General features: G+C 27.5%; 110 protein-coding genes, 1 pseudogene and 1 other annotated feature (1 of these 112 running past the window's edge). Of the genes and pseudogenes, 7 read left to right on the top strand and 104 right to left on the bottom strand.

What is annotated here, in order from left to right:
- Window positions 1–25: the final stretch of an IS30 family transposase gene (locus ACTNAO_RS00555; protein ID WP_441027497.1), read on the top strand. 1,280 nt of this gene lie to the left of the window's left edge; only the last 25 of its 1,305 coding nucleotides appear in the window; its start codon lies off the left edge, out of view; its stop codon occupies window positions 23–25.
- A 291-nt stretch (window positions 26–316) separates the two neighbouring features.
- Here ACTNAO_RS00555 and ylqF read toward each other — a convergent pair whose 3' ends face one another.
- The 18 genes from ylqF to pta all read right to left on the bottom strand — a co-directional run bounded on the left by ylqF (window position 317) and on the right by pta (window position 16,230).
- Window positions 317–1,159 (bottom strand): ribosome biogenesis GTPase YlqF, encoded by an 843-nt coding sequence (gene ylqF, locus ACTNAO_RS00550; RefSeq protein WP_441027498.1) that lies wholly within the window; start codon window positions 1,157–1,159, stop codon window positions 317–319.
- Window positions 1,160–1,254: 95 nt separating this feature from the next.
- On the bottom strand, window positions 1,255–1,602 hold the full coding sequence (rplS, locus tag ACTNAO_RS00545; RefSeq protein WP_441027499.1) for a 50S ribosomal protein L19: 348 nt from the start codon (window positions 1,600–1,602) through the stop codon (window positions 1,255–1,257).
- A gap of 118 nt (window positions 1,603–1,720) precedes the next feature.
- Entirely contained in the window at window positions 1,721–2,437 is a 717-nt protein-coding gene (gene trmD, locus ACTNAO_RS00540) for a tRNA (guanosine(37)-N1)-methyltransferase TrmD (RefSeq protein ID WP_441027500.1), read from the bottom strand.
- Window positions 2,427–2,927, bottom strand: coding sequence for a ribosome maturation factor RimM (rimM, locus tag ACTNAO_RS00535; protein WP_441027501.1), 501 nt, complete (start codon window positions 2,925–2,927; stop codon window positions 2,427–2,429). The genes trmD and rimM overlap by 11 nt, the downstream gene beginning before the upstream one ends.
- Window positions 2,928–2,991: 64 nt before the next feature.
- Complete coding sequence (locus ACTNAO_RS00530; RefSeq protein ID WP_441027502.1) at window positions 2,992–3,219, bottom strand: KH domain-containing protein; 228 nt, start codon at window positions 3,217–3,219, stop codon at window positions 2,992–2,994.
- A gap of 24 nt (window positions 3,220–3,243) precedes the next feature.
- Entirely contained in the window at window positions 3,244–3,489 is a 246-nt protein-coding gene (gene rpsP, locus ACTNAO_RS00525; protein ID WP_441027503.1) for a 30S ribosomal protein S16, read from the bottom strand.
- Window positions 3,490–3,527: 38 nt separating this feature from the next.
- Complete coding sequence (ffh, locus tag ACTNAO_RS00520; protein ID WP_441027504.1) at window positions 3,528–4,877, bottom strand: signal recognition particle protein; 1,350 nt, start codon at window positions 4,875–4,877, stop codon at window positions 3,528–3,530.
- An 11-nt stretch (window positions 4,878–4,888) separates the two neighbouring features.
- The gene (locus tag ACTNAO_RS00515) at window positions 4,889–5,221 is read right to left on the bottom strand and encodes a putative DNA-binding protein (protein WP_441027526.1); all 333 of its coding nucleotides are present in this window, start codon (window positions 5,219–5,221) and stop codon (window positions 4,889–4,891) included.
- A gap of 90 nt (window positions 5,222–5,311) precedes the next feature.
- Window positions 5,312–6,223, bottom strand: coding sequence for a signal recognition particle-docking protein FtsY (ftsY, locus tag ACTNAO_RS00510; RefSeq protein WP_441027505.1), 912 nt, complete (start codon window positions 6,221–6,223; stop codon window positions 5,312–5,314).
- Between the two features lie 11 nt (window positions 6,224–6,234).
- Entirely contained in the window at window positions 6,235–9,798 is a 3,564-nt protein-coding gene (gene smc, locus ACTNAO_RS00505; protein WP_441027506.1) for a chromosome segregation protein SMC, read from the bottom strand.
- 81 nt (window positions 9,799–9,879) lie between these two features.
- Window positions 9,880–10,911, bottom strand: coding sequence for an elongator complex protein 3 (locus ACTNAO_RS00500; RefSeq protein WP_441027507.1), 1,032 nt, complete (start codon window positions 10,909–10,911; stop codon window positions 9,880–9,882).
- Window positions 10,904–11,602, bottom strand: coding sequence for a ribonuclease III (rnc, locus tag ACTNAO_RS00495; RefSeq protein ID WP_441027508.1), 699 nt, complete (start codon window positions 11,600–11,602; stop codon window positions 10,904–10,906). Before rnc ends, ACTNAO_RS00500 begins: the two co-directional genes overlap by 8 nt.
- Window positions 11,603–11,705: 103 nt before the next feature.
- Window positions 11,706–11,933 (bottom strand): acyl carrier protein, encoded by a 228-nt coding sequence (acpP, locus tag ACTNAO_RS00490; protein WP_441027509.1) that lies wholly within the window; start codon window positions 11,931–11,933, stop codon window positions 11,706–11,708.
- Between the two features lie 107 nt (window positions 11,934–12,040).
- Window positions 12,041–13,039, bottom strand: coding sequence for a phosphate acyltransferase PlsX (gene plsX / locus ACTNAO_RS00485; RefSeq protein WP_441027510.1), 999 nt, complete (start codon window positions 13,037–13,039; stop codon window positions 12,041–12,043).
- A 160-nt stretch (window positions 13,040–13,199) separates the two neighbouring features.
- Window positions 13,200–13,382: a 50S ribosomal protein L32 gene (gene rpmF, locus ACTNAO_RS00480; protein ID WP_441027527.1), complete on the bottom strand. Its 183-nt coding sequence runs from the start codon at window positions 13,380–13,382 to the stop codon at window positions 13,200–13,202.
- 2 nt (window positions 13,383–13,384) lie between these two features.
- Entirely contained in the window at window positions 13,385–13,891 is a 507-nt protein-coding gene (locus ACTNAO_RS00475) for a YceD family protein (protein ID WP_441027511.1), read from the bottom strand.
- Between the two features lie 123 nt (window positions 13,892–14,014).
- On the bottom strand, window positions 14,015–15,211 hold the full coding sequence (locus tag ACTNAO_RS00470) for an acetate/propionate family kinase (RefSeq protein ID WP_441027512.1): 1,197 nt from the start codon (window positions 15,209–15,211) through the stop codon (window positions 14,015–14,017).
- Between the two features lie 17 nt (window positions 15,212–15,228).
- Window positions 15,229–16,230, bottom strand: coding sequence for a phosphate acetyltransferase (pta, locus tag ACTNAO_RS00465; protein ID WP_441027513.1), 1,002 nt, complete (start codon window positions 16,228–16,230; stop codon window positions 15,229–15,231).
- A 280-nt stretch (window positions 16,231–16,510) separates the two neighbouring features.
- Here pta and ACTNAO_RS00460 point away from each other — a divergent pair, with 280 nt between their 5' ends.
- On the top strand, window positions 16,511–17,695 hold the full coding sequence (locus tag ACTNAO_RS00460; protein ID WP_441027514.1) for a nucleotidyltransferase: 1,185 nt from the start codon (window positions 16,511–16,513) through the stop codon (window positions 17,693–17,695).
- A 24-nt stretch (window positions 17,696–17,719) separates the two neighbouring features.
- Window positions 17,720–18,922 carry a sporulation integral membrane protein YlbJ gene (ylbJ, locus tag ACTNAO_RS00455; protein ID WP_441027515.1) on the top strand — a complete coding sequence of 401 codons (1,203 nt, stop codon included), beginning with the start codon at window positions 17,720–17,722 and terminating at the stop codon, window positions 18,920–18,922.
- Here the strand turns inward: ylbJ and ACTNAO_RS00450 are convergent.
- From ACTNAO_RS00450 to ACTNAO_RS00300, 31 genes are all read right to left on the bottom strand, one after another.
- Window positions 18,905–19,447, bottom strand: a complete 543-nt coding sequence (locus tag ACTNAO_RS00450; RefSeq protein WP_441027516.1) for an ATPase — start codon at window positions 19,445–19,447, stop codon at window positions 18,905–18,907. The genes ylbJ and ACTNAO_RS00450 overlap by 18 nt on opposite strands.
- Before the next feature lie 13 nt (window positions 19,448–19,460).
- Window positions 19,461–19,937 (bottom strand): pantetheine-phosphate adenylyltransferase, encoded by a 477-nt coding sequence (coaD, locus tag ACTNAO_RS00445; RefSeq protein WP_441027517.1) that lies wholly within the window; start codon window positions 19,935–19,937, stop codon window positions 19,461–19,463.
- Window position 19,938: 1 nt separating this feature from the next.
- Complete coding sequence (rsmD, locus tag ACTNAO_RS00440; protein WP_441027518.1) at window positions 19,939–20,499, bottom strand: 16S rRNA (guanine(966)-N(2))-methyltransferase RsmD; 561 nt, start codon at window positions 20,497–20,499, stop codon at window positions 19,939–19,941.
- A gap of 72 nt (window positions 20,500–20,571) precedes the next feature.
- Complete coding sequence (recG, locus tag ACTNAO_RS00435; protein ID WP_441027519.1) at window positions 20,572–22,605, bottom strand: ATP-dependent DNA helicase RecG; 2,034 nt, start codon at window positions 22,603–22,605, stop codon at window positions 20,572–20,574.
- Between the two features lie 138 nt (window positions 22,606–22,743).
- The gene (locus ACTNAO_RS00430) at window positions 22,744–24,396 is read right to left on the bottom strand and encodes a DAK2 domain-containing protein (RefSeq protein ID WP_441027520.1); all 1,653 of its coding nucleotides are present in this window, start codon (window positions 24,394–24,396) and stop codon (window positions 22,744–22,746) included.
- A gap of 11 nt (window positions 24,397–24,407) precedes the next feature.
- On the bottom strand, window positions 24,408–24,758 hold the full coding sequence (locus tag ACTNAO_RS00425) for an Asp23/Gls24 family envelope stress response protein (protein WP_441027521.1): 351 nt from the start codon (window positions 24,756–24,758) through the stop codon (window positions 24,408–24,410).
- 425 nt (window positions 24,759–25,183) lie between these two features.
- Window positions 25,184–25,819 carry a thiamine diphosphokinase gene (locus ACTNAO_RS00420; RefSeq protein WP_441027253.1) on the bottom strand — a complete coding sequence of 212 codons (636 nt, stop codon included), beginning with the start codon at window positions 25,817–25,819 and terminating at the stop codon, window positions 25,184–25,186.
- Window positions 25,819–26,466, bottom strand: coding sequence for a ribulose-phosphate 3-epimerase (gene rpe, locus ACTNAO_RS00415; protein WP_441027252.1), 648 nt, complete (start codon window positions 26,464–26,466; stop codon window positions 25,819–25,821). The genes ACTNAO_RS00420 and rpe overlap by 1 nt, the downstream gene beginning before the upstream one ends.
- 15 nt (window positions 26,467–26,481) lie before the next feature.
- The gene (rsgA, locus tag ACTNAO_RS00410; RefSeq protein ID WP_441027250.1) at window positions 26,482–27,345 is read right to left on the bottom strand and encodes a ribosome small subunit-dependent GTPase A; all 864 of its coding nucleotides are present in this window, start codon (window positions 27,343–27,345) and stop codon (window positions 26,482–26,484) included.
- A gap of 195 nt (window positions 27,346–27,540) precedes the next feature.
- The gene (gene pknB / locus ACTNAO_RS00405; RefSeq protein WP_441027248.1) at window positions 27,541–29,607 is read right to left on the bottom strand and encodes a Stk1 family PASTA domain-containing Ser/Thr kinase; all 2,067 of its coding nucleotides are present in this window, start codon (window positions 29,605–29,607) and stop codon (window positions 27,541–27,543) included.
- 1 nt (window position 29,608) lies between these two features.
- Window positions 29,609–30,328, bottom strand: coding sequence for a Stp1/IreP family PP2C-type Ser/Thr phosphatase (locus ACTNAO_RS00400; RefSeq protein ID WP_441027246.1), 720 nt, complete (start codon window positions 30,326–30,328; stop codon window positions 29,609–29,611).
- 30 nt (window positions 30,329–30,358) lie between these two features.
- Complete coding sequence (rlmN, locus tag ACTNAO_RS00395) at window positions 30,359–31,393, bottom strand: 23S rRNA (adenine(2503)-C(2))-methyltransferase RlmN (protein ID WP_441027244.1); 1,035 nt, start codon at window positions 31,391–31,393, stop codon at window positions 30,359–30,361.
- A 9-nt stretch (window positions 31,394–31,402) separates the two neighbouring features.
- Window positions 31,403–32,722 carry a 16S rRNA (cytosine(967)-C(5))-methyltransferase RsmB gene (gene rsmB / locus ACTNAO_RS00390; protein ID WP_441027242.1) on the bottom strand — a complete coding sequence of 440 codons (1,320 nt, stop codon included), beginning with the start codon at window positions 32,720–32,722 and terminating at the stop codon, window positions 31,403–31,405.
- Between the two features lie 11 nt (window positions 32,723–32,733).
- Entirely contained in the window at window positions 32,734–33,414 is a 681-nt protein-coding gene (locus ACTNAO_RS00385) for a zinc metallopeptidase (protein WP_441027240.1), read from the bottom strand.
- Window positions 33,415–33,425: 11 nt separating this feature from the next.
- Window positions 33,426–34,352: a methionyl-tRNA formyltransferase gene (fmt, locus tag ACTNAO_RS00380; RefSeq protein ID WP_441027239.1), complete on the bottom strand. Its 927-nt coding sequence runs from the start codon at window positions 34,350–34,352 to the stop codon at window positions 33,426–33,428.
- 11 nt (window positions 34,353–34,363) lie between these two features.
- Window positions 34,364–34,807: a peptide deformylase gene (gene def, locus ACTNAO_RS00375; protein WP_441027237.1), complete on the bottom strand. Its 444-nt coding sequence runs from the start codon at window positions 34,805–34,807 to the stop codon at window positions 34,364–34,366.
- 13 nt (window positions 34,808–34,820) lie between these two features.
- Window positions 34,821–37,019, bottom strand: coding sequence for a primosomal protein N' (gene priA / locus ACTNAO_RS00370; protein ID WP_441027235.1), 2,199 nt, complete (start codon window positions 37,017–37,019; stop codon window positions 34,821–34,823).
- 33 nt (window positions 37,020–37,052) lie between these two features.
- Window positions 37,053–38,243, bottom strand: coding sequence for a bifunctional phosphopantothenoylcysteine decarboxylase/phosphopantothenate--cysteine ligase CoaBC (gene coaBC, locus ACTNAO_RS00365; RefSeq protein WP_441027233.1), 1,191 nt, complete (start codon window positions 38,241–38,243; stop codon window positions 37,053–37,055).
- Window position 38,244: 1 nt separating this feature from the next.
- The gene (gene rpoZ / locus ACTNAO_RS00360) at window positions 38,245–38,463 is read right to left on the bottom strand and encodes a DNA-directed RNA polymerase subunit omega (protein ID WP_441027231.1); all 219 of its coding nucleotides are present in this window, start codon (window positions 38,461–38,463) and stop codon (window positions 38,245–38,247) included.
- Window positions 38,456–39,076 (bottom strand): guanylate kinase, encoded by a 621-nt coding sequence (gene gmk, locus ACTNAO_RS00355; protein ID WP_441027229.1) that lies wholly within the window; start codon window positions 39,074–39,076, stop codon window positions 38,456–38,458. The genes rpoZ and gmk overlap by 8 nt, the downstream gene beginning before the upstream one ends.
- 1 nt (window position 39,077) lies before the next feature.
- Window positions 39,078–39,347: an extracellular matrix/biofilm regulator RemA gene (gene remA / locus ACTNAO_RS00350; protein ID WP_441027227.1), complete on the bottom strand. Its 270-nt coding sequence runs from the start codon at window positions 39,345–39,347 to the stop codon at window positions 39,078–39,080.
- A 66-nt stretch (window positions 39,348–39,413) separates the two neighbouring features.
- Window positions 39,414–40,295, bottom strand: coding sequence for a YicC/YloC family endoribonuclease (locus ACTNAO_RS00345; protein ID WP_441027225.1), 882 nt, complete (start codon window positions 40,293–40,295; stop codon window positions 39,414–39,416).
- Between the two features lie 141 nt (window positions 40,296–40,436).
- Window positions 40,437–41,600 carry an enoyl-ACP reductase FabV gene (fabV, locus tag ACTNAO_RS00340; protein WP_441027223.1) on the bottom strand — a complete coding sequence of 388 codons (1,164 nt, stop codon included), beginning with the start codon at window positions 41,598–41,600 and terminating at the stop codon, window positions 40,437–40,439.
- 59 nt (window positions 41,601–41,659) lie between these two features.
- Entirely contained in the window at window positions 41,660–43,531 is a 1,872-nt protein-coding gene (locus tag ACTNAO_RS00335; protein ID WP_441027221.1) for a WG repeat-containing protein, read from the bottom strand.
- Between the two features lie 95 nt (window positions 43,532–43,626).
- The gene (locus tag ACTNAO_RS00330; RefSeq protein WP_441027219.1) at window positions 43,627–45,552 is read right to left on the bottom strand and encodes an EAL domain-containing protein; all 1,926 of its coding nucleotides are present in this window, start codon (window positions 45,550–45,552) and stop codon (window positions 43,627–43,629) included.
- Window positions 45,553–45,707: 155 nt separating this feature from the next.
- Entirely contained in the window at window positions 45,708–46,559 is an 852-nt protein-coding gene (gene speB / locus ACTNAO_RS00325) for an agmatinase (protein WP_441027217.1), read from the bottom strand.
- Window positions 46,549–47,406 carry a polyamine aminopropyltransferase gene (gene speE / locus ACTNAO_RS00320; protein ID WP_441027215.1) on the bottom strand — a complete coding sequence of 286 codons (858 nt, stop codon included), beginning with the start codon at window positions 47,404–47,406 and terminating at the stop codon, window positions 46,549–46,551. The genes speB and speE overlap by 11 nt, the downstream gene beginning before the upstream one ends.
- Window positions 47,407–47,411: 5 nt before the next feature.
- Window positions 47,412–48,863 (bottom strand): aminotransferase class I/II-fold pyridoxal phosphate-dependent enzyme, encoded by a 1,452-nt coding sequence (locus ACTNAO_RS00315; protein WP_441027213.1) that lies wholly within the window; start codon window positions 48,861–48,863, stop codon window positions 47,412–47,414.
- Window positions 48,864–48,927: 64 nt separating this feature from the next.
- A complete protein-coding gene (gene speD, locus ACTNAO_RS00310) occupies window positions 48,928–49,770 on the bottom strand; it encodes an adenosylmethionine decarboxylase (protein WP_441027211.1) in 843 nt (280 codons plus the stop codon).
- A 105-nt stretch (window positions 49,771–49,875) separates the two neighbouring features.
- Window positions 49,876–51,006, bottom strand: a complete 1,131-nt coding sequence (gene nspC / locus ACTNAO_RS00305; RefSeq protein ID WP_441027210.1) for a carboxynorspermidine decarboxylase — start codon at window positions 51,004–51,006, stop codon at window positions 49,876–49,878.
- 15 nt (window positions 51,007–51,021) lie between these two features.
- Complete coding sequence (locus ACTNAO_RS00300) at window positions 51,022–52,221, bottom strand: saccharopine dehydrogenase family protein (RefSeq protein WP_441027207.1); 1,200 nt, start codon at window positions 52,219–52,221, stop codon at window positions 51,022–51,024.
- Between the two features lie 243 nt (window positions 52,222–52,464).
- On the opposite strand from ACTNAO_RS00300, the gene ACTNAO_RS00295 reads away from it, so the two are divergent.
- The gene (locus ACTNAO_RS00295; RefSeq protein ID WP_441027205.1) at window positions 52,465–52,725 is read left to right on the top strand and encodes a response regulator; all 261 of its coding nucleotides are present in this window, start codon (window positions 52,465–52,467) and stop codon (window positions 52,723–52,725) included.
- Window positions 52,726–53,176: 451 nt separating this feature from the next.
- On the opposite strand, the gene ACTNAO_RS00290 is transcribed toward ACTNAO_RS00295, so the two are convergent.
- The 6 genes from ACTNAO_RS00290 to ACTNAO_RS00265 form a co-directional block, all read right to left on the bottom strand.
- Entirely contained in the window at window positions 53,177–53,653 is a 477-nt protein-coding gene (locus ACTNAO_RS00290; RefSeq protein ID WP_441027255.1) for a leucine-rich repeat domain-containing protein, read from the bottom strand.
- A gap of 148 nt (window positions 53,654–53,801) precedes the next feature.
- Window positions 53,802–54,149 carry a hypothetical protein gene (locus ACTNAO_RS00285; RefSeq protein ID WP_441027203.1) on the bottom strand — a complete coding sequence of 116 codons (348 nt, stop codon included), beginning with the start codon at window positions 54,147–54,149 and terminating at the stop codon, window positions 53,802–53,804.
- Between the two features lie 395 nt (window positions 54,150–54,544).
- Entirely contained in the window at window positions 54,545–55,867 is a 1,323-nt protein-coding gene (locus ACTNAO_RS00280) for an AMP-binding protein (protein WP_441027201.1), read from the bottom strand.
- A 3-nt stretch (window positions 55,868–55,870) separates the two neighbouring features.
- Entirely contained in the window at window positions 55,871–57,004 is a 1,134-nt protein-coding gene (locus ACTNAO_RS00275; protein WP_441027199.1) for a thiolase family protein, read from the bottom strand.
- Between the two features lie 20 nt (window positions 57,005–57,024).
- Window positions 57,025–57,579 (bottom strand): biotin transporter BioY, encoded by a 555-nt coding sequence (locus tag ACTNAO_RS00270; RefSeq protein ID WP_441027197.1) that lies wholly within the window; start codon window positions 57,577–57,579, stop codon window positions 57,025–57,027.
- A 2-nt stretch (window positions 57,580–57,581) separates the two neighbouring features.
- Window positions 57,582–58,145, bottom strand: a complete 564-nt coding sequence (locus tag ACTNAO_RS00265) for a hypothetical protein (RefSeq protein WP_441027195.1) — start codon at window positions 58,143–58,145, stop codon at window positions 57,582–57,584.
- A 169-nt stretch (window positions 58,146–58,314) separates the two neighbouring features.
- Between ACTNAO_RS00265 and ACTNAO_RS00260 the strand changes: the two genes are divergently transcribed.
- Both ACTNAO_RS00260 and ACTNAO_RS00255 read left to right on the top strand, forming a co-directional pair.
- Complete coding sequence (locus ACTNAO_RS00260) at window positions 58,315–58,629, top strand: formate/nitrite transporter family protein (RefSeq protein WP_441027193.1); 315 nt, start codon at window positions 58,315–58,317, stop codon at window positions 58,627–58,629.
- On the top strand, window positions 58,547–58,873 hold the full coding sequence (locus tag ACTNAO_RS00255; protein WP_441027191.1) for a formate/nitrite transporter family protein: 327 nt from the start codon (window positions 58,547–58,549) through the stop codon (window positions 58,871–58,873). The genes ACTNAO_RS00260 and ACTNAO_RS00255 overlap by 83 nt, the downstream gene beginning before the upstream one ends.
- A gap of 9 nt (window positions 58,874–58,882) precedes the next feature.
- Here ACTNAO_RS00255 and ACTNAO_RS00250 read toward each other — a convergent pair whose 3' ends face one another.
- The 46 genes from ACTNAO_RS00250 to ACTNAO_RS00025 form a co-directional block, all read right to left on the bottom strand.
- Window positions 58,883–59,164, bottom strand: coding sequence for a hypothetical protein (locus tag ACTNAO_RS00250; protein WP_441027189.1), 282 nt, complete (start codon window positions 59,162–59,164; stop codon window positions 58,883–58,885).
- Window positions 59,165–59,276: 112 nt separating this feature from the next.
- Window positions 59,277–60,755, bottom strand: a complete 1,479-nt coding sequence (gene spoIVA, locus ACTNAO_RS00245; protein WP_441027188.1) for a stage IV sporulation protein A — start codon at window positions 60,753–60,755, stop codon at window positions 59,277–59,279.
- Between the two features lie 100 nt (window positions 60,756–60,855).
- Window positions 60,856–61,845, bottom strand: coding sequence for an NAD(P)H-dependent glycerol-3-phosphate dehydrogenase (locus ACTNAO_RS00240; RefSeq protein WP_441027186.1), 990 nt, complete (start codon window positions 61,843–61,845; stop codon window positions 60,856–60,858).
- Window positions 61,845–63,164, bottom strand: a complete 1,320-nt coding sequence (gene der, locus ACTNAO_RS00235) for a ribosome biogenesis GTPase Der (RefSeq protein WP_441027184.1) — start codon at window positions 63,162–63,164, stop codon at window positions 61,845–61,847. Before der ends, ACTNAO_RS00240 begins: the two co-directional genes overlap by 1 nt.
- Before the next feature lie 183 nt (window positions 63,165–63,347).
- The gene (pgeF, locus tag ACTNAO_RS00230) at window positions 63,348–64,094 is read right to left on the bottom strand and encodes a peptidoglycan editing factor PgeF (protein ID WP_441027182.1); all 747 of its coding nucleotides are present in this window, start codon (window positions 64,092–64,094) and stop codon (window positions 63,348–63,350) included.
- Window positions 64,095–64,115: 21 nt separating this feature from the next.
- Window positions 64,116–64,568 carry a transcriptional regulator NrdR gene (gene nrdR, locus ACTNAO_RS00225; protein WP_441027180.1) on the bottom strand — a complete coding sequence of 151 codons (453 nt, stop codon included), beginning with the start codon at window positions 64,566–64,568 and terminating at the stop codon, window positions 64,116–64,118.
- A gap of 74 nt (window positions 64,569–64,642) precedes the next feature.
- Window positions 64,643–64,921, bottom strand: a complete 279-nt coding sequence (locus ACTNAO_RS00220; protein WP_441027178.1) for a YlmC/YmxH family sporulation protein — start codon at window positions 64,919–64,921, stop codon at window positions 64,643–64,645.
- 115 nt (window positions 64,922–65,036) lie between these two features.
- Window positions 65,037–65,810, bottom strand: a complete 774-nt coding sequence (gene sigG, locus ACTNAO_RS00215; RefSeq protein WP_441027176.1) for an RNA polymerase sporulation sigma factor SigG — start codon at window positions 65,808–65,810, stop codon at window positions 65,037–65,039.
- An 83-nt stretch (window positions 65,811–65,893) separates the two neighbouring features.
- Entirely contained in the window at window positions 65,894–66,601 is a 708-nt protein-coding gene (sigE, locus tag ACTNAO_RS00210) for an RNA polymerase sporulation sigma factor SigE (RefSeq protein ID WP_441027174.1), read from the bottom strand.
- 9 nt (window positions 66,602–66,610) lie between these two features.
- Window positions 66,611–67,417 (bottom strand): sigma-E processing peptidase SpoIIGA, encoded by an 807-nt coding sequence (locus ACTNAO_RS00205; RefSeq protein ID WP_441027172.1) that lies wholly within the window; start codon window positions 67,415–67,417, stop codon window positions 66,611–66,613.
- A 173-nt stretch (window positions 67,418–67,590) separates the two neighbouring features.
- On the bottom strand, window positions 67,591–70,776 hold the full coding sequence (locus ACTNAO_RS00200) for an ATP-binding protein (RefSeq protein WP_441027170.1): 3,186 nt from the start codon (window positions 70,774–70,776) through the stop codon (window positions 67,591–67,593).
- Window positions 70,769–71,158 carry a response regulator gene (locus ACTNAO_RS00195; RefSeq protein WP_441027168.1) on the bottom strand — a complete coding sequence of 130 codons (390 nt, stop codon included), beginning with the start codon at window positions 71,156–71,158 and terminating at the stop codon, window positions 70,769–70,771. Before ACTNAO_RS00195 ends, ACTNAO_RS00200 begins: the two co-directional genes overlap by 8 nt.
- A 170-nt stretch (window positions 71,159–71,328) precedes the next feature.
- Window positions 71,329–72,459: a cell division protein FtsZ gene (ftsZ, locus tag ACTNAO_RS00190; protein ID WP_441027166.1), complete on the bottom strand. Its 1,131-nt coding sequence runs from the start codon at window positions 72,457–72,459 to the stop codon at window positions 71,329–71,331.
- Window positions 72,460–72,472: 13 nt separating this feature from the next.
- The gene (locus ACTNAO_RS00185; RefSeq protein WP_441027164.1) at window positions 72,473–73,801 is read right to left on the bottom strand and encodes a cell division FtsA domain-containing protein; all 1,329 of its coding nucleotides are present in this window, start codon (window positions 73,799–73,801) and stop codon (window positions 72,473–72,475) included.
- A 168-nt stretch (window positions 73,802–73,969) separates the two neighbouring features.
- Window positions 73,970–75,028, bottom strand: a complete 1,059-nt coding sequence (locus ACTNAO_RS00180) for a type IV pilus twitching motility protein PilT (protein ID WP_441027162.1) — start codon at window positions 75,026–75,028, stop codon at window positions 73,970–73,972.
- Window positions 75,029–75,165: 137 nt separating this feature from the next.
- Window positions 75,166–75,864: an RNA polymerase sporulation sigma factor SigK gene (gene sigK / locus ACTNAO_RS00175; protein ID WP_441027160.1), complete on the bottom strand. Its 699-nt coding sequence runs from the start codon at window positions 75,862–75,864 to the stop codon at window positions 75,166–75,168.
- Window positions 75,865–75,935: 71 nt separating this feature from the next.
- Window positions 75,936–77,129 carry an HD-GYP domain-containing protein gene (locus ACTNAO_RS00170; protein WP_441027158.1) on the bottom strand — a complete coding sequence of 398 codons (1,194 nt, stop codon included), beginning with the start codon at window positions 77,127–77,129 and terminating at the stop codon, window positions 75,936–75,938.
- 101 nt (window positions 77,130–77,230) lie between these two features.
- Window positions 77,231–78,823: a penicillin-binding transpeptidase domain-containing protein gene (locus tag ACTNAO_RS00165; RefSeq protein WP_441027156.1), complete on the bottom strand. Its 1,593-nt coding sequence runs from the start codon at window positions 78,821–78,823 to the stop codon at window positions 77,231–77,233.
- A 50-nt stretch (window positions 78,824–78,873) separates the two neighbouring features.
- Complete coding sequence (locus tag ACTNAO_RS00160) at window positions 78,874–80,091, bottom strand: peptidase U32 family protein (protein ID WP_441027154.1); 1,218 nt, start codon at window positions 80,089–80,091, stop codon at window positions 78,874–78,876.
- Window positions 80,091–80,744 (bottom strand): O-methyltransferase, encoded by a 654-nt coding sequence (locus tag ACTNAO_RS00155; protein ID WP_441027152.1) that lies wholly within the window; start codon window positions 80,742–80,744, stop codon window positions 80,091–80,093. The genes ACTNAO_RS00160 and ACTNAO_RS00155 overlap by 1 nt, the downstream gene beginning before the upstream one ends.
- A 92-nt stretch (window positions 80,745–80,836) precedes the next feature.
- The gene (typA, locus tag ACTNAO_RS00150; RefSeq protein ID WP_441027150.1) at window positions 80,837–82,663 is read right to left on the bottom strand and encodes a translational GTPase TypA; all 1,827 of its coding nucleotides are present in this window, start codon (window positions 82,661–82,663) and stop codon (window positions 80,837–80,839) included.
- Window positions 82,664–82,907: 244 nt separating this feature from the next.
- Window positions 82,908–84,575 (bottom strand): ribonuclease J, encoded by a 1,668-nt coding sequence (locus ACTNAO_RS00145; RefSeq protein WP_441027148.1) that lies wholly within the window; start codon window positions 84,573–84,575, stop codon window positions 82,908–82,910.
- 66 nt (window positions 84,576–84,641) lie between these two features.
- Window positions 84,642–85,118, bottom strand: a complete 477-nt coding sequence (locus tag ACTNAO_RS00140) for a Fur family transcriptional regulator (RefSeq protein WP_441027146.1) — start codon at window positions 85,116–85,118, stop codon at window positions 84,642–84,644.
- Between the two features lie 24 nt (window positions 85,119–85,142).
- The gene (locus ACTNAO_RS00135) at window positions 85,143–85,406 is read right to left on the bottom strand and encodes a DUF1292 domain-containing protein (protein WP_441027144.1); all 264 of its coding nucleotides are present in this window, start codon (window positions 85,404–85,406) and stop codon (window positions 85,143–85,145) included.
- 80 nt (window positions 85,407–85,486) lie between these two features.
- Window positions 85,487–85,933, bottom strand: a complete 447-nt coding sequence (gene ruvX, locus ACTNAO_RS00130) for a Holliday junction resolvase RuvX (protein WP_441027142.1) — start codon at window positions 85,931–85,933, stop codon at window positions 85,487–85,489.
- A 40-nt stretch (window positions 85,934–85,973) separates the two neighbouring features.
- Window positions 85,974–86,231, bottom strand: a complete 258-nt coding sequence (locus ACTNAO_RS00125) for an IreB family regulatory phosphoprotein (RefSeq protein WP_441027140.1) — start codon at window positions 86,229–86,231, stop codon at window positions 85,974–85,976.
- Window positions 86,232–86,361: 130 nt separating this feature from the next.
- Complete coding sequence (alaS, locus tag ACTNAO_RS00120) at window positions 86,362–89,007, bottom strand: alanine--tRNA ligase (RefSeq protein ID WP_441027138.1); 2,646 nt, start codon at window positions 89,005–89,007, stop codon at window positions 86,362–86,364.
- 59 nt (window positions 89,008–89,066) lie between these two features.
- Window positions 89,067–89,250, bottom strand: a binding site (T-box leader).
- A 96-nt stretch (window positions 89,251–89,346) separates the two neighbouring features.
- Window positions 89,347–90,366 carry an AI-2E family transporter gene (locus ACTNAO_RS00115; RefSeq protein WP_441027136.1) on the bottom strand — a complete coding sequence of 340 codons (1,020 nt, stop codon included), beginning with the start codon at window positions 90,364–90,366 and terminating at the stop codon, window positions 89,347–89,349.
- 16 nt (window positions 90,367–90,382) lie between these two features.
- Window positions 90,383–90,865 (bottom strand): PRC-barrel domain-containing protein, encoded by a 483-nt coding sequence (locus ACTNAO_RS00110; RefSeq protein ID WP_441027134.1) that lies wholly within the window; start codon window positions 90,863–90,865, stop codon window positions 90,383–90,385.
- 121 nt (window positions 90,866–90,986) lie between these two features.
- A complete protein-coding gene (gene mnmA / locus ACTNAO_RS00105; protein WP_441027132.1) occupies window positions 90,987–92,063 on the bottom strand; it encodes a tRNA 2-thiouridine(34) synthase MnmA in 1,077 nt (358 codons plus the stop codon).
- A gap of 21 nt (window positions 92,064–92,084) precedes the next feature.
- Window positions 92,085–92,516 (bottom strand): Fe-S cluster assembly scaffold protein NifU, encoded by a 432-nt coding sequence (nifU, locus tag ACTNAO_RS00100; RefSeq protein ID WP_441027130.1) that lies wholly within the window; start codon window positions 92,514–92,516, stop codon window positions 92,085–92,087.
- A gap of 2 nt (window positions 92,517–92,518) precedes the next feature.
- The gene (gene nifS / locus ACTNAO_RS00095) at window positions 92,519–93,700 is read right to left on the bottom strand and encodes a cysteine desulfurase NifS (RefSeq protein WP_441027128.1); all 1,182 of its coding nucleotides are present in this window, start codon (window positions 93,698–93,700) and stop codon (window positions 92,519–92,521) included.
- A 13-nt stretch (window positions 93,701–93,713) separates the two neighbouring features.
- The gene (locus tag ACTNAO_RS00090) at window positions 93,714–94,157 is read right to left on the bottom strand and encodes an RrF2 family transcriptional regulator (protein ID WP_441027126.1); all 444 of its coding nucleotides are present in this window, start codon (window positions 94,155–94,157) and stop codon (window positions 93,714–93,716) included.
- Between the two features lie 144 nt (window positions 94,158–94,301).
- The gene (locus tag ACTNAO_RS00085; RefSeq protein ID WP_441027124.1) at window positions 94,302–96,554 is read right to left on the bottom strand and encodes a bifunctional diguanylate cyclase/phosphodiesterase; all 2,253 of its coding nucleotides are present in this window, start codon (window positions 96,552–96,554) and stop codon (window positions 94,302–94,304) included.
- Between the two features lie 215 nt (window positions 96,555–96,769).
- On the bottom strand, window positions 96,770–98,083 hold the full coding sequence (locus ACTNAO_RS00080) for a Na+/H+ antiporter family protein (protein WP_441027123.1): 1,314 nt from the start codon (window positions 98,081–98,083) through the stop codon (window positions 96,770–96,772).
- Window positions 98,084–98,186: 103 nt separating this feature from the next.
- Complete coding sequence (locus ACTNAO_RS00075) at window positions 98,187–98,846, bottom strand: HD domain-containing protein (RefSeq protein ID WP_441027122.1); 660 nt, start codon at window positions 98,844–98,846, stop codon at window positions 98,187–98,189.
- Window positions 98,847–98,876: 30 nt separating this feature from the next.
- Window positions 98,877–99,764 carry an OB-fold nucleic acid binding domain-containing protein gene (locus tag ACTNAO_RS00070; protein WP_441027121.1) on the bottom strand — a complete coding sequence of 296 codons (888 nt, stop codon included), beginning with the start codon at window positions 99,762–99,764 and terminating at the stop codon, window positions 98,877–98,879.
- 165 nt (window positions 99,765–99,929) lie between these two features.
- Window positions 99,930–101,195, bottom strand: coding sequence for a 1-acyl-sn-glycerol-3-phosphate acyltransferase (locus tag ACTNAO_RS00065; RefSeq protein ID WP_441027119.1), 1,266 nt, complete (start codon window positions 101,193–101,195; stop codon window positions 99,930–99,932).
- Window positions 101,196–101,215: 20 nt separating this feature from the next.
- The gene (locus ACTNAO_RS00060) at window positions 101,216–102,643 is read right to left on the bottom strand and encodes a cytosine permease (RefSeq protein WP_441027117.1); all 1,428 of its coding nucleotides are present in this window, start codon (window positions 102,641–102,643) and stop codon (window positions 101,216–101,218) included.
- A 24-nt stretch (window positions 102,644–102,667) separates the two neighbouring features.
- Window positions 102,668–102,847, bottom strand: coding sequence for a hypothetical protein (locus ACTNAO_RS00055; RefSeq protein WP_441027115.1), 180 nt, complete (start codon window positions 102,845–102,847; stop codon window positions 102,668–102,670).
- A 79-nt stretch (window positions 102,848–102,926) separates the two neighbouring features.
- Window positions 102,927–103,634 carry a restriction endonuclease gene (locus tag ACTNAO_RS00050; RefSeq protein ID WP_441027113.1) on the bottom strand — a complete coding sequence of 236 codons (708 nt, stop codon included), beginning with the start codon at window positions 103,632–103,634 and terminating at the stop codon, window positions 102,927–102,929.
- Window positions 103,635–104,330: 696 nt separating this feature from the next.
- A complete protein-coding gene (locus ACTNAO_RS00045; protein ID WP_441027111.1) occupies window positions 104,331–105,608 on the bottom strand; it encodes a TIGR02679 domain-containing protein in 1,278 nt (425 codons plus the stop codon).
- 3 nt (window positions 105,609–105,611) lie between these two features.
- Window positions 105,612–109,664, bottom strand: a complete 4,053-nt coding sequence (locus tag ACTNAO_RS00040) for a TIGR02680 family protein (RefSeq protein WP_441027110.1) — start codon at window positions 109,662–109,664, stop codon at window positions 105,612–105,614.
- Between the two features lies 1 nt (window position 109,665).
- Window positions 109,666–110,790: a TIGR02678 family protein gene (locus ACTNAO_RS00035; protein WP_441027109.1), complete on the bottom strand. Its 1,125-nt coding sequence runs from the start codon at window positions 110,788–110,790 to the stop codon at window positions 109,666–109,668.
- A gap of 11 nt (window positions 110,791–110,801) precedes the next feature.
- Window positions 110,802–112,277, bottom strand: a complete 1,476-nt coding sequence (locus ACTNAO_RS00030) for a TIGR02677 family protein (protein WP_441027107.1) — start codon at window positions 112,275–112,277, stop codon at window positions 110,802–110,804.
- Window positions 112,278–112,283: 6 nt separating this feature from the next.
- Window positions 112,284–113,534, bottom strand: coding sequence for a replication-associated recombination protein A (locus ACTNAO_RS00025; RefSeq protein WP_441027105.1), 1,251 nt, complete (start codon window positions 113,532–113,534; stop codon window positions 112,284–112,286).
- A 170-nt stretch (window positions 113,535–113,704) separates the two neighbouring features.
- On the opposite strand from ACTNAO_RS00025, the gene ACTNAO_RS00020 reads away from it, so the two are divergent.
- Entirely contained in the window at window positions 113,705–114,523 is an 819-nt protein-coding gene (locus ACTNAO_RS00020; RefSeq protein ID WP_441027103.1) for a mechanosensitive ion channel family protein, read from the top strand.
- Here the strand turns inward: ACTNAO_RS00020 and ACTNAO_RS00015 are convergent.
- From ACTNAO_RS00015 to ACTNAO_RS00005, 3 genes and pseudogenes are all read right to left on the bottom strand, one after another.
- Window positions 114,520–114,729 (bottom strand): hypothetical protein, encoded by a 210-nt coding sequence (locus ACTNAO_RS00015; RefSeq protein WP_441027101.1) that lies wholly within the window; start codon window positions 114,727–114,729, stop codon window positions 114,520–114,522. The genes ACTNAO_RS00020 and ACTNAO_RS00015 overlap by 4 nt on opposite strands.
- A gap of 21 nt (window positions 114,730–114,750) precedes the next feature.
- Window positions 114,751–114,825 (bottom strand): annotated as a pseudogene (locus ACTNAO_RS00010) (hypothetical protein); the annotation flags it as partial.
- A gap of 164 nt (window positions 114,826–114,989) precedes the next feature.
- On the bottom strand, window positions 114,990–115,343 hold a 354-nt coding region (locus ACTNAO_RS00005; protein ID WP_441029709.1), incomplete at its 5' end, for an RNA-guided endonuclease InsQ/TnpB family protein.

Here is a 115,343-nt window from a genome sequence, read left to right as displayed (position 1 = left end):
AAAACCTGCACTTTTAAAAAAATAAGATATCAAAATTCTAGGACAAATATCAGCGGAACTTAATCTTGCAAAAATTTAGCAAACGGAACTTAGTTTTTCAAAAGATTTCCGTAGGCTTATTAAGCATGCAAAAAATACCCCAGAAACTTAATATCTTATAAAAATTATAACTTATTTCAAATATTTTATCTATAAAAACAAACTAAAAAACTGACTTTACCCTTGCAAACACAATAGTCTAGCTAAAACGGAAGTTAGTTTTGCATTCAACGTTTTTTTTATTTAAATATTAAGAGCTGCTTTTAAAAAGCAGCTCTTATGGTCTTTCTAATGTAATATTTCCAATAGTTCCAGATCTAAATTCATCTAATAAAATTACTGAAATTCTATTATAATCAATTTCTCTTCCTTTCATAATAGCACCTCTTTTTAGTGCAATAGCATTCATTGTTTCTAATGGATCATCAAAAACCTTATCAATTTTATATCTTTGTATAAGTTTCTCTGGATAAAATTTTTGAAGCCTTTCTACAAGCCTATAAGCTAAATCTTCTATATCCATTATTTCATCTTTAATAGCACCTGTAAAAGCTAAATTTAAAGCTGTTTCATCATCCTTAAATTTAGGCCATAATACTCCTGGAGTATCTAATAAATCAACACCTATTGCTGTTTTTATCCATTGCTTATTTTTTGTAACTCCTGGTCTATTTCCTGTTTTTGCAATAGTATTTCTAGCCATTTTATTTATAAAAGTTGACTTACCACAATTAGGAATTCCCACAACCATTACTCTTGTTGTAATTTTTACAATTCCCTTTGCCCTTAATCTTTCATGCTTTTCTTTTAATAGTTCAAGTAAAGCTGGTGCAATATTTTTTACGCCAATTCCCTTAAGGCAATTAACCTCTAATGCTCTGACATTTTTAGAATTTAAATGTTTTATCCATTCTTTTGTAGCCTTTTGCTCTGATAAATCACATTTATTAAGAAGAATTATTCTTGGTTTATCCCCTACTATCCTATCTATATCAGGATTTGCTGAAGATCTAGGTATTCTTGCATCTCTTATTTCAATAACAGCATCAACAAGCCTTAAATTTTCTCTTATTTCTCTTTGTGTTTTTTTCATATGACCAGGGAACCAATTTATTGCCATAAAAATATCCTCCTTACAATATTACTTAATAAATTTATATAATAGAAAAGGGACTTAAAAAATAAGTCCCATTCCTTCTAATTCAAAAAATTATATTATCTTAATAATTCTTTAACCTTAGTAGCCTTACCAACTCTGTCTCTTAAGTAGTATAGTTTAGCTCTTCTTACTTTACCTCTTCTAGTAACTTCAATTTTTTCTATTATTGGAGCATTTAATGGGAATGTTCTTTCAACTCCTGTACCATAAGCAAGTCTTCTTACAGTAAAAGTTTCTCTTAAACCACCATTTTGCTTCTTAATAACAGTTCCTTCAAATGCTTGAATTCTTTCTTTGTTACCTTCTTTGATTTTAACGTGAACTCTTACGTTATCACCAACATTAAAGCTTGGTAAATCAGTTCTAATTTGTTCTTGTTCTATAGCTTTTAAAATTTCGTTCATTGTGCATTCCCTCCTTAAGATAATTTGACGTTCATGCTAAAGCTTAATTAACAGAGGAGCGCCCGTACTAGCACAAATTGTATTTTATCATAAAATAGCTTTCATTTCAACAAAAATTTTATAATGTATTATCTTTTAAAATTTTATTATCTTCTTTTGTAAGTTTAACCTTTGTATAAAGATCTGGTCTACGCTCTTTTGTTATAAGAAGTGACTGTTTTCTTCTCCATTTCCTTATATTTTCATGATGCCCAGAAAGTAATATTTTAGGAACTAATGCACCATTAAAATTTTCAGGCCTTGTATATTGTGGATATTCAAGAAGTCCATCAGAATATGATTCTTCCATGAAACTTTCTTCTTTTCCAAGAACACCAGGAATTAATCTAAGTATTGAATCTATTATTGGAACAGCAGCCATTTCTCCTCCTGTTAATATAAAATCTCCAAGGGAAATTTCTGCATCTATATATTCATAAGCTCTTTCATCAATACCTTCATAATGACCACATAAAAATATAAGATTTTCTTCTTTAGAAAACTTTTGAGCCATTTTTTGATTAAAAGTTTTTCCTCTTGGGCCTAAAAATATAACTTTACCATTATTTGATTCTTTAGCTTTTTTTATTGTATCTACAACAGGCTGTGCTGCCATTACCATACCAGCGCCACCACCATATGGATAATCATCAACCTTTTTATGCTTATCTAAAGTATAGTCTCTTATATTGAAAAATTCTAAATCTATAATATTTTTTTCCCTTGCTCTACCTATAATTGAATGATTAAAAATATCAAACATTTCTGGGAAGAGTGTTAATATGCTAATCTTCATCCATCCATTCTCCTACTGGGCGAATTATTACCTTTTTTTCATCCATATTAACTTCTTCAACAATATTTTCAAGTACTGGTATTAATAATTCTTTAGGTTTTTTTATCCAATATACATCATTATTTTTAGTACTTAACACATCATATATCTTTCCAAGCTTATTTCCATTTGTGTCATATACAGTGCATTCTTTTAAATCACAAACGTAATATTCTCCTTCTTCAAGTTCTGGTTCATCATCTCTAAGAACACTTAATTTTTTTGTTTTATATTTTTCAGCTTCATCTATTGAATCTATACCTTCAAGTTTTAAAATAACTCTATCTTTTTGAAATTTAACCCCTTGGATTTCTTTCCAATCCTTACCCTCAACTAAAACTTTACCATATCTTTTAAAGTTATTTACATCATCTGTTAAAGGTTTAACTTTAACTTCACCTTTTAATCCATGAGTATTTACAATTTCACCAACTCTAAAATATTTATCCATTAAAAAATCACACCTTATTATATATTTAAAAAGGGCTAGTCTCAAATGAGACAGCCCTAAATAATTAAATAATCTCTACTGCTACTTTTTTGTTTTCCTTAATTGCTGCAGCCTTAACAACGGTTCTAATAGCTCGAGCTATTTTCCCCTGTTTTCCAATAACTTTTCCCATGTCACCTTCTCCAACAGATAACTGTAAAACAGTAGTATCTTCTTTTACTACTTCATTAACCTTTACCTCACTTGGATTGTCAACAAGAGACTTAGCTATAATTTCAACTAATTCTTTCATAAGTGCTTATACACCTCCAAAAAATTACTTGTTTAAGCCTGCTTTGTCAAATAGTCTCTTAACTACGTCAGTAGGTTGAGCACCTTTTTTTAACCATTCAGTAGCTTTTTCTTCGTTGAATTTAACTTCAACTGGTTTTACAGTTGGATTATAGTATCCTATTTCTTCTATGAATCTACCATTTCTTGGAGCTCTAGAATCAGCAACTACTACTCTATAAAAAGGAGCCTTTTTAGCACCCATTCTTCTTAATCTTATTTTTACTGCCATTTTTATGTTTCACCTCCTTTAAAAGTTTGTAAATTTATTTAAAATGGTAATTTACCAAATAAACCTTTTTTTGATTTTTTAGTTAATGACTTCATTTGCTTCATATTTTTCTTCATCATGTCATAACCTTTAATAAGTTTATTAATTTCCTGTATTGTTGTACCAGCACCAAGGGCAATTCTCTTTTTTCTTGAAGCTGAACCAATTACAAGAGAAGGATTTCTCCTTTCTTTAATTGTCATGGAATAAATAATAGCTTTAACTTTTTCAAGTTCCTTTTCGCCTTTTTCCATATCTATTTTTTTAAGCATATCACTATTTACACCAGGAATCATTTCCATAAGCTTATTTATAGGTCCAAGCTTTTTCATTTGTTCCATAGCTGTTAAATAATCTTCAAAATTAATATCATTGCCCATCATTTTAGTAGCTAAATTTTTAGCTTCCTTTTCATCTATTGCTTCTTGGGCTTTTTCTATAAGAGACAAAACATCTCCCATACCAAGTATTCTTGAAGCCATTCTATCAGGATGAAAAACTTCAAAATCACTCATTTTTTCACCTACACCAATAAACTTAATTGGCTTTGAAGTAATACTTTTAATTGAAAGTGCAGCACCACCTCTTGTGTCACCATCAAGTTTTGTAAGTATAACACCTGTAACATCTAAATCATCATTAAATGTTTGAGCAACATTTACAGCATCCTGTCCAGTCATAGAATCTACAACTAAAAGAATTTCATTTGGATTAATTTCTTCCTTAAGATCTTTAAGTTCCTGCATTAAATCTTCATCAATTTGAAGTCTACCAGCAGTATCTACTATAACAACATTATTGCCATTATCTCTAGCATGTTTTATACCACTTTTGGCAATTTCTACAGCAGGTAATTTATCTCCCATTGAAAAAACTGGTATATCTATTTGCTTACCAACTACTTCAAGTTGTTTAATTGCTGCAGGTCTATATATATCACAAGCAACTAAAAGTGGTTTTTTATTTTTCTTTCTAAGTTGAAGGGCAAGTTTACCACACATGGTAGTTTTACCAGCACCTTGAAGTCCTACAAGCATAATAACTGTAGGTCCCATACTTGAATAATTAATTTTTCCTTCGCTCTCACCCATTAATTTAGTAAGCTCATCATTAACAATTTTAACAACCTGCTGACCAGGAGTTAAACTTTCAAGCACTTCACTTCCAACACACTTTTCGCTTACACTTGATATAAACTTTTTTACTACTTTGAAATTAACATCTGCTTCAAGTAATGCAAGTTTAACTTCTCTCATAGCTTCTTTTATATCTTTTTCATTTAATTTTCCTTTACCTTTTAATTTTTTAAAGGTATTTTGAAGCTTATCTGCTAATCCTTCAAAAGCCATATTAAACCTCCTTATTGCAAATCTTCTAGCTTTAAAATAATTTTTTCATATTCTTCATCTTTTATAGCATATTTACGTTTTAATTCATCTGCAAAATTTTTTATACTTTTCTTTCGATTTATACTCTTTTGAAGTAAGTTAAGTTTTTCCTCGTATGATAGAAGTAATTTATAACATCTTTTTATTAAATCATATGTTGCCTGACGACTTGTATTATTTAATTCAGCAATTTCTGAAAGAGACAAATCATCATTATAATAGAATTCCATAACATCTTTTTGCTTTTCTGTTAATAATGGACCATAAAAATCCATTAAAAGTGATATTTTAATTCTATCTTCCATACTTTCCATGTAATCACCCTACCCACAATGAGTATAATATCATGTGCATATATACTTGTCAAGTATTTTTACTTAACAGCTATATAAAAATTAAATAATTGCTTCTGCAAAGCTTTCTGCATCAAATTCTTGAAGATCTTCAATACCTTCTCCAACACCTATATATTTTACTGGAATATTAAGAGTCTGTTTTATTGAAATAACAACTCCACCCTTAGCAGTTCCATCAAGTTTTGTAAGAATTATGCCATCAATAGGGCATGCCTCCATAAATTGTTTGGCTTGAGATACGGCATTTTGTCCTGTTGTACCATCTAAAACAAGCAATGTTTCTTTTTTTGCTTCACTATATTCTCTATCAATAATTCTATTTATTTTTGAAAGCTCATTCATTAAGTTCTTTTTATTATGAAGTCTTCCTGCAGTATCACATATAAGCACATCTACATTTCTAGCTTTAGCTGCAGATATTGCATCAAAAACTACAGCAGCAGGATCTGAACCTTCTTCTTGTTTTACAATATCTACACTAGCTCTTTGACTCCATACTTCAAGCTGATCTATAGCAGCTGCTCTAAAGGTATCTGCTGCTGCAAGCAAAACTTTTTTACCATCATTTTTATACTTAGCTGCCATTTTTCCAATAGATGTAGTTTTTCCAGCTCCATTTACGCCAATTACCAATATAACTTTTTTAGTATTTGTGTCCTCATCTTCATCATAACCTTCAAGCATCATTTCTTTTATTACTTTTTTAAGAGTTGGAATTACTTCTTCTGTATCATTTATTTTTTCTTTTCTAATTTTTTCTTTTAGTCTGTCAATTATTTCACATGTTGTATCCATGCCAATATCGGATGTTATTAGTATTTCCTCTAACTCATCATATAAATCGTCATCTATAGTAACTGCTAGTTTAAGTACTTCATTTATTTTATCTGTTAATCCATCTCTTGTTTTAGATAATCCAGTTTTTAATTTATCAAAAAATTTATTAAACATTATTTTCCTCCTTATATGGCTTCCTTAGTCAAATCTACTGATACAACCTTAGACACACCTTTTTCCTGCATTGTCACACCATACATCATATCACTGGCTTCCATTGTACCCTTTCTATGAGTAATAACAATAAATTGAGTGTTTTTTGAAAACTCTTTTAAAAATTCAGCATACCTATATACATTTGCATCATCAAGGGCAGCTTCAATTTCATCTAATATACAAAATGGTGTTGGTTTCATTTTAAGTATTGCAAACATAAGTGCAATGGCTGATAAAACTTTTTCGCCACCAGACATTAAATTTATATTTTGAAGTTTTTTACCTGGCGGTTCAACATTTATATCAATATTTGCAGTAAGTTCATCACCTTCTGCAAGAATAAGTTCTGCACTACCACCCTTAAACAATTCTTTAAAAGTTTCATTGAAATTTTCATTTAATATTTTAAAATTTTCAGAGAAAAGTTCTTTCATTTTATCTGTCATTTCTAAAATAACATTTTGAAGTTCTTCTTTTGCCTTAATTAAATCTTGTTCTTGAGTATACATAAATTCAAATTTTTCTTTAACTTCTAAGTATTCTTCTATAGCTGCAAGATTAACTGTACCAAGGGCTGTAATTTTTCTCTTTAATGATGAAATATCTTCTTTGCATTTTGAAATATCACCTATTTCTTTTGCTATTTCCAAAGCTTCTGCAAAAGTTAGCTCTAATTCTTCATTAAGCTTTGTATAGTAGCCATCCCTTTCCATTTCGCTTTTAGCTTTTTGAATTTCACTTTTATTTAAATTACCTTCTTCTTTATTTATAACATCTGAAAGTTCAGATATTTTACTATCTTCTATTTTAATTTCATCCTTCAATTTACTCTTTTCAAGTTCATCTTCTTTAAAGGAGTCTTCTAAGGTTTTAATAAGAGAAGTAAAGTCTTGTATTTTTTTATTAGATATTATAATTATATTTTTATATTCAGTTATTTTCTGATTATTTTGTTCAATTTCTTCTAAAACATTATTTATTCTTAAGTTATTTTCTGAAATTTCCTCTTCTTTTCTTTTAACTTCATTTTCTTTTACTTTATAGCTTTCATCTAAAGAAACCTTTTTTATTTTAGCTTCTGTTAAATCTTTAGATAATTTATCTAAAGATTCTTTGTATTCATTAAGCTTATTTTCAAGGTCTGTTACTTTTTCCTTATTAGAATAATTTTTCCCTTCAATATTTGAAAGTTCATAATTTTTATTATTTAATGATTTATTAAGTTTTTCAATATCAGAAGCATTTCTTAAAATTTCACCTTTAGCAACTTCTAAGCTGTGCTTAAATTTTTCAATTTCATTTCTAAGGGATTGTATTTCACTTTCATCTTTAGTTATTTCTATATTTTTAAAGTGAATATTATCTTTATCATTTAATATTTGTTCATCAATATCTTTTAAATTTAATTTTAATGAGTCTAATTCATTAGTAGCCTTAGTTAAATTATTTTTACCTTCTTCTAAGGATTTAGAAAGTTCTTCTATCTCCCTTTTTCTTCCTAAAATGTTTGTGTTTTTAGCTTTAATACTACCACCTGTCATGGCACCACCTGGTGCTATTATTTCTCCTGATAATGTTACTATTCTATAGCTATTATTACTTTTTTTAGATATAACAAGGGCAGAATCCATATCTGTACATACAACTGTCCTTCCTAATATATTATTAATAGCTTTTTCAAACTTTATATCATAAGAAATAACATCAGAGGCAATTCCTATAAATCCATCAATAGCTTGAATGTTCTTATCTACATTTAATTTGTTACCTCTAATATTATTAAGAGGTAGAAATGTTGCTCTTCCAAGATTATTTACCTTTAAGTATTGAATAAGTTTTTTTGCTATAGTATCATTTTCTGTTATTACATTTGAAATAGCACCTCCAAGAGCTATTTCAACAGCAACTTCATATTTTTTTTCTACGGAAAAAATTTCACCTACTACTTTTGTACCTAATGCAAAATTAATTTCATTTTTGTTTATTCTATCCATAAGGATTTTAACAGTTCTATTATAACCTTCATAATGTTTTTCTAAATTAATAAGCATATTTTTATTAGCTTCAAGACCATTTATATTTTTTGTTAATTCTCTAACTTCATTTTCTTTTCTAGTAATTGCTCCATGAATAGTAGCAATTTTTTTCTTTTTATCCAAAATACCTACTTCTAAAGTCTTAACTTTAGATTTATTAATGTCAGTTTTTTCTTTAAGACCTTCTAATGTGGCTATATTAATTTTCATGTTTCCTTCATAGGTATTTTGTGATTCTTCTAATTCTTTAGATTTTTCTTCTTTTGCTTTTATGTCTTTTTCTATTAGTGTAATTGCATTTTTTATTTCTGAATGACCTCTTAAAAGTTCAAATTCATCTTCTTTTAAATTTTTAATTTCATCTTCTGTTTTATGTATTTCAAAGCTTTTATTTTTATGTTCTTCTTCTAAAGATATTATTTCTTGTTCCTTTTCTTTTGCATACTTATTACTTTTATTTAATTCTTCTTTTAATACATCTCTCTCATTTTTTAATAAGGAAATTTTATTTTTTAGTTCATTTAAAAGAAGATTATTTTTATTTATTGATTCAGTAGCATTTTTAATTCTTTCTTCTTGAAGGGCTACCTCATTTCCTATTCTAACAATTTCTTCTTTTTTACTATAATATTCCTTTTTATTGTCTTCATTTTTTTTCTCTAAATCTTCTACAAGTTTTTCTAAATTTAAAAGCTTATTTTTCATATTTGATAAATTTAATTTTTTATCTTCTAAAGCTTTCCTTTTAGATGAAACATCTTCATTAAATTTTTCTAATTCTTTCTCTATATCATTAATATAATGTATTAAAATAGAAACTTCTTTTTCTTTTAAATCATCTGCAAGAGATTTATACTTTAAAGCCTTTTCCCTTTCTATTCTAAGAGGTTCAAGTCTTTCTTCATATGTTGAAATTATATCTCTAATTCTAACAAGATTATTGTCTGTATTTTCAAGTTTCTTTTCGGCTTCATCTTTTCTAGATTTATATTTTACTATTCCAGCAGCTTCCTCTATTAAATTTCTTCTTTCTTCAGGTTTACCACTTAATACAGCTTCAATTTTACCTTGCCCAATAAGAGAATATCCTTCTTTTCCTATACCAGTATCCATAAAAAGCTGTGTAATATCTTTAAGTCTACACTTGCTTCCATTTATTAAATATTCAGTTTCTCCTGATCTATAAATTCTTCTTGATACTGTTACTTCATTGTATTCTGTAGAAAGTCCACCATCTTCATTATCTAAAGTTAATGATACTTGTGCAAGACTTACAGGTTTTCTAAACTGAGTTCCAGCAAAAATGACATCTTCCATTTTGCCACCTCTAAGAGTTTTTACACTTTGTTCACCTAAAACCCATCTTACAGAATCTGATATATTACTTTTACCACTTCCATTAGGACCAACAACTGCTGTAACACCTTTTTTAAATTTTAATTCTGTTTTATCTGCAAAGGATTTAAATCCTCTTATTTCAAGCGATTTTAAAAACATAACTCCTCCTATCTTATAAGTACAGGAAGTAAACTTACTAAGAATATTATAGCCATAAAAATAGCCATAATATATTTCATTCTATCTCTTGTTTTCTTTTTCATTTATTTCACCACTTTTTATAATAAATTCTCCTCTTTTTACTTTGTCACACATTAAAACATTAATTTTATATCCTTCATTAAGTAATTTATTAAAAAACATTTTTTTGTTAGCATAAAGCTTACTAATATCCCTATTATTAATTATTATTGTCCCTTCCTTATTTTCTTTTAGTTTTTCTTTTAAATCCTTTGAAATTTTATATCCATCTACTAATTCCCTAAAGGCTGGATGAAAGGGACCTGCCACAACATCCTTACCTTCTGCTATATTATCAGTAGGTTGAAGCCCCATTCTTATTACTTTAATATTATGAGCTTCATAAAGCCTATCTAATTTTTCACATATTTCTACTGCTTCCATTAATGTATAAGGCTTATATGTACCTGCCATATACATATCTTCCATAGGAGTATCCTTAATAACTAAAGAAGGATACAGTCTAACAATATCAGGTTTCATTTCAATAGATTTTTTTACTGTTTCTATATCTTTTTCAAAAGTATCCTTTGGAAGCCCTGGCATAATTTGATGTCCTAAGGTTATACCATAACTTTTTATAAGCTTTGATGCCTCTAATACTTGAGAACTAGAATGACCTCTTCCTGATGCCTTAAGCACCTCATTATCTAAAGACTGAACTCCAAGTTCTATTATATCAACTAAATACTCTTTAAGATATGATAATATATAATCATTTATATAATCAGGTCTTGTAGACATTCTTATTTTGTCAATAAGCCCTTTTTCTTTATATTCCTTTGCAACCTTTAATAACTCCCTCTGCTTTTCTTCTTTTATAGCTGTAAATGTACCTCCAAAAAAAGAAATTTCTATAGTTGCATTTTTCTTATTTATTGTTTTTAAATATTCATCTGCTATAGAATAGACAGTTTCTGCTGTAACTTCATCAGATTTTCCTGTTATTCTATTTTGATTACAAAATACACAATTGTGTGGACATCCTTCATGAGGAACAAAAATAGGAATTATATAATAATTCTTACTCATTAATTACCTCCAATGCTTTTAATGCTTCTTTAGCTGCTTTTTGTTCTGCATCTTTTTTACTATAGCCAGAACCAGTTCCCATAAGTTTATCTTCCACATAAACATTTAAATAAAATTTTCTTCTATGTGGTGGTCCTTCAAATTTAACTAATTCATATGTTATATTTACTTCTCCATCCTTTTGAAGATACTCTTGAAGTTCTGTTTTAAAGTCCAATATTATTTTATTATTAATTGCCTTATCAATAATCTCAGCAAATTGAGTCAAAATAAATTTATTGGCAGCCTCCTCACCATTATCTAAATAAATAGCTGCAATTATAGCTTCAATTGCATCAGCCTGAATAGAAACCCTTTCCATACCTCCAGTTAAATATTCACCTTTACTCATTCTTATATATTTAGCTATTTTAAGTTTTTGTGCCACTTCATAAAGAGAATTTTCACAAACTATAAGGCTTCGTATTTTTGTAAGGTCACCTTCATTTTTCTTTTCGTAATTTACAAATAAATATTGAGTAATGCATAATTGAAGAACAGAATCTCCTAAAAATTCCAATCTTTCATTATATTTAGCTCCCTTAAATTGCTTCGCATAAGAACTATGAGTTAGAGCAGTTTTTATAAGCAATTCATTTGAGAATTTTACACCTAAACACTTTTCTACCTCTTCTAGCTTAAAGTTATTCATTAATATCTCTCCTTGCAAAGTCTATTCTTCAATTTTTAGCATGTAATAAATTCAAGAATAAACTAATATTTAATAGAACAAAATCCCGCAAAGCGGGATTTTATTATTCTTTATGGCTTTGAACGTAGTTTACAACGTCTCCTACAGTCTTAAAGTTTTCAACATCTTCATCTGGAATTTCCATATCAAGTTCATCTTCAAGAGCCATAATTAATTCAACAATATCTAATGAATCCGCATTTAAATCTTCGATAAATGAAGATTCTAATGTAATTTCGTTTTCATCTACACTTAATTTATCTGCTACGATTTCTTTAATTTTATCAAACACAATTATTCACCTCCCATTTCCTATCACTTAAGATAATAGTATATCTATAATTATTCGTCAATATAACTTTTTAATATTTTGAAATATTATTAAAAATATTAATTTTTTTATTTTTCTAAAGTTAACTCACTTTTTATCTTTTCAAGGATTTGCTTTTCATGAAATAATTTTGCTTGTCTTATTGCATTTTTAAAAGCTCTTCCATCAGAACTTCCATGAGCTTTAATACAAGCACCATTTATTCCAAGAAAAGGTGCTCCTCCAACTTCCTTATAATCAAATTTAAGCATTAATTTCTTAAATACAGGTTTTAAAAGAGCTGCCCCTAACTTAGGCACTAAACTAGATGAGTAAATTTCATCTTTTATCATGCCCAAAAGATTCGATGCAGAACCTTCATACATTTTTAAAATAGTATTTCCTACAAATCCATCAGTAACTAAAACATTTACTTTACCTTGTGGAACATCTCTAGGCTCAACATTACCAACAAAATTAATTTTTTCATTTTTTAAAATTTGAAAAACTTCTTTTGTAAGTTCATTTCCCTTTTCTTCTTCTGCTCCTATATTTACAAGACCTATTGTAGTATCTTTAGTATCAAACATTAATTCATAATATACTTTACCCATGTGAGCAAACTGACGCAAATATTCTGGTTTACAATCTACGTTTGCTCCAGCATCCACAACCATAAACTTTCCATATCTTCCTGGCATTATAGGAGCTAATGCTGGTCTGTCTATACCTTTTATCCTTCCTACAATTAATGTACAGCCTGCTAAAAATGCCCCAGTACTTCCTGCAGATATAATTCCGTCACATGTACCGTCTTTTACTAAATTAAGAGCTTTTACTATACTTGAATCCTTTTTCTTTCTAAGGGCCATTACAGGTTGTTCATTAGTTGTAATAACTTCCTTTGCATCAACTATATTAACTTTACTTTTGTCATATTCATATTTATCAAATTCTTTTTTTATAACATCCTCAGGACCAGTTATAAAAAATTCTATATCGTTATTTTCTTTAAGACTTGCCACTACACCTTCTATAACAGCTTTTGGAGCATTATCTCCTCCCATACCATCAATAGCTATCTTCATAAATTTATCCTCCACAAAAAACTTATATTCTTATATTTTTATATTTATAAAAATTTATATTCATAAATTAATATAAAGAAATATTTGCTCCTAAAATATTTTTTTATATTATTTCATAATAATTTCTTAATATAAAGAAAAGAAAGTCATATGACTTTCTTTATTCTTCAGTAGCTACTACTTCTTTACCTTTGTAGTAACCACACTTCTTACAAACTCTATGAGCTAATTTCATTTCGTGGCATTGTGGGCATTCTACGATACCTGGAATGCTTGCTTTGAAAGTTTGAGCTCTTCTTGAATCTCTTTTAGCTTTAAATGTCTTTCTTGCTGGATTTCCCATCATTACACCTCCTTATTGTCTAACAATGCTTTCAAGGCTTCAAACCTTATATCAACATCTACATTGTTACATGTGCAAGTTGCCTTATTTAAGTTAGTGCCACAAACTTGGCATAACCCTTTGCAATCTTCCTTGCAAAGCCTTTTTATAGGCAGTGATGAAATTATTGCATTTTGAGCAACTTCGGTGATATCAATAGTATCACCATCTACAAAAACAATATCATCATTATTAATATGACTGTTATTTGTAAACCTCTCCTCTATATTAATATCTACTGGATATATAAAGGCATCTAAACATCTTGAACAAAGAAGTTCAAGATCAGTTTTGATATTGATATTCATTGTAACAATATCATTTTCATATGTTAATGTACCTTCTATCTTAGTTTCAGAAACAACATTGATTTTGTCTCCCTCAAAGTAAAAAGGATCCATCTTGAAGTGATACAATATATTTTTCTTTCTTTCCTTATTTGATTTAACGTCAATAAACTGTATCTTCATAAAAACCCTCCAATTAACATAATATAGTATAACTCTACATTTTTAGTTAATTAAATCTTTAAACTAACATTAATCACACAAACACAATTTATTATATAAAGCTATGAGACAAAAGTCAAGTAATTAATTTAACAAATCTACTGTTTCTTTTGCTATCATTAATTCTTCATTTGTTGGCACTACGTATACTTTAACCTTTGAAGAATCCTTTGAAATTTCATGAAGAACACCATTTATTTTGTTTCTTTCTTCATCTAATTCAACGCCCATAAATTCAAGTCCTTCTAAAATTCCCTTTCTGTTTTGATCAGAATTTTCTCCAACACCTGCAGTAAACACTATAACATCAAGACCACCCATAGCAACTGTATAAGCTCCTATTGTAGTTCTAATTTTATAATGGAACATATTAAGAGCTAAAAGTGCTTTTTTATCTCCATCAACATAACCTGCTTTTTTAATGTCTCTAAAATCTGAACTTATTCCTGTAAGTCCATAAACTCCTGATTTTTTATTAAGAATTTCATTAACTTCATCTGCTGAATAATTAAATTCATTTATTAAATAAGTTACAATGGCTGGATCTATATCACCTGATCTTGTTCCCATTGGTATACCAGCAAGTGGAGTAAATCCCATTGTTGTATCTATTGATTTTCCACCCTTTATAGCAGCTAAGCTTACGCCATTTCCAATATGACATGTAATTATTTTTAAATCTTTAATATCTTTTCCTAGTGCCTTTGCAACTTCTTGTGATACAAATTTATGACTTGTACCATGGAATCCATATTTTCTAATTCCATTTTTTTCATATAGTTCATATGGAAGAGCATACATATATGCTTCTTCTGGCATAGTACCATGAAAAGCAGTATCAAATACTACTGCCATTGGTGTATCTTTCATTAAGGCTCTGCAAGCTTCTATTCCTATTAAATTAGGTCCATTATGAAGTGGTGCAAGTTTAACACAATCTTTTATATTTTCAAGCACTTCATCATTAATAAGAACAGATGATGAATATTTTTCACCACCATGTACTACTCTGTGTCCTACAGCAGATATTTCACTCATGTCCTTAATTACACCGTGATCTTTATCTACTAATGAGTCAAGCACTAATTTTATTGCAACCTTATGATTTTTCATTGGTGTTTCTATTACATATTTTTCTCTGCCTTCTACTTTTTGAGTTAAAATAGAACCATTTATTCCAATTCTTTCTACTAAACCTTTTGCAAGAACACTTTCATCTTCCATATTAATTAATTGATATTTTACTGATGAACTCCCGCAATTTACTACTAATACTTTCATATGTACCCCCCGTACCTTTATATTATTTTTTGAGCCTGAACAGCAGTAATAGCAACTACTTTAACTATATCCTCATAGCTGCATCCTCTTGATAAGTCATTAATAGGTTTTGCAAATCCCTGACATATTGGTCCTATTGCATTTGCTTTTGCAAATCTTTGAACCAATTTATATCCTATATTTCCAGATTGTAAATCTGGGAATATTAAAACGTTAGCATTACCTGCTACTTTACTTTCTGGTGCTTTTTGGTCTGCAACTTCTCTTACTATTGCAGAATCTAACTGAAGCTCTCCATCTATTAACAAATCTGGTCTTTCTTCCTTTGCTTTTGTAGTTGCATTTCTAACTTTTGTTACTAAATCGTTATCTGCACTTCCCATAGTTGAAAATGATAGCATTGCAACTCTAGGTTCCATTTTGCAAAGATTTTTAGCTGTTTCTGCAGTAGCTATAGCTATAGCCGCAAGCTGATCTTCTGATGGGCATGGATTAACAGCACAATCAGAAAATAAAAGCATACCATCTTCACCATATTCTGAATTTGGAACTTCCATTATAAAAAAGCTTGACACAACAGACACTCCTGGTGCTGTCTTGATTATTTGAAGTCCTGGCCTTAAAAGATCACCTGTTGTATGAATTGCTCCTGATACCATACCATCAGCATCATCAAGCTTTACCATCATTGTTCCGAAATAAAGCGGATCTCTAACTATCTTTTCAGCTTTTCCAATTGTCATTCCTTTATTTTTTCTAAGTTCGTAAAATGCTTCTATATATGCATTTAAACGTTCTGATTTTTCAGGGTCAACTATTTCAATTCCTGACAAATCTATATCAAAAGAAGAAGCCTTATTTAAAATCTCTTCTTTATTCCCAATCAAAATAGGAAATGCTAATTTCTCTCTTTGAATGTAAAAAGCTGCTTTTATAGTTCTTTCTTCACTACCTTCTGGAAGAACTATCTTTTTTCTATCAGCTTTAGCAGCTTCTAATAGTCTTTTCATAAGTTCCATGTGAAATTGCTCCTTTCAACTTAGATGTATTACCATTCTTATTATACTATACTCCTATTTTACCCTTCTTTTCAACTAAAATAATCTAATTTTATTAATTAAAAAATATTCTCTTAAGCTTTTTTATTTCTTGAAATCCTTGTAGCTATGCTATAATATACTAGGTTTATTTTATTAAGTGTTTTATTAACAGAAAATCACTTAAAAATATTACATTATCACATGGTTTTACACCGAAAATCATCATAGTATACTTAACAAAATTAAGGAGTGTAATTAAATGAATATTACTGGTATAATCGCCGAATATAATCCATTTCATTATGGGCATAAATATCATATAGAAAAAGCAAAAGAAAAAACAAAAGCAGATGGAATTATAGTTATTATGAGTGGCAATTTCATGCAAAGAGGAATTCCTGCCATTGTAAATAAATTCAGTCGTGCTCAAATGGCTATATATGGAGGTGCAGATTTAGTTATTGAACTTCCTCTTATTCATTCTGTAGCCTCTGCTGAATATTTTGCACAAGGCGCAGTTACAATACTTGATAAATTGAAAATTTGTAACAATTTATTTTTTGGAGCAGAAAATGATAATATTAATAATTTAACAGCTGCTTCCTTAATGCTTTCAGAAGAGAACAGTTCTTTTAAAGATAATTTAAATAAAAATTTAAAGCTTGGTCTTCCATATCATAAAGCAAGATCTAATTCTTTAATGGCTATATCAACAGATATTAATTTTAACGATATATTAAAAAGCTCTAATAACATTTTAGCTATAGAATATATAAAAGCTATTAACAAATTAAAAAGCAACATAAAGCCTTATGCTCTTAAAAGGCAAGGTTCATCTTATAATGATAATAAAATAGCCGGAACCTTTTCTTCTGCCACTGCCATAAGAAAAAATATATACGAAAACAAAAACATTAAAGATATTATACCAAAAGAAACTTATAATAAGTTATTACTAAATAAGCCTTCATTTCCAGAAGATATGTTTCCCTATATAAAATATAAGCTTTTAACCTGCAGTGAAAATTTAAGTAAAATTCCAGATACTAATGAAGGTCTTGATAAAAAAATAATAAAGGAAATTGCAAATTCTAATAGCTTTGACAATTTAATTTTAAATACAAAAAGTAAAAGATACACTTATACAAGAATTTCAAGAATACTTACTAATTTTTTTATTGGGCTTGAAAATTATAATATCAATAGTTTAAGAAGTGATTCCTATGAATATATACGTCCCCTTGCATTTAATAATACAGGGCGTAAAATTTTAAAAATTATAAAAGAAAATTCAGAAACAAATATTATTACTAAAATTCCAAAGAGCACAAATAATTCTTCTATATTATATGACATTCAAGGAACAAAAGCTTATTCAACTATAAATGCTTCAACAAATCCTTATGACGACTATTTTATAAGTCCATCTTTTATAGATTTATAGTAATATACTGAAAAATCATAGAATATGTTAAAACATAACAATCTACAGGTGATATATGTGATAACAACTATTATTCTATGTTTTTTTATATTTATACTATGCACTATCTTACTAAAAAAATACAAAAACTTAATAATACCTATTATATTAACAAGTTTTATTATATTATTTGTTTGCCATTTACAAAGTTCTATAAATGCTGTTATTTCTGGATTAAAACTTTTTGCTTTTTCAGTTTTTCCTACAGTTTTTCCTTTTTTGATTCTTTGTAACATGCTAATAGCTTATGATGGAATATCTCTATATTCAAAGGCTTTAGGTCCTATTTTTTGTGCTCCATTAAATCTATCAAAATCCTCATCTTTTCCTATTGCTGCAAGTATACTTTGCGGCTATCCTATAGGTGCTAAATATTCAAGTGACATTTATGAAGAAGGATATATTACCCTTAGTGAATACAAAAGACTTCTTAATATTGCAACTAATTGTGGCCCTATATTCATTCTTGGTACTGTAGGTGTATCTATGCTTGGTAATATCAAATATGGGTATATATTACTAATAGGCAACTATATTTCTATATATATTATGGGAATATTATTAAAAGATAAAAAACAAAAAAATATTTACATGAATAAAGACACTTCAAAAAAAACAAGAAAACTAGGTGAAAATTTAAAATTATCATTAGAAGGAGCAATATCTACTGCCTTATCAATCGGTGGATTTATTGTACTTTTTTCTGTAATTATTTCTGTAATAAAAAATAATGCCTACATAAGCATTATTTTCAAAAGCATAGAGTCTTTTTTTAATTTACCATCAAACTCACTATATTCTGTTTTTTTAGGCTCCATTGAAATTACAAATGGCTGTAATATAATTTCGTCCCTAAATATTAATATAAATATAAAATTATCATTAATAAGTTTCTTATGTTCATTTTCAGGTTTATCTATAATATGCCAAGTTTCATCAGTAATAAAATCGAATAAAATATCACTTTTAAAATATAGCCTTTTAAAAATAATACAAGGTGTTATAAGCTTTACAATAACATTTCTTGCTTCAAAAATATTCTTACATTCTGCAGAATTAAAGGTAAGTAATTTTAACAATATGATATTTTTTAATAATACAATAGAGTATTTTGTTATTATAACATCAATAATGATAATTATTTATATAATAGGAAAGTACAAGAAAAATTTATTTCATATCTCTTAATTCTTTAATATTTTCCTTTATAGTGGAGCTTACATCTTTGAAATTTTTATCTAAATCATTTGCTGCTGTTTCAAAGCTAGATTGAAGGTATTTAATAAGCTCCCCTTTTCTTCTGTCTAATTCCTTATCAAGTTCTGACAACACATTATCAGAATAATCCCTTGAACCTATTCTCATAGCTTTTGCATCTCTCTTTGCAGAAGCTATAATTTCTTGAGCTCTTATTTTAGCTTCTTTCACAATATCATGATTTTCAATATTTTGTCTCATCATTTCAGCAGTTTCTTTTTTTACTGTTTCATATTCGCTTCTAGCTTCAGTGAGAATTCTATCTCTCTCATTTAAAATCCATTGAGACTTTTTAAATTGATCTGGAAGATAATTTATAATTTGATCTATTACATCTAAAATTTCTTTTCTATCAATCATTGTTTTGCCACTAATAGGTACTTTAGGAGAATTTTCAATTGTATCCTGTAAATATTCTAATAAATCAATAATATTAACATCCATATTTTTTGCCATCTTATCACCTCTCTTACTTATATCTTTCCATTACATCAGAAATAATTTCCTTTGGTACAAGCCCCTCAATACACCCTCCAAATTTAGCTACCTGCTTTACAGCAGAAGAACTAACATAGGAATAATCTGATGATGTCATCATAAACAATGTTTCAACATCAGGATCAAGTTTTGTATTCATTAGTGCCATTTGAAACTCATATTCGAAATCAGAAAGAGCACGAAGTCCCTTTAATATTACATTTGCCTTTTGCTCTTTTATAAAATCAATTAAAAGTCCATTAAAAGACATAACTTCAACATTTTTAATATCTTTTGTTACCTTTTTTATAAGTTCTACTCTTTCATCAATGTTAAATAAACCTTTTTTATCAACATTAACCAATACAGCAACTATCAGTTTGTCAAAAGTCCTTGCTCCCCTTGTAATTATATCAAGATGTCCATTTGTTATAGGATCAAAGCTTCCTGGATAAACTGCTATTTTCATTTTAATCCTCCTTAAGTATCTTATAGAAACAAACTGTAGTATTTCCATATTTCCTACTTTTAAATAATTTTATATCTTCAAAGCCCATAAATTTTTCTTCAATAGTATCTATTTTAGTTACAATAATTCCATTATCTTTTAATAAATTATCTTTTTTTATCATTTCCATAGCCTTAGGAATCATTTCTTTACAATAGGGAGGATCTATAAATATAATATCAAATTTCTTATTCTTTTGAGCCATTAATTTTAGAGCATCATAAGAATCCATATTTAGACTAGTACAAAAATCTGTAAATTTTAATTTTTTAATGTTTTCCTTAAGTAAAGGATAAGTTTCATCACTTTTATCAACTAAATAAACTTCTTTTGCTCCTCTGCTTGCTGCCTCTAAGCCTAAACTTCCTGTTCCAGCAAACATATCAAAAACTACAGAATCCATTAAATAAAGTTGTATACTGCTGAACATAGCTTCTTTTACCCTATCTAAAGTTGGTCTAGTTACTAAGGATTTTGGCGAAAGAAGTTTATGGCCTCTAGCCTTTCCTGCAATAATTCTCACTAAGTAAAACCCTCCTTAAATTCGTATAAATATTATTTTAGCACAATAAATAAATATATACAATTAACTTGCTTAATTAAAGCATATATATTTACTTGTTTTTTCAAGGGATTTCTCCATTTCATATATAAGTTTATTATTTATTTCATTTCTATTTTCCATAAGACTTTTAGCTTCATTTAATGCTACTTTCAAAAGATTCACGTCATTATAAATATCTGCAAGAACAAAACCTTCCCCACCACTTTGTCTAAATCCGAACAACTCACCAGAGCCTCTTAATTTTAGGTCCTGTTCTGAAATATAAAAACCATCATTAGATTCAGTCATTATTTCCATTCTCTTTTTTGTAGTTTCACTTTTTGCATTTGCAATAAGTATACAATATGATTCGTAAATTCCTCTTCCTACTCTCCCTCTAAGCTGATGAAGTTGCGCAAGACCAAATCTTTCTGCATTTTCAATAATCATTACTGATGCATTAGGCACATTAACCCCTACTTCTATAACTGTAGTAGATATTAAAACATCTACTTTTTTATCTTTAAAATCATTTATTATTTGATCTTTTTCTACACCTTTCATTTTTCCATGTAACATTTCTACTTTTTTATTGTTAAATATTCCATCTTTTAATCTATTATAAATACTTTCTACTGATTTTAATTGTGCTTTTTCATCTTCCTCAATTAAAGGACATACTATATAAACTTGTCTTCCTTTATTTATTTCTGACAAAGCTAAAGCATAAGCCCTATTTCTTTGTTTATCTTGAAAAAATCTTGTATCAACTTTTTTTCTTCCTGGAGGTAATTCATCTATAGCAGAAATATCTAAGTCAGAATAAAGATATAAGGCTAAAGTTCTAGGAATGGGTGTAGCTGTCATTACTATAACATCTGCCCTTTCACCTTTGTTTATAAGTTTGCTTCTTTGTTCAACTCCAAATCTATGCTGTTCATCTGTAACAATTAACCCAAGCTTATTTATTTCAACATCATCTTGAATAAGAGCATGAGTACCTATAATAACAAGAGGTTCCTTTTCCTTCATTCTTTCTTTTATTCTATCTTTTTCTTTTTTAGTTGTACTTCCAGTAAGAAGTTCAATATTTACATTAAAATCCTTAAAAAGCTTTTTTGCTTCTTCATAATGCTGATTTGCAAGTATTTCTGTAGGAACCATAAAAGCACATTTATAACCATTAGAATATACATTATAAATAGCTATTAAAGCCACTATAGTTTTACCACTTCCAACATCTCCTTGAACAAGCCTATTCATAGGATGATTACTTTTCTGATCTCTTAAAATATCCCTAACAACTCTTGTTTGAGCATTTGTAAGTTGAAACGGAAGTGATTCTTTAAGCTTTCTTAATTCATCATTCCAAGGGAAACTAATTCCTTTTGCATTTTCTTTAAGACCTTTTTTAATTAATAAAAGTTTAATAGAATATGTAAACAACTCCTGAAATTTAAGCCTTCTTATAGCACCACTTAATGTATCCTTTGAACTTGGAAAATGTATTTGTCTTAAAGCCTTATCTAAAGATTCAAGTTTAAATTTTTTTACTAAATCTAATGGTAAATTTTCTGAAATCTTAACTGAATCTAATACTTCACCAATTAGTCTTACTATAAGTTTTTGAGAAACTCCTTGCTTAAGAGGATATTTAGGAATTATTTCAGAGCTAAAAGCTATATTTGATAAAGGCATTGGATTTACTACTTCTAAAAAATTTCCTTTTCTTTGAAACTTTCCAGACAAATTGTATTCATTTCCTATTAAAAAATTTTTTTTAATATAAGTTTGATTAAACCATTTTCCTATAACCTTATGTCCACAATAATCAAATTCAATGGAAGTTATAATTTTGCCATTTCTTGTTCTAACATCACTCATAATAGTTTTTACTTTACATGATAAAACTCTTTTTTCCGTATCATCAATTTCTGGAAAAGGCACATTACTACTTATATATTCATAATCTCTTGGAAAATATAAAAGCAAGTCTAATATTGTAAAAATATGAAGCTTATTTAATTTTTCAGAAGTTTTACTTCCTACACCTTTAAGCGTTGATATAGAACTATATATATCCAAAATATTACCCTCCATTTTTAGCGTTTATTTTTTAAAATTGCTAATATATTATATATCTAAAACATGCTAGTGTACAAGAATTTTTTCCAAAAAAAAGCACCATAAAAAATATAATTTTTCATGGTGCTTTTATATAAGTTATTCTACTGAAACAAAGAAATAATATAAAGGTTGATTTCCAGAATAACATTGAATATCTAAATCTTCATATTCATCTTCTAGTTTTTCAATAAAAGGCTTAATATCATTTTCTTCTACATCCTTTCCATAAAGGATTGTAATAAGTTCACTATCTTCATCTACCATTTGTTGAAGAATCTTTTCACAAACTTCAAATTTATTCATACCTACTTCTTTAATTTTACCTTCAAGAAGTCCAAGCATATTTCCTTCCTTAATTTCAATTCCATCCATTTCTGTATCTCTTACAGCATATGTTACAGATCCTGTTTTAACCGTACTAATAGCATTCATTAATTGCTCTTTGTTTTCTTCTAATTCAGCATTTGGATTAAATGATGTTATACAAGTTATTCCTTGAGGAATTGTTGTAGTTTCTATTACTATAGCATTTTTTTCAGTAATTTCAGCAGCTTGTTTAGCAGCCATTATTATGTTTTTGTTATTAGGAAGAATAAATATATTTTCTGCATTTACCTTGTTTATACAATCTAAGATATCTTGAGTTGAAGGATTCATTGTTTGACCACCTTCAATTACATAATCTACACCTAAATCAGTAAATATGTTTTTTATGCCACTACCCATTGCAACAGTTATAAATCCATATTTTTTAGTTTCAGTTTCTTCATCATTATTTTCAACAGCTGCTAAATTATCAGCACCTTGAAGTTCTAGAATTTCTCTATGTTCTTCTCTCATATTATCAATTTTGATTTTTGAAAGTTCACCAAGCTTTACGGCTTTTGATAGTACTAGTCCCGGATCATTAGTATGTATATGAACTTTTATTACATCTTCATAACCTACAACTATTGTACAATCTCCTAAATTTTCTATTGATGATTTAAAATCATTTGCAGCACTTGCATCTCCTAATATTATAAATTCAGTACAATATCCAAATTTAATATCAGCTTCACTAGAAGCTCCAGTTCCTGACTTTGCAGCCTTTAAAGAGCCTGGTGCAATATCCTTATCATTAATTGTAGCTACTATTCCTTTTTCTAATGCTTCAGTCATTGATGCTAATATAATATAAAGACCCATACCTCCTGAATCAACTACTTTTGCTTTTTTTAAGGCCGGCAAAAGTTCTGGAGTCTTATCAAGCATTTCCTTTGCTTTAACTGTAATTTCCTCCATTAATTCAGTAACATCTTCCTTTTGACTCTTATTTCCTTCTTCTGCAGCATATCTTATTACAGATAAAATTGTACCTTCAGTTGGTCTCATAACTGCCTTATAAGCTGATTTTTGCCCTTCAACAAATGCTCTTTTTATATCTTCTGTAGTTGCTTCATTTAAACCATCAAGACCTTTTGAAAAGCCTCTAAGTATTTGAGATAAAATAACTCCTGAATTACCTCTTGCTCCCATAAGAGCACCTTTAGCTAATTTTTTAGATACTTCACCTATAGACTTAGTATTTATATTTTCTATTTCTTTTACTGCAGCTTTAAATGTCATTGACATATTTGTTCCAGTGTCTCCATCAGGTACTGGAAAAACATTCAAAGCATTTACAAAATCACTTTGTTCAATTAATCTATTACTTGCATTTACAACCATGTTATAAAAGTCTTTACCACTGATTGATTTATGTTCCATTAGGTTACCTCCTAAACTCTTACCGCTTGAACGTTTACTTCTATTGAAGAAACTTTTAATCCTGTGTAATTTTCGACACTATATCTTACCTTTTGAATTATATTATCTGCAATAACTGAAATTTTAGTACCATATTCAACCATTACAAATAATTCAATGTTTAAGGAATTTTCATCAGATAAAGATACCTTAACACCTTTACTTAAATTTTCAACTCTTATAAGTTCCCAGAAGCCATCCTTAGCATTTTTAGCAACCATACCTACTACTCCATAGCATTCCATAGTTGCAAGACCTACTATTTTTCTAAGTACTTCGTCAGAATAATTTATATTCCCATTTTCACTTGAAAATCCAACCATATTACTTCCTCCTCATATTTTCTATTTCTTATTTTATATTAGAAAATAATATTATTCAAGAATAATATAATATGCATTAAATAACATTAATATTATAACATTACTTGCTATATTTTTTAATACCTTATTATATAATATATTTAATAATTAGTATTATACTAATTATTAATCCCCATAACAACTACAAGTATAATAATTATGTTAAATTTTCATTAATTTAATAATATATAAAAAGGCCAAGTAATTATTTTATAATTCTTGGCCTTAATAAAATAATATTATTTATCTTTCCTTATAAAGAATTTTATAAGATTAGATATAAATTTAGGAAGCTTTATAGCAACTATTTTCATGTTATTTCCTCAAATGAATTATTTTATAATATATTATATTTTAAAATCAAATAAATATGTACCTTAATATTATTAATCTCTAGAATAAATAACTAGAATCATACCACTATCAAAAGATATATTAATATCATTATCTAAAAATTCATTACAAACAGCCCTAGGTTCAAATAATGTCATATTATAATTGGACAAATTATATTTTGCCCCCCATATATTAAAATTGGTAACTACATTACTTATGGCATGAAAAGATATGGTATCACCATAGTTGCCGCTAAAACTGCTTGCTTTATCAACTATAAACATTCTATTATTTTCATCTAATATTTCTACATTATATCCTTCTTTTATTGCTTTTAAGAGTATTCCTATATTTCCTAAAGTATGGTCCATTCTGCTTCCTGTAGCGCCTAAAATTATAATTTTAGATGGCTTAACTTCTTTTGCTTTTTCATAAGCTAAATCAGTATCTGTATAATCCTTTTCTGGATTAAATTTCATCATTGGTATATTTTGATTTTTATATTCTTTTAAGATATTTGGGTCTATTGAATCAAAATCTCCTAAGATTAATGATGGTTTTATTTTATATTTATATAAAACATCGCAACCTTTATCTACACCAATTACAAAATCTTGAGCATCTAAAGAAGAGAAAAGAAGTTCTTTAGATGGAACACTACCTCCTGTTACAATTACAACTTTCATTATATACTTTCCCTTAATAATTTAATATTTTCTTCTATTTTATTTTCTTTAAATACAGATGAACCTGCTACAAAAGCATTTACTCCAGCTTCATATAAAGATTTTATATTATCCTTATTTACTCCTCCATCAACTTCTATAATTAAATCCTTATTATATTTTTCCTTTAATTCATTAACTTCTTCAACTTTTGATATAGAATATGGAATAAATTTTTGTCCACCAAAGCCTGGATTTACAGACATTATAAGTACCATATCACAAATTCCAATTAAATCTTTTATAATACACACTGGAGTTCCTGGATTTATTGCAATGCCAGCCTTTACTCCTTTTGATTTTATGTAATTTAAAGTTCTATCTATGTGTGTTTCAGCTTCATAATGAACAGTAATTATATCAGCTCCTGCATCTATAAAATCGTCTATAAATCTACCTGGATTTTTTACCATAAGATGCACATCAAAAACCTTTTTAGTTTTATTTCTAAGAGCCTTTATAATAGGTGCCCCTAGAGTAATATTAGGCACAAAATCTCCATCCATTACATCTATATGAATCCATTCAGCTCCTGCCTTATCTACTCTAATTACTTCATCACCTAATTTAGAAAAATCAGCTGATAATATTGATGGTGAAATTATCATTTTTATATCTCCTTTTTAAAATTTTTTAATCTTTAAAATTTCTTTTAAAGTTCTTATGTAAAAATCATATCTTTGTTTATTAATTTTACCCTCTTCTACAGCATTTTTTACTGCACATGAAGGTTCTTTATAATGCATGCATCCTCTAAATTTACAACATTCATTAAATTCTTCAAAATCAGGGAAGGCATATTTCAAATTTTCTTTATCTATAAAAGAAACATCAAGAGTTGAAAATCCTGGAGTATCAACAATATATCCATCTTCTATTTCAATAAGTTCGCTATGCCTTGTAGTATGCTTACCTCTACCTATTTTGTCGCTAACTTTACCAGTTTCCATATGTTCTTTTTCTGTAAGAGCATTTATAAGGGTGGACTTACCTGCTCCAGAAGGACCACATAATACTGTTATATTCCCCTTCATATATTCTTTTAAATAATCAATACCTTTTTGTTCTTTAGCATTAATAAATAGTACTTCATATCCAATTTCATTAATTTGCTCTTTTAGTAATTGTTTTTCTTCTTCATTTATTAAATCAACTTTATTTAAACAGACAATGGCCTTTATATTACTACTTTCACAAAGTACAAGAAATCTATTTAAAAGGTCTATGTTTATATCTGGATTTTTAACTGCAAAAACAATAAATGCAAGAGATACATTAGAAACAGTTGGTCTTAAAAGTCTTGAATGCCTTTTATAAATATCTTCAATAGTTCCTTTTCCATTATGAGTTTCAATTCTTACATTATCACCAACCATAGGTTTCATATCCTTATGACGAAACTTTCCCCTTGCTTTACATTCTATTATGCCATTTTCAGTTTTTACGTAGTAAAAACCACCAATTCCCTTTATTATAATTCCTTTCATTAAATCCTCCAATTTTTTTACTATACATATATAATAATAAAAATATTCCTTTAATAATGCAATACTTTTATTTTAAAACATGAAAAATAGCTGCTAAAAATAAACATTATCCTTTTACATAAATCTTCTTAAGATAAAAAAAGTGGCTTATCGCCAGCAGTTTTTAACTGCTAATGCGACAACCACAAAATTATCTTAATTATTTTTCTTATTATTTGAAGAACTATTTTCTGACTGGTCATTATTAGAACCTGAATTATTGTTATTGTTATTGTTATTATTATTTTCATTAGTGGAATTACCTTTTCCAGATCCAGAAGTATCTGTTTTTTCTTTTTCCGCTACTATTGTGATAGTATCACCTTTTTTGGCAGAAGAAGGAGACCATGATTTAACCTTTCCGTCAGCATCACCTTCAATATAAACAGTGTACCCATTTGCTTCTAATATAGTCTTTGCACTACTTGCATACATTCCAGTTGAAATAAGACTTGAAATAGACTTCTCAGCTTCTTCTTTCTTTTTTCCAACTGTTATTATTACAGTAGAACCAGCTTCTAACTTTTTGCCGGCATTAGTTTGAGATAAAACTACACCTACTTGACTATCAGATGTTACATCCTTTTCTACAATATTAACATCAAAATTTGAAAGTTTTTCTTGTGCTACATCAAGAGTTAACCCCTTAACATCTGGTACAGTATATAGTTTTGTTTCAGGTCCAGAACTTACATATATTTTAACTGTAATACTACTGTCAAGTTCTTTACCCTCACCAGGATCAGTTTTAATAACAAGACCACTTTCTATTTCATCACTAGGAGCATTTGTAATTTCATATTTAATATCATTATTGTCCAAGAAATCTTTAACATCACTTAATTCTGCTCCAGAAAAATTTAACATTTTAACTTTTTCAGAACCTTCACTAGTAATAACATTAACTTTAGACCCTTCCTTTACAGTTGTACCTTCTTTAGGATCTACTCCTATTATTGTTCCTTCAGGTTCACTGCTCTTTTCTGATCCTCTATCTACAAGTTCAAGTCCAACCTCTTTTAATGCTTTTGTTGCCTCATCAATAGTCATTCCAGAAATATTAGGTACTACTACATCCTTTTTAGAACTATCACCTATTATTGAACCTCCAGATAATAAGTTTGCACATACAACACCTACTATACCTAATACTAGAACTACAGCTAATGCTATTAAAGCTATTTTTTTGCCTTTCTTTTTTGGTTTTTCTTTATCATCATAATATTCATCATCATAGTATTCATCATCATCATATTCATCATCTTCTTCATTTTCGCTATCGTATTGATCTTGATTATCATTATTTTCATAATAATTAGTAGCAGCTATATCATCTTTTACAGGTGACATAACAATTGTATGTTCATTATCATCATCTACTGTTCCAGCACCAATAACTGCATTTGGATCATCTTTAATTTTTTCTAGATCTTTTAATATTTCCTTTGCTGATTGATAACGTCTATTAGGGTCCTTTTGCATAGCTTTAATTATTAAATTATTTAAACTATCTGGTATTTTAGAATTTATTTGCTTAGGAGGCACAACATCTTCTTGTATATGTTTTAATGCAATAGACACTGGTGACTCTGCCTCAAAGGGAAGTTTTCCTGTGGCCATTTCATATAAAACAACTCCTAAGGAATAAAGGTCTGTTCTAGCATCCACCATACTTCCCTTTGCTTGTTCTGGCGAAAAATAATGAGCAGATCCCATTATTGTTGTAGTATTAGTTATTGTTGCTGAAGAAGCTGATTTAGCTATTCCAAAATCTGTTACTTTTATTCTGCCATCTTTCATAACCATTATATTTTGAGGCTTAACATCTCTATGAATTATTTTATTTTTATGAGCACAATCAAGGGCTTTAGCTATTTGAATTGCTACATCAATTGTTGAATCGAAATTAAGCCTTCCATATTCTCTTATTATGTCTTTTAATGTTTTTCCATCAACATATTCCATAACAATGTAATTTAAATCATCTTGTTTGCCAACATCTAAAATATTAACTATATTAGGATCAGATAAAGCAGCAATTGCAGTTGCTTCTCTTGTAAATTTCCCTACAATTTCTTCATTGTCTGCAAATTCTTTTTTTAATATTTTTACTGCAACAAATCTGTTAAGCTTATTACATCGTGCTTTGTAAACAACGGCCATTCCGCCTTCGCCAATCTTTTCTAGAATTTCATATCTATCTCCTAAAATTTGGCCTATCATTCTATTCATCTCCTCCAAACAACAAAACTGTTATATTATCTCTGCCGCCATTATTTTTTGCTTCTAATACTAGTTTTTCGCAAGCATTTTTTAAAGATTTTGCACTATTTAAAATTTCTAATACTTCATTCTTTTGAATTTCATTTGTAAGTCCATCAGAGCAAAGCATTATAATATCATCCTTTAAAATATCTATTTCAAAAACATCAATAAGAATCTTTTTACTTGTTCCTACAGCCCTTGTAATTATATTTTTTTTAGGATGATTAAATGCTTCCTCTTCTGAAATAGTGCCAAGATCAAGAAGTTCCTGCACAAGCGAATGATCTTTAGTTATTTTTTTTATTTTATTATTTCTAATTAAAAAGCATGAACTATCACCAACATTAGCTACAAAACCTTTATTATTAATAACAAGACAAGCAGTAACTGTAGTTCCCATTCCATTTAATTTTTCACTAGTACTTGCAAAATCATATATTGCATTATTAGCTGTTTTAATGGCTTTTTTTAAAATTTCATTGTAATTCTTGTTATTTATATTTTCTGATATATAACTTACAATTGCTTCTACAGCCATTTTGCTTGCCACTTCACCAGCATTGTGACCGCCCATACCATCTGCCACAACATATATTTTATAATTTTCCTTTTCTAAATATCCAGCATAATCTTCATTTAAGCTTCTTTTATTGCCAATATCACTAATCATACTAATCATGCTATTATCCCCCTTTTCCTTTGGGTTACCTTAATCTTTCTTCTCACTTATATAACTTCTTCTTAATTGGCCACATGCTGCATTTATATCACTGCCCATTTCTCTTCTTACTGTTACTTCAATGCCTGACTTTTTTAAAGTTTTTTCAAATTCATCTATAGATTTATCTGTTGACCTTTTAAAATCATTTTCTACTACCTGATTTACAGGAATAAGATTTACATGACACAATATCCCATGAAGAAGTTTTCCAAGGGATTTGGCATCTTCAATTGAATCATTTACATCTTTTACTAATGAATATTCAAAAGATATTCTTCTGTTTGTTTTTTTTATATAATTTCTACAAGCCTCTAAAATTTCACTTATAGAATACTTATTAGCAATTGGCATAATAAGCTTTCTCTTCTCATCACTAAAGGCATGAAGAGAAATGGCAAGAGTAATACTTAAATCTTCATCTGCAAGCTTATAAATGTTAGGTACAATACCACATGTTGAAAGCGTTATATGCCTTTGGCCTATATTCAATCCGTATTCAGCATTGGCTAGCCTTATAAATTTTACTACATTATCATAATTATCTAAAGGTTCTCCACTTCCCATTAAAACTATATTAGATATTCTCTCACCAGTAATTTTTTGAGCTAAAATTACTTCGCCTAAAATTTCGCCTGCTGACAAATCTCGAACTTTGCCATTTAATGTAGAAGCACAGAACTTACAACCCATAAGGCAACCTACTTGAGTGGATACACATATTGAATTTCCATGTTTATATTTCATAACAACACACTCAATTATATTGCCATCTTTATACTCAAGCAAAAACTTTTTAGTTCCATCAATTTTAGATGTGTATTCATAAGTAACCTTCGGTATTCCAATATAAAAATTATTATTTAATTTTTCTTTTAAAGTTTTAGGAATGTTTTTCATTTCATCAAAAGTAAAAATTCCCTTATATAGCCACGACATTACTTGCTTGCTACGAAATTTACTTTCTTTATTGCATTCCATCCACTGGGATAATTCTTCTAATGAATAGTCTAATAAATTATCCATATATAACTCCTATTTTTTAATGAATTTTGTCACAAAGAATCCATCCATTTCACTATCAGGGAAAATAGTAAGAGATCCTTCTCTATCATATTTTAAGTTTCTACCTTTACCAACAAAGAAAGTAACAATTTCTGCATCCTTATGATTTTCTAAAAACCACTTTACATTTTCTTCATTTTCTTCTTTATTTAATGTACAAGTCGAATAAACCATTACTCCGCCAATTTTTAAATATTCCCAAGCATTATTCATAATTTCCCTTTGAATTGGCACAAGTTCCTTTAAATCTTTTCTCTTCTTATTCCATTTTATTTCAGGTTTCTTTCTTATAATTCCAAGTCCTGAACATGGAACATCTACTAAGATTCTATCAGCAATATTTATGTATTTAGAATTAATTTTAGTTGCATCCATTTGGCATAACTCAACATTTGTTATTCCAAGTCTATTACAGTTTTCTTTAACTAAATCAAGTTTATTTTCATGAAGATCAAATGCCAATACTTTACCTGTATTATTTAAAAGTTCTGCAATATGTGTAGTTTTTCCACCTGGGGCTGCACAAATATCTATAACAGTCTGTCCTTCTTCAATGTCTAATAGTGGTGCAACAAGCATAGCACTTTCATCTTGAACTGTTATTTTACCTTCAGCAAATAATTCATTTTTATCTACACCTTTTCCGCCTATAATTGTAATTGCTTCAGGACAAATTGATCCTTCATCTACTTCATAGCCATTATTTTCTAATGTCTCAAAAGTTTCCTCATAATCAGCTTTTAAATCATTTACTCTTACTGTAACAGATGGTACATTGTTTAATCCTTTTAATATTTCAAGAGTTTCCTTTTCACCATATTGCTTAATAAACATTCTTATCATCCATGGTTCAAAAGATAAATCATAAGCAATTTGGTCTATTTTATTTCTAAATTGAATATCATAATTACCTTCCTTACTTACAAAATTACGTAAAATTCCATTGACAAGTTTCCCATCTTGTTCTGAAACTTCTTTTGCCATTTCTACTGCTTCATTACATGCTGCATAAGAAGGAACTTTATCTAAAAACTTCATTTGATAAACTGAAACTCTCAAGATATTAAGAGTAGTTTTTTCCATTTCTGATATATCTCTTACGAAACTCTTTATTATCATGTCTATTGTTTTTAGTCTTCTTAATGTGCCATAAACTATTTCAGTAACTAAAGCTTTATCTACATCAGATAAATCTGACTTGTTTAGTTCATTTGATAAAATTATATTTGAGTATGCACCTTCGTTTATAATTCTATCTAAGGTTTTAACCGCAATGTTTCTACTATTCATATTTTTACCTCTTAATCATTTCTATTATTTATAACAATTAATCTAATTAATTGTAAAATTGACATTAATGCTGCTGCAACATATGTTAATGCTGCTGCTGACAAAACTTTTTTAGCTCCATCTAATTCATCGCCATATAATATATTTCTAGATGATAAAATTTTAAGTGCCCTATTTGATGCATTAAATTCAACTGGCAATGTAACAATTTGAAATATCATAGCTACTGCAAAAAGTATTATTCCAATCTTAGCCAAAAATTGGCTTCCAAAAAATAACCCTAGCATAAACATAATAATCCAAGCATTAGAACTAAAATTAACTATTGGAATAATTGAATTTCTAACCTTAAGTGGTTCATAAGATGTACTATGCTGAATTGCATGACCTACTTCATGAGCTGCAATTCCAGCAGCTGCAATTGATGATCCAAATGCAACCTCTTTAGATAAAGTTAGTATCTCACTTTTAGGATTGTAATTATCTGAAAGTTCAGCATTAGAATAGGCAATTTTAACATTATATAAACCAGCTTCATTTAGCATTAATCTTGCAACTTGCTCACCTGTATAACCATTTCTATTTCTTACTTTCTTAAAATAATTATAACGAGAACTAACCATACCTTGAGCAATTATCCCAATTATTATTCCTGGAATTAACAAAATCATTGTACTATCAAATAAAAACATATAAATTCCTCCTATCTTAAAAGAATGTCATTATCAAATTTATGTCCATTTATATATTGTTCAATAGTTAGTGGTTTTCCATTTGGAAATTGAACTTTAGTAATTTGAAGAATATTTTTCTTGCAAGCTACCTTAAGTCCTTTTTTATCCACACTTATTATACTACCTGGTTTCTTATCTGTCTCTACTTTAATTACATTTGCCTCAAAAATTTTCATTTTTTGATCTTTGTATGTAGTATAAGCAATAGGCCATGGATTTAAACCTCTAATTAAATTATTAATATCAGATGCGCTTTTATTCCAATCTATTTTTGCTATTTCTTTATTTAACATCTTAGCATAAAAAGTATCATTGCTTTGTTTTACTCTATGAATTTGACCTTTTGAATATCCTTCTATTGTTTCTACTAAAAGATCTGCTCCTCTTTCTTTTAGAATATCATATAATTCTCCTGCTGTCATTTTTTCAGATATTTCAACCTTATTCTGAAGAAGTATGTCACCAGTATCTAACCCTTCATTCATTAGCATGGTTGTATTACCAGATTCTTTTTCTCCATTTATAATAGCCCACTGAATAGGTGCAGCACCTCTATACATAGGAAGAAGAGAACCATGAAGATTAATGCAACCATACTTTGGAATATCTAAAACTTCTTTTGTTAAAAGCTGACCAAATGCTACAACAATAATAAAATCAGGCTTTAGTTCTTTTAAAATATTTATACATTCTCTATCATCCTTTAATTTTTCAGGTTGATAAACTGGTATATTTTTTGATAATGCTGCTTCTTTCACATCAGAAAAAGCTAATTTTTTTCCTCTTCCCTTTGGTCTATCTGGTTGAGTAAAAACAGCTGATACATTATATTTTGTACTTAATGTAAGTAATGATGGAACTGCAAAATCAGGAGTTCCCATAAATACTATGTTCATAAAATCACTCCTTATTTTACATGATCTATATATAAAATTCCATCAAGATGGTCATTTTCATGACATACAGCTCTTGCAAGAAGTTCTTCAGCTTCTAATATAAATTCTTCACCTTTTTCATTTAATGCTTTAACTTTTACATAGTTAGGTCTTTCAACCTCTTCACTTTTACCTGGAAGACTTAAGCATCCTTCTTCACCAATTTGACTCCCCTTTGCTTCCAAAATTTCTGGATTAATAAATACCTTAAGTCCAGTATCATCATAAATATCAATTACAAATATTCTTTTTAAAATCCCTACCTGAGGTGCCGCAATTCCAACTCCATCAGCTTTATACATAGTTTCAGCCATATCCTGTATTAATGTAATGATGGACTTATCTATTTTTTCTACCTTTCTACATTTTTTTCTAAGTATTTCGTCCCCTTCAATTCTTATATTTCTAAGTGCCATTAATTTCACCTTCCTAAATCATATTATTTGGATTTATATCTATACTTATTCTTATTTCATTATATACACTCTTTCCTAAATGATAAAGTATATCTTTAACTTTTTTTGCAAATTCTAAATCAAATGTACCTTTAATTATTATTTGCCACCTAAATTTTCCCTTAATTTTTGAAATAATACATGGTGATGGTCCTAAAATTTCCATATAATTAGCTTCTTCAATATCTAAAAGACCTTTTTTTATTTTGTTCATAAAATCCCTTAAAAGATTTTCATTTACACTTGAACAATTTATAAGTAAAATCTTCGAAAAAGGTGGATAATTCATAATCTTTCTTATTTTTATTTCATCATTAAACATACTATCATAATCATTTATTGCAGCATATTTTAGTATTTTACTTTCAGGTGTATATGTTTGAACTAGTACCTCTCCCTTGTCATCTCCTCTTCCAGCTCTTCCAGATACTTGGGTTACAATTTGATATGTTCTTTCTTGAGATCTATAATCTGGTATATTAAGAGACATATCAGCGGCTAATATTCCAACTAAAGTAACATCTTTAAAATCAAGACCTTTAGAAACCATTTGAGTTCCTATTAATATATCTGCTTCATGATTTTTAAAAGCATTATAAATTTTTTCATGAGAATCTTTATATCTTGTAGTATCAACATCCATTCTTAATATTCTTGCATGTTTAAAATATTTTTTCACTTCAGTTTCAACTCTTTCTGTTCCTGCCCCAAAAAACTTTACATATTTGCTACCACATTTAGGACAAATTCTAGTTTGCCTAATGGTTCTACCGCAATAATGACAAACTAAATATCCACTTTTATGATAAGTCATTGCAATATCACATTTTTCACACTTAAATACATAACCACATTTTCTACAAGACACAAAAGTTGAAAAGCCTCTTCTATTTAAAAATAAAATAACTTGCTTGTTTTGCTTTAATGTTTCACTAATTTTTTCTCTTAAAGATCTACTTAAAAGAGACATATTACCTTCCTTTAGTTCTTTTCTCATGTCAATTATATGAACTCTTGGAAGTGATTTATTATTAACTCTTCTTTTTAATTCTATTAACTTAAGCTTTTTACATAAGCATTTATAATAACTTTCAATTGATGGAGTTGCGGATGCGAAAACATACTTGCAGTTTTTTATTTTACTTAACTCTTCTGCGACTTCTCTTGTATCATATTTAGGATTTTGTTCTGACTTATATGTATTTTCATGTTCTTCATCTACAATTATTATTCCAAGATCCTTCATTGGAAGAAATATAGCACTTCTAGCACCTACCACAAGTCTTGCTTTTCCTTCTTTAATTCTAAACCATTCATCATATCTTTCACCTATAGATAATCTACTATGAAATAAAGCTACATCTCTTCCAAATCGTCCCTTAAACCTTTCTATCATTTGAGGAGTAAGTGCTATTTCCGGAACCAATATTATTGCTGACTTTCCTAAACTTAAAATATGCTTAACAATGCTCATATAAACTTCTGTTTTACCAGAACCTGTAACGCCTTTAATTAAGAAGCCCTTTTCTTTTGAATTTATAACTTCTAAAACTGCATTTTCCTGATCCTTATTTAATTTTTTTTCTATATCCGTATTAAAATCTCTAGTATTATACCTATAAACAATATCTTCTGTAACTTTTAATATTCCCTTTTCAATAAGCTTATTAATTGCATATATAGAGAAACCTTTTTCCTTTGATAATTCTGTTTTTGTATAAATCCCATTATTTTCACTAACAAACTTATATAAATTAAAATATATACTTTTTTCTTCTAATTCCTTTGGCAATGGAAGAGAAATTGAAATAACTTTTTTCTTTTTACTTTTTTCTCCTTTCATAATACCTGCAGGTATTATTGCCCTTATTGCATCAATGTATTTACATAAATATTTTTTTCTCAAAAAATCTATAATTTTCAAATCATCTCTAGACAAAATAGGCTCTTCATCCATAAGTTTATTAATTTTTTTTATGCTTTTTATGGGTTCATTAAGATCACATTTAAGACCTACTATAAATCCTTCTACAAGCCTTGTTCTAAAAGGCACCTTAACTCTATAACCCACTTTAATTATTTCATTATCTTCAGTCTTTACTAAATACGTAAAGGGTTTATCAATGGAAACAGCATCACTATTTATTATTACTTCTGCATAAATATCTATCATTTACAAGCCCCTCTATATAAGAAAAAGCGCAAATTAGCGCTTCTCCATAATAATATCAAACAAAGTTCTTGCTACACTTCTTTTACTCATTTTTTCTAAAGGCACTAAATTTCCATCCTTTGATATTATGGTAACTTTATTATCATTAGATGCAAAACCTATATCTTTAGCTGTAATATCATTAGCTAATATATAATCAAGATTCTTTCTTTGTAACTTACCCTTAGCATTTTCTAATAAGTTTTCACTTTCAGCTGCAAATCCAACTAATATTTGATGTGTCTTTTTTTCTCCTAAAGACTTAAGAATATCTCTATCTCTAGTTAAAACAAGGTTTAAATCTCCAGAAGATTTTTTTATTTTTTGATTTGAAAATTCTTTTGCTTTATAATCAGCTACAGCTGCTGCCTTTATAACAATATCCATATTATCATAAACTTTAAAAACCTCATTATACATTTGTTCATTTTCTGTTACTTTAATAAAATTTATTCCTTCTGGAGCCTTTAAATTTGTTGGTCCAGATATCAAAGTAACATTTGCGCCTCTGTTTCTTGCTTCTATTGCAATTTCATATCCCATTTTACCAGTTGAATTATTTGATATAAATCTTACTGGATCAATGTTTGCTCTTGTTGGTCCTGCTGTTACTAACACATTTTTGTTAAACAAATCTTTTTTATCATATAGCTCTTGAAGTACTCTATCTACAATAATATCTGGCTTAGGGAATTTACCTTTGCCAGTATCACCACATGCAAGTCTTCCAGAATCAGGTTCTATAAATTTATAACCATATTCCTTAAGCTTTTTTATATTTCCTTGAACTATTACATTTTCATACATATTTGTATTCATAGCTGGTGCAAAAATAACTTTTGCTTTTGTTGCCATAATAGTTGTAGATAACATATCATCAGCAATACCATTTGCTACTTTTCCTATTATATTTGCAGTAGCTGGTGCTACTAAAAACAAATCTGCTTTTTTTGCTAGGCTAATATGTTGTATTTCCCAAGCTTTTGGTTCATCAAACATACTTACAGTAACAAGATTTTGACTTATTGACTGAAATGTAAGGAGAGATACAAATTCTGTTGCAGACTTAGTCATAATAACATGAACATTTATGTCCTTTTTTCTCAAAGCACTTATTACATCAAGTGCCTTATACACAGCAATACCGCCAGTTACTCCAATAACTACAGTTTTATTTTTATACATATTACTTATTTGTATCAAGGACCTTTTCATATGTTACAATTCCTTGATCCACCTCATTAATTGCTTCTGTTAATGGCTTATTTGATTCTACTTTTACTTGTGGAGTACTTCCTCCTATTATTTGCCTAGCTCTTTTTGATGTTACTATAACTAGAGAATATCTATCCTCTACTTTTTTTAATAATTCTACTACTGATGGATTAATCATTGAATCATTCATTTTTTAAACCCTCCTCAAAATCTAAAATTGTTCCTCTAATTTTATCTACTCTGCATTCTTCTGCAAAAATTATATTTTCTACCTTTTGTACTGCTTCATCAACAACATCATTTACCACACAATAATTATATTTTGAAATATAATTTATCTCTTTATATGCTGTTTGGAATCTAACTGCAAGAGTTTCTGGTGTTTCTGAACCCCTTCCAATAATTCTATTTTTAAGCTCTTCCATTGATGGTGGTACAATAAAAATAAATACGCCTTCTTCAAAATTCTTTTTTACTTGAAGTGCTCCTTGAATATCTATTTCTAAAATAACATTTTTGCCTTGATCTAACAATTCATGTATGTTAGCTTTAGGTGTTCCATAGTAATTTCCATGTACCTTAGCCCATTCAAAAAATTCATTATTATCTACTTTTTTTAGGAATTCTTCCTCACTTAAAAAATAATAACTTACTCCATCTACTTCTCCATCACGTGGTTTTCTTGTTGTTGCAGAAACAGATATATGTAAGTTTTTATTTTTATTTAAAAGTGCCTTACATATTGTACCTTTTCCAGCTCCTGACGGACCAGAAATTACAACTAAAACTCCTTTGTTTTTCATTTTACTCAACCTCTTCCTCTACTATTTCATCCTTGTTACTTAATCTATGTGCAACTGTTTCAGGTTGTACGGCAGATAAAATTATATGATCAGAATCTGTTATTATTACAGCTCTTGTTCTTCTACCATATGTAGCATCAATAAGCATTCCCCTATCTCTTGCTTCTTGAATTATCCTTTTTATTGGAGCTGACTCAGGACTGACAATGGCAACAAGTCTATTAGCAGATACAATATTACCAAATCCTATATTTATAAGTTTTATATCCATAAATTCCTCCTATTTTATTATGTGTTTTTGTAAAATAAATAAACACATTTTATAAATCAAAAATTATTATTCTATATTTTGAACTTGTTCTCTTATTTTTTCTAATATATTTTTATTATCTATAACTAAGTTTGTAAGTTCAATATTATTTGATTTTGATCCCATTGTATTTGTTTCTCTATTCATTTCTTGAATAATAAAATCAAGCTTTCTGCCTATTGGCTCATTTAAATCTAAGGTGTCTTTCATTTGACTTATATGACTATTTAATCTTGTTATTTCTTCATCTATTGCAACTTTATCAGCAAATATTGCAACTTCTGTCATTATTCTATCTTCATTTAATGCCATATCAGAAGTAAGTTCTTTTATTCTTTCTGTTAATTTTTCTTTATAATTAACAGGAAATTTTTGTGACAAGCTAAAAATTTCTTTAACATTTTTCTCAATATCTGATATTTTTAAAAGTATATCTTCTTTAAGCTTGTCTCCCTCTTTTTCCCTCATTTTAAGCATATCTTCTATTGTATTATTAAGAAGCAAGAATAATTCATCTTTAAATTCATCAATTTCTTCTTCTTTTGCTTCTAAGGTTACAACATCTTGAAATGAAGCTATTTTAGAAACAGAAATATCATTCTTTAAATTAAATTCATCTTTTATTTTTAAAAGGCAATCTAAGTAAGACTTTGCAAGGTCTAAATCTAATTTACATATTCCGCTACTACTATTTAAATTTTTATAAGTAATAAATAAATCTACTTTTCCTCTTTTTATTTTTTTGGATACTAAATTTCTAATTTCTTGTTCTAGAGGATTAATAAACTTAGGCATTCTAATATTTAAATCTAAATATCTATTATTTACACTTTTCATTTCAATAGATAACATATATTTTTCATTTTCACTGCTTTGAGCTCTACCAAAACTAGTCATACTTCTAACCAAATTAATCACATCCTTTTGCTCTAAGCTGTATTTCTTAATATATAATAAATTATTTATTTTTTTAGGTCAATAGTTTGTTAACAGAATGTTAACATTTAATTTTATTAATTCTTAATTTCATAGCTAAATATTGTTGCCTAATTAAAAATCTAATATATCTTCATCATAATCTACATTATCAATGTTAAATCCAAACATATGATAGAAATCTTCATAATAACCATCTATGTCTGCATATTCTCTTATATTTTCAGTGTTTATTAAATTATAATTTTCTATAACTTTATTTTGAACCTCTTCTTTCATTTCATAGTCATCTAATCTTATTAAACTTCCTGCATTTACAGAAGGATTACTGTTATTAAACTTATTACTATATAATCTATACATTTGTTCTATACATCCCTCATGAAGATTCTTTTGTTTCATTACTTTATAAAGAATAGAAATATAAAGTGGAACTATGGGAATTGCAGCACTTGCAGCTGTAACTAAAGCTTTATTTACTGATATATAAGCCTTAACATTTAAATCCTTAAGATCATTATTTATTTTATAACATGTTTCACATAAATTCTTTTTAGCCATGCCAATTGTTCCTGAATAGTAAATAGGATAAGTAAGTTTAGGTCCTATATAAGAATAAGCTATTGTTTTTGCTTCATTTGACAAAACATCAGCATCTTTTAAAGCTCTAAGCCATAATAGCCAGTCCTCTCCCCCCATAACCTTTACTGTGCTTTCTATTTCTTCTTTATTTGCCACTGGAATAGTAACTTTATTTATTGTATTATCTCTTAAATCAAGAGATTTATTGGTAAATTCTTTATCTATTGTTTTTAATGTAGATGAATATACATGTCCATCTTCTGTTATTCTCTTAGGTGCTGCTAAGCTATAAATAACTAAATCTATTTTCCCTAAATCTTTTTTTATTTTTTCTATAGCTTCATTTTTTATTTTTCTTGAAAAGGCATCACCATTTATTGTTTCTGCATAAAGCCCATCTTTTTTGGCAAATTCCTCAAAATATTTCGTATTATAATATCCTGCTGTGGCTGTTCTTTTAGAACTTGACTCTTTTTCAAACATAATTCCAAGAGTATTAGCATCAGCACCATATGATAATGATATTCTTGAAGCTAATCCATATCCTGTGGATGCTCCAATAATTAATACATTTTTAGGACATTTAAATTTCCCTTTACTTTTTACGTATTTAATTTGATTTTTTATATTTTCTTTACATCCTTTAGGATGTGCTGTTGTACATATAAACCCTCTAACCTTAGGACTAATTACCATATTATCACTCTCCAAAATACTTTGATTATCAAAGCAACTTTATCATATTGATTTTTTCATTACAAATAAGCATCTTTCATATTTGTTATTTTACATAAAGATTTCCTTTCAAGAAATATAAAATCTGACATAACAAATCCTTTTTCAGAACAAACTGCATATTTGCCACATTTTCTTACTATATATTTTATTTTTTCATATATATTAGAAATATTAAAAATATTACATATTTCATCTATATAATTTTCGTCTGCTAAAAATATTTCTTCATAATCAAATGGAATAATAACTTTACCATTTAATAAAAGGCCATTTTTTCCTTCCTTATTTGCGAGAATAAATTTATTATCCTCTGAAAAGCTGACTAAATGATTATACATGCATTTTGTTACTATATTGTCATGAAAATATCCTACATAATCATTCATCTTAAAAATAATCAACCCTTCTTCATTTTCATAAATATCATCATATCTATTTCTTGTTATAAGTTTCCCATATGTATCTGCTAAAGCACATTTATCATCTCTAAAAAATACAAAATACTTTTTTAATTTCTTAACATTTGTATAATGTTTATCTTTTATTATGTTATCGTATATATCATCATTTTCTATATTCAAAATAAAATAATGATTGTTATATGACTTAATAATATATCCCTTATTATCTTCAAGTACTTTTTCAATAGAATAATACATTAAATCTCCATCTATAACTCGCCTATTATTTATATCTACACATATTATGTCCTTATCATTAAATCTTGTACCCTTAAAAATGCATCTTTTACTTTCTAAGTTTATCATCTTAAATTTAGAATTATTGTCTAAAGTAAACAAGCATTTATCATTACTATATACATAACAATTTTTGTCTGTCTTACAAACCATATACAATCCCTTATTATAAACAATTATTTCGTTAAAAACATAATTAGTTATTACTTTGTCACAACTTGCTACCCCTTTAAGTCCATTAATTGTATATATAAAAATATATTTTCTTAATTTTTCATTAGCCACTTTTATTTCATCACATATACATTGAATAATGAACTGTTTTTTATCTAAACTATATAAACCATATTTGTTTTCCTTTTTTAATATAACTATATTTTTTTTGCCATAACACTCAACAAACTTCACTTCATCATACTCTGGCACTGCCAAAAACTCACCAGTAAAAATATTTAATAATCCAAGTTTATTTTCCTTATTAATGACAAAAATATTTTTAGATGATAATTCTTTTCCTTCCATATAATATTCATTAGAAGAAAATTTATATTCTAACAATACCTTTGAATTAATATAATTGTAAATTGTGATAACATTATTTTTAAGCATCGCAATTATTCTATCATCATAATAAAATACATCTTCATATTCACAATCAAGAACATATGTATTTTTTAATATATTATATATTCCTATTTTTTCATTATCTTTAATAATTATGTTATTACCTTCCATAACAGAAATTATTTTTTCTGCTTTTACTTTAGATATAATCACATCTTTGTCGTAATTATAAATATATATATATTCACCTTTCTTTAATACAAAGGCATTAAATTTAAACTGACTATTTTTTTCAATTTTTTCATATTCACATGGAATGTATATTCTTGAAGATAATAAAGACGCAAGGCCAAACAATCCATCTCTCTCTATTTTTATATATTCTTTGCTATAGGAATTAATTTCTTCACTATTTAGAGAAATATCTATTGCATCACTTGATATTTCAAATCCCATTTTACGCAAATTATCAGCATAAAAATTAGCTTCTATAAATTTAGTTTGTTCATTTAATGATTTTAATATTTTTATATCATTTTCATTTAATTTATTTGCATAAAAATCTTGAAGAGATTCATTTTCTGTATATATATCTTTTTTTAAACCTTCTTTACTTACTTCATCCATTATATCACCTCATAATGTTTAATTATAAAAGCTATCACAAAACAAAATTTTTCTTTATTTTGTGATAGCCAGCCTTAAATTCATAAAAAATAACTTTATTGCTTTCTCTTATTAAAATTAATTACATATTCTTTAAATTCAGCCCTAGGTAAAGGTCTTGAAAAATAATTACCTTGTACATAATTACACTCTAATTCTTTAACTTTTTGTAGTTGTTTTTCAGTTTCTACACCTTCTACAACTATTTCAAGATTTAACTTTTTTATCATTGCTATAGTACTTTCTAAAGCAACCATAGCTCTTTCATCCTTTAATGCTGTCCAAAATATGTTTTTATCTATTTTAACAATTTTAAATGGAAGCTCTAACATATAATTCATATTAGAATATCCTGTTCCATAGTCATCTAATGAAAACTCAATTCCTAATTTATTAAGTTCAATAACATTATTATTTAACATCTCAACCCTATTAGCAGCTGCAGTTTCAGTAATTTCCAAATTAATTTCACTTGGATTAATATTGTAGGTATTCATAATTCTTTTTAATTTTTGCACCAAATTATTTTCCATACATTGCACAACTGACAAATTAACTTCTATATATTTTATTCCAAGCAAACTTAAACTACTTGTTTTCAGAAACCTGCAGACTTTTTCAAAAACGCATTCACCTATTTTTAATATACTTCCATCTTCTTCCGAAATAGGAATAAACTCCTCAGGTGAAATATAGCCAAGAGATCTATCATTAAGTCTAACAAGAGCTTCTGCAGAAATAATTCTATTTTCCTCTACTGAATAAATAGGCTGATAAACAACTGAAAATTCATCTTCATCCAATGCGCGCCTTACAAGTTTTTTTACTTCTCTTATTCTATTTCTATTACTTATATCAAGATCAGATACTTGCAATATTTTTTTAGGAATTTTAAAACCTTCAGTACGTATATATTCTATATAATCTAAAAGCATTTCTATTGAATTAAAATCCTTCTTATATTTTAATGCACATAAATGTGCAGAAAATTTAATAGACATTTTTTGAAGATTCCATGGTTTTTCAAACCTTTTATTGATAGTTTTTAGATAATTTTCCACATGAGATTCATATTTCTTATTATATACTATACAAAATGTACTATCTGTAAATCTGAAAAGTTCATTATTTCTAAAGGAGTTTCTAAGATAATCAATAATTCTTACTTTTATTTCTTCATTGTACTTTGCATCAAAAGTTTTATTTATAAGTTTAAAATCATCAATGTAAACAACAATTACAGAAAAATTCATATTTGAATTTATCTTATTTGAACACACTTCTATAAAAGCTCTTTTATTAAATGCCCCTGTAGCAGAGTCTGTAAGTTCCTCTGTATTATGAACTGTACCAACAAGAATAGTAATACCAAGAGCAGAAAAAAATGTTTCAATTAGTATCTCTGGATAAAAATACTGAATTACAAGACCTACTACTCCTAAAATAAATAGTGCATATGAAGCAAAACGCTTTTGAAAAGGTATATTCTTTCTAAAGGTAAATATATTAGCTATTCCAAGAACTATATAAAATAACGCTATGGCATACATTATACCTATTAAATTACCTCTACTATAAACACCATTTACATCCACCTTAAATATAATATTGAATTTTATACTTAAAAATATAAGCACATAGTCTATTATTAAAGGAACAATTAAAACAATGTTCTTTGGTTGTGAAAAATCATAATCCTTTCTTCCAAGCAAAATATTATAAAATAAATATGTAATTGTTGCTCCAATATGAAAAACAAAATATCCAATTGTGAAAAAAATCATAAGTCTCCTTGAAATGCCAGTATTTATAGGTGAATTCCAACACATTGCAATATCAAATAATGCTGAAATAAGAGTCGTCCAAATCATTGCACTTAAAAGAGAATTTCTTCTATCCTTTATTCTTTTTTTAGTATATATAGACATAAGCAGTGCACTAAGTAATAAAGCTGCACTTACTTCAAAATTAATATTGTACATTTGCTGCTCCTAAATTATATATTATACAAATATATACTATTTTATTGTTTGCCAAAAACTCCTACACTATCTATTATATCAATATTAGAAAAAATTTCTAGCTTTTTACCATAATTATATTACTTTTATAAAATATTACTTTTATGTAGGTAATATTATTTATTTATAGCAAGCAAAAGTTCTCTTAATATTTTACAGGCAATTGCTGTTGATCTACCACTTTGATCATACATTGGACTAAGTTCAACAATATCAAATCCTACTATGTTTAGTTTAGAAACTTCAATTATTGCACTTAAAAGTTCCATAAATCTAACGCCACCAGCTTCTGGAGTCCCTGTTCCCGGAAATTCTGAGGGATCTAAAACATCTAAGTCAATTGTAAAATATACAGGTTTTCCTTTTAAAGCTTCACAAGCTTCCCTTAATCCATCAAAATTAAACTTTGTAAGTTTTGTATGATTTTTAGCAAATTCAAATTCATATTTTTCTCCAGATCTAATTCCAAATTGATAAATTCTATTATCTCCTACCTCATCATAAATTCTTTTAACAACTGTAGCATGAGAAAGAGTTTCACCTAAATAATCTTCCCTTAAATCTGTATGGGCATCAAAATGAATCACACATATATCATCATATATCTTATGTACACCTTTAAAAGCTCCTAATGTTACAAGATGCTCTCCACCAAGCATACATGGTATTTTTTTATTTTTACATATTTCAAATGTTAAATTTTCAATATCTGAAAGGACTTTTTCAGTATTACCAAAAGGAAGTTCTAAATCACCAGCATCATATATATTATATGATGTTAAATCCTTATCTTGGTATGGACTATAGGTTTCTATTCCATAAGATTCTGATCTTATGGCTTTACTTCCAAATCTTGTTCCTGGTCTATAGGATGTTGTTCCATCAAAAGGTGCTCCAAAAATTACTATATTAGATTTTTCATAAGTACTTTCACATGAAATAAATGTTTCTTTACAATTATCTATCATTTTCAACCACCATTAATTCCTTAACATAATTTGGCAGAGCAAAAGCTCCTTTATGAAGCTCAGTATTATAATACTTAGTTTTAATATTAAGTTTATTCCAAGCTTCCTCATTGAAATCTTTTATAGGATCATACTTTTTTGATGCAAAGCCAAAAAGCCAATGTCCAGATGGATATGTTGGAATGTGAGCTTGATAAACCTTTGAAATTTTAAAAGTTTCATCTATTCTTTTATGAGCTCTTTTCATAGAATTTGCATAATCTCTATAGTAATCACTTTCATGCTGATTTACAAGTATACCATCATCTTTTAAAGCTCTAAAGCAATTTCCATAAAATTCTTTTGTGAACAATCCTTCACCAGGTCCAAAAGGATCTGTAGAATCTACAACTATCAAATCATAATAATTGTTTTTATTTCTTATAAACTTAAGACCATCTTCATAAAAAATTGTAACTCTTTCATCATCAAGCTTTGAAGATAAACTTGGAAGATACTTCCTACAAGCCGAAACTACTTCTTTATCTATTTCCACCATATGAATTTCTGAAATATTATCATATCTAGTAAGTTCTCTTACACTTCCTCCATCTCCGCCACCAATAACTAAAACCTTTTTAATATTAGGATTAACTGCCATTGGAACATGAATTATCATTTCATGATAAATAAACTCATCCTTTTCTGTTACCATCATAAGTCCATCTAATGTTAAAAACTTACCAAATTCATTACTTTCCATTATATCAATTCTTTGAAATTCACTTTGCTTTGTAAAATGCTGTTTGTCTACTCTTATTGAAAAACGAACATCTTTTGAATGTTCTTCAGTATACCATAATTCCATTTTTACTACTCCTTTAAAACATTAATAAACTCGATTTTTTCATCTTGTGTTCCTGTTAAAGAGCATCCTTTCATTTTTGCATAAGAAATATATTCAAGTATTTCTTTAGTTATTCTTTCCCCTGGCGCAAGTATAGGAATTCCAGGCGGATAACACATTACAAATTCACAAGATACTTCCCCAATACTTTCATTTATAGGAAGTACAATTTTATTTCCATAAAAAGCATCTTTAGGAGACATTACTACTTCAGGTTCTATATATTCATGATCTATCATACCAGTTTTATCCTTGCTATAAATTCTTTTTATATCTGATAAAGCTGAAACAAGCCTCTCAATAGCAAATTTAGTATCTCCAACAGAAACAATTGCAAGAAAATTACCTAAATCTCCAAATTCAATTTGAATATCATATTCATCTCTAAGTATTGAATACACTTCTATTCCTGCAAGACCCATACCTAAAGTATTTACAGAAAGCTTTGTTATATCAAAATCAAAAAAATCCTTTTTATTTATAAGTTCTTTTGAATAAGCGTAAAAGCCGCCAATTTCATTTATTTCCTTTCTTGCATATTCAGCCAAATCTATTATTTTGTCAATCATTTTGCTTCCATTTACCGCAAGATTTCTCCTTGAAATATCAAGAGATGAAAGGAGAAGGTATGATGCACTAGTTGTTTGCATTAAATTTATAATTTGATGAACATATCCTTTATTTACATCATTATTAATTAAAAGTATTGAACTTTGAGTAAGAGAACCACCAGTTTTATGCATAGAAACAGCAGCCATATCTGCTCCTGCTTCCATAGCAGATGTTGGTAAATTATCATTAAAATAAAAATGAGTTCCATGGGCTTCATCAACAAGAACCTTCATTCCATAACTATGAGCAAGCTTTGTAATTTCTTTTAAATCGGAACATATTCCATAATATGTAGGATTATTTACAAGAACAGCCTTAGCATCCTTATTATTAATTATTGCCTCTTTTACATCATCAACAGACATACCTAAAGGAATACCTATTTTTTTATTAGTTCCTGGATTAACATATACAGGAATAGCACCACTTAAAATAAGTGCATTAATAGCGCTTCTATGAACATTTCTTGGCATTATTATTTTTTCTCCTGATTTGCAGCTTGACAAAACCATAGCCTGCACTGCAGAAGTTGTTCCATTTACCATAAAAAATGCATGTTTTGCTTTAAAGGCCTTTGCTGTAAGTTCTTCAGCTTCTTTTATTACCGATACTGGATGGCACAAATTATCTAAAGGTTTCATGGAATTCACATCAACTGTAAGGCAACTTTCTCCTAAAAACTCTGTAAGTTCTTTATTCCCTTTGCCTCTTTTATGCCCAGGCACATCAAAGGGTACAATTCTCATTTTTTTATATCTATTTAAAGCCTCATATATAGGCATACTTTCATTTGATAAATTTGACATTTACCTTTCTCCTTTACTAAAAAAGCAAATTTAGCAAGTCTTATTAAGACGTGCTATATTTGCATCAATAAATATTAGCTCCGCTAAATATTTCTATCATTTCTTTTCTTAAGCTATCTGTTATATCAAGCCTTTTTTTAGGGGGCAATTCATATACATCTGTATTAAAAAGATAATTTTGAAGATCTATCTCTTTTATAAGCATTTTTGTATGAAAAATATTTGCCTGATAAACATTAATATCTACTACATCGTATTTGTCTAATGTTTCCTTTGCAATATAATTTTGAATAGAATTAATTTTATGATCCATAAATAGCTTATGGCCATCTACACTTCTTGTAAAGCCCCTTACTCTATAATCAATAGTTATAATATCAGAATCAAAACTGCTTATTAAATAATCAAGCACATTTAAAGGTGATATCTGGCCACATGTAGACACATCAATATCTACTCTAAAGGTTGCAATTGAATTGTCAGGATGATACTCAGGATATGTATGTACCGTAACATGACTTTTATCTAAATGTGCCACAACAGAGTCTCTTGTAGATAATATTTCTGCTTCTTTTGAATTAATATTTTCATTTACATTCGAATATTTTCCAAGGTTACAAGATTTATCTATAAGTTTTGCAGGAAGTGCTCTTTCTGTAATTAAAACTGTAACACTTGCCCCTTGTGGATCATAATCCTGTTTTGAAATATTAAGCACATGAGCTCCCACCATTTCAGTTACTTTACATAATATTCTTGTTAATCTTTCTGAATTGTATTGTTCATCAATATATGCAATATAGTCTTTTTGTTCTCTTTCACTTTTAGCATAGCATACATCATAAATATTAAAACTTAATGTCTTAGTTAAATTATTGAAACCGTATAGTTTTAACTTATCACCCAACTTATTATCTTCTCCTTATATTATTAAAATTACTATTTTAGAAATTTAATTTGTATATTTTATGCTTTAGCAATCATTGTAGTGATAAACATAAAACATAAATTTTTAAAGTCTTGATTTAAAGTCATTATATCCAAATTCTTTAATTTTAATAACTTTTCCTTGAGTTTTTAAATAAATATTTGGAAGATTAATTCCATTAAATGTATTATTTTTAACCATAGAATAATGAGCCATATCTAAAAATATAACCTTATCTCCTATGCTTAATGGTTCTTTAAATGAATAATCACCAATTATATCACCTGCAAGACATGTAGGACCTGCGAATTTATAATTATACTCATAATCGTTTAAAAAAGAAGCACCTATTACTTCTGGTCTGTAAGGCATTTCTATTACATCTGGCATATGACAAGCAGCAGAAGCATCTAGCACAGCTATATCCATACCATTATGAACAATATCTAAAACTGTACTTACAAGATATCCAGTATTTAATGCTACAGCCTCTCCTGGTTCTAAATATATATCTACATTATATTTATTTTTCATATATAATATACTTTCTATAAGAGTTGCTATATCGTAATCATCTCTTGTTATATGATGGCCTCCTCCAAAATTCAGCCACTTCATGCCTTTTATATATTTAGAGAACTTTTTATCAACCACTTCAATAGTACGCTTTAATGTATCAGAATTTTGTTCACACATTGTATGAAAGTGAAGACCTGAAATTCCTTCAAGATCTTCCCCTTCTAAATTATCTAATGTTACACCTAGTCTTGAGTTTTTAAAACAAGGGTTATAAATATCTGTTTTTATTTCAGAATATTCAGGATTGATTCTAAGACCACATTCAATTTTTTTATTATATGTTGAAACAACATCTTTATATTTATTCCATTCATTCATAGAATTAAATACTATGTGATCAGAATATCTTAATATGTCCTGAAATTCATCTTCTCTATATGCAGGTGCATATATGTGAACTTCGCTTCCCATTTCTTCATATCCAAGCCTAGCTTCAAAAAGTGAACTTGATGTTACACCTTTTAAATATTTACTAATTAAAGGATAAACACTATACATAGAAAAACCCTTTTGGGCTAAAAGAATTTTACAACCTGTTCTATCTTGTACACCTTTAAGAACTTCTAGATTTTTAATTAAAAGTTCTTCATCTACTATATAGCATGGTGTTTTCAATTTATTTAAATCTATATTCACTGCTTCTACCTCATATTAATCAATTAGTTCAGGATCAAAGCTTTCTTTCCAAGGAAGTCCAAACTTATTAAGTGCATCCATAAATGGATCTGGATCAAACTCTTCTATATTATAAACTCCCTTCTTATTCCACTTACCAGTCATAAGCATCATAGCTCCTATCATAGCTGGTACACCTGTTGTATATGAAATAGCTTGTGAGCCAACTTCCTTATAACATTCTTGATGGTCACATACATTATATATATAATACTTTTTCTCCTTACCATCCTTTTTGCCTGTAAATATGCATCCAATATTTGTCTTTCCTTTAGTTCTTGGGCCAAGACTAGCAGGATCAGGTAAAACAGCCTTTAAAAATTGAAGAGGCACTATTTTTTGTCCTTCAAACTCTATAGGCTCAATAGATGTCATTCCAACATTTTGTAAAACATTTAAATGAGTTAGATACTTTTCTGAAAAAGTCATCCAAAATCTTATTTTTCTAATTCCCTTTATATTTAAAGCTAAAGATTCTAATTCTTCATGGTGAAGAAGATATATGTCCTTTGGTCCTATTTCCGGAAGATCATATACTCTTTTTATTGACATAGGTTCAGTTTCAATAAATTTACCATCTTCAAAATAACTTCCTTTAGCTGTTACTTCTCTAATATTTATTTCTGGATTAAAATTTGTTGCAAATGGATATCCGTGATCTCCTGCATTTGCATCTACTATATCTATAGTATTTATTTCATCAAAATGATGTTTCATTGCATATGCACTAAACACTCCAGTAACTCCTGGATCAAATCCACTTCCAAGAAGCGCAGTTATTCCAGCTTCTTTAAACTTTTCTCTATATGCCCACTGCCACTTATATTCAAATTTTGCTGTATCTAATGGTTCATAATTTGCAGTATCCATATAATTAACCTTTGTAGCAAGACATGCATCCATAATAGTTAAATCTTGATATGGCAATGCAACATTTATTACCACATCAGGTTTAAATTTATTTATAAGTTCAATTAACATTTCTGTATTATCGGCATCAACCATAGCAGTCTGAATCTTAGTTTTACTTCCTTTAAGTTTTTCTTTTATAGCGTCACATTTTGACAAAGTCCTACTTGCAATGCATATTTCCTCAAAAACTTCTGAATTTTGACAACATTTATGAATTACAACGTTTGCAACGCCTCCAGCGCCAATTATTAATGCTTTTCCCAATTTTCTACCTCCTAATTTTTATTTAACAATAATTAATTAAATAAACATATATATTTTGCCTTTTTAAATATTATTAAAAGCAATAAAACTCAAGATAATTATACAAAAGTTGCTTATTTTATGCAATATAAATTACTTATTTTACTTGTATTTTTTAATAAATACAATTGTTTCATTGTCAAATATTATATAGACTGACTAATTGTTATATAATTACATTTGGAAATTATAAGGGGATAATTTATGAAAGAAAAAATTTTAATTGTAGAAGATGACATAGATATTATAGAAATACTAAAAGAATTTTTATCATCAGCCCAATATAATGTAACTATTGCACGTGATGCTTTTGAAGGTTTTAAAAAATTCAAATCAAATATGTATGATTTAATAATTTTAGATGTTTTAATGCCTAAAATTGATGGTTTTACTCTTTGTGAAATGATTAAATGTGAAAATAAAATAATTCCCATAATAATATATACTTTCAAAACTTTCTTTTAAAAATTTAGATACTACCTTAACATATAAAAATATTAACATAAACACAGAAAAGCATAAGCAAAAAGATTTTCAAAAGCACTGCTATTATGCTTATTTTGTGCTCCATAATGTTATATTTTTTATTTGGAATTTTAGCTCTTTATTCATATACAATTTACGTTAATATATACATTAATAATTTTACTATTAAGCTTTGTTATATCATTTTTTTATTCAAAGAAAATTTCTAATCCTATAGTAAAAATAAGCAATACAGCATTTTTATCTGCATCTTTTTTTGTATTTTACCATATTTAATAATATCCATCCTATAATAGTTATAACTGCAAAAAAACTAAATATATAAAAAAAGTCTCTTGTATTTGACCACTTTTTAGAAGAATTTTTATAACTATCTTCATTAACTTTAATATCATTTAAATAATAATCAGCATCATTACTTTGCTTAATATTATCTTCCTAAATACTTTGTAATTTCAACTTGTGTGCTATTTTCACTATATTGAAAATCATTATATATGTTTTCAGAAACATTTGCCTCAGTACCATATTCCTTAAAATCAAGTCCTATAGCCTTAGCATGTTTCTCTGCTGCAGATCCCTTTTCACCTATTATTGTAAGTTGTTTCAAATCTTGAAAGGGTGCTTGAATTGTTTTAACACTTTCAGGTATTTCAATAACCTTAAGATTTAAACAGCCACTAAAAGCTCCAGGGCTTAATTTATTTACTGAACTTGGAATATTAACACTATTTAAAGAATAACAATTGGCAGCAAAATCATACCCTATCCTACTTACGCCTTCTGGTATATCAATAGATTCAAGGGATTCACATCCTTCAAAAACATTATTTCCTAAATACTGCATTCTTTTAGGCATAAAAATAGTAGTAAGTTTTTTACATTGAGAAAAAGCACTATCTCCTATAGAATAATACTACTTGGTAAGGTCACTTTCTCTATATTATTATTTATATCTGCCGCCTGTACATAAACGCAATTTAAAAAAGGAGCATAACAAAAGAAGGTGAAAAAAACTGTAATAATATATAATTTATACAATTTAATTTTGCCAATCATTTTATTTCCCCCTCATTTAATAAATCATTTATTATTGCCTTATATCCTTCCTCATCAACATCACTTCCATTTATTATAACCTTTACATCCCCAGTATCCTTATTAAATTCAACTACTCCCCCATCAAATTCCTTAGAATAAACATTATTATTAGTAGTCACGTAGTATTTAGATGAAAACAAACTACTTCTTTCTATAAGAACAGAAAGGATTAAGGATAAAACAAACACAATTGATAATATAGTTATAGTTTTTACAATAGTTTCTAATTCATCTCCAAATTTAATTGAAATTCCTTTTTCATTGCTACTTGCTGCTTTTGAAGCCTTTATTAAATTATCCATAGTTATATTTGCATCTGCACTTAATTTACCATCAGTTAAATCTTCTTCCTTAACTTTTTCTGTTATAAGATCAGTTACTGCTATTATATCTATCTTTTCTCCTTTAAATTTTAATGTTTTAACATTTTTTGCATCCTTAAAAGCACCAAATCTAATGTAATTTACATCTTCACCTATTTCTACATTTTGTAGTAATTAATTGTAATCTATTTTCTACACTGTGTAATATGCTAATATGTTACAACCGTTTTCATATTTGGTCAATATTTTTTATCAAAAAATTATAAATGTAAACATTAACTATAAATTTGTATTTTAAAAATCATAAATAGCATCTATAAAAAAGGATAGACGCTATTTATTTATTTTAATTATATATGTATAAATTGTTTATTTTATATATTAAATTTAAATTTAAGTTCCCTCTTGTTAATTTTTCCAGAATCATTTAATGGTATTTTATCTAAAATAAATACTTTTTTAGGCATCTCATAAGTTAAAAGTTCATCTTTTAAATCTTTTTTAAATTGAAATTTTGTTATATATTTATTAGTTTCAATAAATGCAACAATTTCCTTTTCTTTTGATTGATCATTATATGATGTAACAAAAGCATTGTTTATATAAGACAATTTTCTTATTTTGCTTAAAATTCTCTTTAAATTTATTGTATTGCCTCCTTTGTTTATTATTTCCTCTTCTCTTCCATTAAATATAAGTTCTCCATTTTTACTAATATATCCTTTATCTTTTACACTGCACCATCCCTTAAAGCCTTGTACAAAATAATTTGACATTATATATATATATTCATCTTTTATTTTTACTTTTACACCTTTAAAAGGTTTTCCTACTGACAATGGATTTTTTATTAATTCATCTAAATTAATATATGTAATATAATTAAGTTCTGATGCGCCATAATATAAAATTATTGAAGCGTTACTATAATATTTTTTCATTTCAAATTTTAAATTACCAAAAAGCTGTTGAGATCCTGTAAAAATGCTTTTTATACTTTTTATAGGTTCCTTTAAACTCTTATTTAATGCAATAATTTTAGCTGGAACCATATACATTGTATTAACATTACACTTTCTTATTAACCTTTGCCACATTAATGGATTAAATCCTTCATATGTTACTAAAGTTCCTCCTTCATAAATAACACTTAATATGCTATTTAAATTTCCAGTAAAACTTAGAGGACCATGAAAAAATAATATTGTATTATTATTTACACTAAATACTTCATTTTGATTTTCAAAAAAACCAGCCCAGCTTTCATATGTTCTTAATAAAACCTTAGGAAGGCCTGTAGAACCTGAAGTTAATACAGCATTTGTACAATTACTTAAATTAAATAACTTTTCATTTTTATCTAAATATATTTTTTTAATACCTCTACTATCTAAAATATATTTTATTCTGTTCACCTTCATAATTTCCTCTACCTCTTTGTAGGGTGTAGAAGGATGAATTATAAGTGGAACCATTTTTGCTTTATTTAAAGCAAAAAAAGAAATTAACTGAAAATATAAATTTTCATTAAAAATAGCCACTATTTCCTTATCAGAAATATTCATATTTTCTTTTATACTTTCTTCTAATTTTATACTATCATTTATAACGTCATTATATGTGTAAATTTTATCATTAATGCATATACATATTTTTTCATAGTCATCTACACTTGTTAAAAGTTTATAATAATCCATTTTTTACTCCTTTAAATATTTTATAATAAAACTTGCTCCAATACCTCCTGAAGCTGCAATGGATGATATGCCATAGTCTCCTTTTTTTACTTCAAGAGCTTTAATTAAATGAAGTATATTTATGGCACCTGATGCTCCATAGGGATGTCCATATGAAAGAGCCCCTCCAAAAATATTATACTTATCTAAAAATTCTTTATATTTTTCTGCAAATAAAACATCTATTACTGCAAAAGCTTCATTAAATTCAATAGCAGATATATCATTAAAAGTCATTTTATTTTTTTTTAAATTATTTTCTGCTGAATAAATTGCCCCATAGGGACTTAAAAGAGGTTCAACACATGTCTTATCATAAGATACAATTTTAGCTATAGGCTTTATTTTATTTTCTTTTATATATTTCGAAGAACATAATACTATAAATGCTGCTCCATCATTAAGAGAGGATATATTCCCAATAGAATTAATTCCTTCTTTCTTTAACTTAGGAAGTCTTTCTAAAAGGTGCATACTCATATTTTTTCTTATTCCCTCATCTTTAGTGCTTCCATTTATGCTCTCAATTATTGAATTTAAATAACCACCTTTAGAAGCTTTCTGTGCTTTTTTATGACTTTCTAAAGTATAATAATTTAAAAGCTCAGAATTAATGCCTTTAATTTTACATATTCTTTCAGCGAAATTAAAAGAAGCCGCATTAGAATAATCCTCCACGCAAAATTGTGCCTGTGTATATCTTCCATCTTTAGCATATCTAAAATCATTTTTATTATAATATCTTAAAGGTTCCATAGAGGAACTTTCAAAACCACCAGCTATTATAATGTCTGCATCTTCAGCCTTAATTTTAAGAGAGGCTATATTTATGGCTTCCATTGAAGATGCACACTGCATATCTATAGTAAAAGCTGGAACTTTTGAAAGTCCAGCTTTTAAACACATAAGTCTTGTAATATTACCACCTGTTCCAATAATGTTGCCACATATTACTTCATCAATATTAGAAATACTATATCTATTTATAAGTTTTTTTAAAAGCTCCGAAGCTAATTCTTCTGGCAGCATATTTTTATATATACCATTTTTTATACCAATATAGCTTCTTAAACCTCCTAAAATATATACATCATTCATAACTTATTCCTCATAAAATACTATTTTAATCTTTTTCTTAATGCATAACCTAAGTAAGAACCTACAATACATTTACAAATATCTCCTGGCAAAAAAGGAATAACACTAGTACTCATTATAGCCCATAGTCCTTTTCCAACATAAAGGCTCATAGTTACAACACCACATGCATAAATAACAGGTATACCAACTAATATAGTAATTAATAAATAATTTCTTATTTTATTTTCCATTTTTCTTAATATAAAACTCATTAATACAGCAGCAACAAGATAACCTATAATGTATCCTCCTGAAGGTCCTAAAATTTTTCCTATGCCAGATTGACCACCTGAAAAAACAGGCAAACCGCATATACCTAAAAGAATATATCCTAAAACTGCAAAAAATGCTTCTTTGGGTAATAAAATAATAGCAATTAAATTTATTATCACAGTTTGTGCTGTAATTGGTGCTGGTGAAAATGGTATTGGAATACTTATATATGACGAAACACATAAAAGTGCTATACATATTCCTATTTTAGTAAGTGTTGCAGCACTTACACCTTCTTTTTTAACTCTACTTTTTTCCATTCTTATCCCTCCAAAAATTCAAAATATTTAAAGCTTTTAGATGTTCCTTCTATAGCTTTTTTATTTTCATTATTATATTTATACATATATATTTTTTCCATTTCATAAGCAGGATTTAAAAATCTTATGTTAAATCCATTTGAAATATTATAATTATCAATTATTCTTTTTATTATAAGCATCCCCTGAACTACTGCTTTTTCTTCTAAATGTATAGGATTCATATCGGAAACTAAAAAGCTAAATTCTTCTATGTCCTTTTTTGAAAACTGAATATACTCATTTTCATTAACATGAAAATTATTACTTATATCCTTTTTTTTATTATTCATATTACAATTTAAAACTATTGTAACTGTCATTTTTTCAAAAATATCATTATTACAAAAGCATGCAATTTCTATTATACTTATATTTTTATTTTTTTTTACTTCCTTTGCTTTATAAAAAGCTTTTTTATTTTGTATATCTTTAATTTTTTCAAATTTAACCTTTCCAATAAAGCTTCTAATATATTCATTACCACTAATACTTGATAAAGCTTTTCCATAATTTATAATGTTCATTTCCTATCACCTTTTTTATTATATATTCATCATTTTTAATTGTCAACCTATATAGAGCTCGAGGTTTACAAATGATTTTAAAAAATATATTGATAAAAATCTAAAAGTAATTTATACTATAGGTTAGTTTCTTCTAACTTCTAAATAATAAATAAGGAGAAAATTTAAAATGTTGTTACCAAAAGAAATAGTAGAAAATTATATTGAAAATAGCCAAAACAAAATAAAAACACCTACTAAAACTATGATATTACTTGGACTTATGGCTGGAATGTTTATAGCCTGTGGCGCAAGTGCAAGCAATGTAGCAATGCATTCTATTGACAACATTGCCCTTTCTAGATTTATTGGAGGATGCGTATTTCCTATAGGTCTAATGATGATTATATTCAGCTGTATTAATGGCTACTGCTTCAAAAAACGTATCAGGAAAAATCCTTGCAGTATTCTTTCCTATATTTGCATTTGTAGTAAGTGGTTATGAACACTGTGTTGCTAATATGTATTATATTCCTGCTGGAATATTTGCATTAAATAACGAAGTTTATGTTAATAAAGCTATTTCTGAATATGGTATTACTATAGATCAATTATCTAATCTTAATTGGGGTAGTTTTTTTATGAAAAATCAATTGCCTGTTACTATTGGGAACATAATTGGCGGAATGTTTTTTATTGGACTGGCATTATATTTTGTTCACCATAAAAAATTGCGAAAAAGAAAATGAAGCTAGGCTTCATTTTCTTTTTTTCATAATAAAAAAAATATATACTATTTGATAAATTACACATATAGGAATAATGCCACATATACATAAAGCAAATCCATCTAATATTATTGAATTTTTAAATGCTTCAATGCCATAATCTGTTCCTACATAATATGATAAAACCCAAGTAAACTTTTTATAACCAAATATGCTATAATATAATGCCCTTAATAAAATCCATATGTAGGGAATAAATGATATAAAAAAAACTATTTTAAATTTAGTTTTTCTATCTTTTAACTTTATCATAGCAAATCCTCCTATATGTATAATTAATTTTCTTTATAGTTTTAATTATACTACATATGCAGCTTGTAGACTTTATGTTTACAATATATTAAGAACTGCTTTTAAAGCAGTCCTATAATATTATACAAATAAGGCCACCATTGCCCTCATTTATAATTTTCTGAAGTGTTTTTTGAATCTTCACCTGCACATCTTCAGGCATTTTATATAATTTATTTTGTAACCCTTCCTTAACAAGAACTTCTAAAGATTTACCAAACATATTGCTTTGCCAAAGACTTACAGGATCTGAATCAAATTGTTCAAGCAGTGCTTTAACAAGTTCTTCTGATTCTTTCTCTGATCCCATAATAGGACTTATTTCTGTTTTTATATCTGCCTTTATTAAATGAAGAGAAGGGGCACTTGCCTTTAGCTTAACTCCAAATTTATTTCCCTGTCTTACTATTTCTGGTTCTTCAAACTTCATCTCACTAAGTTCTGGTGCCACAAGTCCATATCCAGTTTCTCTTACTTCATTTAATGCATCTTTAACTTTATCATACTCTTTTTTTGCATAATTTAATTCTTTTATTATGGATAAAAGTTCACTTTCCGAAGTAACATTTAAATTGCATATTTCGCTAAGTACTTTGTAAAAAACACCATCCTCTGGTTTAAGATTTATTCTTCCAATTCCCTTACCAAGGTTCATTTCCATAAGCTTTGAATAACCTAAATACTCATTTTCATCAGACTTTCTTAAGGATAATGTAATATCTTTAACCTTTGATATGTCAGTACTCATGTCTTTGATTATGTTGAAAAATTCCTTCTTTAACCAATGGTTAACATCAAGTTTTTCTAACCATTCAGGAATATCTATATTAATTTCTTTTATAGGAAATTCTTTAAGTACATGTTCAAATATATTTTCTATGTCCTCTTCATTCATATTATATATATCCATAATTTGAACTGCTGTATTATACTTTTCTTCCATAGTCTTTTTCAAATTTTTTGTTTCTGCTGAATTTGGATTTTTTGTATTTAGTATAATAATAAATGGTTTATTTAATTCTCGAAGTTCACCTATTACTCTCTCTTCTGCTTCAACATAAGAAGCTCTATCTATATCTGTTATACTTCCATCTGTTGTTATTACAAGACCTATTGTTGAATGATCTGTAATTACTTTTTTTGTTCCTATTTCTGCTGCATCCTCAAAAGGTATTTCATAATCAAACCATGGAGTATTTACCATTTTTTGATTTTCGCCTTCCATATACCCCAATGCATCCTTTACTATATATCCTACACAATCCACAAGTCTCACTCTTAAATTTATATCTTCATTAAAGCTTATTTCTACTGCTTCATTAGGCACAAATTTAGGTTCTGTTGTGTGTATACCCTTTCCAGAGGCACTTTGGGGAAGCTCATCCTTTGCCCTTTCTTTTTTATATTCATTATCAATCTTTGGTATAACCATAAGGTCCATAAATTTTTTTATAAAAGTTGATTTTCCTGTTCTTACAGGTCCTACAACACCTAAATATATGTCCCCTTGGGTTCTTTCTGATATATCCTTATATATACTGAAATTGTCCAAGTTATATCCTCCTTGAATCTTTTTTATCTCTGTATATATATATTCCAAAGTACAAAAATAAATACTTTATTTTGTATAAAATAAAGTATTTTTAATTTAATTATTCATATTTTTTATCTCTTCCCATAAGTTCTTTAACAGCTTCAAGTGGATTCTTAGATTCATATAAAGCCTTATATAAAGCATCTGTTATAGGCATAGATATGCCTTTTTTTTCTTTTAAATCATAAAAGGCTTTACATGCCTTTGCACCTTCAACAACCATTCCTATTTCTTTTATTGCTTCATTTAATGTTTTTCCTTTACCAATAAGAATTCCTGCTCTCCTATTTCTTGAATGCATTGAAGTACATGTAACAATTAAATCTCCTATTCCTGTTAATCCATAAAAAGTTTGTTCCTTACCTCCAAGCGAAACTACAGCCCTTGAAATTTCTTTCATGCCTCTAGTCATAAGGGCAGCTTTTGTATTATCACCATAACCCATTCCATCACATATTCCTGCTGCTAAGGCAATAATATTTTTTACTGCTCCTCCTATTTCCACACCAATAATATCACTATTTACATATACTCTAAAATTTTCAGTCATAAAAAGATCCTGAACATCTTCTGCAGCTTTCATGTTTTTTGAAGCTACAACTATTGTAGTTGGAAGTCCCTTGGCTACTTCTTCTGCATGACTTGGTCCTGACAAAATCACCACATCATTATGAAGTTCTTCTTCTATTACTACTGATAATCTTTTATTTGTACCTTCTTCAATTCCTTTTGCAATTGAAATAACTATAGCATTTTTTGAAATAAATGGTTTAATAGCCCTAGCCATTGTCCTTATAACATGTGAAGGTACAGCAAGAACAACGTATTCACTATTTTTCACAGCTTCTTCTAAAGAATTTGTTGCTACAATACTTTCAGGAATATTTATTCCATCTTCAAAATACTTTTTGTTATTTTTATTATTATTTATATCTTTTACTACTTCTTCATCTCTATCATAAATAGTAACTTTATTTCCTTTATTGCTTAAAAGAACAGAAAGGGCAGTTCCAAAGCTTCCTCCCCCGACAAAAGCAACTTTACTCATTAATTATCCTTCCTCTCTCTATACTCAATTTCTATACCTGTTCCCTTAAAATCAAAACTATCTCTTAACTGATTTTCTAAATATCTTTCATATGAAAAATGTCTTGCAGTCATGTCATTAACAAAGAATACAAACTTAGGTGGCTTTGTAGCAACCTGAGTTGCATAAAATATTTTCATTCTCTTAAGCCCAACAAGTGGTGGTTCTTTCATTAATACAGCTTTATTAACAACATCATTTAATACCCCAGTACCCACTCTCTTAGAATAATTATCATAGCATTTCTTTGCAAGTTCTAAAACCTTATGAGTTCTTTGTCCTGTAAGTGCAGATATAAATAAATATTCTGCATATGATAAAAACTTCAAGTTATTTTGAATATCAGCTTTAAATTTATCTAAAGTTTTATCATCCTTTTCCACAAGATCCCATTTATTTACTATAACCATTATTGCCTTTCTCATTTCATGAGCATATCCAATTATTTTTTCATCTTGTTCTGTAATTCCTTCTGTAGCATCAATCATAAGAATACATACATCAGCCCTTTCAATAGCAGATAATGATCTAATAACACTGTATCTTTCTATTTCCTCTTTAACTTTGCTTTTTCTTCTAATACCTGCTGTATCTATAATAACAAACTTTCCAAGTTCATTTTCTAAATAACTATCAATGGCATCTCTTGTTGTTCCTGGAACGTTAGATACTATAACTCTTTCTTCTCCTAAAAGTCTATTTACAAGAGATGATTTCCCTACATTAGGTTTTCCAAGAAGTGCTATATGAACAATATCTTCATCCTCTTGATCTTTAGCTGATTCGTCAAAATGCTTTACCACTTCATCAAGCATATCTCCAAGCCCTAGTGCTTGTTGACCTGATATTGTAACAGGATCTCCAAGTCCTAAATTATAAAATTCCCAAGCATTATCTTCATCTTTTAAATTATCTATTTTATTTACTACTAATACTATAGGCTTTTTAGATTTTCTAAGCATATTAGCCACTTCTTCATCGGCAGCTGTAAGACCTTCTTTTCCATCAACTATAAATATAATAACATCTGCAGTTTCTATAGCAATATTAGCTTGCCTTCTCATTTGCTTTACTATAATATCTTCTCTTTCTGGTTCTATACCACCAGTATCTATTAATGTGAAATTATAGTTAAGCCATTCAGCTTCCGCATAAACTCTATCTCTTGTTACACCTGGAGTATCTTGAACTATAGATACTCTTCTTCCTACTAATTTATTAAATAAGGTAGACTTTCCAACGTTAGGTCTACCTACTATCGCAACTATTGGTTTACCCATTTTTCCCTCCAAGATTTATGTTAAAAATTTTTATAAATATACAAAATTCCACGTATACTATTATGCTATCGTACATTCAAGTTTATTTCAAGTGAAATTCTTTAATTTTTTATATTATACCTATTTATATGTATTTTTATTCAAAAGCCACAAAAATAAGCGTGCTTACACACGCTAGCTATTTTATCTCGTAAATATAAATGAAAATAATCTTCCATAATCACCATTTGTTCTTCTATAAGAATGAAGCTTAATACCTTTTGAACAATAAGTGCATTCATCTAATATAGTAATATTTTTATCATCTATATTGCACTTTTTTAAATCACTTAATATACATGCTTCCATAGACAAATTTCTTCCATTAAAAAGTTCACTTTCTAAAATATTGTTCTTTTCTTTAATAAACTTTTCTTTTAATTCTTCCGAAACTTCATAACAACATTTTTTTATATGAGGTCCTATAAAAACCTCTATATCTTGCACTTTACATGAAAATTCAGAAATCATTTTCTTTATAGTTTTTAAAGTTATTGATTTGTATGTTCCCTTCCAGCCACTATGTACAGCTGCAACTACATTCCTTGTTTTATCTACAAGTAATACTGGAGTACAATCTGCCGTAAACACTCCTACAGCTATATTTTTTTGTGAAGTTATTATAGCATCTCCTTCTTTTTCCCTAAATACAGCTTCATCCTCACCTTTATGATAAGTAAAAACATTATCAGAATGAGTTTGTCTTATATATATAAGTCCATCAAGATCAAATTCATCTTTTAATTTTTCAAGTTCTGATACTCCATCTTCTGTATGCCTATTAAAATTTCTACCATTAACTGCAGTAGAAAATATAGCTTTATAATTTTTTTTATCAAAAACAAGAAAATCTTCCTGCATAGGTATTTCATTAGCTTTTACTTTTTTCATTTTTCCTCCAATTATAAAAACTTATTTGTTTACCAGTCCTTTTATTTCTTCAAGAAAAGTATTTATATCTTTAAATTGTCTATATACAGATGCAAATCTAACATAAGAAATTTCATCTATTTCTTTTAAACTATCCATTACCATTTCGCCAATATCATTACTTGGAATTTCAGTTATCATTTTATTAGATATTTTCTTTTCTATATCAGAAGCTATCTTTTCTATTTGATTTCTTGAAACAGGTCTTTTTTGGCATGCTATAATAAGACCATTTATAATTTTTTCTTTATTGAAATTTTCTCTTGTACTATCTTTTTTTATAACTAATATTGGAATATCCTCAATTTTTTCATAAGTAGTATACCTTTTACCACATTTTAAACATTCTCTTCTTCTTCTAATTGTAGTATTATCATCAGTTGATCTAGAATCTATTACCTTACTTTCTTCATACGAACAAAAAGGGCATTTCATATTTTATCCTACCTTTCTTAATATAAATATGCTATTTATATTTATTATACATACTTTTATTTAATTATACCACATTAACTATCACATTCATTAATATTAAGCTGAAGTTCTTTAGAATCAACTATAATAACATCAACGCCAAGCTTTACAATACTCTCCCAATTTATTTCTATATCTTCAGTTTTAGAAAACCAGCCTCTATTTTCACCTGGAATTATTATAGATAAAACTTTCTTGTTATCATAATCAATCTTTATATCTTTTATAAAGCCTATTTTAGCTCCCGAATTTATGTCTATAACCTCCATACTTTTTAATGCATTAATTGAATGTAAATTACTATTTGCCTCCATCCTTATCCCTCCCTTAATATATATATGTAAATTATTAAACTTTATTACATATTATTAATTTTATAAAAAAATGCAGGTAAAATTGCTACAAACAAATTTACCTACATTTAAATTATTATACATATTTTCTCATATGACTTAAGGCACTTTTTTCAAGTCTAGATACCTGTGCCTGAGATATTCCAATTTCATTAGCAACCTCCATTTGAGTTCTCCCACTAAAAAAGCGCATATTTAAAATTAATTTTTCGCGATTTGTTAATCTTTTCATAGCTTCTCTTATAGATATACTCTTAAGCCAATTTTCATCAGTATTTTTACTATCTTTTACCTGGTCCATAACAAAAATTGCATCACCACCATCATGGTAAATTGGTTCATATAATGAAACAGGATCTTGAATTGCATCTAATGCAAATACAATCTCTTCTCTTGGAATTTTAAGTTCTTTTGATATTTCGGATATAGTAGGTTCTTTATTATAATCTTTAACATATTTATCCCTTACTACTAATGCTTTATAAGCAATATCCCTTAAAGATCTACTAACACGTATTGAATTATTATCCCTTAAATACCTTCTAATTTCACCTATAATCATAGGAACTGCATAGGTAGAAAACTTTACATTTTGACTCAAATCAAAATTGTCAATTGATTTCATTAATCCTATACATCCTACTTGAAACAAATCATCTACATTCTCTCCTCTATTATTAAACCTTTGTATAACACTTAAAACTAACCTTAAATTTCCTTTTATAAATTGTTCCCTTGCAAAATTATCTCCTTCTTTTATTTTTGATAATAACTCCCTCTTTTCTTTTTCTTTTAGCACTTTCAATTTTGAAGTATTGACCCCACATATTTCTACTTTATTAATGATCAATATATCTCAACTCCTTCAGAAGCAATTATGTATTATTCTCACAATACTAATTCTTTCCGAATAGATGTACTTTTATACTAAAACTATATCATTTTACTTATTTCTTTTTTTAATCTGCTAATTATTTTTTTCTCAAGTCTTGATATATATGATTGAGATATTCCAAGCATATCTGCCACTTCCTTTTGGGTCTTTTCTCTTTTTCCATTTAGTCCAAAACGTAACTGAACAATTTCCTTTTCCCTATCATTTAAATGTTTAAGTGCTGCAAATAAAAGTTGCTTATCAACTTCATCTTCTATAAGATTATATACAATATCATTATCTGTTCCTAATATGTCCGATAATAAAAGCTCATTACCATCCCAATCAATATTAAGAGGTTCGTAAAATGATATTTCCGCCTTAACCTTACTATTTCGTCTAAGATACATTAAAATTTCATTTTCAATACATCTAGATGCATAAGTTGCTAACTTTATTTTCTTTTCAGGGTTAAATGTATTAACAGCTTTAATAAGCCCAATAGTTCCTACTGAAATTAAATCTTCAATATTCACACCAGTATTTTCAAATTTTCTAGCAATATATACAACAAGCCTTAAATTTCTTTCAATTAATGTACTTCTTATTTTTTCATCACCAGTAGACATTTTTGACACAAGATTTTCCTCTTCTTCCTTTGATAATGGCGATGGAAGTGCATCGCTTCCCCCTACATAATATAATCCTTTTTCTCCTGTCTTTAGCTTTCCAAGCACCCTATTTAATACCATATTTAAATTAACCATTATTCCTCCTTAAATTATGCCTCTTGATAATAATGCATTATAATCCTTACAACTGCTTAATATTTGATTGTAAGGACAAATCATTGCTTGTATACTTTTCCATTTGCCATGCTCCTTTTTTATTCTTATACTATCGCTTTTATACCCTTTTAAATATCCAGAATAACCAACAGCTTTATAAGGTATGCGGTAATAATTGTTATTTATTTCTTCATTAAAACAATTAATATATTTGTCCTCAACAATAATACATGGGAGTTTTGTAACTGGTTCTACAAGACTATTTCCCGTATCTAGAAAAGCCTTAAAATTATACTTATTCTTATTAAAAGTTATTTCCACATCATATATCAAATTATCTATAATTGCTCTATCCTTAAAATATTCATAAAGAATTGAAGTAACAATATACACTATAATAAGCGAAACAAGTAAATTTATAATACTTACATCAGATTTTATTGCCTCAGAAAAGAAATTAAATTCTACACTTAACTGAGATATTTTAAAACATAATCCAGCAAGTAACACTGAAAAAGTTATAAACGTAATAGCACCCTTTAAAGCTTCCTTTAAACTACACTTTCCCCATGCACTTTTTACCATAATAAATGCTACTAATAATTGAAAAGGTATTTTAGAAAAAAAGATAACCTTAGGAAAAATCATTGTAAGAGTATACAAAGTACCAATTAATGAAGCTAGCATCATTTTCTTTTTACTTACCTTTATCTTCATTAATTTGAAAGTAATAATTAACAAAAATAAATTAATAATAAAATTCTGAAACATTATAACATCTAAATATAGCTCCATAAGTATTCCTCCTTATGTTTAAGATTATATACTTTCTTCTTTTAAAATTTTGTCAGTTAAATACATTTAAAACCAAAAACAATAACAATTATTTTTACATTTTTTACCATATAATTATAAAAAATAGACTACTACACTAAATTTTAATGTAATAGTCTTATACTTTTAAAAGATTAAAAATTTTTAATCCTTAATTTTTTAATTATTTCACAAGTAATATCATAATCTAATGATTCCATAGATTCTATTATTTTTTCATTTTCTTTGTCCATTTCTTCATTTACAGTAATGGTTTTTAATTCACTACACAATTCATCAGCTTTATTGCATTGTCCTTTTTTACATGCTTCATCTACCTTTTTTAAAAGTTCTATATAATTATCCATACTTATAAGCTTTTTTGATAAATCATTATGAGAATCAAATATATTATTTAATTCCTCATTAAGTTTAAATAAATTGTTAATAAACTCATCATTATGTTCTATGACAAATTCTTTATTCTTATCTTTAGAGTATTTTTCTAATTCATAAGCAAGTTCAGATAATTTAATAGCACCTATATTTTTTAAATTTGCTTTTATTCCATGAACTAAAATAGAATAATTTTCCAGATCATTTTGTTCATAAAATTCTTCTATTTCACTTAAATACTTGTTACTTTCTTTTATGTATTGTTTAACAATTGAAATATAAAAATTATAATCATTATTAAGATAAGATAAAGCTTCTTTTATATCAATACTTTCATTTTTACTTATCTTTGAAATAATCTCTCTATTTTCATCATTAATACTATTTAATTTTTCTTTATCATTTTCCACATTAGTATCTGATGTAAAAATAATTTTATCTTTTCTTATCCATCTTAGTAAAACTCTTTCTAAAATTTTCTTTTGAATAGGTTTAGATATAAAATCATTCATTCCTGCCTTTACAAAAACTTCTTTTGTTCCAACAATTGCATTAGCTGTTAAGGCTATTATAGGAATATCTTTATATTTTCCTTTAGAATTTCTTATTATTTTTGTAGTTTCTATACCATCCATTATAGGCATCATATGATCCATGAAAATAATATCATATTCATTTTCTTCATTTTCTAAATTTTTAATAGCTTCATTACCATTTAAAACTGAATCTACTTGTACATTATATTTTTCAAGCATACCTTTAGCTACTTTTAAATTAAGTGCATTATCATCTACAACTAATGATCTAACATTTTTAAGTACAAATGTATCTTCATCATTTCTTGATTCTAATTCTTCAAGTTTTCCTATTTTCACTGGTATATAAGCAGTAAACTCTGACCCTACACCATATTCACTATGTACTTCTATTTTTCCATCCATTAAATCCAATAAATTTTTACATATAGCAAGACCTAGTCCTGTTCCTACAACATTTCTATTTTTTCTAGCATCAAGTTGTTGAAAAGATGTAAACAATTTTGGAATATCCTTTTCTCTTATGCCTATTCCCGTATCTTTTACTGAATAAATAATATAATTATTTTTCTCATATACCGATAACTTTATGCTTCCTTCATTTGTATATTTTACTGCATTATTAAGAATATTTAAAAGTACTTGTCTTATTCTATTTTCGTCACCAAATAATATTTTAGGTAAATTTTTTGAAATATCACTTTCAAATTTTAGATTCTTACTTTTTGCTGAAAATTTAATTACTGAAGAAACATTATCAACTAAAGAATAAATACTATAATTAATAGGAAACAATTCCATTTTCCCTGATTCAATTTTTGAAAAATCAAGAATATCATTTATTATATATAGTAATGAGTGAGCAGTACTTTTTATATCCTTAAAATATTCTTTTTGCGTTTCATCTAAATTATCTGTTCTCATTAAATCCGACATTCCTATAATAGCATTCATAGGTGTTCTTATTTCATGACTCACAGATGCTAAAAAATAACTTTTAGCTTTTGCTGCAGATTCAGCTTTTTCTTTCATAATTGTAAGCTGACTAGTTCTTTCCTTAACCTTTTCTTCTAAATTTTCTGTAAGTCTTTTTAAATCAGTTTCTACATCTGAATATGTATCTAAAAAAATCTTAACATGTATACAACAATGTATACATACCATAACATCATATATATCACATCCAACCCATAAGATTGTATCAGTCTTTACAAATAAAATACCTACTACAAGACATATAATTGCTATAAATTCAAGAAAATCATTTTTTCTTTTGTTAATTATTAAATTCTTTAAACAATATATAATTGATACTCCAAAAAAAGCAATAGAAATTCCATGATAAATAAATTTAAACTTACTTATTTCAAAATCAGGTAGTAAAATTATAGAAAAAATACCTAAATAAGTTAATCCTATCATAATCCCCCTAATATATTTACCATGTTTTTCTTTTTTTATAATATGTATATTGGCAAAATAACCAGCAACAAGAACTGTTATATACTCAATTCTAAATAATAAAAATACACTTATATATGGTGTTAAATAATAACAAATACTTTCACCATAAGTTGTGCATGATGTATATGCACAAGCAATAGCTACAATAGCAAAATCTTCATACTCCTTTCTTTCTTTATTTTTTGAATATATAGTATAAAAATAAATACAAAGTACAATTAAAGCACCACTTACTAATCCATTAAACAGGTATAAAAATACATTTAAAGTTTTTATATTTTGAGCACTTCCAAGTAATATACTATTATTTAAACCGGCAGATATATGATAATAATTTTGCATTTGTACTATAATAGAAATTTCTTTACCATAATTAGTACCTGTATTTTTTAAATTATTAATATATTCTGCTTCTGGTCTATAATTAAGCCTAAAGTTACTTAAGTCTTTTGAAACATTTCCAACATTCATAACTTCTTCATCATTAATATAAATTCTATAAGATGAATACTGAGATCTAGAATATATTCCTATATCATTAAAATCCTCAGGTACTTTAATATGCACTCTATATGTTGCACACCCCTTAGCATTATCAAAATTTTTATCATCCTTCCAATAATGAGGATAATTTTGATAATTTCCATAGGTAACATGTTCTTTCTTAAAATCTTCAGGCGTTAGCAAAACATTAGGATAACATTCCCATTCTCCTTCAATTCCTACAATTTCACTAAGGTTATTAAGTTCATTACTTAAATCTGCTTTTCCATTGCTAAATTTCACATGATTAACACTTGGTATTGCATTATCTGCAACTAAAACTATGCATACTATAAATATTGCTCCATATAATGCTATCATAATTAATGAAAATTTTTCATATAAAAGCTTTAATATTCTATGTTCTTTAGGAAGTTTTAATAAACCTTCTCCCTTATTCATAATTCTCATCTATATTAACTTTTAAGAAGGCTTTTTTTACCTTATTTAAAAGTGTTTCCTTTTCAAAGGGTTTTCCTATATAATCTATTATTCCATGAGCATAAGCATCCTTAAATGATGATAAATCCTTTCTTCCTGTCATTATTATTACAGGTAAATCTTTATATAAATCTAATCTTCTTAATATTTTTAAAAAATCTGTTCCAGACATTTCAGGCATAACTAAATCTAATATAATAAGATCAACTTTTGTATTTTTTAAAACTTCAAAAGCCTTCATTCCAGATTTAGCAATATAAACATCATAATCTTTTGATAAAATTTCATTAACTATTCTTAGATTCATTGCAAAATCATCTATTACAAGTATTGATTTTTTCATCTGCTATCACCTCTGTTAATGTGTATACTTTATTATATCAATATTTCCACTTTCTTTTATATAGTTAACTAAAATATCACAAAATGTTAAAAATAAACAGGATCTATTAACAAAAAAACACCAAAATATAAAATTTATGCCTTGGCGTTTTTTTATCTATCAACAATATATTAATTTTTTCTTGATCTTCTTAAGAAAACAGGAATATCCAAATCTTCTTCCTCTTCTTCTACTTTAGGTTTAGGTTCTTCAATGTGTCTCTTTTCAACTACTTCTTCTTTTACAGTCTTAACTTGTTTAGTAGATCTACTTTGAGGCATTCCATCATCTATAGTTTCTTCAACTTCATCAGATTCAAAACCAGTTGCTATAACTGTTATTCTAATTTCATCATTAAGAGTTTCATCAATTACAGCACCAAAAATAATATTTGCATCTGGATCAGCAGATTCTCTTACAACATCTGCTGCTTCATATACTTCTAATGCACCAAGATCAGCTCCACCTGTAAAGTTTAAAATTACTCCAGTAGCTCCATCAATTGAAGTTTCTAAAAGTGGTGATGAAATAGCTTGCTTAACTGCATCAGCAGCTCTAGTATCACCTTTTCCATATCCTACTCCCATATGAGCTAACCCTTTATCTAGCATAACAGCCTTAATATCAGCAAAATCTGCATTTACTACACCAGGAATTGTAATAAGGTCTGATATAGCTTGAACACCTTGTCTTAATACATCATCAGCTAATTTAAATGAATCTAATAATGTAGTTTTTTTGTCTGCCATAGAAAGTAATCTTTCATTAGGTATAATAACTAATGTATCAACTTTATCTTTAAGTTTTGCAATTCCCATTTCAGCATGTCTCATTCTTCTTTTACCTTCAAATGGGAAAGGTTTTGTTACAACACCTACAGTTAATATATCTAATGATTTAGCTATTTCTGCCACTACAGGTGCAGCACCAGTACCTGTACCGCCACCCATTCCAGCAGTTATAAATACCATATTAGCACCCTTTATTGCTGCTGTAATTTCTTCTCTACTTTCTTCTGCTGCTTTTTGACCTATTTCAGGATTTGCACCAGCTCCAAGACCTTTTGTAAGTTTTTCACCTACTTGTATTTTTTGATTAGCATTTGATAGCATTAATGCTTGTTTATCAGTATTTATTGCTATAAATTCTACATTTTTTAATCCTTCAACTATCATTCTATTTACGGCATTGCTTCCACCACCGCCGCAACCTATTACTTTAATGTTGGTTAATTCTTGCATATCAATATCAAAATCTAACAATTCAATTCCTCCCTCAGAAAATATCTTCTAGCATTCTTTTGACTTTTTGTATAAGACTTAAATTTTCATCTTTATCTTTTTCCCTAAGAATTCTTCTACTTGAAACATCTTCAGAACCTGTATATTCATTTTCATTGAAATCAAAAGAGATATTTTTTTCTATTTCTTCATTATCCTTTTCTTTATTTGGCTCTATATCAAATGATGTAGAAACTTCATCTAATAAATTAATTTTATTAAATACTTCTTCAATTCCCGCCAAAGAAGTAATATTTAAAGTCTTTTTCATTCCTAAATACTTATTTGTAGCTATAGTACATTTTCTATTTATTTGATTTTTTGCAATATCTTTTACATTTTCAAAATAAATTATACCATCGCCATATATTATTATACTACACAACCCTTCATAAAAGGAAGTGTTTTTTAAATCTAATTTTACAAATTTTAAAAGTTCTTCTATTCTTGCTTTTGTTACTTCATAATATAATTCTTTTGAAAACTTATATGTACCAATATTTATTTCATCACCTTGAGAATTATCTTTATAAATACTTTCATAACATTTGCTATTTATGCATTTTATTTGCTCCGCCTGCATAAGTGATACTTCACCACATATAGACAAATCCTTTGTTATGTTATTACCACCTAAAGGTCTAAAGGATACAGCCTTTATTTCTCCATTGTTAAATACAGCTATATTAGTTGTTTCATTTCCTATATCAACTAAGGCTTTAGTTCCTATTGAATTATTTTCTCTAAGGAATATGTTTTTTGCCGCAATTTGATTTACATAAAAACCTGCAAATTTATAACCAGCCTTTCTAACAACAGCTTTATACTTACTCAATTGTTCATACTTGCCAACCAAAACAGCACAATCTATTTCAAGTTCATTACCAATCCAACCAATAACATTTTCAGTAGAAACCTTTCCATCTAATCTATAAAAATTAATTATAACATCAACAATTTCCTCGTCATTTCCAAGTAAAGTACTTTCTTTTATCTTTGACAAAACTTTTTTTATGTCATATTTTTCAACCTTATCATTTTTTACTTCTACTTTTTCTGCCATTTCAGAAATTCTAATATCCTTCAAATTTATTCCTACATAAACATCTGAAACAACTTTATTGGTTTTTCTTTTAATTTTATTAACTGCATCTGAAAAAGCTCTTAAACATTTTGATTCATCCTTAATAGCTCCTTTTAATATGCCATCAGATTGTACTGATTCACTACCAAGAATTTCACAGTCATCATCATGAATTATTGCAAGTGATGCAGAAATTTTACTACTTCCAAAATCTACTGAGGTTATTATTTTTTCTTGCATCTTCATTCCTCCATATTATTAAAGGCTAAATAAAATTATAAGCCTAATTATTGAATATTCAACATTCATATCAAAAATCCTTCTTAATACTATATTTTTTATAAAAAAATATAAAGTACTATTATTATATAATAGCACTTTATACCGAAAATTTACAATGTTAAAATATTATTGCATTCCAATCATTCTACCTAATATTTCTTGGTCTACACAATAGTCAAATGCACTTTCCTTTGAAATTATCATACTCTTATAAAGATCAGCAAGAGCCATATCCATTGTTTTCATTCCATACTTAGCTCCAGTTTGAATTGATGATTCAATTTGATGTGACTTACCTTCTCTTATAAGATTTTGAATACCAGGTGTAATTGTCATTATTTCAAGAGCAGCAACTCTTCCACTTCCATCAACTTTTTGAATAAGTTGTTGAGAAATAATTCCTTGAAGTACAGATGCTAATTGAGTTCTAATTTGTTGTTGTTGATGAGGTGGAAAAACATCGATTATTCTATCTATAGTTTTTGAAGCACCAATTGTGTGTAATGTAGAAAATACTAAGTGACCTGTTTCTGCAGCAGTTATTGCAATAGCTATTGTTTCAGGGTCTCTCATTTCTCCTACTAGAATTACATCTGGATCTTCTCTTAGTACTGCACGTAGGGCATTTGCAAAGCTCTTAGTATCTTCACCAATTTCTCTTTGGTTTACCATAGATAATTTATGTTGATGAACATATTCTATTGGGTCTTCAAGAGTAACTATATGACAATCCTTACTATTATTTATTTCATTTATCATAGCAGCTAAAGTAGTTGATTTACCACTACCTGTAGGTCCAGTAACCAATACAAGTCCTCTTCTTTTCTTTATTAAATCTTTAAATATTCTAGGATGTTTTAAATCATCTAAAGTTGGAACTTTTAGAGGAATAACTCTAAGTGCTACTGCATCATGACCTTTTTGTCTAAAAACATTAACCCTGAATCTACCAATTCCTTCTTCTTGATAAGCAAGGTCATATTCTCCCATTTTTCTGTATTCATCATATCTATTTTTTAATATTTCTTTTGCTAATTCTTCAACCATAGCATCGTTTAAAATTTCTGTACCAATATGTTGTAATCTACCATTTACCCTTACAGTTGGTGGAATACCTACTGATAAATGTAAATCTGATGCTCCTGATTCAATTGTTTTTTCAACTAGTTCTTTTAAAATATACATATAAAACCCCCACTTTTTTATTTTATGTATTACTAATGTAATAATTACAATTTAATATATTAGTTAATCCATTACATAAATATTCTATAAATATTGCTAAATTCCTCTAATAAGCAAGAAAAATTTAGCAATATTATTTAATTACAATAATATAATGCTTTTTTAAGCTTTTTCAATGCCTTTTTTTCTATTCTTGAAACATAGGATCTAGATATCTTAAGATATCCTGCTATCTCCCTTTGAGTTTTACACTTTCCATCTTCTAATCCATATCGCATTATAATTATATCATATTCTCGTTTAGTTAAAACTTCTTTCATCTTTTTATATAAAGATTTAATTTGAAGATTGCATTCAACTTTATTAATAACAGAATCCTTTTCACTACTAAGAACATCAATTAAGCATATTTCATTTCCTTCCCTATCCATTCCTATAGGATCTTGGAGATATACTTCACTTTTTTGTTTTTTGCTATTTCTAAAAAGCATTAATATTTCATTTTCTATACATCTTGATGCGTATGTTGCAAGTCTTGTGCCTTTTTTTCCATCAAAAGAATCAATAGCCTTAATAAGGCCTACTGTTCCTATTGATATAAGTTCATCAATTTCTTTAGTTGGAAATGAATATTTTTTTACAATATGTGCCACAAGTCTTAAATTTCTTTCAATAAGTATACTTTTAGCTTTTTCATCTCCATCTCTCAATTTTTTTAAATACATTTTTTCTTCCTTTTCATCAAGCGGCATTGGAAATGTATTACTTCCATTAATATATCCTGATAAAAATATAGAATTACTAAAAAATTCTAATAGGTTAATTAATAAAAACACCCTTTTCCTCCTGGAAGTTCTTACTAATATAATATTAACTATTAAAATATATTATTACATATCTAAAAAAATTATAAACTATAGTCAAAATATATGTTTTCTAATTCAACATGGCATTTAATAAATAAATCTACAGCTTCTGGTGCAAATTGTCTTCCTCGCTGACTTACAATTTCTTTGTATACTTGTTCTTTTTTCCATGGTTTTTTATAAGATCGTTCTGACATTAAAGCATCAAAAACATCTAACACAGATACATATCTTGAATAAAAATCTATTTCTTCACCTTTAAGCTTATAGTATCCTGTACCATCCCATCTTTCATGATGTTCCTTTGCAATTACCCTTGCAATTTCAATTATTCTACCAGGTACATTTTTTAGTAATTTTTCTCCTATATCAGTATGTTTTTTTATTATTTCATACTCATCCTTTGTAAGTTTCCCTGGCTTTTGAAGCAATTCATTAGGAATTGTTAATTTACCTATATCATGAAGCATTGTGGCAACAGCAAATGTTTCCTTTTCATCCTTTGAATAACAAATATATCTTCCAAATACCTTGGCATATTCAGATACTCTTTTTATATGCTTTCCAGTTTCTTTTGAGTTTGATTCAGAAATTTCAGCTAATGAATAAATAAGTTCTTCTTGAGTTTTTTTCATTTCCTCTTTACTCTTCTCTAAACTTTCTGAATAGTCAAATAATCTACTTTGAATGCTGCTTGTATTTTCTACTGCTTTATATGCAACATAAGCAACTGCTGAATAAACTAATATTTCTGGCAAAATTCCATATGCACAAACTTCATAAATAGTTCTTCTTGGTTCGTCAAACGTAGTCATACAAAATATACTAAGTAAATTACCAAAAACTATAACTATATTTGTGGCAACTATTGTAAAACTATATAACTTTTTATCTGAATAAAAGCCTGACATTACAATAGGGAAAACAAATGCTATACAAGCATGATAAGTAAAAAATGCATATAAAATCATTATTCCAATTAAAATATTAAATATATAAATATATTTAATATTTTTGCCTTTATTTTTTATTAATTTATTTAATATACATGGCATACAAAAAAAGGACATAGCTAAAAAGCATGCAATACATGTTGATTTTTTATTTAAAATAAATATCCCTAGTAAATTCAAAATGCAAATAGCAAAAATAACCAATGCAGAAACAAAACAAGTTTTAGATAAAACATCATGTGATTCTAGGTCATTTTTTCTTATATATTCTTCCCTATTCATATTACCCCTACATAATCTTTATTAATACTATAATATATAGCACATAACAATTATATCATATATTAACATTTTATATATTAAAAATTAATAATTTGTTAATTTTAAATTTGTGCTTTAATAATATCTCCAAATATTGGCGCTGCAATTCCTCCACCTCCAACATTTTCATTTAAACTATTCTTTATATTAGGTACACACACTATCATAGTATACACTTTATCATTTAATTTATAATAACCAGCAAACCAGCAATGAGTACACTTACCATTACCACTTGTAGCAGAACCAGTTTTACCTCCCATTAAAACATTATCTACATATGCTTTTTTACCAGTGCCATAAAGTATAGTGCCCTTCATAGCTTCTTTTACTTGCATAGATGTGGTTTTACTAAATACATTAATTTTTTCAGTAGCGTATTCTTTTATTGAATTATTATTACTATCTAAAACTTTATCAACTATATATGGTTTTACATATGTTCCATTATTAACTAAAGTATTTATTGCTCCTAACATTTGAATTGGAGATACAGTAATGCATTGCCCTATAGAAATGTTATTCATTCCATCTTCCTTCTTAGGTTTATTACCTGAAGTTTCACCTTGCATATTAAGAACTTTATCAAAAAGTCCACATTTAGATGAATAATCTATAAGCTTATCATATGATACATTATTTCCTATTTGAGCATATATATCATTACATGAAACAAAAAAAGCTTTTTCTGTAGATAATTTTCCATGAGATCCGCTTTTGCATATTCTACCATTACAAAAAAGTTCACTATTCATGGTTATTTGTCCTTCTTCTAAAGCACTTGCCAAAGTAATAGCCTTAAAAATTGATCCTGGTTCATATCCTATGCCTTCAATACCCAAATTAATATTAGCCATACTTTCATCCTTTTGCACCATAGCCTTAATTTTACCAGTGTCACTTTCCATTATCATTATTCCTATATTTTCATAATCTTTATATTCCTCTTTATCTAAAACCTCTTTTACTTCTTGTTCTAAATCATCATTTATAGTTAACTGAATATTTTTATTAAAAGAAGGAACAATTTCAGAAGTTTCTATATACCTTGCATCACTATCAATATAAAAATCTTTATAATTATTTTCATTATCCTTTAGGTAATTATAAATATCCTGCTGCAAAGACTTTGAAGAATAATCATTTAAATTAATCATATTTTGAAACATTACTCCATTATTCCATGCATATTTTTTGTCAATTTCTTTTCTTTCATAAGCATATACACCTTTTAAATTAATAAGCTTTTTAACCTTATCATATGTTTCCTTTGAAACGTCATAATATGTTTTACCACTACTATTTATAATATCTGTAAAAGAAAAATCATCAACTCCATTTTTCATTATATAATTAAAAGCAATAAGACTTTTCAATGTATCTTCATAATTATTTAGAGAAAAAGGTTTTTTATCAACAACTACAACATACTTTTTAGTATAATCACATAAATCTTTTAAATTATCATCATATACGTTAAATACAACATCTGACACAACTTCACTTTGCTTATTAGTATAATTATTTAATACATAACTAGCAGGATAAACTTGTAAGAAATACAACCTTACAGATAATCCAAGTAAAATAAAAGTATATATAAGCCATACTATTTTTATCCTTTTATTATTAAAACTTATAAAAATAAAAAACATCTCCTTCCTATCTAAATTCTAGACAAGAAAAAGATGTTTTAATCAAAATTTTATATATTTTTTATAATAATATCTTTTACTTTTAATGGCACATTAACCTTGACTTTAAATAACATTTGTGGTCTAGGTGCTGAATCTATCTTTGTACCATCATTTTCTCTCATATCAGATAATGTAACTTCAAAATTATCTCCAACAGGTCTTAATACCTCCACAGTATCATTATCAAATACCTTGTTCTTTTGTTCTATTGTTGCTACCATATTTTCTTCATCAAATTCTTTTACCATTCCAACTATATCAGCAGTTCTTGTGTAGGCTGAACTATCATAAATTTGTCTATCTTCATCTCCATAGTAAAATCCTGTACTATATATTCTATGACTAACTTTATTTAAATTATCCATCCATTCTTTTTTAAACTTATAATCCTTTGGAGATGCAAGATAAGCATCTACTGCTTGCCTATATGCTTTTACAACAGCTGCAACATAAAAGTTACTTTTCATTCTTCCTTCTATTTTTAAAGAATATACTCCTGCTTCAATAACCTCATCAATATGTTCAATCATACATAAATCTTTTGAATTCATTATATATGATCCGTGTTCATCTTCTTTTATTTGATAGTATTCTCCAGGTCTTTTTTCTTCTACTAAATAATAGTTAAATCTACATGGCTGAGCACATGCTCCTCTATTAGAATCTCTTCCTATCATATAATTTGAAAGAAGACATCTACCTGAATAACTTACACACATTGCCCCATGAACAAAGGCTTCTAAATCGCAACTTTCAGGTAATTTTTCTCTTATTTCTCTTATTTCTTTAAGGGATAATTCTCTTGCAAGAACAATTCTTTTTACCCCAAGATCATGCCAAAATTTTGCTGATCTCCAATTTACATTATTAGCTTGAGTACTTAAATGTATTTCAAGTTCAGGAGCAGCTTCTTTACATACAGCTAAAATTCCCGGATCTGAAACTAAAACAGCATCAACCTTTAATTTATATAATTCTTTTACATATTCAGATAATCCTTCAAAATCTTCATTATGAGGAATTACATTTAAAGTAACATAAACTTTTCTGCCTCTATCATGGGCATATTTTACTCCCTCTTCTATTTCTTCATTTGTAAAATTATCAGCAAATGCCCTTAAATTAAGCTTGCTTCCTCCAAGATATACTGCATCTGCCCCAAAATCAATAGCAGTTTTCAATTTGTCTAAATTACCAGCTGGCGCCAATATTTCTGGTTTTTTCATTACTTTTGCCTCCTTGTGGTTACAGCAATTCCATCGCCCATTGGGATAACTGATGTTATTAAATCATCACTACTGTTTACCATTTCTAAATATGTTTTCATTCTCTTTACAATTGTAATTTTTCTTCTTTTTACAAGTTCTTTTGATGCAACCATTCCTCTAAATAAAACATTATCAGCAACTATTATGCCATCTTCTTTTAAAAGCCTTAAGCAGTGAGGAAGAAAATGATTATAATGTCCCTTGCCAGCATCCATAAAAATCAAATCAAATTTGTCATCTAGTTTTTCTAAAACTTCAAGACAATCTCCCTCTTTAATTTTAATATGGTCTTGGAGATTAAATTTTTCTATATTAGCTTTTGCATATTCTATCATTTTTTCGTCTCTTTCAATAGTAACAATATCTACATTTTTGTCTTGAGATGCTTCATACATTAATATAGAAGAAAAACCTATGGCTGTTCCAAGTTCTAGAATCTTTTTAGGTTTTTTTATTTGAACCATTAATTCTAAAAATTTCCCTGTTTCCTTTTGAACAATTGGCACTTTATTTTCTCTTGCAAAATCTTCAATTTTCTTAAGAGTGCCTTCCCTTTCTGGAATTAATCCTCTAATATATGATTCCATATAATCGTAAGTTATATTACTCATTTAATCCTCCAAGCTTATTAATTTTAAATTTACAATGCAAAAAGTAAATAGCCTAAGGCTATTTACTTTTAAAAATATGTAATTACAAAAAATTATCTTTTATTTCTGCTTATTATTTTTTTTCTTTCATTTGTATCAAGTATAATCTTTCTCATTCTAATATTTTGCGGAGTAACTTCAACTAATTCATCATTATTTATAAATTCAAGTGATGCTTCAAGTGACATTTGAATTGGTGGAACTAATTTTACTGCATCATCTGAACCAGATGCTCTTGTATTAGTAAGCTTTTTACCTTTACATACATTTATATCAATGTCTTCAGCTCTTCCACATACTCCAACTATCATACCTTGATATACAGGTACACCAGGTCCTATAAATAATGAACCTTTATCCTGTGCATTAAATAATCCATATGCTATTGAATCTCCAGTTTCAAAAGAAACAATTGACCCTCTAGTTCTAGTAGGAATATCTCCCTTATATGGACCATAACTATCAAATACATGGTTCATTATACCATTACCTTTTGTATCAGTCATAAATTCATTTCTAAAACCAATAAGTCCTCTTGCTGGTATTTTAAATTCTAATCTAGAATATCCATTAACAGCAGAAGTCATATTAACCATTTCACCTTTTCTAGGTCCAAGCTTTTCCATTACAGGTCCCATAAATTCTTCTGGAACATCAATAGTTAAATATTCATAAGGTTCAAGTTTTTTACCATTTTCTTCTTTATAAATAACATTTGCTTTAGAAACTTGGAATTCATAGCCTTCTCTTCTCATTGTTTCAATAAGAATTGATAAATGAAGTTCACCTCTTCCTGATACTTCAAAGCAATCAGGAGTAAGTTCTTTAACTCTTAAACTTACATTAGTTTCAAGTTCTTGCATAAGTCTATCTCTTAAATGTCTAGAAGTTATATATTCACCTTCTTGACCTGCAAATGGAGAATCATTTACCATAAAGTTCATGCTAATTGTAGGTTCATCAATATGCACAAATGGTAATGCTTCAGGAGCTTCTGCATCAGCTATTGTTTCACCAATATTAGCATCAACAACACCACTTATTGCAACAATATCTCCCATTTTTGCTTCATCAGTTTCTTCTTTCTTTAAGCCATTATATGTAAATATACTTGTAACTCTATAATTTTTAGTAGTTCCGTCTATTTTAACTAAAGCTACACTTTGATTCTTTTTAACTGTACCTCTTGCTATTTTTCCAATAGCAATTTTTCCAACAAATGAATTTGATTCAAGTGTTGTAACAAGCATTTGAAATGGTTCATCTATATATCCTTCTGGTGGTGCGCAATGATTTATAATAGTTTCAAATAAAGGAGTCATATCTTTATTTTCATCATCTACATTAACCTTTGCATATCCATCTCTTGCAGATGCATAAAGAATTGGGAAATCTAACTGCTCATCATTAGCTCCAAGTTCTATAAATAAATCAAATACTTCGTCTATTACTTCTTCAGGTCTTGCATCAGGCTTATCTATTTTATTAATAACAACTATTGGTCTTAATCCAAGTTCTAATGCCTTCTTTAAAACAAACTTTGTTTGAGGCATTGGTCCTTCATATGAGTCAACAAGTAATATAACAGAGTCAACCATTTTAAGTACACGTTCAACTTCGCCACCAAAATCAGCATGTCCTGGTGTATCAACAATATTTATTTTTATTCCATTATGCATAACTGCAGTATTTTTTGAAAGAATTGTAATTCCTCTTTCCTTTTCTAAATCATTTGAATCCATAACTCTTTCTTGAACATTTTCATTATTTCTATATACATGACTTTGTTTTAAAAGAGCATCAACTAAAGTTGTTTTACCATGGTCAACGTGAGCTATAATCGCTATATTTCTAATATCTTCTCTCTTTGTTAATTCCATAAAACTTCCTCCAATAATTTGTTTTATTAACCTGCTAGCAAAATCTATAAATCATAGACTTTACATTTTAGCTTATATTATAATTTATCACCTAATTAAACATAATAAATGATATAAATTATTTTATTCCAAAATAAAATTGGATACATTAGTACCCAATTTTCTACATCAGCTTATATTGTAATATCATATTAACAATTTGTCAACAATTATATATTTAAGAAATAACATCTCCATTATGAAATCATATTTCCATTATGATTGGAAGAATCATTGGTTTTCTTTTTGTTTTTTCAAATAAAAATTCTCTAAGTTCTTCTCTCATATTTGATTTTAATGTTGACCAGTCTGTTATTTGTTTAGATTCACATTCATCTAAAACATCTTTAACAATTTGCTTTGCTTCATCCATAAGTTCTTCTGACTCTCTAACATAAACAAAACCTCTTGAAATTATATCTGGTCCTGCAACAACTCTTCCAGATGCTTTTTCTATTGTAACTACAACAGTTAAGATACCATCTTGAGATAAATGTTTTCTGTCTCTTAAAACTATGTGTCCAACATCACCAATGCCAAGACCATCTACAAATACTTGACCAGAATTTACAGTTCCTGATTTTTTAATATAATTTCTTGTTACTTCAATAACATCACCATTTTCAGCAATAACTACATTTCTAGGATTCATTCCTAATTTACATGCAAGTTCAGAATGTTGCTTTAAATGTCTATATTCACCATGTACAGGAACAAAGAATTTTGGTTTAACAAGTGCATGCATTAATTTTAATTCTTCTTGACAAGCATGCCCTGAAACGTGCACTTCTTCCAATGCTGAATATATTACGTCTGCACCTTTTTTAAATAGTTGATTAATAACTCTTGAAACAAATTTTTCATTTCCAGGTACCGGTGTTGCTGAAATAATTACAGTATCACCTTCAACTATGTTAATTTTTCTATGTTCAGATGCAGCCATTCTTGCAAGAGCTGACATTGGTTCTCCTTGACTTCCAGTTGTAACAAGAACAACTTGATCACTAGGGTACCTATTTATTTGATCAATAGATACCAATGTATCTTCTTTAAGGTCTAAATATCCAAGTTCTACAGCAACCTGAACAATATTTTCCATACTTCTTCCAGATACTGCAACTTTTCTTCCATATGTTTCTGCTGCACTTATTATTTGCTGGATTCTATGAACATTAGAAGCAAATGTTGCCACTATAATTCTTCCTTGTGCTTTTTGGAATAACCTTAAGAAGCTATCTCCTACAACTCTTTCTGACATTGTATAACCTTTACGTTCTACATTTGTTGAATCAGCAAGCATTACTAAAACACCTTTTCTTCCAAGCTCTGCAAATCTAGCAAAGTCCGTAAGTTCTCCATCTATTGGTGTATAATCTATTTTAAAATCTCCAGTATGAAGTACAACCCCAAGTGGAGTATGAATAGCTATAGCTACTGAATCAGCTATAGAATGGTTTGTTTTTATAAATTCTACAGAAACAGAATTTAATTTAATAATATCTCTTGGTTTAACCTTAACTAAAGTTGTTGTTGCAAGCAAATTGTGCTCTTTCAACTTTGTTTCAACTATTCCAAGAGTTAACTTTGTACCATATACTGGCACATTTAATTGTTTAAGGACATAAGGTAGCGCTCCAATATGATCCTCATGACCATGAGTTAAAAATATACCTCTTATTTTTTCTTGGTTTTTTAATAAATATGATACATCTGGAATTACAACATCTATTCCATACATATCTTCATCAGGGAATTTAAGCCCGCAATCAATAACAACTATATCTTCTTTATACTCTATAGCTGTTAAATTCTTACCGATTTCATTTAAACCACCAAGAGGTACAATTTTAATCTTAGCTCTCTCTGTTTTCATATTTAACCTCCATATTTAATTTTTTCTATAAAAAAGGATATTCATATACATGTATATTTATATGCCTTATTCATCATCTTTATGGTCATTCATTTTTTTCTGACATTCTTCACATATACCATAAAATTTTACTGAATGATCCAAAATCTTAAATTTATATTGTTTTTTTATTTTTTCTTCTAGTTGCTCTAAAAGATCATCTTCAACTTCTATAACAGCATTGCATATATTACATATTAAATGATGATGCATATGCCTTTCATCACTATGAACAATTTCATATCTACTACAGCCATCATTTAATTGAAGTTTACTTACTAAACCTATTTGTTCAAATAATTGAATAGTTCTATATACTGTAGCAAGACCTATTTCAGGGCATATTTTTTTAACTTCATCATATATTTCTTCTGCAGTTAAATGTTTTCCCTCACTTTGAATTATAGTATCAACAATTGCTCTTCTTTGAGGTGTTAGTTTGTATCCTTTTTTCTTTAAGTCCTCTTTAAGGACATTATAATCTATGCTTACTTCTTTGCTCATTAATTACACCTTCTTTTTAGCATATTATTCTATAATTTCTTCTGACATTAAAAGTTCATAGGTTTCTGAAACTAAAGCAAATTCTTCATCATCTTCTATAGTAGAATATATTTCCTTGCCATCTTCTTCTATATACTTCAAAACGTATGCTTCTTCTGTATCAATACCATAAGGAGTTACTACTACATACTCATTACCAGTGTCTTCTATTTTAAAGAAAGTAATAACTTTCATTTTTTCTTCTTCGCCTTGCTCATTTTCTAAATATATAAAATCTAAATTCTTCATATATTACTCTCCTTTCTTTTAAAATATATATAATTATTTCAAATGTAAATTTATTAACATAATTACTTTCAAATTTATTTTTATTTTTTCAAATTAGATAATCTATCTAAAAAACCTTGCAAAATATATGTTGCAGCTATTTTATCTACAATTTTTTTTCTTTTTGATCTTGAAAGATCTGCTTCAAGCATAGCTCTATGTGCTGCTACTGTTGTTAATCTTTCATCCCACATTTCTATTTTTATATTTTTATAATTTTCTACTTCTTCCTGAATTTTTTCTTCTAATAGCTTTGTAAATTCCATTATTTTTTCACCTGCAAAGCCAATTGAACCGTTCATATTTTTTGGAAGTCCTATTACTATAATATTAGCTTCATATTTTTTTATTAACTTAATTACTTCTTCTAAATCATAATTTTTATTTTTTCTTCTAATAGTAGTAATTCCCTGTGCTGTAAAACCTAAAGGATCAGACACAGCAATTCCTATAGTTTTTTGGCCTACATCTAGCCCTAAAATTCTCATATACATCTCCTAATGTAAAAGGTGCCCTAAACGGCACCTTTTATTTTACTTCCAAATAAGATTTTATTACTTCTTCAAGAATTTCGTCTCTCTCAAGTTTTCTTACTAAAGCTCTTGCTCCGTTATAATTCGTAATGTAAGTAGGGTCTCCTGAAATAAGATATCCTACAAGCTGGTTAATTGGATTATAGCCCTTCTTTTTTAAAGAATCATACACTTCTGTTAATATTGCTTTTGTTAGTGCTTCTCTATTTTTTTGAACATCAAACTGCATTGTTACATCATTATTTTCATTCATAATATCGCTGCCTATGCAGCCACCCCCTTACCATATTAATTTGGGTTAATATATATTAATTACTTATATTGTTCCGATACAATCACCTTAATTCATATATAATTATACCCTATTTTATAATAATTGTATACTATTTTACTAAACTTTTAACTATTTCACATACTTTTGATACTGCTTCTTCTATCTTTGAAGGATCTTTACCACCAGCTTGAGCCATATCTGGTCTTCCTCCTCCTCCACCATTTACTACTTTTGCAACTTCTCTTATTATATTACCACAGTGAATTCCCTTATTTAAAGTATCTTTAGTAGCCATGGCAACAAGATTTACTTTGCCATCACAATTGCTTAATAAAACTACGACTCCAGAATTTATCTTATCTCTAACTTTGTCAGCTAAATCTCTTAAGGAATTTCCGTCTATTCCTTCAAGAGCATAAGAAACAACATTTATGCCATTAATTTCTTGTTTTGAATTTAATATTTCATCTTCAGCTCCACTATTTAACTTGCTCTTAAGTTCAGAAATTTCCTTATCTTTATCTTTAAGCTCACTAAATTGTTGATTTATTCTATTTGTTATTTCTTTTTCACTACACTTTAATGCAGTACAAGCATCTTTTAAAAGCTTTTGCTTATGTTCTACATAGTTTATAGCTCCGAATCCTGTTAATGCTTCAATTCTTCTAACACCTGCAGCCACTCCTGATTCTGCAATTATTTTAAATAGTCCAATTTCACCAGAATTTGAAACATGTGTACCACCACAAAGTTCAACAGAAAAATCTTTTACTGATACTACTCTAACCTTATCTCCATATTTGTCATCAAAAAGCGCCATAGCTCCTGTTTTCTTAGCTTCGTCTAATGTCATAAGTTCAGTTGTTACAGGATATACTTCCATAATTTTTTCATTTACAATCTTTTCAACTTTTTCTATTTCTTCTTCACTTAAACCTTGGAAATGAGCAAAGTCAAATCTTAATCTTTCTTCATCTACATAAGAACCTGCTTGATGAACATGATCTCCTAATACTTCTTTTAATGCTTCTTGAAGCATATGTGTTGCAGTGTGATTTTTACATATATTATTTCTTCTCTTTGCATCTACCTGCATATTTACATCATCATTTAAGCTTATTACACCTTCAAGGACCTTTACATAATGAATAACTTTGCCACCAACATTTTTTCTAGTATTATACACTTTAACTTTACTACCATTTGAAGTTATTATACCTGTATCTCCAACTTGACCACCCATTTCAGCATAAAATACAGTTTTGTCAGTTACAATATAACCCTTTTCGTCTTTTACAAGTTCATCTCTAAAGTTTTCATCATCTGCTAAAACTAAAACTTTCGCATTACAGTTTAATGAATCATATCCTAAAAATTCAGTATTTATTGAAGCTTCTACTTTATTTATAGGAACTTCTTCACTGCCCATATATGAAGTAGTTTCTCTTGCTTCTCTAGCTCTTACTCTTTGTTCATTCATTGCTTTATCAAAAGATTTTCTATCTATTGTAATACCTTTTTCTTCACATATTTCCTCTGATAATTCATATGGGAAACCATAAGTATCATATAATGTAAATGCCTTTTCACCATCTAATTCTTTTTTAGATTCTTTTGCTAATTCATCTATGTAATCTAAAAGCATATTCATACCAGTATCTATTGTTTTGTTAAATCTTTCTTCTTCTAATGATATGATCTTTTTAATAAATACCTCCTTTTCTCTTAAATTAGGATACCCTTTTTCATAATTTTCTATAACAGAATCTACTATTTCAGTTAAGAATAATCCCTTAATTCCTAAAAGCCTTCCATGTCTTGCTGCTCTTCTTAGAAGTCTTCTAAGTACATATCCTCTTCCTTCATTACTTGGTGAAACGCCATCTGCTATAAGCATAGTTACACTTTTTACATGGTCTGTAATAATTCTAAGAGATACATCTTTATTTTTATCTTCTCCATATTTAACATGACATAGTGAACTTACTTTATTTAATATATTTCTTACTGTATCTATCTCAAATATATTATCTACACCTTGCATTATAGTTGCAATTCTTTCAAGTCCCATACCTGTATCTATATTTGTCTTTTTAAGTTTTTCATAGTTTCCTTCTCCGTCACCATCAAACTGAGTAAATACAAGATTCCAGAATTCTATAACCCTATCTTCATCCCCAGCTTTAACAAATTCTTCAGCAGTTTTCACAGGTTCTAGCCCTTCGCCTCTATCATAGTGAATTTCTGTACATGGACCACAAGGACCTGCACCATGTTCCCAGAAATTATCTTCCTTACCTAATCTAAAAATTCTCTTTGGATCTAAATCAGTTTTTTTAGTCCAAATATCATATGCCTCATCATCATCTAAATATATTGTTACATATAACTTATCTTTAGGAATTTGTAAAACTTCAGTTACAAATTCCCAAGCCCATGGAATGACCTCTTCTTTAAAATAGTCACCAAAAGAAAAATTACCAAGCATTTCGAAAAAGGTACCATGTCTAGATGTTTTTCCTACATTTTCGATATCACCTGTTCTTATACACTTCTGACAAGTTGTTATTCTATTTCTTGGTGGAGTTTGAACTCCAGTAAAATATGGCTTAAGTGGTGCCATACCAGCATTTATAAGTAATAAACTTTTATCATTTTTGGGAACTAGTGAAAAACTATCTAATCTTAAATGACCTTTGCTTTCAAAGAATTTCAAATACATTTCTCTAAGTTCATTTGTTCCTATATTCTTCATATATAAAAAACCTCCATTATTTTATCTTACTATAAAAAAAGAGCCTCCATCCCCATAAAACAAGGGACGAAAGCTCATAATTATTCATCTTCCGCGGTACCACCCTAATTACGCATTTATGCGTCACTTAAGTTGAGTTAATAAGCTCCAAGGCAGCTTCAAAATAAATTCTAAAAAGTTTTCACCAAACACTTTCTCTCTAAATAGTAATTTAAATTTACTAATCCTCTTCACAGCTATTTATTAATGTCATTTTCAAGACAATTATTAAATTATAATACAATTTAGATTGTATTATAAGTAAGTTTTTATGTCAACATTTATTTAAGAAACATAATATTAAAATAAATATTTATTTATATCATCGTAAAACACTTTAAAAATTACTACTATAGGAACAGCCATAACCATCCAAAAAAGTCCACCAAGTTTTTCTCCTACAATAATAGAAATTAATATAAGTATAGGATGTATATCAGTGCAGTTTCCTGTAATTTTAGGACATATAATATCTCCTTCTATTTGTTGAATTAAAAACAAAAGCAAAAAAGCATAAATACCTTTAGTAGTCGAATCTATCAGTGCCACAAAAATTATTGGAACAGCTCCAAATATAGGTCCAAAGTAAGGGATTATGTTAAATATTCCATTTATAATTGAAAGCCAAACAGGAAATTTAATTTTAAGCACAGCCATTCCAATTAATGACAAAATAGTTATTATGCCAGAAAGAGTCATTTGTCCTAATATATATTTTCCTAAAATATTATCAATATCATACAATATTTTCTTAAATAAGATTCTGTTTTTTCTAGGAACTATCATAAGAGCTTTTTGAGAAAGATTAGTGCTGTCTGCCAAAATATAATATGAAATAACAGGAACTATTGTGTAAGATAAAAAATTGCTGCTAAATTTAATTATATTTTGAAAAACATTTATAGATAAGCTTTCAATTGCATAAACTAATCTTTCCTTAATTTTTTTATATAAATGTGCAATAATTGATGATTTCTCAAAAAAAGTTTTCTTTTCTAAAGAATTTAATTCACTTGCCAGTTTATTAAAAACAATACTTACATTATCAAATTCATTATACATAATTGGAATTACAATAAAAAGAATACATAAAAAAAATACTAATGTGAAAATAAAAATTATAATAGTTGCTTTTTTGTTGTTTATATTTAATTTTTCTTTAAGCTTATTTCTTACTGGTTTCAAAATATATGAAATAACACAGGAAATTATAATTATATTTACCAAATCTCTTATTTTTTCTAATTTAAAATACAAAAACAAACATATAAAAGTAAAAAAAACTATAGAAACCCTTAAATATTTATATTTTTTTTTCATAAAATCATTCCTTATTTTACAATCTTGTTTCTTCATGAATCATGCTAAAAAATTTAATTGAAGATTTACCCTTGCACATAATATAATTACCACTTTTATAAACATCTGATGCTAAAACAATTACTTTACCTAATATAAACTTTTCTAAAATTCCAGGTGTAACTATAAAAGCCTTTATATTATAATTATTTTCATCAACTAAAACTTCTGAAATATTCCCCATAAGAATTCCATCTTTATCATATATTTCAGAATTTATAATAAAGTTATCTTCATTTGTTTTAATTCTTGTAAGCTTAGATACATAAATTTTATTTGTAATATTTTTAATATTTAATGTACTAGCAAAATTATTTTTATGATAACTAAACATAAAATTAATTTTAAATCCTATAAGTTTTTTTTCATTTATATCAAAAAGAATTTTACTTACCTTACCCTGATATTTGTTTTTACTATTTACAATAATCATTTCCTTAAAATCTTTAGATTTATACATTTAAACACCTACATAAAATAATTTACAAGATATTTTTTGTATATTTTTAAAAAATTATTCAAAAAAAGAGCATGCATAATTAATTTTTTTTATATGCATACTCTTAAAATATTTAAATAAACTATAAAATTCCTTCTATTTTACCGCCACCAACAACAATATTACCATCATAAAATACTACAGATTGACCTTTTGTTATGGCCCTTTGATTTTCTTTAAATATTACTTTTACTTTTCCATCTTTAATTGGAATTATAGTAGCTTCTGCTGGTTTTGCTGAATATCTTACCTTTGCAGTAATACTCATTTCCTTTTCTAACTTGTCAAAAGGAATAAAATTAACATCCTTTGCTATAAGACCCTTTCTAAATATTTCATCTTCAGAGCCTAAAACAACAGTATTGTTTTTAGGATTTATAGCTGTAACAAAAACTGGTCTTCCAAGAGCTATTCCAAGTCCTTTTCTTTGTCCTATAGTATAATATACTATTCCTTTATGTTTTCCAAGTATATTTCCATCCTCATCTACAAAATTTCCTGGTTTAACTTTACCTGGGGCTGCTTCTTTTATAAATCTTCCATGATCATTATCTGTAACAAAGCATATTTCCTCACTATCTTTTTTGTTATGAACTGCAAGACCTATTTCCTTTGCAATTTCTCTTATTTTTTCCTTTTTATAATCACCACAAGGCATAAGTGTATGTGAAAGCTGATCTTGTGTAAAGTTATAAAGCATATATGTCTGATCCTTTTTATCATCATCAGACTTTTCTAAAAGATACCTACCATCTTTATTTATGACCTTTGCATAATGACCAGTGGCAATGTAATCTGCTCCAATTCCTTTAGCCTTTCTTAAAAGTTCATCAAACTTTAAGTATTTATTACATTCCACACAAGGGTTTGGTGTTCTTCCATTTAAATATTCATCTACAAATACATCAATAACCTTTTCTTTAAAAGGTTTCTTGAAATTAAGTACATAAAATGGTATTCCAATTCTATCACAAACTCTTCTTGCATCTTCAACTGCAGAAAGGCCACAACAACCACCTTCCATTTCTACATGATCTGGATCATCAGGTGCCATTCTCATTGTTATGCCAATAACATCATACCCCTGTTTTTTTAAAAGATATGCAGCAACGGAACTATCAACTCCGCCACTCATACCAACTACTACTTTTTTTTTCATTACTTTTTTTCACACCTTTTTTTATTCGCCATGAACTTGATCGTGTAAATCATCTCCATGTTCCTTGTAATCCCATTCTTCTAAGCCTTGATTTTTTCTATAATCATTAATAGCTTTATGGATACCTTCTTCTGCTAATACAGAACAGTGCATTTTTACTGGTGGAAGTCCATCAAGAGCTTCTGCTACAGCTTTATTTGTAAGATTCCATGCTTCTTCAACTGTATGACCTTTTATAAGTTCAGTTGCCATTGAAGATGATGCTATAGCAGAACCACATCCAAAAGTCTTAAACTTAGCATCTTTTACTATATTATCTTCAATTTTAAGATATATTTTCATTATATCTCCACATTTAGGATTTCCTACTTCACCTACACCATTAGCATCTGGAATTTCTCCTACATTTCTTGGGTTTCTAAAATGGTCCAAAACTTTTTCTGAATACATCATAATTATTTATCTCCTTTCTTTTTAAAGTCATCCCATAATGGTGACATGTCTCTTAATCTTTGTATAATAGGTGGTACTTTTTCAAGTACATAATCTACGTCCTCTTCTGTTGTACCATCACCCATTGTAAGTCTTAGTGATCCATGAGCAATTTCATGCTTAAGTCCAATAGCTAAAAGGACGTGAGAAGGATCTAAAGAACCTGATGTACAAGCACTTCCACTTGATGCAGCTATTCCTTCAAAATCTAATGATAAAAGAATTGATTCTCCTTCAATAAATCTAAAGCATACATTTACATTACTTGGAAGTCTTTTATCTCCTCTTGGTCCATTAAGTCTAGTATATGGTATTTTTAATAATCCATCAATTAATTTTTCTCTTAAAGCTGTTAATCTTTTTGAATGTTCTTCAAGATTTTCAACAGCTAATTCCATTGCCTTACCAAGTCCAACTATTCCAGGTACATTTTCTGTTCCTGCTCTTCTGCCTCTTTCTTGACCACCTCCATGTATAAGGTTATGAATTCTAACACCTTTTTTAATATATAAAGCTCCAACTCCCTTTGGTCCATATATTTTATGGCCAGCTAATGATAAAAGGTCTATATTCATATCTTTAACATCTATAGGCACATGACCTACAGCTTGAACTGCATCAGTATGGAATAAAACTCCTCTTTCATGACAAATTGCACCTATTTCTTTTACAGGTTCTATTGTACCTATTTCATTATTTGCAAACATTACTGAAACAAGTATTGTTTTATCAGTAATTGCATTTTTTAAATCATCTAAATTTATAAAACCTTCCTCATCAACATCTAAGTAAGTAACTTCAAAGCCATTTTTCTCCAAAAATTCACATGCATGTAATATAGCATGATGCTCTATTTTGGTAGTAATTATATGATTTCCTTTATTTTTGTAAGCACTGGCAATACCCTTAAGTGCCCAGTTATCTGCCTCAGAGCCACCACCTGTTATATAAATTTCATCAGGGTTTGCATTTAAAGCCTTTGCTATTTTTTCTCTTCCCTTCATAACAGCAATAGTATTTTCTCTTGCTAAGCTATAAAAAGATGAAGGATTTCCAAACTTTTCAGTAAAGTAAGGTTTCATTTCTTCAAAAACTTCTGGTTTAACATATGTAGTTGCGGAATAATCCATATAAACATTTTTCATTTATTACATCACCTCAATGAACAATTTTTAAAACTTGATTTTTTCTTTGTATTTCATTATAATCATCAACCATATCTTGAAGAGATATAGATGTCATTACTTCATCAATACTCTTTTTAATTTTTTCCCATAAAAGCCTTGTAACACAGCCATCTGAATTAGTACAATCATCATTATTAATACAGCTTGATATTTCAACAGGCCCTTCAACAACATTAATAACATCAGCAACGGTAATATCTTTTGGTTCCCTTCCTAAAACATATCCACCTTGAGCTCCTCTTATACTTATAATAAGTTTAGCTTTTCTAAGTTGTGCAAAAAGTTGTTCTAAATAGTATTCTGAAATATTTTGCCTTTTAGATATAGTTTTAATTGATATGGGATCCTTACCATAATTAAGGGCTAATTCTACCATAGCTTTTACACCATACCTACCCTTTGTAGATAATTTCATTTTTTTCACCTCTTAATGTTGAGTAAATTACTAGGATTTAATTTACGTTTATATCATACTAACTTACTCTGAATTTGTCAATATAATTTGAAAATTATTTTTTACTAAATTACAAATTTGTAAACAAAAAAGAGCAGTTTAAAACTACTCTTTCTCCTTATTAAAAATCATTGCCTCAAAATTTTGTACAGGAACTGGCTTTGAATAATAATATCCTTGAGCCATTTCACATTTTGCTGCTTTTAAAAAATATACTTGCTTATCACTTTCAACACCCTCACATATAACATTAATATTTAAGTCACGTGCCATTTCAATTACCCTTTTAATTATAATCTCACTTTTGCTTGTATCATGAGTATCATCATCTAAAAATACTCTATCAATTTTTAAAATATTAATAGGAACCTCTTTTAGTAAATTTAATGATGAATAACCTGATCCAAAATCATCCATTGATACTTTAAAACCTAATTTTTGAATTTCCTTCACTATATTTATTATCTTGCTATTATCATCAGTAAATACACTTTCAGTTATTTCAAGTTCAATGTATTTTGTATCAACATTATATTTTTTTACAACAGCCTTAAGTTTGTCTATATAATCTATTTGATTTATAGTTTCCCTTGATTGGTTTACCGAAATAGTAATATCAGTACGTCCTTCTTTAATAAGTCTTTCCATTATTACAAAAACCTGTTCAAGCATATAAAAATCAACCTTTGATACAAAACCATCCTTTTCAAATATAGGTATAAATTTGCCAGGAGGCATAAATCCTAAATCCTTAGATATCCATCTTACTAATGCCTCCGCTCCGCATATTTTATCATTTTCCAAATTAACTTTAGGTTGTAAATATACCTTAAATTCTCCATCTTCAAGAGCTTTCTCCATTTTACTTTCTATTTGTTCTTCATCCATAATTTGTTTAAGAAGATTATCATCGTAGTAGTTATAATTCTTCTTAGTGTCATTTTTTATATACTGCCATGCAAGCTTAGCTTTTTCAATTATATCTGTAATTTCTTCCTTATTGTTTTTAATTTCGTATAAACCTATTCTAAATCCAGATATCCCCATGGATTTAGGTAGAACTTGAACAAGAAAATCATTAAGCTCTTGTTGTACATTTCCATTATTTTTTATAAGTGCTATAAAAGTGTCTGATTCTATTCTTGAACATTTTTCTTTACCAAAATATTTTTTATCTAAAGCTTTTGCCAATTTCTTTATAATTTTATCACCATAATTATAGCCATATTTATAATTAATAAATTTAAATTTTTTAATATCAAATACTGCCACTACATATTTTTCATCAGTATTTTTCAAAATCTTTTTAAGGGCTTCATGAAATGCAAGAAGATTTGATATTCCTGTTAATTCATCAGTAAAAACAACCTTTTTTAACTGCATACTTTTATTAATTTCAATACCAAGTATATAACATGCTATTGTTATTATTGCTATAGTTATACATGTCATTATTTGAATTGTTTTATTTAAAAGATTTTTTCCATATTCTAATACCTTATTATCCTCAATATATGAAACTGTTATCCAATTAGAATTTGAAAGCACTGGCGCATATCCTAAATATCCAGTTTTATCTTCTTTTTCTACCTTTAGTACATCACTTTGATTTTTTTCTATTTCATCCTTAACTTTATTTATATAATTACCAAGTTGGATATCTTGATACATCATGTAATGATAAAAATTTCTACAATCGCTATCATCAAATTTATTACTTACTCTAAAAATAATATAGCCATCTTCATCCATAATATATGAAAAACCAACATCATCCCCAAGATAATTTTTCATACTACTTTTTAAATCATATACATTCTTAATTGCATAAATATCTCCAACCATTTCGCCATTTATAAATACTGGTACAGTTATTGCAATAGCTTGATAATCAACTTTTTCATCATTAAAGGCATTGCTTATTAAAGGTTTCTTATCATACACTACTTTATAATAAAACGACTTATCACGAACATCCTCAACAGTTCCATCATCTAAATACATATACCCATTACTATCTATAAAATAAGCTTTAGAGAATTCATACATAGAAGCTAATTTATTAATCCTTTTAGTTAACTCATGTTTATTATCAAGTTCTTCACTGCGTATTGATGCTACTACATTTTGCAACACATCAATTTTCCCTTGAAGATATATTTTTATAAAATTGTTATTTTGCTTTATTTGATCTTTAAGACTATTTTCAACAATTTTATTAGTACAATCTGATATATTTAAAGTTGCACTAATAAACATATATATTGCAACTATGGACACAATAACAATTAGACCATATTTTAGTAAAACCTTAGAAATTTTTTTATGTCTTTTACTTTTTTGTTTTAATTTCCCCATATGTATCACATCCATTCAATTATACTTATATCAATGTTATATTGCTTATAAATATCCTCTTACTATAATTATATAATTCTGACAATTCAATTCAATGGAGTTTACACATAGTTAACACAATATTACCACATTAGCTATTTTTTTACTCAAATAGTAAATCAAAATAAAAAAAGTATAGAAAAAACATTTCTTATATTCTTTCCATACTTAAAATATTATATAAATTGTGAAATTATAATAGCACCTAACATTATAGGAATATTATAATGCAAAAATGTTGGCACACAAGTATCCCATATATGATCATGATTTCCATCTGCATTTAACCCACTAGTTGGTCCAAGAGTAGTATCTGATGCTGGTGAACCTGCATCTCCAAGAGCTGCTGCAGCAGACATTAAAAGTATTGTGGCATTTACAGAAAATCCTATTTTTGCGCATAATGGTACATAAATAACAGCAAGTATAGGAACAGTTCCAAAGGATGTTCCGATTCCAATAGTTACAAAAAGACCTATTAATGTAATAATTGTGGCAGCAATAAGTTTGTTACCTCCAATTAAATGAATTGAACTATTAATAAGAGAATCAACTCCTCCACATTCTTTTAGTACCATTGCATAACCTCCTGCAATAAGCATAATAAAGGCAATATAGCCCATTTGCTTTATACCACCATAAAAAAGCTTGTCTACATCTTTTAGTCTTACTGCTTTAAAAATAATCATAACTAATATGCCACAAAGTGCCGCAAGAGGTAGAGACTTAAATATAAATTGAACAATAACTGTAGCTATTATAGCTAGCAAACTTACATAATGTTCTTTTTTTAATTGTTCACTATCAATTTTTTTATTATCCTTAATATCTAAATTATCAAATTTATCATTTCTATATTCTCTAGGCTTTTTGTAAGATACTAAAATTGCAATTAATAATCCTACTAACATTAAAACTCCTAAAATCCAATTAATCTTTGTAACATCTGAAACAGTTACATTCATACCATTTTCAGTTAGGTTCTTTGCAACAATCCCCTGAAATATAAGTCCAAAACCAAGAGGTACAACAATATATGGCATTTCAAGACCAAAAGCTAATGCACAAGAAGCCCCTCTTCTATCAATATTTAATTTATTCATAATATTTAATAATGGGGGTATAAGTATTGGAATAAAAGCTATATGTATTGGAATAATATTTTGTGAAAGACATGCAATTCCTGCAAAAATGAATAATAACATCTTTCCATTTCCTTTAATTAAGGATACTATCTTTTTTGAAAATATCTCACTAACCCCTGTGCAAGTCATTGCTGTAGCAAAAGCTCCTAAAAGAATATAAGAAAGGGCTGTTTCAGCATTGCTAGAAAAGCCATTATATAAAGTTTCAAATATATTTTCAATGCTCATGCCACCTACAATACCACCTACAATACATGCTATAAGCATTGAAAGCATAACATTCACTTTGCATAAACATAACACACATAATACTATAACAGATATGATTACTGGATTTATTTCCATGTACTTATTCTCCTTAATTTTAATAATTTATTATATTTTTAACGCTAATTTAAAGTATAATATATTATTAGAATTATTTCACTATTTTTCTACAAAATAATTGTTATAACATTCTTTGACCATTAATAACTAATATAAATTTTTCTCCTAATTTTTCTGCAGCCTTTCTACATAAAAGCATTCTATCTAAAAATATTTCAAAATAATCCATTAATGGACATACTTCTGTATCAATTTTTAATTGCAACTCTATAAAATCACCTTTATTAACAATAACTTTAGATTTTTTAACTGAATAATTAACTCTATCATGAATATCAAAAGTTGATGCATCATTGTTTCTAACTCTTGTATATCTAACATCTGTTTTATCTGCAAGTATAAGAGCAGCTGCTACAGGATTTACTGGAAATGCCGTTTTTTCATCATGATTTCCTATAGCCGTAACTATAGTTGCAATATCCTCTGGATCACAGTTTAAATTATCAAGTATTCTAAAGGCCATAATAGCACCACTTTGAGCATGATCCTCTCTGTTTACAATATTTCCAATATCATGAATATAACCTGCTATTTGGGCAAGTTCTGCTTCTCTTTTATCATATCCAAGTTCAAGAAGTATATAACTAGCTGTTTCTGCTACCTTTGTAACATGTGCAAAACTATGCTCTGTATATCCAAGAGCTGTCAAGGATTCATCAGCCTTTTTAATGTACGTATTTATCTTATTATTATTTTTTATATCTTCAAAAGTTATTTTCATTTTTACCACCTACCATAGTTTTTCTAATTGTTATTTTTCTAATTCATATACTACCTTTGCATCTATCATATCTGCTAAATGAAGAAGCCAGTCTTCTATTGTTTTAGGTTCATAAGGTCCAAATTCACCATGATGTGACAATAAAGAATATTTTATATCTTCTAATTCTTCATTTGATAATATGTTATTACACTTATTATTTATTATAGTAATAAATGTTGCTCCATCAATAATATGACCAATTACATTATCTTTTCTATCTATGTATGTATCATAAACATATTCTTCAGTTTTCATTAAATCATGAATAATAGCTTTTAAAATAAGTCTATCTTTATTTACAACTGTATTTACATCTGGATAATCAATCTTACCATTTTCATATAAAGAAATTATATTAATTACATTTTTTAATACTCCATAAGTGTGCAAAAATAAACCTCCAAGCTTATTTCCATGATATTTTTTAGCAGATGGACAAGTCAAAAATTTATTCCACCTTTCTTTTGTTGTATTTAAATCAAATGATTCTATAGCAATAGTTTTATATGGTTCTTTTAAAGAATCTATCACCTGTAAAAATTCTTCAACAAGAGAATTATCTACATTGTATTTTGCAATAAATTCAGATGCATCGTATTCTCTAATAATTTTAAATCTGGGATTTTTAAGTTGTGCAGATCCATTCCAAATATTAACAGAACCTTCTACAGTATAAGGTCTGCCTATTTCTAACTTTTCATACACTATATCTACATTGTCAAAAATAGGAAAGATAATTCTACCAGTATCGTCAACTAATTCAACAGATAAGAATTCTCCTCCACTGCTTTTAGGTTTTAATTCTTTATTTGCTGCTACTACCCTTATTGTAACCATTTCTCCATTTTTACATGAGTTTAATTCTTTTATTTTCATAAAGTTTCTCCTTATTAAACAATACTTTTTATATATTATAACATTTATATAATAATATTATAATAAAAAACACCTTACATAAACTGCAAGGTATTCATAATATCATATAAAGTTTTCTCATATTTATATTGCAATGTTTTATTATTAATAAATATGAGAAAGTATCTATTGTATAAAATGATCATATAAATATTCTGTTGCAAATTGAATTTTAGTGGCATTAAATCCATCACCCCTTGGGAATATAAAATATGTATTATCTAAAGTTGATAAGGTGATACATTGCCCTTTGCCCCTATAATCATATTCTGTATGAATAGAAGTCATAGAAGTTCTTGAAAAAAACATAGTTTTTTCATTCTTTTCTCCATAATCAGTAAAGGTTAAATAAAATCCATCTTTATTATGAACAAGTTTTCCGTGTCCAAGTTTTATAAAGTTTATTCCATTAGGTAGAGATTCTATATATACATTTATATCTAAAAAATATCTTCCTTCCTTAATTTCTTTAATAACTTCACTTCTTTCCCATTCATACCAATTAGGAATATGAGAAAAATCCATTGATTTTAAGTATTTATATTTATTATTAAGAGGCTCCAATTTGCCATACTCTGTCATATACCATTTAGAATTGCATTTTTCACAAAAGATATGAGCCATATTAGTTTTCATATGAAATTCCTCACCACATACAGGACACTTATATAAAGGCATCTCAATACCTTCTGCTCTTTTTTCATATGTTATTGAAATTTTTTCATCATATTGCCACTTATATTCATCATAATATAAATATTCACTTATTTTATCATTTACTTCTTTTAATGATGCAGCTTGTAATTCTTCTTTTGTGAAAATTTGAGTTATAGTTGCTTCTAAGGGTACTTCTTTTCTAACATTTAAATTCCAAATAGGAGTTCTTAAATAATTTCCCTTCATATTAACAATTACAACAGGAACTTTTAACATTTTAGCAAGTTTTCCTACAGATTTTGGAATAGGAGAATATGTCCCAACATTTGCATATCTGGCTTCTGGATATAATACAAGAATACCTTTTCTAGCTATTACCCTTTTTATGTTTTTGACTAGGGCTAAATCATAAACAAATTTACGAGTACCAAGGCATCCAATTTGCCTGTATTTCCATTCTCCATAGGCTTCAAAGCCCTCAAGTTCTGATACATAGTTTGCTCTCCTTGGAAAAATAGTTAATGGAGTAACACAAAAATCCATAAATGACTGATGAGTTCCTAAAACAAGATATGGTGGCTTTACCCCCTTCATTCTAACCTTATTTATTTTTAATTTGTTTCTTTTAGTAACAATAAAACAATAAAGCCATATTATTGGCATAATTAGTATATTTTGCTTTGGTGGAATCTTGAATCTATCAAAGGGCTTAGTTACTATTTTCTTATTTTTCATTTTTATTATCCCCTTATAATTTATATAGTTATTTCATTTCTGTCTTTTAAAATATATCTTTTTATAATAGGTATCTTACTTAAAACATAATATAAAATTCCTGTTCCAAGAAATGAAAAACCCGTTGGCGTAGCATAAAACAATATCATATTATGAATTTCTCCACTTACAGGATTATATATTGCAAGGGACATAACTACACCTAAAATAACACATATAAATCCTACTATATTAATTCCATTAGTGTAACTATATGAATCATATCCTTCTAAATTATAGGCAGAACGCAGAGATATTTTTTGCTTTCTCACAAAAAAGAAATCCACAAATAATAAGGCAGCTAGCGGTGCATAAATACATGCACTTATAGTTAAAAATGAGCCAAAATATTCTGTAACCTTACCCCATAAACATAAAATAATCCCATAAAAGCACAGTAGCAATATATTTTTATTATAACTTAATGTTTTAAAAGATGATTTAATCATAACTCCGTATATATATGACCCCACTGCTTGAGTTCCAATATTTGCAAAAGCAACTAACAGAAGTGAACTAAGAGCTAGTATTGGAGAGGACAAAGTTGCAAGCATTAATGTTGGATCATCTATTACCTTTCCTGTTACATATTGCATTGCTATTGCCATAACCGCCCCTACTACTACAAAAAATGAACCTGATATTCCTTGTCCAATAACTCCTGCAAAAAAAACAGACCTTTCATTTTTAGTTAACCTGGGCACCTCAGCCATACCTCCTACTAAAGTAATAACAAATGCAAAGTTAGCTTCTATAGAAATAATATATGGAATAATATTATTAGTATATGATGAGATATCTGGTTTATAATTCCATATTACATTAAAAGGTACAGATGAAAATCCTACAAAGACCACTAAAACACCTACTAATAAAAGAAGTGGAACAAGAATTCTTGTAGTCCATGTAATTGCACCAAGTCCTCTATAAGCTATAAAAGTTCCTACTAAAACACAAATTATTGCAAGATACCCATGAGTAAAGCTTGGAAGATTTATACCAAAAACATTTAACAAATTTTTCATAGATGATGCAAATAAATCAGCACAAACTGCATACCAAGGATAGTTAATAATTATAATTGCTATAGTCATTATTTTTACTCCACAATGTCCAAATACAGATCTAAGCCAGATCCAAATATCAATTCCATATCTTACAGAAAGAATTACTGGTAATTGATAAATAGTAAGCATTAGTATTGCACCTAAAAAAGCTCCAACAAGAAGCTGTTTAAATCCTACAAGACTTATTAAATAGGACCCTTGAGTATAACTCCAAGTAGCAATACAATAACCTGACAAAACTAATAAAGCATCTAAAAAGCCGTAGATTTTTTCACTTTGTAGAACTGGAACAATTCCAAACATTGCTTCCTTTTCTATTTCAATATTATTCTTATTTTTCATCTTTTTATTACTTCTCCTATTTTATTATAAAAATGCTCCTGCTATTATAAATACAAAACAAACAATAACTATAACAAGTGTGAATATGTAATCCTTTCTAGTAAATCTTTTTGCAAATACATAATCACTTTTTTCCATAATACTTAATCTCTTTTCAATTTCATTATTCAATTGCTTTTCATAATCTAGTTTACTACCTTTCACTATACTACCTCCATTATATAAAATTTATCACAAATAATACCACAAACATAATAATTAGCTACATAAATACTTTAAATTATTATTCTTCTTTATAATTTTCTGTATATTTACATTTAGGAAAATTAGTGCATCCATAAAATTGGCCATTCTTACCATCTCTTAAAACCATTAGTGCTCCACATTTAGCACATACATGCCTTTTTTTTACACTAACGTTTTCATAATTATTAATATTGTTCTTTTCCTTAACCTCTCTCATGATCTTAAATAAGTCTTTTCTATTAATTAATGTAACACAATTTGCTTCCGCCAAGTCAATAGCACTTTTGGTAAAATAGCTATTTGTAACTACAACACATTTATCAGCCTTATAGTAAGCTTTTGCACCTATAATTTCTTGAACAGCTTTAATTCCTACTGAACTTTTATATCTCTTAGCTTGGACAACTGTAACTTCACCTTTTTTCTTTAGTATAAGATCTGCACCAAAATCATTAGTTATAGGTGTTAACTTAACTTTATACCCTAATTCCTTATAATAATAAAATAAAAGTTTTTCAAATTCTTCCCCTTGAAACTTATCTATTTTATCTATTCCAGCTTTTAAAAACTTTCTTTTTATATGAATTAATATTTCTGCATATATAATTATAAACACAACAAATACAGCTATGATAATTATCATTGTCACCTTAATATTTTTAGTTTTTATATAGCTTACTATTGAAGCTATAATCATGAATATCATGTATAATTCACATATTGCCTCTTTTTTCTTCTTGCTCATAAATATATACCCCTTTCTGCTTTTACATTCATAATAATATTTTTTTATTTCCCAAGTATAACTATTATAATTATAATTATTATTTTACATTTAGGCAAAAAAATGACGCTAGCAAATTTTTTCTTTACTAACGCCTACTAATTATACACTATTAAATTTTTAATTTTAATACACCTCTTAACTAAATTTTACATTGGACTCACCTCATTTTAGCTTTTCATATGCATATTATTCAAACTTACTCCTCCTTATTTAATTTATAATTTTCACTTTATATTTAAAAAACTTAAATATTGGCACCTATATATTTTTAATAAATAACAAATCTTATGGCTTTATAACATATCCTTTTAAAGCTCATACTAACAAATTTACATGCCTAAAATTTATGTCTTTTAATATTTAACTAACCCATTGGTACCACCTCATTTTTTATATTATGGTTTAGATTAATAAAACACATCCCATCGGAATCATCTCATTTCATATTTTATAGTTTTGGATTGATAAAAACATATCCCATTGGAACCATCTCATTTCTAATATTTTTAAGAAATGTTTTATTTCTTTATCTTGTATTTATTATAGCTCTATTATTTTTCAAAAAACAGTCTTTTTTACATATTTTTTTCGTGGTATAATAGAAGTGTTGAGGCCTTATTCTTCAAGTATGTATACTTTTACATATTCTTAATATTATTTGCAAATTAATTTCAAATAATCATTTATTAAAAGTTCTTGATACGCAGCTTTTTTTTGGCATTTTATACATTGTTTTATTTCCTGTAATTCTAATGTTTCTATATTTTTAATCATAGAAATTCTAGAATCACTTAAATTTTTAGATGAAATAATTTTTTCATAAATATCTTTATTATATAATAAGAACTTTACTTTATCGCCATATCTTTTTTTTATTTTATCTGCAATAAGAAGCCCTTCTGGATCAAAATCCCCTGCATAATAAATTTCTTTTAGATTTTCTATTTTATCTAGCAACATATATGAAGATAAATTAATCTGACCTTTTGTGCAAATTAGTGATATATTTTTATTGCTTCTTTTAATTATTTCGTGAAAAACTGCTGGATTTTCGAATACATATACTTTATTTTCTATAGCCTCTAAGTATTTTACTTTTATAAGATTACTAATACTTATTTCTAAAGGTTCTTTCCATTTAGTAAATAAATTAATTGGCAATATCTCTTTATTATTATAATCAAAAGCTTTAAGTGAAAAAATAGTGCAATGATTTGATATTTCATCTTTTAAAATACCAGCCTTAAAATATAGTTCACTAATATCATTGATACTTTTATAATTTTTATTATTAAATATAAATTGAAGTCCAAAAATAAATAATTTACCTGTGAAAGTATTACTATCTAAAAAATGAGGATCTCTAGTTTTTTCTGCTGAAAAAACAGCAATATTTTGAAATTTCTTTTCTAAATAAGGAAGGAAATTTAATGATAAAATTACAAGAATAATATTTTTAGATAATTCTTCATATTCAGTTTTATTTTTAATTTCATTATATTTTCTTATGATAGATTTATATCCATAATTGCCTTCATTATATAAAGTTATAAACCATTCTTTACCTTTTCCTTCTTTAGAATTTTTTATAATCTCACAAAAAAAATCTTTTAATTTATCATTTTCTTTTTGCTTCTTTTCTTTATTAGTTTCTAGACTTTCTCCTACTACAGTTTCTAAAAGCCCCAAAAAAGAACTATCTTTTAACTTTCTATTAAAAAGTTCCTGAACTAAAGTGCATTTTATTCTAGCTTTTCCTGTATATATAGCAGAGGAATCAAAATTAGCTAATAAAAGTTTATCTTTATTATCTTTAGCTTCTACAATAAAAGACCCTGTTATTTTCCCATATTTTTTATATTTTTTATATATTTCTTTAAATATTTTTTTATATAATAAATTAGTATTTATTAGTTTTAATGATTCGTCCATTCATTACACATCCATTTCTACTTTTTTAACATGACCATCCCAATGATATTTTATTGGTAAAACAATATCTTTATCATCTCTAATTAATTCATATATTGAAAGACTGCTAACACTTTCATAAGTTCCCCAAAGAATTTGTGAATTTAATACATAATCTAAATTTAATCCTTCAATTAATGTAAACATATTACTTATATTTTCTTCATCAACACCTGCAAAAGCTTCATCGAGAGATATAATTCTTGGACAGTCCTTTTTATCAGCTGCATTATATCTTGCATTTACTGCTGCAAATAAAGGAATATACATTGCCATAGCTTTTTCTCCTCCAGAAAGTTTAAAAAATTCACTATCAGTAAGTTCTTTTTTTCTTTCATTAGATTTTGAAAAGGAAAGCTGAAATTCAAACCACTTTCTATAATCAAGAACTTCTTTTATTATTGATTGATAGCTTTTTTTAGAACCATCTTCATTAGCAATACGTTTCTCTTTTTTTAATTTTTCATTAAAATGCTTAGATATTCTTTCTCTATCTTCTGGATTCATAAAATCAGGAGTTTTTAATATATTTGTTAAGTCCTTTATATCAAGTTCTTCCTCCCCTTCTGATTTTTTTGGTTTCCAATTTAAATATAATTTAAAACCACTTGTGGTATCCATATTTTTCATAAGAGAATCTATTTCTTTAACCCATGCTGATGCTTTAAATATTTTAGCACTTATTTTAGTGCTTAAAGTATTAATTAGTGTATTTTCAAATACATCCCGTTCTTTTTCATTTATTAAAATTTTTTGTTCATTTAAATTATCATTTAAAAAAATTGAAAGTTCATATATTGATATATTTTTATTGTTAAATTTAATTTTTATATCATACCTTTCAGAACTTTCAAGTAATTGATTTTTTTCTTCATCATTACTATCTTCATAATCATTAAATATTTTTTCTATTTTAGGATGATATTCAATAATATAATTTTCATTTTGGTTAAATACATTAAATAAATTTTCAAAATTTTCTTTTGAAATACTTTCTCTACTAATGGCCCAATTTAAAATATCATCAAATTCCATATGCTCTATTTCATTTATGTATTCCAAATTAATTTCTTCTATAATTGCATTTTTAAGTATGTTAAGTATCTCTTTTTCTCTTTCAAATTTTTCTTTATTTTTAGAAACAAACTTCTTTGAATATTCAATATCACTTTCTGACCTTGTTATTTCTTTTGATAAGTCATTAATAATTTTAGGATAAGTATTTATTATTTTTGTTACCTTTTCAATTTCCTGTTCTATCTCTCCAAGATTAAAAGATTTTAATGCCTCTTCTTTTCCTACAATAATATTTTTCTTGCTATTAATTTTACTTTTTAAATCATTAATTTCGCCACTTATAGTATCTAAGTCATCTAATATTTCTTTGTAATATTCTCTTGCTTTTTCTATACTTTTCTTATTGTAGATAATTTCCTGGAAAATTTCCTTAAGATTATTTAAAACTTTTCTATATTGTGATATATCATTAAGTGCATTTTCATAACACTTAACTGTATTTGGAATTTTTATATGTTCACATGCTTTATACAATTTTCTTTTTATATTTAAATTTTGTTTATTAAGCTTTTCTATTTTTTCTTTAACAAAAAGTAGTTCCTTTTTTTCTTTTTCCAACTCATTATTATCTTCAATAATAATATTTATAGATGAGATAATATCATTACCCTTTGGAAAATTATTTTTTTCTTTTTCTAATATTCCAATTTTTTTGTTAATTTCATTTATTTTATAAGTCAACTTACTATCTTCATTTAAAGCTTCTTCTTTTTCTTCTTCTAGTTTATTTATTTTTTCTTTTCTAAATCTTTCTCTGCTTTCTATTCCAATATACTTAGCTTTAAATTCTTCTGAACTTACTCCATTTATTATTCCTATAGCATATTCATTATAATTACTTACAAATGTTTTACTTTTGTTAATTTCAACTAATGAAATTGACATAAGAATTTTTTCAACTGTTTCCTTGAAATTTTTGTTAAATTCTGTATCATCTAGCTTTAAATATTTTAAAATATTTTCATTTTCACTTTTTACATCATCAAAAATAATCTTACATGAAATATTTTTCATTAGTGATAAAGCTTCTTTTTTATACTTACTTGGTACAATAATTGATGTTAATATGCCCATATTATAAAGATTTGCTTCTATTATATTTTTTTCCTCATATTGTAATAAATCATTAAAATCTACTACTTTATAAAAATATTCACAAGGAATATTATGAGTATTTAAAATATCTTTAGCCTTTAACATATCCTCATCATAAACAATTATTTCTTCATTATTTTCAAGTTCATCTATGTTATTTTGTATATTTCTTATTTTTTCTTTAATTTGATTTTGGCTATTTTTTAATACAATTTTTTCTTTAGCTAAACTTAATTTAATATTTGATTCTATTTCTTTAAGTTTGTCATTAATTGAAGTAAAATCAGCTATTTCATATATTTCATTAACGAATTTACAAATTTGAATTTTATCATTATCATTAATTTTAAATACTTTTAAGTTGTCAATATATGCATTTATTTTTTCTATATATTCATCTTTAATGCTTGTAAGATATGCTTTTGATTCATTAAGCTTATTTTCTTTTGTTTTAACTACATTTTCTTGTTTGTCATGTCTTTCTTCCATATCATTTAAATCTTTTTTTATATTTTCAGCTTCTTTCAATACCTCAAAAGCACTTCTCACTACATTTTCATATTCATATAGCTGAATTTCAATATTTTTAAAATCAAAATTCTGAGAAAAATCTTTTAATACTTTAGATAAATCATCATTATGATAAAAAAAAGCTTCTTCCCTATAATATTCCTCATCTTGAAGAAAATCCTTAAATTTTTGTTCATTTTTATAAATCTTAAGTTCTAAATCTCTTATTTCATCTTCTTGTTTTATTTGTCCATCAAATTTTTTCTTACGTTTTCCTTCTTTATTCTCTAATTCCTTATTCATTTGTAAAAGTTCTTGTATATATTTAGTTATTTCATTTTTTATATTAAAGGCTTCACTTGTTCTTAATGCAACTTCCTTTTCTTTTGCTTGCTCAAAATCCCTCTCCATTTTGTCTAATTCTATTTTCTTCTCATTTATACTAGATAAAAGTGTTCTTATTTTTCTTTCTTCTTCCCTTATTACTCTTCTAATTTCTGTAACTTCATTGGATTTTTTCATAAACCTTTTAGACTTATTATGCAAAATACTTAAATTATATTCATCAAAAGCCTTTTTTACTTTTTCTATAGCATCTACACTTTCATTAAGTTCTCTTAATTTTAAATTTAAACTATCCATATTATCTAAAGCTTCTGCCATAGCACGTAAATCATCCTGAGACAATGTATTTAAAGATTCTTTTAAAATTTCATATATAACAGTAGGTTTAAAATCCTTTGAAAGTTTAGGACTTCTAATTTGAATTAAAAGATTTAAAAGATCCTTATAATTATCAATATCAGAATATCCAAAAAGATGTTCATTAACCTTTTCCATATATTCCTTTTGACTTGTAGTAAATATATTTCCATCACCAAGTTGATTTTGAAGCTGTTTTAATGTTAAAGGATACTTTTCACCACTAAACCTATATAATTTAAAATCCTTATTTATACGACGTCCATCTTTAAGTATAAAATACCAAGATTCAAGTTTCTTTCCTTTTCTTCCTCTAAGGCCCATGCCTATAGTAATATAATTTTTTGATTCTGGTTTACTAAATTCCATGTAAAGATATGAAATTCTATCTTCTTCCCCTTCATTAACAAGAACATAGTTTTCTATTTTTCTTGCAGTTGACCCAAAGGGATCGAGTCTTGATGGTCTCTTATCTCCATCTAAAAGAAGTGGAATAAAACTTTGTGTTGTTACAGATTTTCCACTACCATTAGTTCCTCTAAAAATAATTTTTCCATTAGATAATTTAAACTCTGCCTCATCATAAAGCCAAAAATTTAAAAGTCCAAATTTATTTGCAGTCCATCTATCCACCTTATTTAATCTCCTTATAATCATCTGGATATTTTCCTATTACTTTGCCAACCAAAGGCATTATTTTAACATTTTCATCTGTAATTCTTATCATGTCATAACTTTTCATAAATTCTTCTACTGCACTTAAATAGTATTCTTCTGAACACTCTCTAAAACTCTTTGTAAATCCATGCCCATCTTCATTTCTTACATCTAATAAAATTTTTTCAAAATCATTTTTATTTAATAAAATAATATCCTTTTCATTAGGAATAAGTTCCTTTAAAGATATCATATTTACTATTTTTTTATTTATAAATAAAACAATGGTGCTTTCTCCCTTCATATTTGGAAAAGTATCTGTTACAGAATTAAGATTTTTTACTATTGCCATAGCTCCATTTCTATGAATATGTATTTCCCATTCAAGATATTTTTCAAAGACATTTTTTATATAACTCCTAAATTTTTTTATATAATCATATATTGAATCATTTTCAGCCTCATTATATACAATGGGATTTAAAAGAAGACTTCTAAATGCTCTGCTTTTTCTTACAATACCTTTATCTGTATTTATCCCTTCCCATGCCTCGTTTAATAAATCTTCACAGGTATCTTCTTCATCTATATTTTTTGAAAATCTCCTTATTACATATTTTGAAATTCCAGTACTTTCATATAATACTTCTCCTGTTTCATCTTTAATAAATGTTTCCTCTTCACCATCATTTTTCTTAATAATACCTATTTTCAAGCATACTTTAAGAACATTTATAAGACTTTTTCTATTTTTAAATATAGTCCATTCAATTTTTTCATTAGGATAATTATGCTCTATGTACTCAGTAATATTAGATAATATAAATTGTTCCTCTTTATTTTTATCCTCAAGATACATTAAAATAAGAATAAAAAATACATACTCTTTTTTATCTGTAAACTCTTTAATTCCCATCCATGACTTAGGCTTTACAGGTATCTTTTCAAGTTTTATAAAATCATCCTTAATAAAAATATTATATAACAAAATATCTTCTATAAATTCTCTATAATAATCAATATTATCTTTTACATCATAATACAAGTCCCTATCCTTATCCTTTAATATAATGTAGTTTTCAAGAATATCTGTAAATTTCAAAATATCACCTCTTACTTAAAAACAAGTTCATATGAAGGCATATAAAAATCACCATCTTCACATTTTATACAAATTTCTTCTTCCTGTCCTTTAACTACTTTATAAAAACGTCCAAATTCATTTTTTACCCAGGTGTCTTTTTTATTAAGTCCCTTAGATAACCATGACAAAAAGACCTTTCTTTCTTCTTTTGATATATTTTTAAGGTTTTTAAATTGCAATTTGTTGTTTTCTATTTTGCTCTCTATAATAATTTTTTCTCTTTTTCTTTTTTCTAAAATTTCCTGTGCTTTTTCTCGTTTTTTAAGACTTTTATCCTTAATACATACTCTACTTGCTGTTTTTTCTCTATATCTATTACTAGGTTTAACAGTTACTATAGTTGGATTTTCTTCAAAAATACCAGAATTAATACTTTCTGTTTCTCTATCTTTATTGAAAATAATGTGCCTTGAAGACATAACTCCAAAAACAACAGAGGATAATTTATGAGCTTCTTCTATATCTTTACACTTATCAAAAATCTTTATGAGAGTTTTATATTCTTCCTTTCTGCTGCCTCCTGAAGTTTGCATTTCAATAATCTGAAGAGCTGAAAATGTTATTTTTCTTATTATTTCGTTGGTACTATCTAATAAATTGTCAACCATAGACAAAGTCCCGTTACTACCTTGAAACCATTCCTTCATACTAATATATCTTCCATAATTTATTTCAAACTCTTCATTTTCATCAAATTCACTATTAAATACTCTTTTATTTTTTTCATACTCTACAAGCCTTTTTATTAATAATTTAATGTCATCATTAGATATACTATTAAAAGCATATTTAATACTAGGAACATTAATTTGCAATCCTTTAATAAAGTCTCTTAAATATTCAATAAAACTTTCTTTAAAAACTAAAAATTCTGTAGTTTTTAAAATTGCTTCTGTTTTTTTAGAATAAAATTTACTTATGTAGTCTTGATAATTTTCATTTAAAATTTTAAAATCTTTATTTAATAAATCCCACCAAGAATATGCTTCTTTTATGTTTTTCGTATTTATATTTTTCATACTTAAAATGGTATTTTTAAACCTTTCAATTAAAGATATTTCTAGAGAACCTCTTGCATTTTCCTTAATATTTTCTAATTTGATCATAGTTCTTTCAAGCTCAATAGTATTAGGTGATATTTGATATCTAAATTTTCTATTTTTAAACTCTTCTAATGTCTTGGCTCTTCCAGTATCTTGCATAGTCAAAAAGTTTCCCCAAGCTTCTAAAGAATCTAAATCCTGTTTTAAATTATCTAAAGTATACTCTTGAAAGCCATTTATGCTCTTAATTATTTTATAAATATCCTCTTTGTAAAGCCAAAATTTCATTTTTTCATATTCATTGTATGCAATTCTAAGAATGACTCTATATCTATGTGAATTATCTGCCGAAAGGTAAGAAGCTTCTACAAATTTTTTAGTAGTTTTTTCACTTATATCCATAAATATTTACCTCTTAAATTTAATATTTTCCCAATACTTTCTTAAACTTTCTTCATATTTATTATTTTTAGCCTCATAATAAACAGTATCTTTCAAATTATCAGGCATATACTGCTGTTTTACATAATCATATTCATAATCATGAGGATACTTATATCCTCCTACTCCAAGCTTAGAAGCACCAGCATAATGGGCGTCCTTTAAGTGATTTGGAACATCTCCAACATTTTTTTTATCAAGATCATTTAATGCTTTGTCAATTGCTAAACATGCACTATTAGATTTAGGAAGTGTTGCAAGATATATTACAAGTTCAGCTAAAATTATCCTTGCTTCTGGGAATCCAGTTTTTAAGGCAAGTTCTATTCCTGAATTTACAACAGTTAATGCATTAGGATGTGCAAGGCCTATATCTTCTGCTGCTATTACTGATATTCTTCTTACAATTGCTGCTAAATTACCACCTTTAATAAGCCTTGCCAAATAATGAATAGCAGCATCAGGATCACTACCTCTTATACTTTTTTGCAGTGCACTTAAATAATTATAATAATCATCACCTGATGCATCTGACTTCATGTTTGATTGTCCTAAAGATTCTATATATTCCTTTGTAATTTTTATTACATTAGATAAATTTGAATTAACAGCAAGTTCTAATATGTTATATGCTTTTCTATAATCACCTTGAGAAATTTCAGCAATGTACTTAAGTGCATCCTCTTCATATTCTATAGAAATCCCACTCTCTATTGCCCTTTTTATTGATTTTTTAAGACCTATTAAAATATCTTCTTTAGTTAATGATTTAAATTGAAATATATTGCATCTGCTTAAAATAGCTTTGTGAAGTACAAAATAAGGATTTTCTGTTGTACTTGCTATTAATGTTATTTTTCCATTTTCTATAAATTCTAATAAAGATTGTTGTTGTTTTTTTGAAAAATGTTGTAACTCGTCAATATATATAACAACTCCATTGTATCCAAGAAGTGTATCTAAATTAGAAGCAATATCCTGAATATCTTTTACAGATGCTGTAGTTGCATTAAGTTTATAGAATTTCTTATCTACATAATTTGCCATTATATTAGCTAAAGTAGTTTTTCCTGTTCCTGGAGGACCATATAATATACAATTTAATATCTTTTTGCTTTTTATAATGTTATAAAGAGGTTTTCCCTTTCCAACTATATGTTTTTGGCCTACAAAATCTTCTAATTTAGTTGGTCTCATTCTTTCTGCTAAAGGTGTCATTTTTATTTTTCACATCCTAAAATTTATAATAATTATATTATACAATAAATATTAATGTATTAGAATAAATGATATATTAACAATAATTGACACATTAAAATAATTGACAATGACCCTAATATGTTAAATAATATTTTTATAAAACTTAATATTTAATTAGGAGGGATTTTATGCAATTTTTTGAAGACGCTGTTCTCAAAATAATTGATTGGTGTACTGAAAGTGGTATTAAAATTTTAATTGGACTTATTATACTTGCTATTGGCTGGCAGCTAATAAGGAAGGTAGTATCTGTTTTTGAAGGATTTTCAGAAAAAAAATCAATTGATTCCACTCTTCATTTATTCTTTAGTGCCCTTATTAATATTGCTCTAAAGGCTTTACTTATTGTGTGTGTTCTTGAATATATAGGTTTTAATTTAAGTGGATTAACTGCTGCTATAGCATCAATTGGTGTTACAATTGGTCTTGCCCTTCAAGGAAGCTTATCAAACTTTACAGGAGGAATAATAATATTAATAACAAGACCTTTTAATGTTGATGATTTTATAGAAACACCTCATTATTCTGGTACTGTAGAAAGAATAGAACTTATGTATACACATCTTGTTACACCTGATAATAAGGCCATTATGATTCCAAATGGAAGTATATCAAATTCACCTATAGTTAACTATTCTCGTAAAGATACAAGAAGAGTAGATTTAACTTTTGGAGTATCTTATGATGATGATATTCTTCATGTAAAAAAGGTCCTAATGGATATAATAAATGAAAACAATATGATTTTAAAAGAACCAGAACCTTTTATAAACATATGTGAACATGGTGATAGTGCTGTAAATTTAACTGTCAGAGTATGGACAGAAACTCAAAATTATTGGAATGTTCACTTTTATCTTTTAGAGCAGGCTAAATTAAGATTTGATGAAGAAAAGATAAATATTCCTTATCCTCAAATGGATGTACATATAAAAAAAGAGGTTTAACCCTCTTTTTTTAATGCTCTTAAAATTGAAGCAGTTACAGCAAATATTAAAAGTGGCATTAAGCTTTCATTATCACTACTATTTGATGTGTTATTTTGAGTTTTATTATCCTCTTCAATTTTATCTTCATCTTGAATTTTATCATCATTGTCAGAACTACTATTATTCCAATTGTGATCAATACTAGAATCTTTATAATTTTTCAAAAGACCATAAAAATATTCATAAGTTTTAGGAGCCTTTTCTTTTAGTGTATCTCTGTAAATATAATAATATTTAAAACATTCTGCAAAATGACCTATTTCATGAATATATACTGCTACTTAAAATGTAATCAAATATAAACATTTTAAGAATTTTACTGTTTCAATGTATCTGCTTTTGTTATAAAAACTACTTGCATTTGATATGATACTCCACAGTCGTAAATTCCCGACTAGCCATCGGTACATACTTACAATAACTTTTACTGTGCTATTTTGTAAGTTAAGCAATCTCTTAAATTAAGACTTGCATTATAATCTCTGTCCTCAATATAACCACATTCACATTTATAAATCCTATCTTTAAGTTTTAAATCTTTCTTTATAGAACCACAACAGTGACATAACTTACTTGATGGATAAAACCTATCTACAATTCTTAATTCAATACCTAAAGCATTACATTTAGTTGTTAATTTGTTTCTAAATTCATAAAATTTCTGCTCTGCAACTGCTTTAGATAAATGCTTATTCTTCATCATACCTTTCACATTTAAATCTTCAATAGTAATAAACTTTGGCTTTTGGTTTACTATTCTTGAGATTGTTTTATTAAT

The organism is Clostridium sp. HCP1S3_C6 (assembly GCF_052066735.1).
Taxonomy (GTDB): domain Bacteria; phylum Bacillota; class Clostridia; order Clostridiales; family Clostridiaceae; genus Clostridium.
This window is presented reverse-complemented; position numbering and strand designations above follow the sequence as displayed.

Coding starts and splice junctions, on each gene's coding strand:
- ylqF (WP_441027498.1), bottom strand. CDS start 1,159: ATGGCAATAAATTGGTTCCCTGGTCATATGAAAAAAACACAAAGAGAA.
- rplS (WP_441027499.1), bottom strand. CDS start 1,602: ATGAACGAAATTTTAAAAGCTATAGAACAAGAACAAATTAGAACTGAT.
- trmD (WP_441027500.1), bottom strand. CDS start 2,437: ATGAAGATTAGCATATTAACACTCTTCCCAGAAATGTTTGATATTTTT.
- rimM (WP_441027501.1), bottom strand. CDS start 2,927: ATGGATAAATATTTTAGAGTTGGTGAAATTGTAAATACTCATGGATTA.
- ACTNAO_RS00530 (WP_441027502.1), bottom strand. CDS start 3,219: ATGAAAGAATTAGTTGAAATTATAGCTAAGTCTCTTGTTGACAATCCA.
- rpsP (WP_441027503.1), bottom strand. CDS start 3,489: ATGGCAGTAAAAATAAGATTAAGAAGAATGGGTGCTAAAAAGGCTCCT.
- ffh (WP_441027504.1), bottom strand. CDS start 4,877: ATGGCTTTTGAAGGATTAGCAGATAAGCTTCAAAATACCTTTAAAAAA.
- ACTNAO_RS00515 (WP_441027526.1), bottom strand. CDS start 5,221: ATGGAAGATAGAATTAAAATATCACTTTTAATGGATTTTTATGGTCCA.
- ftsY (WP_441027505.1), bottom strand. CDS start 6,223: ATGTTTAATAAATTTTTTGATAAATTAAAAACTGGATTATCTAAAACA.
- smc (WP_441027506.1), bottom strand. CDS start 9,798: ATGTTTTTAAAATCGCTTGAAATAAGAGGATTTAAATCCTTTGCAGAT.
- ACTNAO_RS00500 (WP_441027507.1), bottom strand. CDS start 10,911: ATGAGTAAGAATTATTATATAATTCCTATTTTTGTTCCTCATGAAGGA.
- rnc (WP_441027508.1), bottom strand. CDS start 11,602: ATGAATAACTTTAAGCTAGAAGAGGTAGAAAAGTGTTTAGGTGTAAAA.
- plsX (WP_441027510.1), bottom strand. CDS start 13,039: ATGAAGATAGCTATTGATGGTATGGGAGGAGATAATGCTCCAAAAGCT.
- rpmF (WP_441027527.1), bottom strand. CDS start 13,382: ATGGGAAATCCAGCAAGAAAGACATTTAAAGCTAAAAGAGATTCAAGA.
- ACTNAO_RS00475 (WP_441027511.1), bottom strand. CDS start 13,891: ATGAAGATACAGTTTATTGACGTTAAATCAAATAAGGAAAGAAAGAAA.
- ACTNAO_RS00470 (WP_441027512.1), bottom strand. CDS start 15,211: ATGAAAGTATTAGTAGTAAATTGCGGGAGTTCATCAGTAAAATATCAA.
- pta (WP_441027513.1), bottom strand. CDS start 16,230: ATGGAACTTATGAAAAGACTATTAGAAGCTGCTAAAGCTGATAGAAAA.
- ACTNAO_RS00460 (WP_441027514.1), top strand. CDS start 16,511: ATGAATATTACTGGTATAATCGCCGAATATAATCCATTTCATTATGGG.
- ylbJ (WP_441027515.1), top strand. CDS start 17,720: ATGTTAAAACATAACAATCTACAGGTGATATATGTGATAACAACTATT.
- ACTNAO_RS00450 (WP_441027516.1), bottom strand. CDS start 19,447: ATGGCAAAAAATATGGATGTTAATATTATTGATTTATTAGAATATTTA.
- coaD (WP_441027517.1), bottom strand. CDS start 19,937: ATGAAAATAGCAGTTTATCCAGGAAGCTTTGATCCTATAACAAATGGA.
- ACTNAO_RS00430 (WP_441027520.1), bottom strand. CDS start 24,396: ATGGAACATAAATCAATCAGTGGTAAAGACTTTTATAACATGGTTGTA.
- ACTNAO_RS00425 (WP_441027521.1), bottom strand. CDS start 24,758: ATGGTTGGATTTTCAAGTGAAAATGGGAATATAAATTATTCTGACGAA.
- ACTNAO_RS00420 (WP_441027253.1), bottom strand. CDS start 25,819: ATGAAAGTTGTAATTGTAACAGGAGGTAGTGTTCCATCTAAAGAACTT.
- rpe (WP_441027252.1), bottom strand. CDS start 26,466: ATGATAATTTCACCATCAATATTATCAGCTGATTTTTCTAAATTAGGT.
- rsgA (WP_441027250.1), bottom strand. CDS start 27,345: ATGAAAGGAATTATAATAAAGGGAATTGGTGGTTTTTACTACGTAAAA.
- pknB (WP_441027248.1), bottom strand. CDS start 29,607: ATGATAGGCCAAATTTTAGGAGATAGATATGAAATTCTAGAAAAGATT.
- ACTNAO_RS00400 (WP_441027246.1), bottom strand. CDS start 30,328: ATGATTAGTATGATTAGTGATATTGGCAATAAAAGAAGCTTAAATGAA.
- rlmN (WP_441027244.1), bottom strand. CDS start 31,393: ATGGATAATTTATTAGACTATTCATTAGAAGAATTATCCCAGTGGATG.
- rsmB (WP_441027242.1), bottom strand. CDS start 32,722: ATGAATAGTAGAAACATTGCGGTTAAAACCTTAGATAGAATTATAAAC.
- ACTNAO_RS00385 (WP_441027240.1), bottom strand. CDS start 33,414: ATGTTTTTATTTGATAGTACAATGATTTTGTTAATTCCAGGAATAATA.
- fmt (WP_441027239.1), bottom strand. CDS start 34,352: ATGAACATAGTATTTATGGGAACTCCTGATTTTGCAGTTCCATCATTA.
- def (WP_441027237.1), bottom strand. CDS start 34,807: ATGGCACTTAGAAATATAAGAATTGAAGGGGACGAAATACTTAGAAAA.
- priA (WP_441027235.1), bottom strand. CDS start 37,019: ATGATAGATATTTATGCAGAAGTAATAATAAATAGTGATGCTGTTTCC.
- coaBC (WP_441027233.1), bottom strand. CDS start 38,243: ATGTATAAAAATAAAACTGTAGTTATTGGAGTAACTGGCGGTATTGCT.
- rpoZ (WP_441027231.1), bottom strand. CDS start 38,463: ATGAATGATTCAATGATTAATCCATCAGTAGTAGAATTATTAAAAAAA.
- gmk (WP_441027229.1), bottom strand. CDS start 39,076: ATGAAAAACAAAGGAGTTTTAGTTGTAATTTCTGGTCCGTCAGGAGCT.
- remA (WP_441027227.1), bottom strand. CDS start 39,347: ATGGATATAAAACTTATAAATATAGGATTTGGTAATATTGTATCTGCT.
- fabV (WP_441027223.1), bottom strand. CDS start 41,600: ATGGTAATTAGTCCTAAGGTTAGAGGGTTTATATGTACAACAGCACAT.
- ACTNAO_RS00335 (WP_441027221.1), bottom strand. CDS start 43,531: ATGGATGAAGTAAGTAAAGAAGGTTTAAAAAAAGATATATATACAGAA.
- ACTNAO_RS00330 (WP_441027219.1), bottom strand. CDS start 45,552: ATGTACAATATTAATTTTGAAGTAAGTGCAGCTTTATTACTTAGTGCA.
- speB (WP_441027217.1), bottom strand. CDS start 46,559: ATGATAGATAATTGTAAAGAAACATTTATTTCATGTGAAAGTACTTAT.
- speE (WP_441027215.1), bottom strand. CDS start 47,406: ATGGAATTATGGTATACTGAAGAACATTCAAAAGATGTTCGTTTTTCA.
- ACTNAO_RS00315 (WP_441027213.1), bottom strand. CDS start 48,863: ATGTCAAATTTATCAAATGAAAGTATGCCTATATATGAGGCTTTAAAT.
- ACTNAO_RS00295 (WP_441027205.1), top strand. CDS start 52,465: ATGAAAGAAAAAATTTTAATTGTAGAAGATGACATAGATATTATAGAA.
- ACTNAO_RS00285 (WP_441027203.1), bottom strand. CDS start 54,149: ATGGATAATTTAATAAAGGCTTCAAAAGCAGCAAGTAGCAATGAAAAA.
- ACTNAO_RS00280 (WP_441027201.1), bottom strand. CDS start 55,867: ATGGATTATTATAAACTTTTAACAAGTGTAGATGACTATGAAAAAATA.
- ACTNAO_RS00275 (WP_441027199.1), bottom strand. CDS start 57,004: ATGAATGATGTATATATTTTAGGAGGTTTAAGAAGCTATATTGGTATA.
- ACTNAO_RS00270 (WP_441027197.1), bottom strand. CDS start 57,579: ATGGAAAAAAGTAGAGTTAAAAAAGAAGGTGTAAGTGCTGCAACACTT.
- ACTNAO_RS00265 (WP_441027195.1), bottom strand. CDS start 58,145: ATGAACATTATAAATTATGGAAAAGCTTTATCAAGTATTAGTGGTAAT.
- ACTNAO_RS00260 (WP_441027193.1), top strand. CDS start 58,315: ATGTTGTTACCAAAAGAAATAGTAGAAAATTATATTGAAAATAGCCAA.
- ACTNAO_RS00255 (WP_441027191.1), top strand. CDS start 58,547: ATGGCTACTGCTTCAAAAAACGTATCAGGAAAAATCCTTGCAGTATTC.
- ACTNAO_RS00250 (WP_441027189.1), bottom strand. CDS start 59,164: ATGATAAAGTTAAAAGATAGAAAAACTAAATTTAAAATAGTTTTTTTT.
- ACTNAO_RS00240 (WP_441027186.1), bottom strand. CDS start 61,845: ATGAGTAAAGTTGCTTTTGTCGGGGGAGGAAGCTTTGGAACTGCCCTT.
- der (WP_441027184.1), bottom strand. CDS start 63,164: ATGGGTAAACCAATAGTTGCGATAGTAGGTAGACCTAACGTTGGAAAG.
- pgeF (WP_441027182.1), bottom strand. CDS start 64,094: ATGAAAAAAGTAAAAGCTAATGAAATACCTATGCAGGAAGATTTTCTT.
- nrdR (WP_441027180.1), bottom strand. CDS start 64,568: ATGAAATGCCCTTTTTGTTCGTATGAAGAAAGTAAGGTAATAGATTCT.
- ACTNAO_RS00220 (WP_441027178.1), bottom strand. CDS start 64,921: ATGGAGGCAAATAGTAATTTACATTCAATTAATGCATTAAAAAGTATG.
- sigE (WP_441027174.1), bottom strand. CDS start 66,601: ATGGTTAATTTAAATATGGTATTAAATAGGGTGCTTGGAAAGCTAAAG.
- ACTNAO_RS00205 (WP_441027172.1), bottom strand. CDS start 67,417: ATGGAGCTATATTTAGATGTTATAATGTTTCAGAATTTTATTATTAAT.
- ACTNAO_RS00200 (WP_441027170.1), bottom strand. CDS start 70,776: ATGAATAAGGGAGAAGGTTTATTAAAACTTCCTAAAGAACATAGAATA.
- ACTNAO_RS00195 (WP_441027168.1), bottom strand. CDS start 71,158: ATGAAAAAATCAATACTTGTAATAGATGATTTTGCAATGAATCTAAGA.
- ACTNAO_RS00185 (WP_441027164.1), bottom strand. CDS start 73,801: ATGCAAGAAAAAATAATAACCTCAGTAGATTTTGGAAGTAGTAAAATT.
- ACTNAO_RS00180 (WP_441027162.1), bottom strand. CDS start 75,028: ATGTATATTTTAAAAGAACTAGTTGAAAAAACAATTGAATCAGGAGCA.
- ACTNAO_RS00170 (WP_441027158.1), bottom strand. CDS start 77,129: ATGAATAGGGAAGAATATATAAGAAAAAATGACCTAGAATCACATGAT.
- ACTNAO_RS00165 (WP_441027156.1), bottom strand. CDS start 78,823: ATGTTTTTTATTTTTATAAGTTTTAATAATAAAAGGATAAAAATAGTA.
- ACTNAO_RS00160 (WP_441027154.1), bottom strand. CDS start 80,091: ATGAAAAAACCAGAAATATTGGCGCCAGCTGGTAATTTAGACAAATTG.
- ACTNAO_RS00155 (WP_441027152.1), bottom strand. CDS start 80,744: ATGAGTAATATAACTTACGATTATATGGAATCATATATTAGAGGATTA.
- typA (WP_441027150.1), bottom strand. CDS start 82,663: ATGGAATTAACAAAGAGAGAAGATATTAGAAATATAGCGATTATAGCT.
- ACTNAO_RS00145 (WP_441027148.1), bottom strand. CDS start 84,575: ATGAAAACAGAGAGAGCTAAGATTAAAATTGTACCTCTTGGTGGTTTA.
- ACTNAO_RS00140 (WP_441027146.1), bottom strand. CDS start 85,118: ATGAGCAAAGAAGTAAGCATAGATTATAATGTCCTTAAAGAGGACTTA.
- ACTNAO_RS00135 (WP_441027144.1), bottom strand. CDS start 85,406: ATGAAGAATTTAGATTTTATATATTTAGAAAATGAGCAAGGCGAAGAA.
- ruvX (WP_441027142.1), bottom strand. CDS start 85,933: ATGAGAATTTTAGGGCTAGATGTAGGCCAAAAAACTATAGGAATTGCT.
- ACTNAO_RS00125 (WP_441027140.1), bottom strand. CDS start 86,231: ATGAATGAAAATAATGATGTAACAATGCAGTTTGATGTTCAAAAAAAT.
- alaS (WP_441027138.1), bottom strand. CDS start 89,007: ATGAAGAATATAGGAACAAATGAACTTAGAGAAATGTATTTGAAATTC.
- ACTNAO_RS00115 (WP_441027136.1), bottom strand. CDS start 90,366: ATGAAAAAAAAATATAAATATTTAAGGGTTTCTATAGTTTTTTTTACT.
- ACTNAO_RS00110 (WP_441027134.1), bottom strand. CDS start 90,865: ATGTATAAATCTAAAGATTTTAAGGAAATGATTATTGTAAATAGTAAA.
- mnmA (WP_441027132.1), bottom strand. CDS start 92,063: ATGAAAAAAAAAGTAGTAGTTGGTATGAGTGGCGGAGTTGATAGTTCC.
- nifU (WP_441027130.1), bottom strand. CDS start 92,516: ATGATGTATTCAGAAAAAGTTTTGGACCATTTTAGAAACCCAAGAAAT.
- nifS (WP_441027128.1), bottom strand. CDS start 93,700: ATGAAAAATGTTTATATGGATTATTCCGCAACTACATATGTTAAACCA.
- ACTNAO_RS00090 (WP_441027126.1), bottom strand. CDS start 94,157: ATGAAATTATCTACAAAGGGTAGGTATGGTGTAAAAGCTATGGTAGAA.
- ACTNAO_RS00085 (WP_441027124.1), bottom strand. CDS start 96,554: ATGGGGAAATTAAAACAAAAAAGTAAAAGACATAAAAAAATTTCTAAG.
- ACTNAO_RS00080 (WP_441027123.1), bottom strand. CDS start 98,083: ATGGAAATAAATCCAGTAATCATATCTGTTATAGTATTATGTGTGTTA.
- ACTNAO_RS00075 (WP_441027122.1), bottom strand. CDS start 98,846: ATGAAAATAACTTTTGAAGATATAAAAAATAATAATAAGATAAATACG.
- ACTNAO_RS00070 (WP_441027121.1), bottom strand. CDS start 99,764: ATGAAAATAAAAGAATTAAACTCATGTAAAAATGGAGAAATGGTTACA.
- ACTNAO_RS00065 (WP_441027119.1), bottom strand. CDS start 101,195: ATGAAAAATAAGAAAATAGTAACTAAGCCCTTTGATAGATTCAAGATT.
- ACTNAO_RS00060 (WP_441027117.1), bottom strand. CDS start 102,643: ATGAAAAATAAGAATAATATTGAAATAGAAAAGGAAGCAATGTTTGGA.
- ACTNAO_RS00050 (WP_441027113.1), bottom strand. CDS start 103,634: ATGAGCAAGAAGAAAAAAGAGGCAATATGTGAATTATACATGATATTC.
- ACTNAO_RS00045 (WP_441027111.1), bottom strand. CDS start 105,608: ATGGACGAATCATTAAAACTAATAAATACTAATTTATTATATAAAAAA.
- ACTNAO_RS00030 (WP_441027107.1), bottom strand. CDS start 112,277: ATGGATATAAGTGAAAAAACTACTAAAAAATTTGTAGAAGCTTCTTAC.
- ACTNAO_RS00025 (WP_441027105.1), bottom strand. CDS start 113,534: ATGACACCTTTAGCAGAAAGAATGAGACCAACTAAATTAGAAGATTTT.
- ACTNAO_RS00020 (WP_441027103.1), top strand. CDS start 113,705: ATGCAATTTTTTGAAGACGCTGTTCTCAAAATAATTGATTGGTGTACT.